General features: G+C 66.1%; 105 protein-coding genes and 3 pseudogenes (1 of these 108 cut by a window edge). 50 read left to right on the top strand and 58 right to left on the bottom strand.

All coding sequences use genetic code 11. The annotated features are described in order from the left end of the window. A protein-coding gene (locus tag AC3WVS_RS16585; protein ID WP_492319546.1) for an OpgD/OpgG family glucan biosynthesis protein crosses the window boundary here: on the top strand, window positions 1–882 show its 3' portion. Its footprint begins 732 nt before the window's first position; 882 of the gene's 1614 nt are visible here — the last part of the coding sequence; the start codon falls outside the window, past its left edge; it ends in the stop codon at window positions 880–882. A 120-nt stretch (window positions 883–1002) separates the two neighbouring features. Then, the gene (locus AC3WVS_RS16580) at window positions 1003–1695 is read left to right on the top strand and encodes a GntR family transcriptional regulator (RefSeq protein ID WP_492319545.1); all 693 of its coding nucleotides are present in this window, start codon (window positions 1003–1005) and stop codon (window positions 1693–1695) included. 24 nt (window positions 1696–1719) lie between these two features. Here the strand turns inward: AC3WVS_RS16580 and AC3WVS_RS16575 are convergent, their stop codons facing one another. Together AC3WVS_RS16575 and AC3WVS_RS16570 are read right to left on the bottom strand one after the other, a co-directional pair. Continuing rightward, a complete protein-coding gene (locus AC3WVS_RS16575; protein WP_492319544.1) occupies window positions 1720–2595 on the bottom strand; it encodes an EamA family transporter in 876 nt (291 codons plus the stop codon). Window positions 2596–2811: 216 nt separating this feature from the next. Continuing rightward, window positions 2812–2997, bottom strand: a complete 186-nt coding sequence (locus AC3WVS_RS16570; protein WP_010810228.1) for a hypothetical protein — start codon at window positions 2995–2997, stop codon at window positions 2812–2814. 286 nt (window positions 2998–3283) lie between these two features. Here AC3WVS_RS16570 and AC3WVS_RS16565 point away from each other — a divergent pair, with 286 nt between their 5' ends. Further along, window positions 3284–4087 (top strand): BPL-N domain-containing protein, encoded by an 804-nt coding sequence (locus tag AC3WVS_RS16565; protein ID WP_492319543.1) that lies wholly within the window; start codon window positions 3284–3286, stop codon window positions 4085–4087. Window positions 4088–4107: 20 nt separating this feature from the next. On the opposite strand, the gene AC3WVS_RS16560 is transcribed toward AC3WVS_RS16565, so the two are convergent. Genes AC3WVS_RS16560 through AC3WVS_RS16545 form a run of 4 tightly spaced genes read right to left on the bottom strand, consistent with a single transcriptional unit; the run spans window position 4108 to window position 9630 of the window. Then, window positions 4108–5838: an acetyl/propionyl/methylcrotonyl-CoA carboxylase subunit alpha gene (locus AC3WVS_RS16560; RefSeq protein WP_492319542.1), complete on the bottom strand. Its 1731-nt coding sequence runs from the start codon at window positions 5836–5838 to the stop codon at window positions 4108–4110. A 26-nt stretch (window positions 5839–5864) separates the two neighbouring features. Then, the gene (gene pxpB / locus AC3WVS_RS16555; RefSeq protein ID WP_492319541.1) at window positions 5865–7508 is read right to left on the bottom strand and encodes a 5-oxoprolinase subunit PxpB; all 1644 of its coding nucleotides are present in this window, start codon (window positions 7506–7508) and stop codon (window positions 5865–5867) included. Between the two features lie 27 nt (window positions 7509–7535). Then, the gene (locus AC3WVS_RS16550; protein WP_492319540.1) at window positions 7536–8348 is read right to left on the bottom strand and encodes a putative hydro-lyase; all 813 of its coding nucleotides are present in this window, start codon (window positions 8346–8348) and stop codon (window positions 7536–7538) included. Window positions 8349–8376: 28 nt separating this feature from the next. Then, window positions 8377–9630 (bottom strand): MFS transporter, encoded by a 1254-nt coding sequence (locus AC3WVS_RS16545; RefSeq protein WP_492319539.1) that lies wholly within the window; start codon window positions 9628–9630, stop codon window positions 8377–8379. A 334-nt stretch (window positions 9631–9964) separates the two neighbouring features. On the opposite strand from AC3WVS_RS16545, the gene AC3WVS_RS16540 reads away from it, so the two are divergent. Further along, window positions 9965–10633 (top strand): GntR family transcriptional regulator, encoded by a 669-nt coding sequence (locus tag AC3WVS_RS16540; protein WP_492319538.1) that lies wholly within the window; start codon window positions 9965–9967, stop codon window positions 10631–10633. Between the two features lie 108 nt (window positions 10634–10741). Here AC3WVS_RS16540 and AC3WVS_RS16535 read toward each other — a convergent pair whose 3' ends face one another. Further along, window positions 10742–11638, bottom strand: a complete 897-nt coding sequence (locus tag AC3WVS_RS16535) for a GntR family transcriptional regulator (RefSeq protein WP_492319537.1) — start codon at window positions 11636–11638, stop codon at window positions 10742–10744. 267 nt (window positions 11639–11905) lie between these two features. Here AC3WVS_RS16535 and AC3WVS_RS16530 point away from each other — a divergent pair, with 267 nt between their 5' ends. Further along, complete coding sequence (locus tag AC3WVS_RS16530; protein ID WP_492319536.1) at window positions 11906–13030, top strand: NAD(P)H-dependent flavin oxidoreductase; 1125 nt, start codon at window positions 11906–11908, stop codon at window positions 13028–13030. An 83-nt stretch (window positions 13031–13113) separates the two neighbouring features. After that, the gene (locus AC3WVS_RS16525; protein ID WP_492319535.1) at window positions 13114–13710 is read left to right on the top strand and encodes a DJ-1/PfpI family protein; all 597 of its coding nucleotides are present in this window, start codon (window positions 13114–13116) and stop codon (window positions 13708–13710) included. Between the two features lie 34 nt (window positions 13711–13744). Here the strand turns inward: AC3WVS_RS16525 and AC3WVS_RS16520 are convergent, their stop codons facing one another. Both AC3WVS_RS16520 and AC3WVS_RS16515 read right to left on the bottom strand, forming a co-directional pair. Then, a complete protein-coding gene (locus AC3WVS_RS16520; protein WP_492319534.1) occupies window positions 13745–14389 on the bottom strand; it encodes a response regulator transcription factor in 645 nt (214 codons plus the stop codon). Between the two features lie 43 nt (window positions 14390–14432). Then, the gene (locus AC3WVS_RS16515) at window positions 14433–15371 is read right to left on the bottom strand and encodes a S1C family serine protease (protein WP_492319533.1); all 939 of its coding nucleotides are present in this window, start codon (window positions 15369–15371) and stop codon (window positions 14433–14435) included. Window positions 15372–15862: 491 nt separating this feature from the next. On the opposite strand from AC3WVS_RS16515, the gene AC3WVS_RS16510 reads away from it, so the two are divergent. Next, entirely contained in the window at window positions 15863–16495 is a 633-nt protein-coding gene (locus tag AC3WVS_RS16510; protein WP_492319532.1) for a malonic semialdehyde reductase, read from the top strand. A gap of 12 nt (window positions 16496–16507) precedes the next feature. Here the strand turns inward: AC3WVS_RS16510 and AC3WVS_RS16505 are convergent, their stop codons facing one another. After that, on the bottom strand, window positions 16508–17887 hold the full coding sequence (locus tag AC3WVS_RS16505) for an FAD-containing oxidoreductase (protein ID WP_492319531.1): 1380 nt from the start codon (window positions 17885–17887) through the stop codon (window positions 16508–16510). A 68-nt stretch (window positions 17888–17955) separates the two neighbouring features. Then, window positions 17956–18873, bottom strand: a complete 918-nt coding sequence (locus tag AC3WVS_RS16500; RefSeq protein ID WP_492319530.1) for a LysR family transcriptional regulator — start codon at window positions 18871–18873, stop codon at window positions 17956–17958. A 113-nt stretch (window positions 18874–18986) separates the two neighbouring features. Here AC3WVS_RS16500 and AC3WVS_RS16495 point away from each other — a divergent pair, with 113 nt between their 5' ends. Both AC3WVS_RS16495 and AC3WVS_RS16490 read left to right on the top strand, forming a co-directional pair. After that, complete coding sequence (locus tag AC3WVS_RS16495) at window positions 18987–19736, top strand: SDR family oxidoreductase (protein WP_492319529.1); 750 nt, start codon at window positions 18987–18989, stop codon at window positions 19734–19736. A 73-nt stretch (window positions 19737–19809) separates the two neighbouring features. Further along, a complete protein-coding gene (locus AC3WVS_RS16490) occupies window positions 19810–20133 on the top strand; it encodes a putative quinol monooxygenase (RefSeq protein WP_492319528.1) in 324 nt (107 codons plus the stop codon). A 12-nt stretch (window positions 20134–20145) separates the two neighbouring features. On the opposite strand, the gene AC3WVS_RS16485 is transcribed toward AC3WVS_RS16490, so the two are convergent. Further along, window positions 20146–21591: an efflux transporter outer membrane subunit gene (locus AC3WVS_RS16485; RefSeq protein WP_492319527.1), complete on the bottom strand. Its 1446-nt coding sequence runs from the start codon at window positions 21589–21591 to the stop codon at window positions 20146–20148. Between the two features lie 95 nt (window positions 21592–21686). Here AC3WVS_RS16485 and AC3WVS_RS16480 point away from each other — a divergent pair, with 95 nt between their 5' ends. The 3 genes from AC3WVS_RS16480 to AC3WVS_RS16470 all read left to right on the top strand — a co-directional run bounded on the left by AC3WVS_RS16480 (window position 21687) and on the right by AC3WVS_RS16470 (window position 26639). Further along, complete coding sequence (locus AC3WVS_RS16480; RefSeq protein ID WP_492319526.1) at window positions 21687–22304, top strand: TetR/AcrR family transcriptional regulator; 618 nt, start codon at window positions 21687–21689, stop codon at window positions 22302–22304. 94 nt (window positions 22305–22398) lie between these two features. Further along, complete coding sequence (locus AC3WVS_RS16475; protein ID WP_492319525.1) at window positions 22399–23523, top strand: efflux RND transporter periplasmic adaptor subunit; 1125 nt, start codon at window positions 22399–22401, stop codon at window positions 23521–23523. Further along, entirely contained in the window at window positions 23520–26639 is a 3120-nt protein-coding gene (locus AC3WVS_RS16470; RefSeq protein ID WP_492319524.1) for an efflux RND transporter permease subunit, read from the top strand. Before AC3WVS_RS16475 ends, AC3WVS_RS16470 begins: the two co-directional genes overlap by 4 nt. Window positions 26640–26937: 298 nt before the next feature. Here AC3WVS_RS16470 and AC3WVS_RS16465 read toward each other — a convergent pair whose 3' ends face one another. From AC3WVS_RS16465 to AC3WVS_RS16455, 3 genes are all read right to left on the bottom strand, one after another. Next, window positions 26938–27411, bottom strand: coding sequence for a MaoC family dehydratase (locus AC3WVS_RS16465; RefSeq protein ID WP_492319523.1), 474 nt, complete (start codon window positions 27409–27411; stop codon window positions 26938–26940). Between the two features lie 65 nt (window positions 27412–27476). After that, window positions 27477–28616, bottom strand: a complete 1140-nt coding sequence (locus AC3WVS_RS16460; protein WP_492319522.1) for a thiolase family protein — start codon at window positions 28614–28616, stop codon at window positions 27477–27479. A gap of 25 nt (window positions 28617–28641) precedes the next feature. Further along, window positions 28642–29130, bottom strand: a complete 489-nt coding sequence (locus AC3WVS_RS16455) for a winged helix-turn-helix transcriptional regulator (protein WP_492319521.1) — start codon at window positions 29128–29130, stop codon at window positions 28642–28644. Window positions 29131–29421: 291 nt separating this feature from the next. Here AC3WVS_RS16455 and AC3WVS_RS16450 point away from each other — a divergent pair, with 291 nt between their 5' ends. After that, window positions 29422–30198, top strand: a complete 777-nt coding sequence (locus AC3WVS_RS16450; RefSeq protein ID WP_492319520.1) for an enoyl-CoA hydratase — start codon at window positions 29422–29424, stop codon at window positions 30196–30198. Window positions 30199–30230: 32 nt separating this feature from the next. On the opposite strand, the gene AC3WVS_RS16445 is transcribed toward AC3WVS_RS16450, so the two are convergent. The 6 genes from AC3WVS_RS16445 to AC3WVS_RS16420 form a co-directional block, all read right to left on the bottom strand. Beyond that, on the bottom strand, window positions 30231–30665 hold the full coding sequence (locus tag AC3WVS_RS16445; RefSeq protein ID WP_492319519.1) for a MarR family winged helix-turn-helix transcriptional regulator: 435 nt from the start codon (window positions 30663–30665) through the stop codon (window positions 30231–30233). Between the two features lie 232 nt (window positions 30666–30897). After that, window positions 30898–31950: an alpha/beta fold hydrolase gene (locus AC3WVS_RS16440; RefSeq protein ID WP_492319518.1), complete on the bottom strand. Its 1053-nt coding sequence runs from the start codon at window positions 31948–31950 to the stop codon at window positions 30898–30900. Window positions 31951–32108: 158 nt separating this feature from the next. Beyond that, on the bottom strand, window positions 32109–32300 hold the full coding sequence (locus AC3WVS_RS16435) for a hypothetical protein (protein WP_492319517.1): 192 nt from the start codon (window positions 32298–32300) through the stop codon (window positions 32109–32111). 13 nt (window positions 32301–32313) lie between these two features. Beyond that, on the bottom strand, window positions 32314–33915 hold the full coding sequence (locus AC3WVS_RS16430) for a DHA2 family efflux MFS transporter permease subunit (RefSeq protein ID WP_492319516.1): 1602 nt from the start codon (window positions 33913–33915) through the stop codon (window positions 32314–32316). After that, entirely contained in the window at window positions 33915–35021 is a 1107-nt protein-coding gene (locus AC3WVS_RS16425) for an HlyD family secretion protein (RefSeq protein WP_492319515.1), read from the bottom strand. The genes AC3WVS_RS16430 and AC3WVS_RS16425 overlap by 1 nt, the downstream gene beginning before the upstream one ends. A 74-nt stretch (window positions 35022–35095) precedes the next feature. Then, a complete protein-coding gene (locus AC3WVS_RS16420) occupies window positions 35096–35584 on the bottom strand; it encodes a winged helix-turn-helix transcriptional regulator (protein WP_492319514.1) in 489 nt (162 codons plus the stop codon). Between the two features lie 122 nt (window positions 35585–35706). Here AC3WVS_RS16420 and AC3WVS_RS16415 point away from each other — a divergent pair, with 122 nt between their 5' ends. Beyond that, on the top strand, window positions 35707–37185 hold the full coding sequence (locus tag AC3WVS_RS16415) for an efflux transporter outer membrane subunit (RefSeq protein WP_492319513.1): 1479 nt from the start codon (window positions 35707–35709) through the stop codon (window positions 37183–37185). Between the two features lie 16 nt (window positions 37186–37201). Here the strand turns inward: AC3WVS_RS16415 and AC3WVS_RS16410 are convergent, their stop codons facing one another. From AC3WVS_RS16410 to AC3WVS_RS16400, 3 genes are all read right to left on the bottom strand, one after another. After that, window positions 37202–38506: a sensor histidine kinase gene (locus tag AC3WVS_RS16410; RefSeq protein WP_492319512.1), complete on the bottom strand. Its 1305-nt coding sequence runs from the start codon at window positions 38504–38506 to the stop codon at window positions 37202–37204. Continuing rightward, window positions 38503–39246, bottom strand: a complete 744-nt coding sequence (locus AC3WVS_RS16405; protein WP_492319511.1) for a response regulator — start codon at window positions 39244–39246, stop codon at window positions 38503–38505. Before AC3WVS_RS16405 ends, AC3WVS_RS16410 begins: the two co-directional genes overlap by 4 nt. A gap of 147 nt (window positions 39247–39393) precedes the next feature. Beyond that, window positions 39394–40104 (bottom strand): SDR family NAD(P)-dependent oxidoreductase, encoded by a 711-nt coding sequence (locus AC3WVS_RS16400; protein WP_492319510.1) that lies wholly within the window; start codon window positions 40102–40104, stop codon window positions 39394–39396. 290 nt (window positions 40105–40394) lie between these two features. Here AC3WVS_RS16400 and AC3WVS_RS16395 point away from each other — a divergent pair, with 290 nt between their 5' ends. Continuing rightward, window positions 40395–41306 (top strand): LysR family transcriptional regulator, encoded by a 912-nt coding sequence (locus AC3WVS_RS16395; RefSeq protein WP_492319509.1) that lies wholly within the window; start codon window positions 40395–40397, stop codon window positions 41304–41306. 15 nt (window positions 41307–41321) lie between these two features. On the opposite strand, the gene AC3WVS_RS16390 is transcribed toward AC3WVS_RS16395, so the two are convergent. Continuing rightward, window positions 41322–41786 carry a RidA family protein gene (locus tag AC3WVS_RS16390; RefSeq protein WP_492319508.1) on the bottom strand — a complete coding sequence of 155 codons (465 nt, stop codon included), beginning with the start codon at window positions 41784–41786 and terminating at the stop codon, window positions 41322–41324. Window positions 41787–41935: 149 nt separating this feature from the next. After that, the gene (locus AC3WVS_RS16385; protein ID WP_492319507.1) at window positions 41936–42886 is read right to left on the bottom strand and encodes a GlxA family transcriptional regulator; all 951 of its coding nucleotides are present in this window, start codon (window positions 42884–42886) and stop codon (window positions 41936–41938) included. Between the two features lie 142 nt (window positions 42887–43028). Between AC3WVS_RS16385 and AC3WVS_RS16380 the strand changes: the two genes are divergently transcribed. Continuing rightward, on the top strand, window positions 43029–43832 hold the full coding sequence (locus tag AC3WVS_RS16380; protein WP_492319506.1) for an SDR family NAD(P)-dependent oxidoreductase: 804 nt from the start codon (window positions 43029–43031) through the stop codon (window positions 43830–43832). Between the two features lie 53 nt (window positions 43833–43885). On the opposite strand, the gene AC3WVS_RS16375 is transcribed toward AC3WVS_RS16380, so the two are convergent. The 8 genes from AC3WVS_RS16375 to AC3WVS_RS16340 form a co-directional block, all read right to left on the bottom strand. Next, the gene (locus AC3WVS_RS16375; RefSeq protein WP_492319505.1) at window positions 43886–44920 is read right to left on the bottom strand and encodes a LacI family DNA-binding transcriptional regulator; all 1035 of its coding nucleotides are present in this window, start codon (window positions 44918–44920) and stop codon (window positions 43886–43888) included. 92 nt (window positions 44921–45012) lie between these two features. Beyond that, entirely contained in the window at window positions 45013–45996 is a 984-nt protein-coding gene (locus tag AC3WVS_RS16370) for a tripartite tricarboxylate transporter substrate binding protein (RefSeq protein WP_492319504.1), read from the bottom strand. Between the two features lie 16 nt (window positions 45997–46012). After that, on the bottom strand, window positions 46013–47116 hold the full coding sequence (locus AC3WVS_RS16365) for a porin (RefSeq protein WP_492319503.1): 1104 nt from the start codon (window positions 47114–47116) through the stop codon (window positions 46013–46015). An 85-nt stretch (window positions 47117–47201) separates the two neighbouring features. After that, window positions 47202–47543, bottom strand: a complete 342-nt coding sequence (locus tag AC3WVS_RS16360) for a cupin domain-containing protein (RefSeq protein WP_492319502.1) — start codon at window positions 47541–47543, stop codon at window positions 47202–47204. After that, on the bottom strand, window positions 47540–48517 hold the full coding sequence (locus AC3WVS_RS16355) for a quinone oxidoreductase family protein (protein ID WP_492319501.1): 978 nt from the start codon (window positions 48515–48517) through the stop codon (window positions 47540–47542). Before AC3WVS_RS16355 ends, AC3WVS_RS16360 begins: the two co-directional genes overlap by 4 nt. A gap of 41 nt (window positions 48518–48558) precedes the next feature. Continuing rightward, window positions 48559–49443 (bottom strand): beta-keto acid cleavage family enzyme, encoded by an 885-nt coding sequence (locus AC3WVS_RS16350; protein WP_492319500.1) that lies wholly within the window; start codon window positions 49441–49443, stop codon window positions 48559–48561. A 51-nt stretch (window positions 49444–49494) separates the two neighbouring features. Continuing rightward, window positions 49495–50244: an SDR family NAD(P)-dependent oxidoreductase gene (locus AC3WVS_RS16345; protein ID WP_492319499.1), complete on the bottom strand. Its 750-nt coding sequence runs from the start codon at window positions 50242–50244 to the stop codon at window positions 49495–49497. 40 nt (window positions 50245–50284) lie between these two features. Further along, window positions 50285–51220: a dioxygenase family protein gene (locus AC3WVS_RS16340; RefSeq protein ID WP_492319498.1), complete on the bottom strand. Its 936-nt coding sequence runs from the start codon at window positions 51218–51220 to the stop codon at window positions 50285–50287. Between the two features lie 414 nt (window positions 51221–51634). Here AC3WVS_RS16340 and AC3WVS_RS16335 point away from each other — a divergent pair, with 414 nt between their 5' ends. The 5 genes and pseudogenes from AC3WVS_RS16335 to AC3WVS_RS16315 all read left to right on the top strand — a co-directional run bounded on the left by AC3WVS_RS16335 (window position 51635) and on the right by AC3WVS_RS16315 (window position 55432). Continuing rightward, window positions 51635–51946 (top strand): hydroxyquinol 1,2-dioxygenase, encoded by a 312-nt coding sequence (locus tag AC3WVS_RS16335; protein ID WP_492319497.1) that lies wholly within the window; start codon window positions 51635–51637, stop codon window positions 51944–51946. A 33-nt stretch (window positions 51947–51979) separates the two neighbouring features. Further along, a complete protein-coding gene (locus tag AC3WVS_RS16330; RefSeq protein WP_492319496.1) occupies window positions 51980–52399 on the top strand; it encodes an organic hydroperoxide resistance protein in 420 nt (139 codons plus the stop codon). Window positions 52400–52457: 58 nt separating this feature from the next. Next, complete coding sequence (locus AC3WVS_RS16325) at window positions 52458–52973, top strand: DUF1097 domain-containing protein (RefSeq protein ID WP_051591497.1); 516 nt, start codon at window positions 52458–52460, stop codon at window positions 52971–52973. A gap of 86 nt (window positions 52974–53059) precedes the next feature. Next, window positions 53060–53605 carry a thioredoxin family protein gene (locus tag AC3WVS_RS16320; protein WP_492319495.1) on the top strand — a complete coding sequence of 182 codons (546 nt, stop codon included), beginning with the start codon at window positions 53060–53062 and terminating at the stop codon, window positions 53603–53605. 38 nt (window positions 53606–53643) lie between these two features. Beyond that, window positions 53644–55432: pseudogene (locus tag AC3WVS_RS16315) on the top strand (cytochrome c biogenesis protein DipZ). A gap of 164 nt (window positions 55433–55596) precedes the next feature. Here the strand turns inward: AC3WVS_RS16315 and phoU are convergent. The 6 genes from phoU to AC3WVS_RS16285 form a co-directional block, all read right to left on the bottom strand. After that, window positions 55597–56289 carry a phosphate signaling complex protein PhoU gene (gene phoU, locus AC3WVS_RS16310; RefSeq protein ID WP_492319494.1) on the bottom strand — a complete coding sequence of 231 codons (693 nt, stop codon included), beginning with the start codon at window positions 56287–56289 and terminating at the stop codon, window positions 55597–55599. A gap of 13 nt (window positions 56290–56302) precedes the next feature. Continuing rightward, window positions 56303–57088 (bottom strand): phosphate ABC transporter ATP-binding protein PstB, encoded by a 786-nt coding sequence (pstB, locus tag AC3WVS_RS16305; RefSeq protein ID WP_492319612.1) that lies wholly within the window; start codon window positions 57086–57088, stop codon window positions 56303–56305. Window positions 57089–57156: 68 nt separating this feature from the next. Continuing rightward, window positions 57157–58080: a phosphate ABC transporter permease PstA gene (gene pstA / locus AC3WVS_RS16300; protein ID WP_492319493.1), complete on the bottom strand. Its 924-nt coding sequence runs from the start codon at window positions 58078–58080 to the stop codon at window positions 57157–57159. Window positions 58081–58091: 11 nt separating this feature from the next. Further along, entirely contained in the window at window positions 58092–59045 is a 954-nt protein-coding gene (gene pstC / locus AC3WVS_RS16295; RefSeq protein ID WP_492319492.1) for a phosphate ABC transporter permease subunit PstC, read from the bottom strand. A gap of 60 nt (window positions 59046–59105) precedes the next feature. Beyond that, window positions 59106–60098 (bottom strand): PstS family phosphate ABC transporter substrate-binding protein, encoded by a 993-nt coding sequence (locus AC3WVS_RS16290; RefSeq protein ID WP_492319491.1) that lies wholly within the window; start codon window positions 60096–60098, stop codon window positions 59106–59108. A 210-nt stretch (window positions 60099–60308) separates the two neighbouring features. Further along, window positions 60309–61205, bottom strand: coding sequence for an AraC family transcriptional regulator (locus AC3WVS_RS16285; protein ID WP_200872552.1), 897 nt, complete (start codon window positions 61203–61205; stop codon window positions 60309–60311). A gap of 98 nt (window positions 61206–61303) precedes the next feature. On the opposite strand from AC3WVS_RS16285, the gene AC3WVS_RS16280 reads away from it, so the two are divergent. The 9 genes from AC3WVS_RS16280 to AC3WVS_RS16240 all read left to right on the top strand — a co-directional run bounded on the left by AC3WVS_RS16280 (window position 61304) and on the right by AC3WVS_RS16240 (window position 69201). Next, window positions 61304–62047 (top strand): SDR family oxidoreductase, encoded by a 744-nt coding sequence (locus AC3WVS_RS16280; RefSeq protein WP_492319611.1) that lies wholly within the window; start codon window positions 61304–61306, stop codon window positions 62045–62047. A gap of 131 nt (window positions 62048–62178) precedes the next feature. After that, a complete protein-coding gene (locus AC3WVS_RS16275; protein WP_492319490.1) occupies window positions 62179–63234 on the top strand; it encodes a LacI family DNA-binding transcriptional regulator in 1056 nt (351 codons plus the stop codon). A gap of 246 nt (window positions 63235–63480) precedes the next feature. Continuing rightward, entirely contained in the window at window positions 63481–64284 is an 804-nt protein-coding gene (locus AC3WVS_RS16270; RefSeq protein WP_492319489.1) for a transporter substrate-binding domain-containing protein, read from the top strand. Between the two features lie 54 nt (window positions 64285–64338). Continuing rightward, complete coding sequence (locus AC3WVS_RS16265; RefSeq protein WP_492319488.1) at window positions 64339–65097, top strand: amino acid ABC transporter permease; 759 nt, start codon at window positions 64339–64341, stop codon at window positions 65095–65097. Then, complete coding sequence (locus AC3WVS_RS16260) at window positions 65094–65744, top strand: amino acid ABC transporter permease (RefSeq protein WP_492319487.1); 651 nt, start codon at window positions 65094–65096, stop codon at window positions 65742–65744. The genes AC3WVS_RS16265 and AC3WVS_RS16260 overlap by 4 nt, the downstream gene beginning before the upstream one ends. After that, entirely contained in the window at window positions 65731–66465 is a 735-nt protein-coding gene (locus tag AC3WVS_RS16255) for an amino acid ABC transporter ATP-binding protein (RefSeq protein ID WP_492319486.1), read from the top strand. Before AC3WVS_RS16260 ends, AC3WVS_RS16255 begins: the two co-directional genes overlap by 14 nt. Next, window positions 66462–67250 carry a sugar phosphate isomerase/epimerase family protein gene (locus tag AC3WVS_RS16250; RefSeq protein ID WP_492319485.1) on the top strand — a complete coding sequence of 263 codons (789 nt, stop codon included), beginning with the start codon at window positions 66462–66464 and terminating at the stop codon, window positions 67248–67250. The genes AC3WVS_RS16255 and AC3WVS_RS16250 overlap by 4 nt, the downstream gene beginning before the upstream one ends. Continuing rightward, a complete protein-coding gene (locus AC3WVS_RS16245; protein WP_492319484.1) occupies window positions 67247–68191 on the top strand; it encodes a sugar kinase in 945 nt (314 codons plus the stop codon). Before AC3WVS_RS16250 ends, AC3WVS_RS16245 begins: the two co-directional genes overlap by 4 nt. A gap of 20 nt (window positions 68192–68211) precedes the next feature. Beyond that, window positions 68212–69201, top strand: a complete 990-nt coding sequence (locus tag AC3WVS_RS16240) for a 2-hydroxyacid dehydrogenase (protein WP_492319483.1) — start codon at window positions 68212–68214, stop codon at window positions 69199–69201. Window positions 69202–69216: 15 nt separating this feature from the next. Here AC3WVS_RS16240 and AC3WVS_RS16235 read toward each other — a convergent pair whose 3' ends face one another. Continuing rightward, the gene (locus tag AC3WVS_RS16235; RefSeq protein ID WP_492319482.1) at window positions 69217–70179 is read right to left on the bottom strand and encodes a tripartite tricarboxylate transporter substrate binding protein; all 963 of its coding nucleotides are present in this window, start codon (window positions 70177–70179) and stop codon (window positions 69217–69219) included. A gap of 36 nt (window positions 70180–70215) precedes the next feature. On the opposite strand from AC3WVS_RS16235, the pseudogene AC3WVS_RS16230 reads away from it, so the two are divergent. Further along, window positions 70216–70445, top strand: a pseudogene (locus AC3WVS_RS16230) (biotin carboxylase N-terminal domain-containing protein); the annotation flags it as partial. 150 nt (window positions 70446–70595) lie between these two features. Here AC3WVS_RS16230 and AC3WVS_RS16225 read toward each other — a convergent pair. The 5 genes and pseudogenes from AC3WVS_RS16225 to AC3WVS_RS16205 form a co-directional block, all read right to left on the bottom strand. Next, a complete protein-coding gene (locus tag AC3WVS_RS16225; protein WP_492319610.1) occupies window positions 70596–71096 on the bottom strand; it encodes a DUF6496 domain-containing protein in 501 nt (166 codons plus the stop codon). Window positions 71097–71471: 375 nt separating this feature from the next. Continuing rightward, entirely contained in the window at window positions 71472–72632 is a 1161-nt protein-coding gene (locus tag AC3WVS_RS16220; RefSeq protein ID WP_492319481.1) for an acyl-CoA dehydrogenase family protein, read from the bottom strand. A 26-nt stretch (window positions 72633–72658) separates the two neighbouring features. Continuing rightward, window positions 72659–73507, bottom strand: a complete 849-nt coding sequence (locus AC3WVS_RS16215; protein ID WP_492319609.1) for an HTD2 family dehydratase — start codon at window positions 73505–73507, stop codon at window positions 72659–72661. Window positions 73508–73702: 195 nt separating this feature from the next. Next, window positions 73703–73939 (bottom strand): annotated as a pseudogene (locus AC3WVS_RS16210) (aldolase/citrate lyase family protein); the annotation flags it as partial. Between the two features lie 94 nt (window positions 73940–74033). Continuing rightward, window positions 74034–75212, bottom strand: coding sequence for a CaiB/BaiF CoA transferase family protein (locus AC3WVS_RS16205; RefSeq protein ID WP_492319480.1), 1179 nt, complete (start codon window positions 75210–75212; stop codon window positions 74034–74036). A 223-nt stretch (window positions 75213–75435) separates the two neighbouring features. On the opposite strand from AC3WVS_RS16205, the gene AC3WVS_RS16200 reads away from it, so the two are divergent. Beyond that, window positions 75436–76359, top strand: a complete 924-nt coding sequence (locus AC3WVS_RS16200) for a LysR family transcriptional regulator (protein ID WP_492319479.1) — start codon at window positions 75436–75438, stop codon at window positions 76357–76359. Window positions 76360–76415: 56 nt separating this feature from the next. Here AC3WVS_RS16200 and AC3WVS_RS16195 read toward each other — a convergent pair whose 3' ends face one another. Genes AC3WVS_RS16195 through AC3WVS_RS16185 form a run of 3 tightly spaced genes read right to left on the bottom strand, consistent with a single transcriptional unit; the run spans window position 76416 to window position 79052 of the window. Next, window positions 76416–77885 carry an aldehyde dehydrogenase gene (locus tag AC3WVS_RS16195; protein ID WP_492319478.1) on the bottom strand — a complete coding sequence of 490 codons (1470 nt, stop codon included), beginning with the start codon at window positions 77883–77885 and terminating at the stop codon, window positions 76416–76418. A gap of 32 nt (window positions 77886–77917) precedes the next feature. Further along, window positions 77918–78514 (bottom strand): thiamine pyrophosphate-dependent enzyme, encoded by a 597-nt coding sequence (locus AC3WVS_RS16190; RefSeq protein ID WP_492319477.1) that lies wholly within the window; start codon window positions 78512–78514, stop codon window positions 77918–77920. Between the two features lie 4 nt (window positions 78515–78518). Next, window positions 78519–79052 carry a phosphonopyruvate decarboxylase gene (locus tag AC3WVS_RS16185; RefSeq protein WP_492319608.1) on the bottom strand — a complete coding sequence of 178 codons (534 nt, stop codon included), beginning with the start codon at window positions 79050–79052 and terminating at the stop codon, window positions 78519–78521. A gap of 134 nt (window positions 79053–79186) precedes the next feature. Here AC3WVS_RS16185 and AC3WVS_RS16180 point away from each other — a divergent pair, with 134 nt between their 5' ends. Further along, window positions 79187–80116 (top strand): LysR family transcriptional regulator, encoded by a 930-nt coding sequence (locus AC3WVS_RS16180; RefSeq protein WP_492319476.1) that lies wholly within the window; start codon window positions 79187–79189, stop codon window positions 80114–80116. Between the two features lie 18 nt (window positions 80117–80134). Here the strand turns inward: AC3WVS_RS16180 and AC3WVS_RS16175 are convergent, their stop codons facing one another. Both AC3WVS_RS16175 and AC3WVS_RS16170 read right to left on the bottom strand, forming a co-directional pair. Continuing rightward, on the bottom strand, window positions 80135–81148 hold the full coding sequence (locus tag AC3WVS_RS16175) for a Bug family tripartite tricarboxylate transporter substrate binding protein (RefSeq protein WP_492319475.1): 1014 nt from the start codon (window positions 81146–81148) through the stop codon (window positions 80135–80137). A 226-nt stretch (window positions 81149–81374) separates the two neighbouring features. Next, complete coding sequence (locus tag AC3WVS_RS16170; protein WP_492319474.1) at window positions 81375–82355, bottom strand: tripartite tricarboxylate transporter substrate-binding protein; 981 nt, start codon at window positions 82353–82355, stop codon at window positions 81375–81377. A 517-nt stretch (window positions 82356–82872) separates the two neighbouring features. On the opposite strand from AC3WVS_RS16170, the gene AC3WVS_RS16165 reads away from it, so the two are divergent. From AC3WVS_RS16165 to AC3WVS_RS16155, 3 genes are read left to right on the top strand one after another with little or no spacing between them, the layout of a single operon-like run. Further along, a complete protein-coding gene (locus tag AC3WVS_RS16165) occupies window positions 82873–83868 on the top strand; it encodes a Bug family tripartite tricarboxylate transporter substrate binding protein (protein ID WP_492319473.1) in 996 nt (331 codons plus the stop codon). Window positions 83869–83906: 38 nt separating this feature from the next. Then, entirely contained in the window at window positions 83907–85262 is a 1356-nt protein-coding gene (locus tag AC3WVS_RS16160; RefSeq protein ID WP_492319472.1) for an acyclic terpene utilization AtuA family protein, read from the top strand. Between the two features lie 9 nt (window positions 85263–85271). Then, on the top strand, window positions 85272–85622 hold the full coding sequence (locus tag AC3WVS_RS16155; RefSeq protein WP_492319471.1) for an AtuA-related protein: 351 nt from the start codon (window positions 85272–85274) through the stop codon (window positions 85620–85622). Between the two features lie 17 nt (window positions 85623–85639). Here the strand turns inward: AC3WVS_RS16155 and AC3WVS_RS16150 are convergent, their stop codons facing one another. Both AC3WVS_RS16150 and AC3WVS_RS16145 read right to left on the bottom strand, forming a co-directional pair. Continuing rightward, window positions 85640–86458, bottom strand: a complete 819-nt coding sequence (locus AC3WVS_RS16150) for an IclR family transcriptional regulator (RefSeq protein WP_492319470.1) — start codon at window positions 86456–86458, stop codon at window positions 85640–85642. Between the two features lie 41 nt (window positions 86459–86499). Continuing rightward, window positions 86500–87693 carry an acyl-CoA dehydrogenase family protein gene (locus AC3WVS_RS16145; protein ID WP_492319469.1) on the bottom strand — a complete coding sequence of 398 codons (1194 nt, stop codon included), beginning with the start codon at window positions 87691–87693 and terminating at the stop codon, window positions 86500–86502. Window positions 87694–87920: 227 nt separating this feature from the next. On the opposite strand from AC3WVS_RS16145, the gene AC3WVS_RS16140 reads away from it, so the two are divergent. Genes AC3WVS_RS16140 through AC3WVS_RS16105 form a run of 8 tightly spaced genes read left to right on the top strand, consistent with a single transcriptional unit; the run spans window position 87921 to window position 96956 of the window. Further along, window positions 87921–89354 carry an FAD-binding oxidoreductase gene (locus AC3WVS_RS16140; RefSeq protein WP_492319468.1) on the top strand — a complete coding sequence of 478 codons (1434 nt, stop codon included), beginning with the start codon at window positions 87921–87923 and terminating at the stop codon, window positions 89352–89354. Between the two features lie 19 nt (window positions 89355–89373). Then, the gene (locus AC3WVS_RS16135; RefSeq protein WP_492319467.1) at window positions 89374–90459 is read left to right on the top strand and encodes an ABC transporter substrate-binding protein; all 1086 of its coding nucleotides are present in this window, start codon (window positions 89374–89376) and stop codon (window positions 90457–90459) included. A gap of 38 nt (window positions 90460–90497) precedes the next feature. Beyond that, window positions 90498–91589 (top strand): ABC transporter ATP-binding protein, encoded by a 1092-nt coding sequence (locus AC3WVS_RS16130; protein WP_058696498.1) that lies wholly within the window; start codon window positions 90498–90500, stop codon window positions 91587–91589. Next, on the top strand, window positions 91586–93355 hold the full coding sequence (locus AC3WVS_RS16125; RefSeq protein ID WP_492319466.1) for an ABC transporter permease subunit: 1770 nt from the start codon (window positions 91586–91588) through the stop codon (window positions 93353–93355). Before AC3WVS_RS16130 ends, AC3WVS_RS16125 begins: the two co-directional genes overlap by 4 nt. Before the next feature lie 11 nt (window positions 93356–93366). Beyond that, entirely contained in the window at window positions 93367–94281 is a 915-nt protein-coding gene (dapA, locus tag AC3WVS_RS16120; RefSeq protein WP_492319465.1) for a 4-hydroxy-tetrahydrodipicolinate synthase, read from the top strand. A 13-nt stretch (window positions 94282–94294) separates the two neighbouring features. Beyond that, window positions 94295–95452, top strand: coding sequence for an alpha-hydroxy acid oxidase (locus AC3WVS_RS16115; RefSeq protein WP_492319464.1), 1158 nt, complete (start codon window positions 94295–94297; stop codon window positions 95450–95452). A 37-nt stretch (window positions 95453–95489) separates the two neighbouring features. Next, a complete protein-coding gene (locus tag AC3WVS_RS16110) occupies window positions 95490–96314 on the top strand; it encodes an IclR family transcriptional regulator (protein WP_010810310.1) in 825 nt (274 codons plus the stop codon). 3 nt (window positions 96315–96317) lie between these two features. Next, a complete protein-coding gene (locus tag AC3WVS_RS16105) occupies window positions 96318–96956 on the top strand; it encodes a uracil-DNA glycosylase family protein (protein WP_492319463.1) in 639 nt (212 codons plus the stop codon). Between the two features lie 43 nt (window positions 96957–96999). Here AC3WVS_RS16105 and AC3WVS_RS16100 read toward each other — a convergent pair whose 3' ends face one another. From AC3WVS_RS16100 to AC3WVS_RS16090, 3 genes are read right to left on the bottom strand one after another with little or no spacing between them, the layout of a single operon-like run. Beyond that, window positions 97000–97992 carry a tripartite tricarboxylate transporter substrate-binding protein gene (locus AC3WVS_RS16100; RefSeq protein WP_492319462.1) on the bottom strand — a complete coding sequence of 331 codons (993 nt, stop codon included), beginning with the start codon at window positions 97990–97992 and terminating at the stop codon, window positions 97000–97002. Window positions 97993–98024: 32 nt separating this feature from the next. After that, window positions 98025–99524, bottom strand: coding sequence for a M81 family metallopeptidase (locus tag AC3WVS_RS16095; RefSeq protein ID WP_492319461.1), 1500 nt, complete (start codon window positions 99522–99524; stop codon window positions 98025–98027). A 26-nt stretch (window positions 99525–99550) separates the two neighbouring features. Continuing rightward, complete coding sequence (locus AC3WVS_RS16090; protein WP_492319460.1) at window positions 99551–100540, bottom strand: Bug family tripartite tricarboxylate transporter substrate binding protein; 990 nt, start codon at window positions 100538–100540, stop codon at window positions 99551–99553. A gap of 135 nt (window positions 100541–100675) precedes the next feature. On the opposite strand from AC3WVS_RS16090, the gene AC3WVS_RS16085 reads away from it, so the two are divergent. Then, window positions 100676–101719: a LysR family transcriptional regulator gene (locus AC3WVS_RS16085; RefSeq protein WP_492319459.1), complete on the top strand. Its 1044-nt coding sequence runs from the start codon at window positions 100676–100678 to the stop codon at window positions 101717–101719. A gap of 18 nt (window positions 101720–101737) precedes the next feature. Here AC3WVS_RS16085 and AC3WVS_RS16080 read toward each other — a convergent pair whose 3' ends face one another. After that, entirely contained in the window at window positions 101738–102562 is an 825-nt protein-coding gene (locus AC3WVS_RS16080; RefSeq protein WP_492319458.1) for an IclR family transcriptional regulator, read from the bottom strand. A 131-nt stretch (window positions 102563–102693) separates the two neighbouring features. Here AC3WVS_RS16080 and AC3WVS_RS16075 point away from each other — a divergent pair, with 131 nt between their 5' ends. The 3 genes from AC3WVS_RS16075 to AC3WVS_RS16065 all read left to right on the top strand — a co-directional run bounded on the left by AC3WVS_RS16075 (window position 102694) and on the right by AC3WVS_RS16065 (window position 106601). Beyond that, a complete protein-coding gene (locus AC3WVS_RS16075; protein WP_492319457.1) occupies window positions 102694–104349 on the top strand; it encodes a GMC family oxidoreductase in 1656 nt (551 codons plus the stop codon). A 129-nt stretch (window positions 104350–104478) separates the two neighbouring features. Beyond that, window positions 104479–105807: an MFS transporter gene (locus AC3WVS_RS16070; RefSeq protein ID WP_492319456.1), complete on the top strand. Its 1329-nt coding sequence runs from the start codon at window positions 104479–104481 to the stop codon at window positions 105805–105807. Between the two features lie 68 nt (window positions 105808–105875). Then, on the top strand, window positions 105876–106601 hold the full coding sequence (locus tag AC3WVS_RS16065; RefSeq protein WP_492319455.1) for a GntR family transcriptional regulator: 726 nt from the start codon (window positions 105876–105878) through the stop codon (window positions 106599–106601). A 20-nt stretch (window positions 106602–106621) separates the two neighbouring features. On the opposite strand, the gene AC3WVS_RS16060 is transcribed toward AC3WVS_RS16065, so the two are convergent. Beyond that, window positions 106622–107290, bottom strand: coding sequence for an alpha/beta hydrolase (locus AC3WVS_RS16060; RefSeq protein ID WP_492319454.1), 669 nt, complete (start codon window positions 107288–107290; stop codon window positions 106622–106624). Between the two features lie 445 nt (window positions 107291–107735). Here AC3WVS_RS16060 and AC3WVS_RS16055 point away from each other — a divergent pair, with 445 nt between their 5' ends. Further along, complete coding sequence (locus AC3WVS_RS16055) at window positions 107736–110201, top strand: DUF3772 domain-containing protein (RefSeq protein ID WP_492319453.1); 2466 nt, start codon at window positions 107736–107738, stop codon at window positions 110199–110201. A 121-nt stretch (window positions 110202–110322) separates the two neighbouring features. Continuing rightward, the gene (locus tag AC3WVS_RS16050) at window positions 110323–110688 is read left to right on the top strand and encodes a mechanosensitive ion channel protein MscS (RefSeq protein WP_492319452.1); all 366 of its coding nucleotides are present in this window, start codon (window positions 110323–110325) and stop codon (window positions 110686–110688) included. The last annotated feature ends 1033 nt before the right edge of the window (window positions 110689–111721 follow it).

Here is a 111721-nt window from a genome sequence, read left to right as displayed (position 1 = left end):
GCCTACCGCTTCGTCATGCAGCGTGGCAAGGCCGTGATCATGGATGTGGAGTGCGCGCTGTTCCTGCGCAAGGATGTGGGCCGGCTGGGGCTGGCGCCGCTGACCTCGATGTTCTGGTTCTCCGAAGGCATCAAGGGCACCGCCGTCGACTGGCGCCCGGAGGTGCATGATTCCGACGGCCTGGCGCTGTGGAACGGCGCCGGCGAGCATATCTGGCGCCCGTTGAACAACCCGCCGCAGACCACGGCCTCGGCGTTTTCCGACGATAACCCCAAGGGCTTCGGGTTGCTGCAGCGCGACCGCCTGTTCGACCACTACCAGGACGGCGTCAACTATGAGCGCCGCCCGAGCCTGTGGGTCGAGCCGCGCGACGGCTGGGGCGCCGGTTCGGTGCAACTGGTCGAGCTGCGCACCGATGACGAGATCCACGACAACATCGTCGCCATGTGGGTGCCCAAGGCCCCGGCCAAGGCCGGCAGCACCTACCGCCTGCGCTACCGGCTGCACTGGCAGGCCGACGAGCCCTTTCCGTCGCCGCTGGCGCGCTGCGTGGCCACGCGCCTGGGCAATGGCGGCCAGCCGGGCCAGCCGCGGCCCAAGGGCGTACGCAAGTTCATGGTCGAGTTCAAGGGCGCGCCGCTGGAGAAGCTGCCCTTCGGCGTCAAACCCGAGGCCGTGCTGACCGCCTCGCGCGGCACCTTCTCCTACGTCTTCACCGAGGCCGTTCCCAACGGTGTGCCGGGCCACTGGCGTGCCCAGTTCGACCTGACCGCCGACGGCAACCAGCCGGTCGATATCCGCCTGTTCCTGAGGATGAACGGCAAGCCGCTGTCCGAGACCTGGCTCTACCAATACCACCCGTTCCAGTCGCCGGCGGGCTAAGGCGCAAGGCACGGCCACGCGCCGGGCCCTTTACACCATATTGCGTCGCCGTGATGTCAGGCGCGCACGAGCGGGTATGATGGCTGGCTACGACAGTCCAACCGCATCAGCCAGCCTCACATGATTTCTCAAGAGTTCGCCGGCGCCGCCGAGAGTGGCCAGGCCGCATCGCTTCCGCGCTCAGAGCGCGCCTACCAGCAACTGCGCGCCGCCATCCAGGCCGGCCAGCTGTCCCCCGGCACGCGGCTGCGCGAGGTGGAACTGGCCGAATCCCTGGGCCTGTCGCGCACGCCGGTGCGTGAAGCGCTGTCGCGGCTGGAGTCCGAAGGGCTGGTCGTCAACGAGCCCAACCGCGGCATGATGGTCACCCAGCTCGACGCCAGCATGGTCAGCGAGCTGTACGTGATGCGCGAAGTGCTGGAAGGCACCGCCGCCGCGCTGGCCGCGCGCCACGCCACCGATGTGGAGATCTCGCTGCTGCGCGATATCGTCGAGCGCGACCTGGCGTTCGCCGACGACCCGGACCGGCTGGCGCAGAACAACCGCCTGTTCCACGAAACCCTGCACCGCTGCGCGCATAACCGCTACCTGCTGAAGAACCTGCGCTCGCTGCATGAGTCGATGGCGCTGCTGGGGCGCACTACGCTCTCAGTGCCGGGACGCGCGCGCAGCTCGTACGAGGAACATATCGCGCTGGTGGAGGCGCTCGAACAGCGCGACCCGGCGCTGGCGGAACAGATCGCACGCCGGCATATCCAGCAGGCCTACAAGGTGCGGCTGTCGCTCTGGATCCAGGAACAGTCGGGCAGTTGATCTGCCCGGCAGCAGCCGGCAGTATCAGGCCGCCTGGGCCCGCGCCGTGCGCAGCGTGCCCAGGCTGAGCACGGCCAGCGCCACCAGGATCAGCATCACCGCACCCAGCGTCTGCGGCGCGATCTGCTCGCCGCCCAGCCATGCACCCATCGCCAGCGCCACCGGCGGGTTCACATAGACATAGCTGGCCGACAGCGTCTGGCTGACCGTGGACACCAGGTACATATAGGCAGAAAACGCCACCAGCGACCCCGCCACCACCAGGTAGACCCAGGCCCAGCCGGCCTGCGCGCTGACCGATGCCGGCCACGGCTCCTGCCGCAGCGCCGACAGCACCATCAGCACCGCGCCGCCGATCAGCATCTCCGCGGCAAATGCCGCGGCACCCTGGGGCAGCTCCAGGCGGCGCGCCAGCTGCGAGCCGAACGACCAGCTCGCCACTGCCAGCATCAGCGCCACCACGCCCCCGGTACTGACGCGGAATTCCGCGCCCGCGGTCAGCACCAGGATGCCCAGGCTGCCGATCGCGATCGCCACGTACTCATACCATTTCGGCCGGTTGCCGAAGCAGGCACTCCAGACCAGCGCGAAGATCGGCATCGACCCGATCATCACCGTGGTGGCACCGGAAGAAATCGTCTGCTCGGCAATCGCGGTCAGGCCCATGCCGCCCACCAGCAGGAACAGCGCCGGCACCGCGCAGTTGCGCAACAGCCGCCACGACGGCATCGGCGTGCCCCGCCACGCCAGCCAGGCGGCCAGCAGCAGGCCCGCGCAAAGGAAGCGCGTGCCCATCATGAACAGCGGCGGAAAGCTCTCCAGCGTAAAGCGGATCGCCAGGTAGGTCGTGCCCCAGACCACATAGGTGATCAGCAGGCACAGCAGCACAAGCGGGGGCATGGTCGAAAAGGCGTATTGCGAAGGCATCCACGATAGCCCCCTGCCAGGCCCCGGCCAAACGAAAAGGTCTGGCAAGCCTTGCGAAAGTTATTCACAAAGCACGCAAAAACCGCGGGCAAAACAAAACCGGCCGCGTCTGCCCGGGCGGGCGCACGTATGGCCGGTTCTACAACGCAGCCCGCAACGGGCCGCAACTACTCTGCTGCAAACAACTCTTTAGCCGTTGGCGTAGACCACGTGGGCCTTGCGGGCCTGGGTCTGCAGGCGCTCGATCGCGCTCTGGACGAAGGCGATGGCGCGCTTCACGTCATGGGCGAAGCCCAGGCTTTGCGTACCGAGTTCACGGTCGATCAGTTCGCGTTCGAGTTGGTCAGTCAGCTTGATATCGGATTGGGTGTTCATGGCGTCCTTCCTTTCGGGATTACCCTCATGGGGTTTTCCCCGATTGTAGCAGAGGAATTGTCGCGCTGCAGCATTAGGTGAAAGTACGTATGTGGGAGAGCAACGGCTGGTGGCGTTGCCACTGAAATCTTGCCGGTCGGCCGCGTTATGCTTGAATCCATTCAGGGCAACGATGTGCTTTACCAATGCACAACAAGAGCACCTGGAATCACCCAACCTCCTATCCGAGACCGGTACCTGAGCCGTCCCGTGAGTTCCCGTTCGTTATTCAAAAACGGATGCCGGTATGCCAAGGCCCAAGATCCTGACCTATGTCGACGCCGGCGCTTCCGACTGGACCGCATGCCTGATGCGGACCATCGGGCACCAACTCCATGCCAGCACCTACGAGCTCCGCGCGGTGATGGCAGACGACATCCGGCACGACGCCACGCTGTTCGCTGGGGCGGTGCTGTTTGTCATGCCGGGCGGCGCCGACCTTCCCTACTGTGCACTGCTGAACGGGGCCCCGAACGCGCGCATCCGGCATTTCGTCGAGCAGGGCGGCGCCTACCTCGGGATTTGCGCGGGCGCTTACTACGCATGCCGGGAACTGGCGTTTCACGCCGGCACCAGGGGCGCAATCTGCGGCCCGCGCGAACTGTGCTTTGTCGACGCGGTGGCAGTGGGCTCGCTGCCGGAACTGACCGACGGCATGCTGTATGACGGCACGCCGCGTACCACGGCCGCGGTGAAACTGCGGACCACGGACAGGCTGACCGATGTCCCGATGTCGCTATACGCCCACTACCATGGCGGCTGCCGCTTTGACTTCGGCGACGCTCTCGGCCCCGACACGCAGGTCCTGGCCGTCTATGCGGATATCGATGGCACGCCGCCCGCCATCGTCAGTTCACGGGTTGGCAAGGGCCGCGCGGTGCTCGCCGGCGTCCACCTGGAGATCTCAGAGCGGGAGTGCAAGGATGCGCTGCGCGGACACAGCGATATGCCTGAACACCTCCATGTCTGTGACCGGCTGGCGCAGACCGGCGATACACGCCTGGCGGTGTTTCGCCGCTTGCTGGCGCACGCGGGGCTTGCGCTGAACTGAGCGGCGCACCCTAAGTGCATTCACACAATATTGACCAGCCGCGTCCCCGCCGTCAGGAAAGTGCCCGCGGCCGCCTGCCACGTTACGCGGCCGCCGCGATGGGCATGGACTTGCATCTCCATCTTCATGGCTTCCATCACGGCGATCAGATCGCCTTCCTCGACCTCGTCGCCAACTGCGACCTTCCAGGTCTGCACGGTGCCGGCGATCGGGGATGGCAGGTCGGCCGGGTCGGTAGCGGCGGCCTGGGCCGGCGCCGCGGCGCTGCCTTGCCCGGGCGCATCGGCGAGGCCGCGCAGCAGCTGCGCCGGCAGGCCCAGCACCACGCGGCGGCCGTCGATCTCGATGGCGGTGCGCAGCAGGCTGGCATCGTGCCGGGGCTCGGCACGGGTGGCCGCCGCCAGCGGCTCGGCGAAGTCGGACTCGATCCAGCGCGTGTGGACCCTGAAGCCATCCGCGCCGACGAAATCTGCATGGTCGATCACCGCACGGTGGAACGGCAGCACCGACGCCACCCCCTCGATACGGAACTCGCGCAGCGCGCGGCGTGCGCGCGCCAGCGCCTGTTCGCGCGTGGCACCGGTCACGATGAGCTTGGCCATCAGCGAGTCGAATGTGCCGGGGACCACCGAGCCGGACTGCACGCCCGAATCCACGCGCACGCCGGGGCCCGACGGCGCCTCGAAGGTCTGCACCGGCCCGGGCGTGGGCAGGAAGCCGCGGCCCACGTCCTCGGCGTTGATGCGGAACTCGATCGAATGGCCCAGCGGCGCCGGGGTTTCGGTAATGGAGAGCGGCAAGCCATCCGCCACGCGCAATTGCTCGACCACCAGGTCCACGCCGGTGGTCTGCTCGGTCACGGGGTGCTCCACCTGCAGGCGGGTGTTGACCTCCAGGAAGGAGATCGCGCCGCTGGCGCTGAGCAGGAATTCCACGGTGCCGGCACTGGTGTAGTTGGCCGCCGCGCAGATGTCGCGGGCGGCGGCATGGATACGCGCGCGCTGCGCGTCGGTCAGGAACGGCGCCGGGGCTTCTTCGACCAGCTTCTGGTTGCGGCGCTGCAGCGAGCAGTCGCGCGTGCCCAGCACCACGACATTGCCATGCTGGTCGGCCAGTACCTGCGCTTCGATATGGCGGGGCTTGTCGAGGAACTGCTCAACGAAGCACTCGCCTCGGCCAAAGGCAGTGACAGCCTCGCGCACAGCGGAGGCGTACAGCTCTTCCACCTCATCCATGCGCCATGCGATCTTCATGCCGCGGCCGCCGCCGCCGAAAGCCGCCTTGATGATGATCGGCAGGCCGTTCTGCTCGGCAAAGGCAAGTACCTCGCTGGCGTCCACGACCGGGTCTGCCGTGCCGGCGACCAGCGGCGCACCAACCTGCAGGGCGATCTTGCGCGCTTCCACCTTGTCGCCCAGCCGCGCAATCGTGGCGGGAGACGGGCCGATCCAGACCAGGCCGGCATCGATCACTGCCCTGGCAAACGCTTCACTTTCCGACAGGAAGCCGTAGCCTGGATGCACGGCATCTGCCCCGCTGCGTCGGGCGATATCGAGCAACTTGGGAATGTTCAGGTAGGTGTCGGCCGGACGGTCGCCATCCAGGCCGTAGGCCTCGTCGGCCAGCCGCGCGTGCAGCGCGTCGATATCGGCATTGGCATACACGGCCACCGACCCGACGCCGTAGTCGGCACAGGCGCGGATGATGCGGACGGCAATTTCGCCACGGTTGGCAATCAGGACTTTCTTCATCGCAATCTCTGTTAAGGCTTGTGCGCTCAGGCGGCAGACGGTCGCTGCGCCGACGGTTGCAGTTCTGACGGTTGAAGTTCTTCGAAGGCGCCGAGCGGGTTGAAGCGCAGCCAGGCGCCAACCGGAACCTGTCCGGCGCGGTCCAGGTGGTAAGGTGCCACGGCCCCGATCACGGGGTAGCCGCCGGTCAGCGGGTGGTCGGCCAGGAACAGCACGGGCTGGCCGCTTGGCGGCACCTGCAACGCACCCAGGGCGGTGCCCTCGCTGGGCAGCTCGCCGGTGATGGCGCGCTCCAGCGGCACCTCGCCGGCCAGGCGCAGGCCCACGCGGTTGGATTGTGGGGTGACCTGCCAGCGCTGCGCGGCAAGGCGCGCCACGGACTCGGCAGTGAACCAGTCGGTGCGGGGACCGAGCACCACGTCCAGCACGACGTCCTGCTCCACCGTGGGCAGGTCGGCCGCAGGCAACCCGGGGGTGCCCACGACGGCGCCGGCCGGTGCCGGCAGCAGCTCCAGCACATCGCCCACGGCCAGCGGCGCGGGGCCGACCTTTGCCAGCGTGTCAGTCGCACAACTGCCCAGCACCGGCGCGACGGCAAACCCGCCGCGTGCGGCCACATAGCTGCGGGCGCCGGCAAGAGGCTGGCCAATGCTCAGCGTGTCGCCATCGGCCAGCGCCACGGCCTGGTGGTTCGGGACGCTCCATTGGCGGCCATCGGCAGTGCGCACCGTCAGCGCCGCATCGGCGCCGGCGACAGCCAGCACGGTTTCGCCCACGCTCTGCAGTTGCAGGCCGCCGCCCACGGTCTCGAGCGCCGCGCCGTCGCTGCGGTTGCCGACCAGGCGGTTGGCCATCTTGAGGGCGGCCTGGTCCATCGCACCCGAGGCCGAGACGCCCTGCCCCGCCTGGCCGTGCCGGCCCAGGTCCTGGAACACGGTTTGCAGCCCGGTGGCCTTCACCTTCAGCGCCGCGGCAGCAGGCGCCTGGTCCGTCGGCAACGGCTGGCGCGCCGGGGCGCCGGCGGCGATGGCATTGTCCGCATCGAGTACGCCATCGAGCGTGGCGATGTCGATGAAGCGCACGCGATAGCCGGGCTGCAGCAGCGCAGGCTGTTCGCGATTCAGGTCCCACATGGCCACGGGGGTGACCCCGATGATCTGCCAGCCGCCCGGGCTGGCCTGCGGGTACACGCCGCTGAAAGTGCCCGCCAGGCCCACGGCGCCGGCGGGAATACGCGTGCGCGGCGTACTGCGGCGCGGCACGTCGAAGCTGGGATGGCCGCCGCTGAGATAGGCAAAGCCTGGCGCAAAGCCGGTAAAGGCAACGGTGTATTCGCTGCCGGTGTGGCGGCGCACCACTTCCGCGGGCGTGATGCCAAGCAGCTGGGCCACCTCGGCCAGGTCCTCGCCGTCATAGCGCACCGGAATCTCGACCAGGATGTTGCTGCGCTCCACGCGCTGCGACAGGTCGCGCGCGGCAATGGCCGATACCAGCGCGGCGGCGCTGGTGGCCACTGGGCGGAAGTGGACGAGGATGGTGCGCGCGGCGGGCACCAGCTCCGCTACGCCGTGCAGCGGATCGCGCTGCAGCGAGGCAAGCAGGGCCAGGGTCTGGTCCAGGTCGGCCAGTTCCACCAGCAGGGCATTCGAAGTGACGGGCAGAAAACGCAAAACTAGCTCCGCAATGACCCGACGGTCCTAGACGTGATACGTGCTGTCTGGCACGTCGGTAATGAACATGTGGCCTGGCGCATGCGTCACGGCGAACGGCACGCCTGACGCCATCACGGCCGCCTGGGGCGTGACGCCGCAAGCCCAGAACACCGGGATCTCGCCCGGCTCGATACGCACGGCGTCACCAAAGTCAGGCCTGGCGAGATCGGCAATGCCGAGCGCGGCCGGATCGCCGACATGGACGGGCGCGCCGTGCACCGACGGGAAGCGTGCGCTGATGGAAACCGCATCGGCAACTCGATGCGCGGGGATGGGCCGCATGGACACGACCATCTCGCCATGCAGGCGGCCAGCCGGGCGACACTGGCGGTTGGTGCGGTACATCGGCACGTTGGAACCGTCGGCGATATGCCGCACCTCGATGCCTGCCTCTTGCAGCGGCGTCTCGAAGGTGAAGCTGCAGCCGATCAGGAAGGTGACCAGATCCGGATGCTCAGTCCACAGGGGCGTGGCATCCGCCACCTCCTCCACCAGCTTGCCGTCGCGCCACACGCGATACAGCGGGATGTCGGTGCGGATATCGGCCCCTTGCGCCAGCACGGTCTGCTGTGCACCCGCTTCGATCACGTCGAGCACGGGACAGGCCTTGGGGTTGCGTTGTGCGTACAGCAGGAAGTCCCAGGCCCAGTCGCGCGGCAACGCGATCATGTTGGCTTGCGTCATCCCCGGTGCAATGCCGGCGGTAGGCTGTACGGTGCCGGCACGGTAGCTTGCGCGCGCTGCGCGCGCGGCGTTCACGGCGGCGATGCGGGTGCGTTCCAGTGCGGAATCTTGCATGAGGGTTGCTCCAGTGTCTTGGATCTGATCAATGCGCAGCCTCGGCCCCGGCTTCGGCGAGCAGTTCGCGCCCTTGCGTTTCCGGCAACAGCAGGCAGGCGATGACGACCAGCCCATAGGCGCCGGCGGCGAGATAGCCGATGGCAACACCCAGCGACATTGATGCGCTCATATGCCCGATCATGGCCGGGAATACGGAACCGACCGCACGGCCAAAGTTGTAGCAGAAACCCTGGCCGGAGCCGCGGATATGGCTCGGATACAGCTCCGTCAGGTACGCCCCCATCCCCGAGAAAATGCCGGACAGGAAGAAACCCAGGGGGAAACCCAGCACCAGCATCGCGGCGTCGGTGATCGGCAACTGCGTATAGCAGATCACGAGGAAGGCCGCGCTCACCGCAAACAGCATGAAGCAACGCCGGCGCCCCAGACGGTCGGACAGCCAGGCGCTGGTCAGGTAGCCGGCGAAGGACCCGGCGATCAGCACCATCAGGTAGCCGCTGGTGTTGAGCACGGAGAGATTGCGCTCCATCTTGAGGTAGGTGGGCAGCCAGGTCGTCACCGAATAGTAGGCACCTTGCATGCCGGTCGCCAGCAGGCTTGCCAGCACCGTCACGCGCAGCACGCCGGGCTTGAAGATCAGCATGAAGTTGTTGCTTTGGCCGGTGCGGGCCAGCTTGGCCCTGGTTTCCTGATACACCTCGGGCTCGGAGATATTGCGGCGGATATACAGGATAAAGATCGCCGGCAGCACGCCGGCCCAGAACAGCACGCGCCATGCGTATTGCTGCTCGAACACGGCATAGACCGCCCAGAATGCAATCGCCGACAGGCCCCAGCCGATGGCCCAGCTGCTTTGCACCAGTCCGACCGCCTTGCCGCGGTGGCGGGCCCGGATCATCTCGGCGATCAGCAAGGAACCGACCGACCACTCGCCGCCGAAGCCCAGGCCTTGCAGCATGCGGGTCAGGAACAGTTGCTCGGGGGACTGGGTGAAGCCGCTCAGGAACGTAAAGAAACTGAACCAGAGCACGGTCAGCTGCAGGATCCGCACGCGGCCATATTTGTCGGCCAGGATGCCGGCCAGCCAGCCGCCGATGGCCGAGCTGATGAGCGCGCCCGTCGCGATGTAGCCAGCCTCGGCCTTGGTCATGCCCCACACCAGGATGAAGGTGGGGATCATGAAGGTGTAGATCATGTAGTCGAAGGCATCGACCCCGTAGCCGACGAAGGCGGCAAAGAGCGTCTTGCGCTCAGCCTGGTTGGTTTCTTTAAGCCACATGGTTGCGCTCACTATGGATAAGGACAAAGCGTGGACAAGGCTCGTCGTGCTGTCTTCACGACGAAGTTCCGGTAGCGAGCAAGACTGCTAAACAGCGGCCCCGCACCCCAGCCGCTGTCTAGCAAAACACATACCATGTTCATTTATCTGCACGTATGACTCAACCACCGCGCCTTATTGTTGAACAATATTGGCTGCTATTCGATCCTCGTATACACCTAAGTCACGCCTGTAGGGCATCGTTCGCACCAATCTTGTGCCTATTGTTCAACAAAGTGAGATAACATCGCCGCACGGGGCATGCCGGAACCTGTCGCCCCCGACGCAAGCCAACATGACATCCAGTACTGACGTAAGAAACCTGGCCGAGCGGGTCACGGAGCAGATTCGCCAGCGCATCGTGCATGGCGAATTCGCGCCCGGGCAGCGCTTGTCGGAAGCCGCGCTTAGCGAGAGCCTGCAGATCTCGCGCAACACCTTGCGCGAGACCTTTCGCGTGCTGACCAAGGAAGGCCTGCTCAAGCACGAACCCAACCGCGGCGTATCCGTGGCAATTCCCAGCATCGCGGCCATCATCGACATCTACCGCGTGCGCCGCATGATCGAGTGCCAGGCCATCGCCCAGGCCTATCCCAGCCATCCGGCCAGGAAGCACCTGCGCGAAGCGGTGGAAATGGGACTGCGCTGCCGCGACAGCGGCGACTGGCAAGGCGCGGGCACCGCCAATATGGAGTTCCATATGGCCATCGTGGAACTGGCCGACAGCGAGCGGCTGAACGTGATGTTCTCCCACCTGCTGGCCGAGCTGCGCCTGGCTTTCGGCATGCTGCAGGATGCGGAATTCCTGCATGGCCCATATGTCGAGATGAACCAGCACATCCTGCAGTTGTTCGAGGCGGGCAAGCTCGCAGAGTGTGCCGCGGCCCTCAACGACTACCTGGTGCAGTCCGAGCGCATCGTGCTGTCGGTTTGCGCCCGGCACCCGATTTTCAAGGGGCGTTGAACGCCGGTGCGGCGCATCCATGCATAGCTGCTGCACGCCGAGCCGCGATGGCCACCGCCTGCTCAAGATGCGGCGCCATGCATTGTCGTCGGTAAGGCGCCAGTGCCCTCACTTCACGGCGAGCGTAAACGGCAGCAGCAGCGCATTCACAAGCAGCAAGCCATAGACGACCACCGCCGCCGCCGGGATGGCGAAACGCGTCCGATCCTGCGCGCTCGCAGCACGGCGCGTCCACAGTAAACCCGCACCCATCACGACCAGCCCTGAAAGCAGGCTCTCCACGGCAAGGGCTGCCGGAAGGGACTTGTCCGCGCGGCTGTTCTCGTTCTCGGCAACCGGAGGCGCTGTGGCGTGCCAGACCGGCAGCGCTGCGACAGCGGGAGCCGTCGGCCGTGCTGGTTCGACGGGTTCCGGTGCGGGCGACATGGCAGGCGGCTCCGCCGGCGGCGGCTCTTCTTGCACGCGCTGCGTCGGCGCAGGAATCTGCGTTGAGGTCTGTGGGGCCTGTGCGGAAGCCGCCTCGGGCGGCGGTGCCGCCTCCTGGCTGGCCGGGGTCGATCTGGCAGTTGCCGCCGGATTCGCGGCGTCGGAGCGGCCTGGCGCGATTCGCATCGAATCCCGCTCCCGCCAGAATCTGGCGAACAGGCTTTCCAGGCAGCGTACCGAGTCGCAGGCATCGCGCCGGCCGCGCCACGCCGCGATGTCCGAGTCCAGGATCCTGCCCTTGCGCAGCATCCTCTGCTGCTCGGCGTAGATGCGCTCGTAGCGCTCTGACAGCCTGGAGGAATCGCAGATCAGATGCCGCGGGCGCGCCTTCTGGCCGACCTCGCCCGTCGCAAGGTTGCATCTCACCCCGGAGCCATCCGGGTTGTTGCAGCGTACGGGGGGTTCGCGCGCAGTGGATTTGCAGACGATGTCAGAGGCCCACGCGCCGCTTGCGGCAAGGAGGCCCGCTGCTATGTCCACGGAAACAATCGTGACCAGGCGCCCTGTGATCGTCTTCATCAAATGCCCCATCGAAGCGGCCCCAAGGCTTCCAAGCTAGTCGATAGTTGCCGGGTATCCCAAGCCTGCAATGCGGGGCGCGTGCGGTAAGCCACCTTGCCCCGCACCGACAGGACCGGATGCGCCGCGCGATGAACAATCCATTGCGAAGCCGCAGCAACATCTCACGCCGCCGGATTTCATGGCATGCTCGATACCCTCCGGTACAGCCTCGCCTTCGATGAGCTCCCGAGCGGAATCCTGCACTTCAAAGAGAAAGAGACCTTCATGGACACTTCCACGCCCTCCAGCCACCGCCGCAACCTTCTTTCAATCCTGGGCATTTCCACGCCCATCATCCAGGCGCCCATGGCCGGTGTCAGCACAGCGGCCATGGCTGCCGCCGTGTCGGAGGCCGGCGGGCTGGGCTCGCTTGGTGTCGGGGCAATGGACGCGCAAGCCGCGCGCAAGACCATCCGCGAGACCCGAGCGCTGACCGGCAAGCCATTCAACGTCAACCTGTTCTGCCACGCCCCGGCCAAGGCCGATGAGGTGCGCGAGCAGGCCTGGCTCAGCTACCTTGCCGCCCAGTTTGCCGAACACGGCGGGACCACACCGGCGAGCCTGCGCGAGATCTACAAGAGTTTCGTGGCCGACGACGCCATGTTCCAGATGCTGCTGGAAGAAAAGCCAGCGGTCGTGAGCTTCCATTTCGGCCTTCCCGCCCAGCAGAAAATTGACGCGCTGCGCGCGGCTGGGATCGTGCTGCTGGCCAGTGCAACGTCGCTGCATGAAGCGCGCCAGATAGAGGCCGCCGGCGTGGACGCCATCGTCGCGCAAGGCATCGAAGCCGGCGGACACCGCGGCGCCTTCGACACCGATGGCTACGACGAAGGCCTCGGCACGCTGGCTCTGGTGCGTCTCCTGGTGCTGGGCACGAAACTTCCGGTGATTGCCTCGGGCGGCATCATGGACGGGGCAGGCATTGCCGCGGTGCTGGCTCTCGGGGCGGAAGCCGCCCAGCTTGGCACCGCATTCGTCGCCTGCCCGGAGTCATCTGCCGATGCCGCCTATCGCGCGGCGCTGACCGCGCCCCAGCCGCGCGCGACCACGCTCACCCGCGCCATATCGGGCCGCGCGGCCAGGGGCTTCACCAACCGGCTCACGGCACTCGGCATCGCCGCCGACGCACCGCCGGTGCCGGACTACCCGATCGCCTATGACGCGGGAAAGGCGCTTCACGCCGCAGCCAAGGCCGCGGGAAGCGCTGAGTATGCAGCGCAGTGGGCCGGGCAGGCAGCGCCCTTGGCCAGGTCCCTGCCGGCCGCGGAGCTGGTGGCGCAACTCAGGTCGGAGCTCAGGGAAGCGGTCCTGCGCATGGCGGCGTTTGCGGACCCGCAGGACGCAGCCTGAGCGTATCTATAACAATTATTTGAATGTACTGACTGCCGGCTCTACGATGGCGCAACCCAACGTCTCCACTCCCACGAGGCCCCATGCATATCGCCATCCTGACCTTCGAAGGTTTCAACGAAATCGACTCGCTGATCGCGCTCGCCATCCTCAACCGGGTCAAGCGGCCCGGCTGGCGGGTTTCGATCGCCAGCCCGGCGGCCAAGGTGCGTTCGCTGAACGGTGTGGTGATTGAGTCGCAAGCATCGCTGGAGGACGCATGCAACGCGGACGCTGTGCTGGTGGGTAGCGGGATACGAACCCGGGACGTCGTTGCCGATGCCGCGCTGATGTCGCAACTGCGCTTCGACCCGACGCGCCAGTTGTTGGGCGCGCAATGCTCGGGCACGCTCATCCTCGCCAAATTGGGCCTGGTGAACGACGTTCCGGCCTGTACGGACCTGATCTCCAAGCCATGGGTAGTGGAGGCCGGCGTGGCTGTGCTCGATCAGCCGTTTGTCGCCAAGGGAAACGTTGCAACCGCCGGCGGATGCCTGGCGTCGCAGTACCTGGCCGCCTGGTTCATCGCCCGCCTGGAAGGCGTCGAGGCTGCACGCAGCGCGATTGACTATGTGGCGCCAGTGGGCGAGAAGGAGGCCTACGTGTCGCGCGCGATGGCGAACATTGCGCCGTTCCTCTGATGCGCGCTGGTGATGTGACTCCGGGCTGAGCCTCCTACACCAGGATGAGACCGTGCCGCATACCCTGCAATACAGCCTCGGTGCGGCTGCTTGCGCCGAGCTTGCCGAAAATGGCGGACAGGTGGAACTTCACCGTGTTGTCCGATATGTCGAGTTGGCGCGCGATTTCCTTGTTGCCAAGCCCTTCGGCGAGCATGGCCAGCACTTCAAGCTCGCGTGGGGTGAGCGTTTCGGTCAGAGCCGCGGATGCCGTCTGGCGAGGTGCCCTGCGCTGCGCCAGCAGCCTGGCGAGGACCTCCGGGGACAGCACGCAAAGTCCCGCGGCCACAGCTTCGATCGCGGCGATGATTTCGCCGGGCGTCGCGCTACGCGGCAGCAGTGCCGTGGCGCTGGCTCCCAGCGCCTCATGGATCCAGTCGCTGTCCGTCTCGTCGGTGAGCAGGACCAGCGCCGGCGCTGCGGGATCGCGGCCCGCCTCCGGCGCCGGCAGGTCACCGGCGTGCGGCTCAAGTTCGACCACGACCACATCCGGCACGTCCCCGGCAAAGCGGTCGGCGATCCCTGCGGCGTCGGCCGCGCTGCCTGCGAAATCCAGCGCCGACACCCCCTCGACAAGCGCCTGCAGGCTTGCGCGCGCCTGCGGCGAGGCGGCGACCACGGCGACCCTGACCGGGCTCATCGGTGTCATCCTGGCATCCGGCATGCGACGGCTTGCATGAATCTCAGCCGCACGACTTCCGTGACTGGCGTTCGCCCACCGTGACCGAGCACTCCTTGCGCTCGCCACCCCGGATCAGCCCGATCTTCAGCAACTGCCCGATGCGGTCGCCGCCCAGCGCGGCATGGACGTCGTCCATGTCTTGGCATGGCTTGCCATCCAGTTCGACCAGCACATCTCCGATCAGCACCCCGGCTTGCTCCGCGGGCCCGCCCGCCGCAAGCGATACCACCAGCAACCCGCGCCCGGATGCCAGATTCAGCTTCGTCACCCAAGACTCCGACAGGTTCACCGGCTGCGTGCCCACGCCAAGGTAGCCGTGCGAGACACGTCCTTTGCTTAGCAGTTCGCCGCTCACGCGCGCCACGGTCGCAGCCGGAATCAGGATGCCGGCGCCAGGCGCGAGCGCCGATGTGCACAGGCCCATGACCCGCCCCTGCATATCCGCCAGGGCCGCTCCGGAGAAACCGGGGCGCAGGCCGCCGTCAAGCCGCACGAAGGCGTCGAACTGCCCGCCTCGCCAGGTACGCCATGGACCGCCGGCAGTGCCGACAACGCCGAAATCCGCGCTGGTGCCGAGCCGGTCCACTCGCGCCACCGCGAGCACCAGATGGCCCGCTTTGAGGGCGCGCGCATCACCGCTCTCGACCGGGTTCAACTCCACGCCATCGAGCCTCAGTACGGCCAGGTCGGTGCCAGGGTCCCGTCCCGCCAGGACGGCCGCCACGCTACGGCCATCGGCCAGGGTGACTTCAATGCCGTCTTCCTGCCTGAGCGTATGCGCGGCCGTGACCACCACGCCGGGTTGCCAGATGACTCCACTGGAGGGAAAGCGATGCCGCCCGTGCACCGCCACGACACTCTGGCCGACGCGCTCGGCGATGGCTGCCAGGTTGGCGGAAAGATCCTGCAAGGGATTTCCGCTGGGGGTTGAGGTTTCCATGGTGATGACTCCTGCCATTTGCTACATGAACCGATGCGTCGCGCGCCCGGCCAGCTTGAGGAAGCCAGGCAGGCAAGCGCAGACGAGTGGTTTCACAATGACAGGCGCGCGACGGCCGCGCACCACCCTGATGGGTAGCTGGTGCAGGGGGAACTCGCGCGCGGCGTATGTGTTTGCACAAGCTTTTGCCTTCTCGCCATTGCTCCCCCATTTTTCGTGGCACAGGTGCGCCAGGTGCTTGCCAGTATCACCGCGAGCACCAGGGCCGGCAATCGTCACTTCGACCGGATCACTGCGCGTTTCGCCCGGCGTGCCAAAGCGGCTTTGCGGATACCTGAGCCCCTGCCCGCGCTGGCACATGCCGATGGCGCAGACAATCTCTGCGGATCCATGCGAAAGCCGGCGGCGCGGCGGCGAGCGGCGCTGCCTATGCTAGACAGAAGCGGCGCCCTGGCCGGGCAGCCGCGTGGTCCCGTTTCCAGGAGATAACCATGAACAAGCGCTTGAGTGAAGAAGGCATGGATCTGCTCTTTCGCGATGCTCGCACGCACAGCGCATGGCTGAACCAGCCCGTGAGCGACGAAACCCTGCGGCAGCTCTATGACTTGATGAAATGGGCGCCGACCAGCGCCAACTGCTCTCCCGCGCGCATTCTGTTCCTGCGTACCCCTGAGGCCAAGCAGCGCCTGTTGCCCGCGCTGGCGCCGGGCAATGTAGAGAAAACCATGGCCGCGCCGGTCACAGCCATCATCGCCTATGACATCAAGTTCTACGAACTTCTGCCCAAGCTGTTTCCGCATGCGGACGCACGCTCGTGGTTCGCCGAAACCCCCGAGCTCGCGCTGACTACCGCGAGGCGAAACAGTTCCCTGCAGGGCGCGTACTTCATCATCGCCGCCCGCTCGCTGGGGCTCGACTGCGGGCCGATGTCCGGCTTCGACAATGCCAAGGTCGATCACGAATTCTTTCCCGCGGACCCTAAGGACAATGCCTTCCAGCTCGAATATTTCCCGGACAGCCACGTGAAATCGAACTTCCTGTGCAATCTTGGCTATGGCGACCCTGCCAAGCTGTTCCCACGCAGCCCCCGCCTGGAATTCGACGAGGCATGCAAACTGCTCTGAAGGAGGCGGCACCTAGGCCAGTGGCCGCAGCTCCTGCAGCAGCGTCGGCACCAGCTCCGACACCGTCGGATGGATGTGCATCGCGCGGCTGATGGTGGTATAGGGAGCCTTGGCATACATGATGTCGAGCAGTGAGTGAATCACCTCATCGCCGGTCAAGCCGAGGATCGCGGCGCCCAGGATCATGCGGGTATCGGCGTCGACCACGACCTTCATGAAGCCCTGGCTCTCGCCCTTCTCCACGGCTCGCCCGACGCGGCTCATGGGGCGAGAGCCGACCAGCAGCCTGCGTCCGGATTGCCGGGCTTCTGCTTCCGTCATGCCGGCGCGGCCGAGCGGAGGGTCGATGAACATGGCATAGGCCGCGATGCGGTCCGTCAGCCTGCGGGGATCGTTGTCGAGGAGGTTGGCAGCGACGATCTCATAGTCGTTGTATGACGTATGCGTGAAGGCACCGCGGCCATTGCAATCGCCAAGCGCCCAGATGCCAGGGACGTTGGTGCGCAGCTGTTCGTCTACCTGGATATAGCCGCGAGCGTCGGTCTCGACCCCGGCCTGGTCCAGCCCCAGGTCCTCGGTGTTGGGCACGCGCCCCACCGCCAGCAGCAGGTGCGAGCCGTGGACGTCGCGCGCCCCGTCCGAACAATCCAGCCCGACCGCAATGTGATCGCCTTCCCTGCGCGCGCTCAGGCAATTGGCATTGAGCCGGATTTCGATCCCCTCGCGTTCCAGGATCTCCCGCACTGCCTGCGACACATCCTCGTCTTCGCGCTGGATCAGGCGCGGGCCTTTTTCGACAACGGTCACCCTGGCCCCAAAACGGCGGTACATCTGGCCAAACTCGAGGCCAATGTAGCTGCCGCCGACGATGATCAGGTGCTCCGGCAGGAAATCCACCTCCATCATGCTCGAGTTGGTCAGGTACGGCACCTGGTCCAGCCCCGGCATGGGCGGAACCAGGGCCCGGCCGCCGACGTTCACGAAAATCCGGTCGGCTTCCAGCAGTTCGCCGTTGACCCGCACACTGCGCGCGCTTTCGAAGCGAGCGTGCCCCTGATAGACCGTGCCATTCTCCAGCCCGCGCATCCACTGTTCCACACCGTTGCTGGAACGGCCGGAGATCTCGTCCTTGCGTGCCTTCACCTGCTTCATGTCGACCGCGACCGGCCCGCCGATGGTCACGCCGTACTCGGCAGCCCGCCGCGCCAGTTGCGCTGCGTACGCGCTTGCGATGAGGGTCTTGGTGGGAATGCAGCCGGTGTTCACGCAGGTGCCGCCAAAACGCGCGCGCTCGATGACGGCCGTTTTCATACCCGCGCCGGCCAGCCGCGCAGCGAGTGCGGGGCCGGCTTGCCCGGTGCCGATGATGATCGCGTCGAATCCTTGGGCCATCACGATTCTCCTTGCCTGGTACCGCAAAGCCACAAGCTACTTTAGATGGTAGGACGCTGCCCTGCCAGCTACGCGTAGGCGTCGACGCCCCGCACCAGCATCCTGGCCAGCCGGGGCCGTCGCAACTGCTCCAGCCACCATTGCAGCGCGCGGCCTTCGTGATCGCCGCGCCAGCCCACGTAGAGCAGGTTGGGCTCGCGCGGGTCGGCGGTGCGCTTCTCTATCAGTTCGCCGCGCTGCAGCAGCGAGCCGACCCGGTGCCTGGGCAGCCAGCCGATCCCCAGGCCATCGCGCTGCGCCAGGGTCTTGGCTCGCATGCTCGGCACGGCCAGCAGGCGCTGTCCGCCCACCATGCCGTAAGCACGGCCGCCCGTGAGGCGTGATGAATCTGCCACCACCAGGGCACGATGGCGGGCGATCTCCTCACGCGTCAATGGTTGGCGGGCGGCCGCCAGCGGATGCCGGGGCGAAACCGCAAACACCCATTCGATCACGCCCAGCTCGAACCACCCCAGGTTAGGGATGGCGGGCGGCTCGTTGGCGGCACCGATGACCAGGTCGGCGCGGCCGTCCCGCAGCGCTTCCCAGGTGCCGGCCAGCACTTCGTGCGTGACGCGCAGCGCCACGCCGGATTCCTGCGCGTCGAACGCATGCATGACGGGCATCAGGGTCTCGAATTCCATCAGCTCGTCGGTCACGATCCACAACCGGTCTTCCCAGCCGTTGGCGACCTGCCGCACGCGTTGTGTGACGCGCGCGACATCCTGCGCGAGCCGGGCGGCTTCTTCTGTGAGCAATTCGCCGGCACGCGTCAGCTGCAGGCGGTAGCGGCGGCGGTCGAACAGGAGTGCGTCGAAGCGCTGCTCCAGCTGCCGCGCGGCGTGCGACACCGTGGACGGCGCCTTGCCCAGCCTGGCCGCCGCGCGCGACAGGCTGCCGGCCTCGCGGATGGCCTCCAGCAGGGCCAGTTCGTCTTCCGACAACATGTGCGACTCCTTCGAACGTGTTCGTCGGATCGATCGTATGGCAAACCGGAGGCCAGCGCCCATACTGCAGTCACGCGATTGTTCAAGTTCAACTTTCCCAACCGGAGGACATCATGAATCGCTTCGAAGGCAAGACCGTTCTGGTCACTGGCGGCAACAGCGGCATCGGCCTGGCGGCTGCCCAGGCATTCGCCCAGGAAGGGGCCCGCGTGGTCATCACCGGCCGCGACGCAGCGGCACTGGAAGTCGCCCGCGCCACGCTCGGCAACGAGGCCATCGCCATCCGCAACGAAACCGGCACCGTGCAGGCCGCGCGTGACCTGGCTCGCCAGCTGACCGACGCCGGCATCCGCCTGGACGCCGTCTTCATCAACGCCGGCATTGCCAGGTTTGCCGCCGTTGCCGATGTGGACGAGGCACTGTGGGACGCCACCTTCAACGCCAACGTGAAGGGCGCGTACTTCCAGATCCAGGCGCTGCTGCCGCTGCTGAACCCGGGCACGTCGATCGTGCTGAACGGCTCGATCAATGCGCGCATCGGCATGCCGATGTCTTCCGTGTATGCCGCCAGCAAGGCAGCACTGATCTCGCTGGCCAGGACCCTGTCGGGTGAGCTGGTCAGCTCGGGCATCCGGGTAAATGTGGTCAGCCCCGGGCCGGTGACGACGCCGCTGTATGGCAAGCTGGGCCTGGAAGCCGACACCCTGTCGGCCACCGCCGCGCAGATCCAGAGCCAGATCCCGCTGGGCCGCTTCGGCCAGCCGGCCGAGATTGCGTCGACGGTGCTGCATCTGTCGGCGCCGGAATCGGCCTTCATCGTTGGTACCGAAATCATCGCCGACGGTGGCATGAGCCAACTGTAAGTCAATGCCTTTGCGGGCCGCGGCGTGAGCGCGGTCCGCGCATGAGGTGGCCCATCCTGCCTGGAGCAGTACCATGAACCAATCCATTGCCTTTATCGTCCATCTGCCGGGCAAGCCCGAGCGGCGCGCCGAGCTCGAGTCAAAACTCCTTGATGTCCTCAACCAGATGTCGAAGGAGCCGGACTTTATCAACACGTATCTGCACCGCTCGCTCGAAGATCCTGACACGCTTGTTCTCTATGAGAACTGGGCCTGCAGCGCGCAGCATTTCAGGGACCACCACCTGAAAGCGTCCTACCGGCGCGAATATGAGGCGGTGCTGGCCGATCTGCTGAAAGCACCACGTACGCTGGAGTTTCTGACGCCAGTGCGCGACTACCAGAAAGCCGGCAACTAGAGCGGTATTGCCCTATAAGGCAGCTGCCGGTTCCCACCCCCCGCCGAGCGCCTTGAACGCCGCCACGGCGGCCCGCGCTGATTCTGTCTGTGCCTGCGCTCTGGCGTCGGACGTCCGCAGAAGACTCTCGTCAGCATGCAAGACCTCAATCAAGCGGACCACGCCTTTCTGGTAGGCGGCAAATGAGGCATTGCGCGCCTGGGTCAGCGAGGTCTCGCCTTGTGCCAGCGTGCCTGCCTGATCTTCACGCTTGATCAGCGCGGAGAAGGCATTTTCGACATCCTCGGTCGCGCGCAGCACAGCCTGACGGTATGCCGCCAGCGCTTCTGCCTCCTGCCCTCGGGCCAGTTCGATCTGTGCATTGATGCGGCCGAAATCAAACAGACGCCAGCGCAGGCCCAGCACGCCTGCTGCCTGGCTTGCGCCCGCGGAAAAGAGGTTCCCGCTGGCTACGGTTGTGGCGCTGCCCAACAGGGCACTGAGCGAGAATTTTGGGTAGTACTCCGCAATGGCTACACCGATTCGTGCGTTCGCCGCCGCCAGCCGGCGCTCCGCGACGATGAGATCGGGCCTGCGTCGCAGCAGATCCGCCGGCGAGCCCGTTCCGGCGAGCTGCGGTGCGGCGGGAATCGCTTCAGGGCCGGCCAGTTCGGCACGATACGTGCCGGGCGGAACACCAAGCATTACGTCCAGCGCATTCAATGCTGCATCGAGGCCTGTCTCCAGCACCGGGACGGTCGCGCGGACCTGAGCGAGCGCGCCTTCGGCCTGTCGTACCTCCAGTTCGGCGGCAAGCCCTTTGCTGTAAAGCAGGCTCACCGTCGAAAGCAGCTTCTGCTGGGTCTCCACTTGCTGCCTGGCGATGGCAATGCGGGACTGCAGTCCGCGCACGGTGATATAGAGATCCGCAGTTTGGGCGGCCACAGCGAGACGCGTCGCGGTCGCGCCCGCAGTCGATGCCTGGTACTCCGCCAGGGCGGCTTCCCGCCCACGGCGCAGTCCACCGAATACATCCAGTTCCCAGGCTGCGCCGAGATTGGCCTCGTAGCTGTTGCCATATCTGTCAAAGCCGGGCGTTGCATCGAGCAGCTTCCCGAGGGGCGTCTCGATCGACTGATAGTTTCTGGCCGCCTGCGCACTGGCGCTGCCCGAAGGAAGCAAGGCCGCATTGGCCACGCCGAGCCCCGCGCGTGCCTGGGTGACGCGCGCCGACGCTTGCGCCAGGTCCAGGTTCTGATCCAATGCCAATGACACCAGCCGGGTCAGCAGCGGATCGCCAAACCCTTCCCACCACGTGACGAGCTCGGCAGCGGATGACGCTTGCCTTTGTTCAACGCCGGACTGGCCCAGGTAGCGGTCGGGGAGCGGGGCGCCCGGTTGTCTGTAGTCGGGGCCGACGGCGCAACCCGTCAATACGCCGACACTCAACAGCAGGGCAAGAAAGCGATGGGTAAGCATGGGGTTCACGGAAGCCAGGGCGAACAGGAATGTGTGACTATATTATAAAATGGTCACTGGTTGTCAACAGCCATCTGGAGCGCTAAGCTCGCTGCATGACCGAAACCACACCCACCGCCCTGCCGTCCCGAGGCCCTGTCGACCACAATGTCCGCTCCCAGATCGTGGCGGCGGCGACCGAGCACTTCAGCCTGTATGGCTATGAGAAGACGACAGTTTCCGACCTGGCCAAGGCGATCGGCTTTTCCAAGGCTTACATCTACAAGTTCTTCGATTCCAAGCAGGCGATCGGAGAAGTGATCTGCGCGAACTGCCTGTGCGCCATCACGGCCGAGGTTGATGCGGCGATTGCAGACGTCCCGACCGCGTCGGAACGATTGCGGCGCCTGTTCAAGGCCCTGATGGAGGCCAGCGCCCGTCTTTTCTTCCAGGACCGCAAACTCTACGCCATTGCTTCGGCGGCAGCCCAGGAGCGGTGGCAGCCTGTTCTCACCTATGAGGACCACATCAAGCAAGTGGTAATGCGGATTGTTCTGGAAGGACGCAAGTCCGGGGAGTTTGAGCGCAAGACGCCACTGGATGAGACCGCCAAGGGCATCTATCTCGTCATGCGCCCTTACATCGATCCGCTGCTGCTACAGCACAACCTCGATCTCGCTGCGGAGGCCCACGTCCAGCTTTCCAGCCTGATACTGCGCAGCCTTGCTCCTTAAGGTGGTGCACATCGCTAGCGGATTTGATTGTGACCATTGACTAAATTGGTCACAAGAACAATAATCCAGGTCCAGTCTCGCTTGAGAGGACCTTATGCTTCAGCGCCGCTTTGCCTCATCCGCCGCCGCGTGCGTGTTGCCGCTTGTATTAGCCGCTTGCGGCGATACGGCGCCTCCCGATCCGCGCAGCCAGCCGCCGCTGGTCAAAATCGGGACCGTTCAGGACCCGGCCGCCACGACACGTTCATTCACGGGGACCGTTGCCGCCCGGGTCCAGGGCGATCTGGGCTTTCGTGTCTCTGGCAAAGTGCTGGAGCGGCTGGTCGATACCGGCCAGACCGTCAAGCGCGGCCAGCCGCTCATGCGCATCGACCCGAACGACCTCAAGCTGGCGGCGCACGCCCAGCAGGAGGCCGTCGTCGCCGCGCGGGCGCGGGCCAGGCAAACCGCGGAGGATGAGGCCCGGTATCGCGACCTGGTCGGGTCCGGCGCCGTATCGGCCTCGTCCTATGACCAGATCAAGGCCGCGGCGGAGTCGGCCAGGGCACAGCTCAACGCAGCGGAAGCCCAGGCCGATGTGGCGCGCAATGCAACTGGCTACGCGGTTTTGCTCGCCGACGCCGACGGCGTAGTCGTCGAGACGCTGGCCGATGCCGGCCAAGTCGTCAACGCCGGCCAGGTCGTGGTACGCGTGGCGCATGCCGGCCGCCGCGAAGCCATCGTTCACCTGCCGGAAACGCTCCGCCCCCCCGTGGGCTCCGTAAGCCAGGCGACGCTATACGGCAATGACACATTGACCGTGCCGGCGAAACTCCGGCAGCTTTCCGACTCGGCGGACCGGCTGACCCGCACCTATGAAGCAAGGTACGTGCTCGAAGGCACGCTGGCCGAGGCCCCGCTCGGCGCGACCGTTACCCTCCGGATTCCGGAAATCCGCCCGTCGAAGCAAGTCGACCTGCAGGTGCCGATCGGTGCCCTCTTCGACCCGGGCAAAGGCCCTGGCGTGTGGGTGCTGGACGAGAGATCCAATCGCGTCACCTGGCGCCCGGTGAAGGTCCGCGGTTTGGATGACGACGCCGCGCGTGTCGCAGGTGAACTCAGGGTCGGGGACCGGATCGTTGCCCTCGGCGCCCATCTTCTGCGCGACGGCGAGCAGGTTCGCATCGCGGCAAGCGGAACCGGAGCCAGTCCGATTCCTGCTCGTGGAGTGCAGCAATGAGTGGGTTCAACCTTTCGGCACTCGCTGTCCGTGAACGATCTGTCACGCTGTTCCTGATCGTCCTGGTGTCGCTGGCCGGCGTTATCGCCTTCTTCCAGCTGGGCCGGGCGGAAGATCCCGCCTTCACGGTGAAAACCATGACGGTCATCACGGCCTGGCCGGGAGCGACGGCGCAGGAGATGCAGGACCAGGTGGCGGAAAGACTGGAAAAGCGCATGCAGGAACTGCGCTGGTATGACCGCACCGAAACCTACACGCGGCCTGGCCTGGCGTTCACCACAGTGACCCTGCTCGACAGCACACCGCCGTCGGAGGTCCAGGAGGAGTTCTATCAGGCGCGCAAGAAGATTCTGGACGAGTCGGGCAGCTTGCCTGCCGGCGTCATCGGCCCGATCGTCAATGACGAGTATTCGGACGTAACCTTCGCCCTGTTTGCGTTGAAGGCAAAAGGCGAGCCACATCGGGTGCTGGTACGCGACGCCGAAACACTGCGGCAGAGACTTCTGCACGTAGCGGGCGTGAAGAAAGTGAACATCATCGGGGAACAGTCCGAACGCATTTTCGTTTCCTTTTCCCATGATCGCCTGGCCACGTTGGGTATCTCGCCGCAGGACATCTTCACCGCGCTGAACAGCCAGAACGCCCTCACGCCGGCCGGCTCGATCGACACCTCGGGTCCCCGGGTTTTCATTCGCCTCGACGGCGCCTTCGACAAACTGCAGAAGATCCGGGACACGCCAGTGGTGGCGCAGGGCCGGACCCTCAAGCTTTCGGATGTCGCCACGGTTGAACGCGGCTATGAGGATCCGGCGACCTTCCTGATCCGCAACAACGGCGAACCCGCACTGCTGCTGGGCATCGTGATGCGCGACGGCTGGAACGGCCTGGACCTGGGCAAGGCGCTGGATGCGGAAGTGTCAGCAATCAATGAAGCGTTGCCGCTGGGCATGAGCCTGACCAAAGTGACCGACCAGTCCGTCAACATCAGCGCATCGGTCGATGAGTTCATGGTCAAGTTCTTTGTCGCCCTGCTCGTGGTGCTGGCGGTGTGTTTCCTGAGCATGGGCTGGCGCGTCGGTATCGTCGTTGCAGCGGCTGTGCCGCTGACGCTGGCCGCAGTGTTCGTCGTCATGGCGGCCACTGGCAAGAACTTTGACCGCATTACCCTGGGCGCGCTGATCCTTGCGCTGGGCCTGCTGGTGGACGACGCCATCATCGCGATCGAGATGATGGTGGTCAAGATGGAGGAAGGCTACGGCCGCGTTGCCGCCTCCGCCTATGCCTGGAGTCACACTGCCGCGCCGATGCTGTCCGGCACCCTGGTGACGGCGGTGGGCTTCATGCCCAACGGTTTTGCGCGTTCCACCGCCGGCGAATACACCAGCAACATGTTCTGGATCGTGGGCATTGCACTGGTCGTGTCCTGGATCGTCGCCGTCGCCTTCACGCCTTACCTGGGCGTCAAGCTGCTGCCTGAGATCGGCAAGGCCGAAGGCGGCCACGATGCCATCTATGGCACCTTGAACTACAACCGCTTCCGACGTCTGCTAGGGCGCGTCATCCAGCGCAAATGGATCGTGGCCGCCGTCGTGGTGGGCAGCTTTGTGGTGTCCGTGCTGGGCATGGGCTTGGTGAAAAAGCAATTCTTCCCGACTTCCGACCGGCCCGAGGTGCTGGTCGAAGTCCAGATGCCTTATGGCACGTCCATCGCCCAGACCAGCGCGGCAACGTCCAAGGTGGAAGCGTGGCTCGCCAGGCAGGCAGAGGCGAAGATCGTGACGGCCTACATCGGTCAGGGTGCGCCCCGGTTTTATCTCGCCATGTCCCCCGAGCTGCCGGATCCCTCCTTCGCAAAGATCGTGGTGCGGACTGAGAACCAGGACGAACGCGAGGCGCTGAAGCTCAGGCTGCGCCAGGCGGTCGCCGCCGGACTCGCGCCAGAGGCCAGGGTGCGCGTCAACCAACTGGTATTCGGCCCATACTCGCCCTTCCCCGTGGCATTCCGCGTCGCCGGGCCGGACCCGGACAAGCTGCGTGCCATTGCGGCGGACGTGCGCCGGGTGATGGACACCAGCCCACTGATGAGAACCGTCAATACCGACTGGGGACCGCGCGCGCCCGCCTTGCACTTTACGCTGCAGCAGGATCGGCTGCAGGCCGTCGGCCTGACTTCCAGCGGCGTCGCCCAGCAATTGCAGCTTCTCCTCAACGGCCTGCCGGTCACCGAAGTCCGCGAGGACATTCGCTCGGTGCAGGTCCTGGCACGCGCCGCGGGAGACATACGCCTGGACCCGGAGAAGATCTCCGGCTTCACGTTGACCGGTGCGGCAGGACAGCGCATTCCGCTCTCGCAGGTAGGCACCGTCGATGTGCGCATGGAAGACCCGATCCTGCGCCGGCGCGACCGAACGCCTGCCATTACGGTGCGCGGCGACATCGCCGAGGGGCTGCAGCCACCCGACGTGTCCGCGGCCGTCCTGCAGCAACTGCAACCGGTCATCGCCAGGCTGCCGGCCGGCTACCGGATCGAGCAGGCCGGCGCCACCGAGGAATCCGACAAGGCCACCAAGGCCTTGCTGCCACTGTTCCCGATCATGCTTGCGTTGACCTTGCTGATCATCATCCTGCAAGTGCGATCGATCTCGGCCATGGTCATGGTGCTCGCCACCAGCCCGCTGGGACTGATCGGCGTAGTCCCGACCTTGCTGCTGTTCCGGCAGCCATTCGGCATCAACGCCCTGGTCGGTTTGATCGCACTGTCCGGCATCCTGATGCGCAACACGCTGATTCTGATCGGGCAGATCCACCAGAACAAGCGCGCGGGACTGGCGCCGTTCGACGCTGTCGTCGAAGCCACGGTACAACGTGCCCGGCCAGTGATCCTGACCGCGCTGGCGGCTATCCTGGCCTTTATACCGTTGACGCATTCAGTGTTCTGGGGGACGCTGGCTTACACGCTGATCGGCGGCACCTTTGCCGGCACGGTGCTGACGCTGGTGTTCCTGCCAGCGATGTATGCCATCTGGTACCGGATCAGGATGCCTGCCGATGCGAACGAGATGACGCCCGCGGATTTGAACGACAGCGGCGTGAACACGCCCACGGCCGCCACTTGATCCGACAGACACCGGATGCCATGACGGCACGGGTGGTGGAGGCCATGAATGCGTGGGCGGGTCAGCCCGGAAAGCCGTATCCGGCGCGCCGTCAATCTCCAGCGCGCGATCGAGCCGATGACAATGGCCCAGGCGCAAGCCTTCCTGAGCAACGAACACGCCAAGCTGACCCGCATTGCCAAGAGCCTCAAGCTGGCCGGGCAATGCGGTCACCCGCCTGCGCCGCGGCTATGCCCGATCGCCGCGGCGCAAACTGGCATCCCGCCCATGCCCCCCTCCGCACCGAGTACAAGAATCTTCATGACGCATCTGCCTGCGCGGCGGCTGCGGGGCGCCGCCGGACGATCAGGTTGCCGGTGAAAACCTGCACTGGCTCGCCGGCCTGGTTGAAGGTTGTGGTACGCACCTTCACGATGCCCTGGTCGGGGCGCGATTTCGAAATCCGCACTTCCAGTATCTCGCTCTCGATATGCAGTTCATCGCCGGGGCGTACCGGTTTTGGCCAGCGCAGTTCCTCGAAGCCCGCGCCGACAATGCCGCCTGCGGGCCGGAATTCGCCGTCGACCAGCAGGCGCATCGTCAGCGCGGCGGTATGCCAACCGCTCGCCGCCAGTCCACGAAATAGGGTGTCGCGTGCAGCGGCTTCATCGAGGTGGAAAGGCTGCGGGTCGAACTCGGCAGCAAAGGCCTTGATCCGTTCTGGCTCGACGGTCAGCCGCCCCGAACCGTATTTCTGGCCCGGCGCGAGGTCCTCAATGTATTGAATGCTCATTTCTTCTCCAGATAGTTTGCGCTGATCTTTCCGATCCATGCACGCCCGTCACGAGAACAGACGGATCAGGCCAGCGCCTCGAGCGCCAGCGCAATCCCTTGTCCGCCGCCGATGCACAGCGTGACGATGCCGCGCCGTATGCCGTCGGCCCGCATGGCATGCAGCAGCCGCGTCGTCAGCACGGCGCCGGTCGCACCGATCGGATGGCCGTGGGCAATGGCGCCACCGTCGACGTTTATGATGTCGTGCGGCAATCCGAGCTCGGCCGCGACGGCCAGCGGCACCGCGGCAAATGCTTCATTGATCTCGATGCGTTCAATGTCGCCCAGCTCCCAGCCGGCGCGTTGCAGCGCCTGCCGCACCGCCGGGACCGGACCCAGCCCGAACATGCCGGGCTCCACGGCCCCGACACCATAAGCGGCCAATCGTCCCATCGGCTCCAGCCCCCTGGCTTCAGCCACCGAACGTTCGGCCACGATCATGGCCGCTGCGCCGCTGTTGAGCCCGGGCGCATTGCCGGCGGTAATCGTGCCGTCCGGTCGAAAAGCCGGCTTGAGCCGGCCGAGCGTATCGAGGCTGGTATCAGGGCGGTTGGCTTCATCCACGTCGAACATGGCCGTACCGCCCTTCCCTTTGGTCGCCACCCCGGCAATCTGGCCGGTGAATCGCCCGTTCGCCTGCGCCAGCGCGAAATTCCGCTGCGAACGCTCGGCCCAGCGATCCTGGGCCTCGCGGGTCAGGGCGTAGCGGGCGACAAGGTCCTCGGTATGCCATCCGGAGTGCTCACCGGAGAAGGCGTCGAACAGGCCGTCGTGCAGCATGCTGTCGTACAGGACGGAATCGCCCATGCGCTGCCCCCAGCGGCCGGACGGCATCAGATATGGCGCACGGTCCATGTTCTCCATGCCGCCGGCGACAGCGATGTCGACATAACCGAGCCGCACCTCGTCGGCGGCCGTGGCGATCGCCTGCGCTCCCGAGCCGCAGACACGGTTGACGGTCATCGCCGGAACCGAAACCGGCAGCCCTGCCCCGATGGCAGCCTGCCGGGCCGGGTTCATGCGGTTGCCGGCCTGGATCACGTTTCCGAACACCACGCTGCCGACCTCGCCTGGATCGATTCCCGCCCGCGCCACGGTTGCCCGTATCGCCGCGGCGCCGAGATCAGCCGCCGCCCGGTGGCCGGGCCTTGAAAGTTGCAACAAGAATTGGCCATGCGGGAAATCCGTCTCAGGCTTCGGCCGAGCGGGTCAGCCGCTGGCGCACGCGGTCGCTGGCAGCCGGGCCGGGCGCAAGGTGATAGTCGGCATCGGTGACCGGGCGCCCGTTGGCGGCGTCGACCAGCACAGGCTCCACGCGCACGCCGGTGCGCCGGTTGGCCAACTGCACGCTTTCGCCTTCAGGCGCGAGATGCTTGTTGCCCCAGGCCAGCATCGCCAGCAGCACCTGGCGGAAATCGCGCCCGCGCTCGGTCAGGATGTACTCGGAGCGGGGCGGGCGGTCACAGTACTGGCGACGCTCCAGCATGCCTTCTTCGACAAGCGAGTTCAGGCGACGGGTGAGCATATTGGGTGCGATATCCAGGTTTTGCTGGAACTCGTCGAACCGGGTCACGCCGTAAAAGGCTTCGCGCAGGATCAATACGCTCCAGCTGTCGGCAACGCGGGCCGCGGTGCGTGCGATCGGACACGGCGTTTCACCAAGTGGCTTCCTCTGCATGATTGGCTCCCTCGAAAAACCTACTTGCTATCGATTTGAAAGTCAGTCTAGAGCAGTCACTATCATCATGCAAGTTCGCTTTCCGCTTGTGCTGTATTCCGCGCCTATCAGCACCGCAAGCACGCGTCTGCCCGCACCGTCTGTGTGGAGGACGCTGGCCCAGGTGCTGATTCCGCACGCTGCCCGGCCTCCATCGTTTACTTCGCACGCGAACCATCTATATACTTCGTATGCGAACTTAATCGCGAAGCCTGCACGGCAGGCGTGCAACTCTCACCTGGAGACCGACCAATGACCCCGGAAATCCGCGTTGACCTCACCGGCGGCGTGCTGACCCTTACGCTTGCCCGGACGGACAAGAAGAACGCCTTGACGAACGAGATGTACGGCGCGCTTGCCGACACTATCGAGCAGGCACAGCAGGACCGGCTTATCCGGGTATTGCTGTTGCAGGGGGACGGAGACAGCTTTACCGCCGGCAATGATCTCGGCGAATTCGCGGCGATCGCCTCGGGAAATGGCCCCAGCGAACGTCACGTGCATCGCTTCCTGCGCGCCCTTGCCAATTCGACCGTACCGATTGTCGCCGCGGTCAATGGCAAGGCCGTCGGCGTCGGGACCACCATGCTGCTGCATTGTGATTACGTCGTACTCGGCCAGGATGCGCAACTGATCACGCCTTTCGTCAATCTCGCCCTGGTTCCCGAAGCGGCGTCGAGTTACCTGCTCCCGCTGCGGATCGGACACGCCAGGGCCTTCGAGATGTTCGCGCTGGGCGAGCCGCTTGATGCGCAAACCGCCGTGGCATGGGGCATTGCGAACAAGATTTGCGCCAATGACCAGCTGCGCACGGATGCGCGCCGGATGGCCGAGAAGATTGCCGCCAGGCCGGCGGGCTCCCTGAGCGCAATGAAACAGCTCATGCGCGATGCGGAAAAACTGGTTTCGCAGATGAACAGCGAAAGCGCCAGGTTCGAGGAGCGGCTGGCCAGTGCGGAAGCCCGGGAAGCATTCTCCGCCTTCGCCGAAAAACGCAAACCTGACTTCACCAGGGTTGCCGGGCAGTAAGTCGACTGCCTCGCTTTCCGGCCGCTGCCAGGCTACACCTCGCCCTCGTCCGCGGCCGGAAACTTTGTCTGCAGGCTGGTCAGCCAGCGCGCCACCACGTCGATCTCGGCGGCGGTGAAACCTTCGGTCAGCCTGGCATTCAATGCCTTCATGCTCGCCTTGGAACGCTGGCGCGCCAGGCGCCCTGCCTCCGTCAGCCACAGGCGCGAGGCACGGCCATCGTTCTCGTCCGGCCGGCGCTCGATCAGGCCGGCCCTTTCGGTCCGGTCGGCCAGGCCGCTCATCCCAGGCGCGCCCAGGCCCAGCGCCGCGGCAGCCTCGCTCGTCAGCGCGCCATCGTTGCTGCCCAGGAAGAAAAGCAGTCCGGCCTGGGCTGGTGTCACGCCACCCGCGGCAGTGCGCGTTTGTGACCAGCGCTGCAGGCGCCGCTGGCCCACGTTCAACAGGTAGACGAGGCGATGTTCCATGTCTGGTGCGCCATAAAGGGGGGGATTTTCGTTCGCATGCGAATATTATCATGCGCCGGTGTAGCCCTCAGCGCCCGAGCCGCCCCTGTTTCGTGCCCGCTTCTCCGGGCGCATGGTCCGGGGCATGCCCGACCATGCGCACCGATGGCCTGCGCCGCCCAGCTCCGATGCCAGCGCCGACAGCGTCATGGCAGCCAGTATCAGCAATCTGCGCATTGCGCCCCCGCTTTCGTCAGCGCCTGTCAACGTCGAGCACCGCCTGCGCAAACGCTGTGGGCGCTTCCTGCGGCGGGTTGTGGCCGATCCCCCCGGTCAGGTCCCGGTGCTCGTAGCGGCCCGTGAACTTGCTGGCATAGGCGCTGGGCTCGGGGTGCGGCGCGCCGTTGGCATCGCCTTCCATGGTGATGGTGGGCACGCCGATGGCTGGCGCCGTAGCGAGCCGCTTCTCGAAGTCGTCGAACCTGGCCTCGCCGCTGGCCAACCCCTGCCGCCAGCGATAGTTGTGGATGGTGATTTCCACGTGGTCGGGATTGTCGAAGGCGGCGGCGCTGCGGTTGAACGTCGCATCATCGAACTGCCATTGCGGCGATGCCAGTTTCCAGATCAGCCTGGCGAACTGGTGCGTGTACTTCTGGTAGCCGGCGCGGCCCCGATCGGTGGAGAAATAGAACTGGTACCACCACTGGAGCTCGGCCTCAGGCGGTAGCGGCTGCTTGCCGGCTGCCTGGCTGCCGATCAGGTAGCCGCTGACCGAGACCAGCCCCCTGCAGCGGTCCGGCCAGATCGCCGCCATGATGTCGGCGGTGCGCGCGCCCCAGTCAAAACCGGCCACGACGGCGTTGCGGATATTCAGCGCGTCCATCAGCGCGATCATGTCGGCGGCGATTGCCACGGGCTGGCCGTTGCGCATGGTGTCGGCAGACAGGAAGGACGTCGAGCCAAAGCCACGCAGGTGGGGAATGACCACCCGATAGCCGCGGGCCGCCAGCAGCGGTGCCACGTCGACAAAGCTGTGGATATCGTAGGGCCAGCCGTGCAGCAGCAGCGCGACCGGCCCTGTGGCAGGGCCGGCCTCGGCGTAGCCGATATTGAGCACGCCGGCATTGACGTGCTTGATCGGCGCGAAGCTGGCATGGGTGCCCGGCGTGGTCAAGGGCAGCGCCGGCGCCTTCGACACACCGTTTTGCGCGCGGGCGGCCTGCGGCAGCCCGAACGGCGCGGTGGCCAGCGTCGCTGCCGCTGCACCCAGAAAGCCTCGACGGGGTAAATCGACTGTCTTCGACATCTTCTTCTCCTGTTTGCGTGATCAATGTGAGCACGAGTCTAGGAGGCCATGGCAAGCGGCATGTGTCGGATTTCAGGGGGATTTGTATTGCTGTGTATGGATCCGTGATGGCGACATACGTAGATACAAAGCAGCCCGGTTGAGGACTGGCACACCAGTCAATCGGACTCTCCCTGCGGCACGCCTTGCGGCATTGGCCTATAGCCCTTATCTGGAAGATTGCAATAAGCATTCGCTGCACGAGCGCACGCCACACCGTTGTCGCGCGGGCGCTCCCCCGCATACGCCACCGTGACGCTCCCCGCGATCAGCGCGACAGACAGGAACCGCTTGCACAGACTGATATTCATGGTCGTTCCTTCATCAATGCGCGTCTGCCGACGGACCCTTCGGCGCTCCAACCTTGCGCATCAGCGGCACCATGGCGGTGGCGATCGCGAAGCAGACCAGGATCAGCAGGAAGATGTCGCCAAAGGTCTGGGTCTGCGCCTCGCGCCAGGCCAGCCCCCACAATTGCCTGAGGGCCGCGGTCTGCGCATCGAGGGCATCGTGCCCGGCCGCGACGAACTGGTCGCTGATCCCTTGCAACAGGTTGCCCATGGCTTCATTGCGGATGTTCAGGTGCTCTGCCTCGCGCAGGAAGTGCATGTTGCCGCGGTTGTTGAGCGCGGTCGCGCAGGCGGCGATGCCGATGGCTCCGCCCAGGTTGCGCATCAGGTTGAACAGCCCGGACGCAAGCTTGAGCCGCTCCGGCGGCAGGCTGCCCAGGGTCAGCGTCACCGTGGGCGCCACCGCGAACTGCTGGGCCATGCCGCGCAGCGCCTGCGGCAGCAGCAGTTGCGCCGCGCCCCAGTCGTGCGTGATGGGGGCGAAGTACCACATCGACACCGCGAACAGCCCCAGGCCGATCATCATCAGCCAGCGCAGGTCGACCCGGTTGGCCAGGAAGGCATAGAGCGGGATCGACGCCATCTGGAACACGCCCGTGGAAAACACCGCCAGCCCGATATCCAGCGCGCTGAAGCCGCGCACGCGCCCCAGGAACAGCGGCGTCAGGTAGATGGTGGCAAAGATGCCGATGCCGGTGACAAAGGAGAAGAAGCAGCCAAGCGCGAAGTTGCGGTCCTTGAGCGCGCGCAGGTCCACCAGCGGGTTGGCATAGGTCAGCGTGCGCCAGATGAACGCCACGCCCGACAAGCCGGAGATCCAGGCGGTGGCCAGGATCACGTCGTCGCCGAACCAGTCCCAGCGCGGCCCTTCCTCCAGCGTGTATTCGAGGCAACCCAGGAACAGCGCCATCAGCACCATGCCCAGGTAATCGGCACCGCGCACCAGCGACCAGTTGGGCCGGTCGACCTTGACCAGCAGCGGCACGGCGATGGTGACGAAGATGCCCGGCACCAGGTTGATGAAGAACAGCCAGTGCCAGGAATAGTGATCGGTGATCCAGCCGCCGATGGTGGGCCCCAGCGTCGGCGCCAGCGAGGCCAGCCCGCCCACCGTGGCGGCGGCGATGACGCGCTGGGGGCCGACGAAGAAGGCAAAGGCCGTGGTGAACACCATCGGGATCATCGAGCCGCCCAGGAAACCCTGCAGCGCCCGGAACACGATCATGCTGTTGATGTCCCACGCCACCCCGCACAGCAGGCTGGCCACCGTGAAGCCCGCCGCGGAGGCGGCGAATAGCCAGCGCGTCGACATCACGCGCGACAGCCAGCCGGACAAGGGAATGACGATGATCTCGGCGATCAGGTAGCTGGTCTGCACCCAGACGGTTTCATCGGCGCCGGCCGAGAGCGCGCCGCCGATATCGCGCAACGAGGCGGATACGATCTGGATATCCAGTAAGGCGATGAACATGCCCACGCACATCGTGCTGAAGGCGAACACCTTGGCGGCGGTGGACATCTCGTCCGGCATCGCCGCCACGGCGGACGCAGCGGTGGTCTGGGTGGCCGTGGTCATCACTGCACCTGCTTGCCTGGCTGCGTGTTGACCTGGGCGATCACCGACAGGCCCGGGCGCAGGACGCCAAGCCGGGCGTCCTGCTCGTCCAGGCGGATCCGCACCGGCACGCGCTGGACGATCTTGGTGAAGTTGCCGGTGGCATTCTCCGGCGGCAGCACGCTGAACTGCGCACCGGTGGCGGGCGCCAGGCTGGCAACGTGGCCATGGAAGACCCGCCCCGGCAGCACATCGGCTTCAATTTCGACCGGCATGCCGGGGCGCATGTGCGCCAGTTGCCCTTCCTTGAAGTTCGCGTCCACCCACAGCCCGCTGGCCGGCACGATGGACAGCAACTGACTGCCGGCACCGGCAAAGGCGCCGACGCGGGCGCGCCGGTTGCCCACGGTGCCGTCCACGGGCGCGCGCAGTTCCGTATAGCCAAGGTTCAGCTTGGCGATGTCGCGCTCGGCAATCGCCTGCGCCAATGACGCCTGCGCCTGCTGCTTCTGCGTGCCGATCACGTCCAGCTGGCGCTGCGCGGCCAGCAGCGAGGCACGCGCCTTCTCGCCATTGGCCTGGGCCTGCTTGTAGTCCGAGTCAGCCTTCTGCGAGCTCTGGATGGAGACAGCCGCCTTCGCCACCAGGCTGGCGTAGCGCACCTGGTCGTCGCGCGCCCGTACGGTGTCTGCAATAGTAGCCGAGATGCCAGCCCTGGCCTGGGCGATGACCGCCTCCTGCAGGCGCGCGGTGGCATCCAGGTTTGCCAGCAGTGCCTGTTGCGCGGCCACGGCGCCTTCCGCCTTGGCCAGTGCGGCGCGGTAGTCGCGGTCGTCGATACGCACCAGCACGTCGCCCGCGTGGACCGTCTGGTTGTCCGTCACCGTGACTTCCGCGATGTAGCCACCGACCTTGGCGCCGATCACCGTGACATCGCCGCCGACATAGGCGTCATCGGTACTCTGCAGGTGGCGAGCCGTTGTCCACCAGTGGTAGCCGTAGCCGATCGCGGCCAGTCCGGCGACAACCAGCGCGCCGGTCGCCAGCAGCCGCCTGGGGCTGGCCTTGGATTTCGAAGCGGGAACGGGTTCGGTACCCGCCCGATCAGTCAGCGTATTACTGCTCATGGCACTTCCTTTCTGCTTTCAAGGCTTACCCCGCCTGCGAGGCGGAATAGGTGGAGGGTTCGGGAGAGTTCGGGTCAGGCCTCGGCCGAGCGGTTCAGCCGTCGCCGCAGGCCGTCGGTAGCCGCCGGGCCGGGAGCGATGTGGAAATCGGGGTCGGTGACAGGGCGGCCGCTGGCGGCATCGACCAGTACCGGCTCGACACGCTCGCCGGTAAGCCGGTTGGCCAGCTGCACGCTTTCGCCTTCGGGCGCGAGATGCTTGTTGCCCCAGGCCAGCATGGCCAGCAAGACCGGGCGGAAGTCGTTGCCGCGCTCGGTCAGGACGTACTCCGAGCGCGGCGGGCGGTCGCAGTACGGGCGCCGCACCAGCATGCCCTCCTCCACCAGCGAGTTCAGGCGGCGGGTCAGCATGTTGGGCGCGATGCCCAGGTTGTGCTGGAACTCGTCAAAGCGCGTCACACCGTAGAACGCTTCGCGCAGGATCAGGACGCTCCAGCTGTCGGCGACGCGGGCCAGCGTGCGAGCGACGGGGCACGGGGTTTTAGCAAGCGGCTTTCTCTGCATGACGGGCTTCCTCCGAAAATGGGGTTGCTATCAATTTGAAAGTTAGTCTAGAGTAGTAACTATCATCATGCAAGTTAGTTTTTGGCTTGTGCTTTATCCGTCGCTGTTGAAAGGTGTCCGTCATGCCCCAAAGTCGATTCCATCCCCCGCTCCGACGCACCCGCGCCGGTATCGCACGCCTCCTGCCCACCCTGCTTGCGGCCAGCGCCGCGGCCACCCTGGTGGCCTGCGCGGTCGGCCCCGAGTACCAAACGCCGGCCTCGGACATGCCCGCGGCCTATCCGCACGCAGCGGCGCTGGACGCCCGCGAGGCCACGCAGCCGGCGCCGTCACTGGACAGCTGGTGGCTGGCCTTTGACGATCCCGCGCTGACGCGCGTCATCCAGCGCGCGCTGGAGCAGAACCTCGACCTGGCGGCGGCCATTGCGCGGGTCGACCAGGCGCGCGCCGCGGCCAGCCACGCCGGCGCCGAACTGCTGCCGCAGGCATCGTTGTCCGGCAGCGTGGCCAGGCGGCGCCAGTCGCTGGAAGGACCCTTGGGCAGCCTCGGCAAGAACGCGCCGGGCTTTGACCGCAACAAGACGGTGTACAGCGCAGGCGTGGGGGCAAGCTGGGAGATCGACGTGGCCGGCGGCCTGCGGCGCGGTGCCGAGGCCGCCAGCGCGGAGGCCCAGGCCGCGGAAGCCGAGCACATGGGCGTGCGCGTGCTGGTGGCCGCCGAAGCGGCAGATGCCTATTTCCGCGTGCGCGGCGCGCAGCAGCGCATCGCCATCGCGCAACAGCAGGTGCGGACCAATGCCAAGCTGCTCGAGCTGGTTCAGCTGCGCCTGGCTGATGGCATCGGCGCGGAGCGGGAACGGTCCCAGGCGGAAGCACAGCTGGCACAGACCCGCGTGACCATCCCGCCGCTGCAGATCGAGCTGGAGACACAACTGAACCGCCTCGATGTACTGATGGGCGCGCATCCAGGCACCTATGCCGCCGAACTCCTGACGCCGACCGAACGCACCGCCGTGCCGCAGATCACCGTGGCGCAAGGTCCGGCCAACCTGCTGCAACGCCGCCCGGACGTGATTGCCGCGGAGCGCCGGCTGGCGGCATCCAGTGCCCGCATCGGCGTGGCCACTGCCGAGTACTACCCGAAGCTGTCGCTGTCAGCGCTGCTCGGCTTCGAGAGCCTCTCCGCCGGCAAGCTGTTCACCGGGTCCGCCTTCCAGCCCGCCGCGATCGCGGGACTGCGCTGGCGGCTGTTCGACTTCGGCCGGGTGGACGCCGAAGTGGCGCAGGCCAAGGGCGCCAACGCCGAAGCCCTGGCCACCTATCGCAAGGCCATGCTGCGCGCCACCGAGGACGTGGAGAACGCGATCATTACGCTGACCCAGCTGGAGTTGCAGGGCAAGGAGCTGACCGTGGAAGTGGCTGCCCACGCGCGCTCGCGCGGCGCCGCCGAGGACGCCTACAAGGGCGGCGCGGTCAGCCTGTTCGAAGTGCTGGAGGAAGACCGCCTGCTGCTGGCCGCGCGCGACCAGCAGGCACGTGTGGGCGCCGACAATGCGCGCGCGGCAGTGGCAACGTTCCGTGCGCTGGGGGGCGGCTGGTAATGTGGCGGGCGGCGGCTCAACCCACCCTGAGCCGCGCCTCCAGGCCACCGCCCTCGCGATTGCGCAGCGTCAGCGAGCCGCCGATCGCCAGCGCAAGCTGGTGGGCAATCGCCAGGCCCAGGCCGGTGCCGCCGGTCTCCCGGTTGCGCGATGCCTCGAGCCGGACAAACGGCTGCAGCACAGACTCGAGCTGCTCTGCCGGGATGCCGGGCCCGCGGTCGAGCACGCTGATGATCACCGCGCCGCCTTCCTCACGCTGCACGCTCAGCTCCGCCGCGCCGCCGAACTTGAGCGCGTTGTCGGTCAGGTTGGTCAGGATGCGGCGCAAGGCGTGCGGGCGGGTCTCGAGGGTGCCGCCGGCACGCTGCAGGATGGTGACGGCCTTGCCGGTGTCCTGGTAGTCGTAGACCAGGCTCTCGACGAACGACCCGATGTCGATCCGCGACGGCGTCTCGCCATCGCCATGCGTGGCGCGCGCGTAGGCCAGCCCCTCCTTCACCAGCGTCTCGATCTCGTTGAGGTCGTCCACCAGCTTGCGCTTGTCTTCAGAGTCTTCGGTCATTTCGGCGCGCAGCTTCATCCGCGTGATCGGCGTCTGCAGGTCGTGCGAGATCGCGGCCAGGATCTGCACGCGCTCCTCGACAAAGCGGCCAATGCGCTCGCGCATGGCATTGAATGCGCGCGCGGCGCGTACCAGTTCGGTGGGCCCGGTCTCGCCCAGCGGCTGGGTCCTGGCATTCGGGTCGAGCGCGTCGGCGGCATTGGCCAGCGCCACCAGCGGGCGGATCGCCAGGCGCACGGCAAGCCAGCAGCACAGCACCAGCAGCAGCAACTGGATCAGCAGCACATAAGGCAGCCATTGCGCGACCGGGGTCGGCTTCGGATACACGTCGATGGTCAGCGGGCTGCCATCGCTGAGGGTCAGGTGGGCCTGCATGCGCTTGCCCTGGCCGGGGATGGACTCGACCCTGACCGGGAAGCGGCCGCCGCTCGCTTCCATGATCCGGTCGGCAACTTCCGTGGCCTGCGCCGACATCTCCGGCACGCCTGGCAGGCCCGGCCCCAGGATGTACTGGTAATTGCCGCGGTTCACGTGTCGCAGCCACTGCGGGCGCTCCGCCGCGGGCAGGCGGTCCAGGATCGCGATCGAGGTGGAGACGTCGGTCTCCAGGGTGCCGAGCATGACCTGGCGCGCGGTGATGTAGCGCTCGGCAAACAGTACGCCGAACGACAGGCCATGGGCGACGATAAGGCCGGCCAGCAGGATCAGGAACAGCCGCGAGCCCATCGTACGGGGCCAGGGCAAGGCACGGAGATTCACTGCCGTGCCTCCCGGATCTCAACGGGCGTCGAGAAGACATAGCCCTCGCTGCGCACGGTCTTGATGTAGCGGGGCTCGCGCGCATCGTCCCTGAGGTGCTGGCGCAAGCGGCTGACCAGCAGGTCGATCGAGCGTTCGAACATTTCCGCTTCGCGGCCCTGCGTCAGGCTGAGCAGCTGGTCGCGGTTAAGCACGCGCTGCGGATGGTCGACAAAGACGCGCAGCAGCCGGTATTCCGCGCCGCTCAGCGCAACGATGACGCCATCCTGGTCGATCAGGTGGCGCGCCGTGGTGTCCAGCTGCCAGTCGCCAAATGCAAGCAGCTGCCCGGCCTCGGTGATCTGCAGGTTGGGCGGCAGCATCCGGGTGCGCCGCAGCACCGCCTTGATGCGGGCAAGCAGCTCGCGTGCGGCGAAAGGCTTGGCAAGATAGTCGTCTGCGCCCATTTCCAGGCCGACGATGCGGTCGGTCTCGTCGCTGCGCGCGGTCAGCATCAGTACCGGGGTGGCCTTGTGCTTGCCCACCCGCAGTTCTCGGCACAGCACCAGGCCATCGTCGCCCGGCATCATCACATCGAGCACGATCAGGTCGACGCTGTTGACGTCCAGGAACGAGCGCATATGCCGCCCGTCTGGCACCACGGTAACGCGCAAGCCGTTCTTGGTGAGGTAGGTTGAGACCAGTTCGCGAATTTCGCGGTCGTCATCGACGATCAGGATGTGGTCGGTGTGTGCGTCCATCGGCGTCACCTTGGCAGATTGATTGAAAACCGCCAGGCGCGGCGCCGGGCACCGAAAGATTAACGCAATACGGCGCGACGGGTATTCCCCCATCGCGCCGTCGGGAACCACCCGCGGTGCGCCGGCGCGCGCCGCGGGGGTGTCCGCTCAATGCCCTGCGCTCTGGCCGCCGTCTACATGCAGGATCTCGCCGGTGACGAACGGCGCGTTGTCGAGATACAGGACAGCATCGACGATATCGCGCATCTCGCCCATATGACCCACCGGGTGCAGGGCGCCCAGCCCCGCATGGGTTTCGGGCGGATGCATCGGCGACTTGATGATGCCGGGCGAGACAGCATTCGCGCGGATGCCGGTCCTGGCGTACTCGATGGCCAGCGACTTGGTCGCGGCGTTCAGGCCCCCCTTGGTCAGCGAGGCCAGCACCGACGGCACCCCGCTGATCGCATGGTCGACCAGGCTGGTGGTGATGCTGACCACGTGGCCGCTGCGGTGCTTCTCCATTTCGGCGATGGCCAGCTGCGTGATATGGAAGAAGCCCGTCAGGTTGATGCCGGTGGCGGCCGCGTAGTCCTCGTCGGTATAGCTGGTGAACGGCTTGGCGATGAAGATGCCGGCGTTGTTGACCAGGGTGTCGATGCGCCCGAACCTTGCCACGGCTTCGGCGATGACGCGGCGCGCCGTGGACGGATCGGCGATATCGCCGGCGACTGCCAGGATGTCCTGGTCGTCCGACGGCTTGATGGTGCGCGCCGTGGCGACAACGCGATGGCCACGTTCCCGGAACGCCTTGACCAGTTCAGCGCCAATGCCTTGCGATGCGCCCGTGATGACAACGACTTTCTGTGCTGCGCTCATTTTCTTGAACCTCGATGTAGATGGAATCGGCTTGCTTGCCGATCGGGCCGGCGGCTCCGATGGGTTCCAATCTAGGCAATCCGCTTGCGCATTCGAAGACCCTGGCGGCACAAACAGTCTTGCGCCACAAGCATAAATAGAGCGGGACGAATCCTCTGGCGGGAATGGCGTGCGCAGCCTCGCGGTCACTTCGGCGCCAGCCACGGCCCGGACATCGACTTCTGCCGGTGGCGCACATATGATGGATACATCGCTTGATCCGGTGCGGCCTGTGGTCGCAAGCCAAAGACATGAAACGGCAATTCGATGACCTTCAGCTTGGCAGCATCGAGCTGTTCTGCCTGGCCGCGGAACTGGGCAGCTTCACCGCGGCGGCAGTGGCCGCGGGCGTGACGCCGCCCGCAGTCAGCCGCACTGTGCAAAGGCTGGAAGAGCGCCTGGGGGTGCGGCTGTTCGTGCGGACCACGCGGCAGATCCGCCTGACCGACGAAGGCCGGGTGTATTTCGAGCAGAGCCGCGGCGCACTGGCGCAGCTGGTGGACGCGGAGCGGCAGATCAGCGGCCAGCAGGCTGCCCCCGCGGGGCGCTTGCGGATCAGCCTGCCGACCCCTTACGCGCACTATCGCGTGCTGCCGGTGCTGCCGGCATTCCGCGAGCGCTACCCGGAAGTCGAGATCGACGTGCACATCAGCAACCGCAACGTGGACTTCGCCGATGACACCTATGACCTGTCGGTGCGCGGGCGTGCGCCGGACGACTCGAACCTGATCGCGCGCAAGCTGGAAGACGCTGAGCTGGTGGTGGTGGCAACGCCTGGCTATCTGCGGCGTGCCGGCACGCCGCAGTCATTGGAGGACCTGCTCAGGCATGAGTGCATCCAGTTCGAGCGCCCGAGCAGCGGCCGGCGGATCCCATGGACGTTCCAGGTCAACGGCGAGGACACGGATGTCGTGACCACCGGCTCGTATGCGGCGTCAGAAGACATCCTGGGCGGGGCCACGCTGGTGCGCGCCGGCGCGGGCCTGTTCCAGACTTACCGCTTCGTGGTGGAACAGGACCTGCGCGACGGCACGCTGGTGGAGGTGCTGAAGGACTATGGCGGCAGTACGCGCCCCTTTGTGCTGCTATACCCGTCCGCGCGCCACGTCTCGCGCCGGGTACGGGCCTTCGTCGACTTCCTGGTCGAGAAATTCTCGGCGTAACGGCTCACGCTGCGCTTATGCAGACCGGATCTGGGCGATGACCACAAGGATCACGGCCGCATTCGCCGGCTGCTGGAAGTGCGAGGAAATGGTTCGCGCGTGGCCGGCCTTCTCTGCCAGCACCTCGCCAAACAGGTCGGAGGCCCCATCGAGGACCGCCGGCTGCCCGTACCAGCCGGGCGCGCTGGAAATGTGCCCGTCGACGCGGACGATGTGGTCCAGGCGCTCGAAGCCACCCAGATAGGCATCGATCTGCGCCAGCACGTTGAGCGCCGCCAGCTCGGCGGCACGCTTGCCCTGCCCGACATCCAGGTCCTTGCCGACCTGGCCTTGCCAGACCACCTTGCCATCCTGCAAGGGCAACTGCCCGGAGATGAACAGCAGGTCGCCGGCCTGGCTGACCGCGGTATAGCTGCCGAGGGGCTGCGGGGGCTGCGGCAGCACCAGGCCGCGCGCTGCGAGTCGTTCTTGCACAGACATGCTGGCTCCAATCAGGTGGGGGTCATGCGACCAACTCTATGTGCGCGCCGGCCTGGGATAAAGGTATGGCGCGGAACAGGAATTGGTACCTGGGGTAACAAGTCGGATGTCCGGCCAGCTTGCATGCCTCTGTACCGCCACGGCCGCCCCTACGCAGTCTGCAATTCGTCGCCGCGCGCCATGCGCCGGATCGCCTGCGGCGGTTGGCCGAAGGCCCGCAGGAAGGCACGCCGCATGCGCTCGCGATCGCCGAAGCCGGTATCCCGCGCCACCACATCGATGGCATGGCGGCCGCTTTCCATCATCAGCCTGGCCGCCTCCACGCGCAGGTGCTCCACTGCCTTGGCGGGGGTCTGCCCGGTCTCGTCACGGAATGCGCGCGCGAACTGCCGCGGGCTCAGGTGCGCCGCATCCGCCAGTTGTTCTACCGAGAGTTCCTGTTGCAGGTTCTGCCGCGCGAAATCCAGCGCGGCACGAATGCGGTCCGAGCGCGGTTCCAGGTCCAGCAGTGCCGAGAACTGTGACTGCCCGCCGGCGCGCCGGTGATACACGACCAGCAACTTCGCCACATCGCGCGCAACCGCAGCGCCCGCGTCCTTCTCCACTAGCGCCAGCGCCAGGTCGATGCAGGCCGACATCCCGGCCGAGGTCCAGACCGGGCCATCGATGATGAAGATGCGGTCCTCTTCCACGCCGACGTTCGGGAAGCGCCGCCGCAACTGCTCCGCGTAATACCAGTGCGTGGTGGCGCGGCGGCCATCCAGCACCCCGGCCTCCGCCAGGTTGAAGGCACCGGTGCAGGTGGCACCGATGCGCCGCGACGTCCGCGCCGCTCGTTGCAGGAACTTCACCAGCGCGGGCGGCGTGGGCAGCACGTCGTTGTCTCCCACCACCAGCACGGTATCGAAGCGGCGCTTGCCAAACGGCTCGGTATTGACGGAAAAGCCACCGGAGCTCAACACGGGTCCGCCATGCTCGGACAACAGGTGGACCTTGTACAGCGGCTCTCCAAGCGAGCGGTTGGCGAACTCCAGCACCGTCGAGACAGCGAGGTTCAGTGCCTGGAAGCCGGGATAGAGGGCAAGGGCCACGTGATGCATCTCGGACTCCTCATGGCAGAAAAGGTGGCATCTATGACATTGGCGTCATGGCCATTGTGCTCCTAATCTTGGTTTCACGCAGCCGGCCGGTCCAGGCCGACCGCTACGGACATCCTCTTCCCACTGAATCTGGAGCTTTGACATGACCACGCACAACCATTCCGGCACCGCCCTCATCACCGGTGCTTCGTCCGGCATCGGCGCCATCTATGCGGAGCGCCTGGCGCGCAGGGGCCACGACCTGATCCTGGTGGCGCGCAACCGCGCGCGGCTGGAAGCACTGGCCCGCCGGATTACCGACGATACCGGCCGCTCGGTCGAGATCGTGACCGCTGACCTTGGCCAGGCCGCCGAAGTGCGACGCATCGAAGAGATCCTGCGCACCGATGCGAGCATCACCACGCTGGTCAACAACGCCGGCTTCGGCGGCGCTGCACCGCTGCTGGATTCGGATGTCGACACCATGCAGGCAATGATCGAGCTCAACGTCACGGCCCTGACCCGGCTCACCTACGCCGCCGCCCCGGCCTTCGTCGCGCGCGGCGAGGGCACGATCATCAATATTGCCTCGATCGTGGCGGTCGCGCCCGAGGTCCTGAACGGTGTCTACGGCGGCTCCAAGGCGTATGTGCTGGCCTTTACCCAGTCGCTGCAGCATGAGCTTGCCGGCAAGGGCGTGCGCATCCAGGCCGTGCTGCCGGGGGCCACCCGCACCGAGTTCTGGGACACCGCCGGCCAGCCGGTCGAGAACCTGCCGCAATCGATGGTCATGAGCGGCGACGACCTGGTCGACGCGGCCCTGGCAGGGCTGGACCAGGGCGAGGTGATTACCGTGCCGTCGTTGCCCGAGGTGGCCCACTGGCACACGTTCGAGGCAGCACGCGCCGCGCTCGGCCCCAATCTTTCGCGTGACCAGCCCGCTGCCCGGTACGGCGTTGCCCGGTAACTGCGTGCGCCGACGGCGCCCGCGCCTGACACCCCACATCGCCGCGATTCACTCTATTCCATTGCGCGCGGCGCAGCCGTGGAACCCCGCACGATCAGCTGCGGCGTCAGTTGCACGGTGACGGCATCGGAAGCTGGCATGTCGATCTTCCTGAGCAGGAGCCGCGCTGCTTCCTCGCCCATTTCATGGACGGCAATGCGCACGGTGGTCAGCGGCGGCGTCAGGGCGTCGGCGAAAGGCATGTCGTTGTGGCCCACCACCGAGACGTCATCGGGGCAACGCATGCCGTGCTCGCGCAGGTAGTCGTAGCAGCCCATCGCCACCAGGTCATTGCCGGCGGCAATGGCGGTCACCTGCGGGAAGGCCGCGAAGAGCTGCTCGCATGCGAGCCGGCCGGCCTCGCGCGAATAGCTGGCGGCTTCCATGACTTGCCATTCCCCGCGGCGCAGGCGGTGGCGCTTGACCGCCTGAAGGAAGCCCTCGCGACGCAGGAAGCCGGTCGACAGCGTGGCGGGTCCGGCAATATGCCCGATGCGGCGGTGGCCCAGGCCGACCAGGTGGTCGACCGTCTGCCGCATGGCCAGCAGGTTGTCGCTCACCACGCAGGACACCCGGCCCGTGTCGTCGCCCCGGTTGACCGTGACCACGGGGATATGCTGCTTGAGGCAGTAGGCGAGTATCGGATCGTCCCGTTCCGCGGTGGCAAGCACCAGTCCTTCGACTTGCCGGCCGATCATCTGGTCGATGACAAAGCGCTGCCGGCTTTTGTCGGTACCGGCATTGACCACGATCGGCACGTAGCCCTGCTGCGCCAGCACCGATTCGATTCCGGCCAGGATAGGCGGAAACACCGGGTTGGAAATATCGGGCAGTACCACGCCCACCAGTCCCGAACGCTGGGTGCGCAGCCCCGCCGCGATGCGGTTGGGGCGGAAGCCGCGCGCCTCGGCAACCTCCAGGATGCGGGCCGCCACGTCCTCAGCCACCAGGTGCCGCGTGGCCGGGTTCATCACTCGCGAGATGGTCGAGTAATGCACGTCGATCTCGGCAGCCAGGTCTTTCAGGGTGAGGCGCTTGCGCTCGGGCATGACGGCAGTTGGCGGGGCGGCAGCCCGGGGAGGGTTGGAAAACACCATTCTAAGCCAGCCCCGCGCCGCCGCCGCACACCTGCCGGGTGCCGCTACTGCCCCGCTTGCACGCCGGATTGCCTGACCACCGGCGCCAGCTTGCCGATCTCCGCCTGGATATAGGCAGCAAACTCCTGCGGCGACGAGCGCTTTGGCTCCGCCCCCTGGGCGGCCAGGCGCTCGCGCACATCCGGCGCGGCCAAGGCCTTGCCGATCTCGGCATTGAGCGCATCGACGATTTCCTTGGGGGTGCCGGCGGGCGCCAGCACGCCGAACCAGGAGTCGAACGCGTAGCCGGGGAAGCCGGACTCCGCCACCGTGGGAATCTCCGGCAGCGCGCTGACGCGCCTGGCCGTGGTGACCGCCAGCGCCCGCAGCTTGCCTTGCCTGACGAACGGCATGGCCGATACGCTGGGCGCGAACATCATGTCGCCCCGGCCAGCCATGACGTCGGTCAGCGCTTCGCCCGTGCCCTTGTACGGGATATGGACGATGTCGATGCCGGCCTGCATCTTGAACATCTCGCCGCTCAGGTGGGTTGAGCTGCCGGAACCCGCCGAGTCGAAGTTCAGCGCGCCTGGCGTCGCCTTGGCGGCGTTGACGACGTCCCGCACCGACTTGTACTTGCTGGCGGCATTGACCACCAGCACATTGGGGACCGTGGCCACCAGCGAGACCGGCGCGAAGTCCTTCACCGTGTCATACGAGAGCTTGGGATACAGCGTGGCGTTGATGGCGTGCCCGACCGAAACCAGGATCAGCGTGTAGCCGTCCGGCGCCGCCTTGGCCACGCCGGTGGCGCCCAGGGTGCCGCCGGCGCCGGGGCGGTTGTCGACAATCACCTGGTAGCTGCCGCCCTCGCCCATCTTGCTGCCGATGATGCGCGCCAGGATGTCGGTGGCGCTGCCCGCCGAGAACGGCACCACCAGCCGGATCGGCTTGCCGGGATATTGCGGCTGCGCGTGGGCGGCGGGTGCGGCCGCCAGCATGAGCGATGACGCCAGCGCCAGCACCGTGCCTTGGATGGATCGGATCATTCTGTGTCTCCTCACATCAGAAGAAGTGCCGCATGCCAAGCGCGACCGTCTGCGGGTCAGCACCCGCGCTCACGCCCAGTTCATTGATGGCAAAGTCGTAGATCGCATTGCGCTTGTTGTTGATGCGGCTGTAGTACGCATACAGCGCAGTGCGCTTGGACAGCGGATAGTCGTAGCCGACCGTGACCTGCGTGGCGCCCGTTTCCGCGCCGCTGCGGAAGAAGCCCACGGTCTCGGTCGCGTTGCCCGCGCCATTGCTGGCAAGGCCAAAGCCGACGCGCACGCTGCCCGGCCCGAGCTTCTGCACCAGCGAGGCGTAGTACCCGTTGCGGGTCAGGTCGCCGGTCGCGGTGCGGTAGTGGAGCCGTTCATAGAGCAGCGCCACCGTGGTGGTGGGGAACTTGTACGAAACGCCCGCCTTCATCGCATCGTCGTTGCGGCCGGCGGTCTGGTAGTGCTGGTGGACTTCATAGGCCAGCACCACATTGAGCGGTCCGTTGTCGTAGGCGGCCGAGAACGAATACAAGCCGGGATTGCGCGGTACGGTGGTCTTCTCCTCGTTCACGCCCCACGCCGCGGCCCCGCTGAAGCCGGCGAACGACGGCGACTTGTAAACAATGATGTTCTTCTGCCGGCGGTCGAACGAGCTGGTGTCCTGCACATTGTCGGAACTGGAGGTGGAGCCGTTGCCGATCAGCGCCATATAGCCGGCGGTGGTCGGATAGTACGGATCGTAGGCGGTGGTCGATTCGGTGTACGGGGTCTGCCAATGCCCCAGGAACAGCGTGCCGGCATCGCCCTGCAACCCCACCCGCGTATTGCGCCCGGCCACCTGGCCCTGGCCGGTATCGAGCGAAAAATTGCTTTCGATCTGCCAGATGGCTTTCAGGCTGCCGCCCAGGCCTTCTTCGCCGCGCATGCCGAAGACCGAGCGGTTGTTGGTCAGGCGCCCCACGCCGCCAAGGCGGGTGCCGTCGGTCGCGGTGTTGGCATAGGAATACTCCAGTGCCGTATTGATGCGCCCGTACAGCGTCACGGCTGACTGCGCGCAGGCCTCGCCGCCACAGGCTGCGGCCATGGCCAGCATGAGCAGATGGCTGCGCTTTCCGATGGATTTCATTTGTCTCCCCTGGTTTGTCGTGGTTGTTGTGGCCGGGCCGTCTGCCCGATTTTTTTGCAATCGTTTGCAGTCCGGCCCGAGAAAATCAGCGCTTGGGATACGGCATCGCCAGCAGCAGCATCGCCGGCCGATTGCCCGGGTTCGACACCTGCCGCGCTTCGCCCGGCGCCAGGCGCACGGAATCGAACTGGCCCAGCGTCACGCGCTCGTCGGGCGTGGCGATGCAGACTTCGCCTTCCAGCACGACGTAGTGCTTTTCCACGGGCGAGGCATCCATCGACGTATGGCCGCCCGGCAGCAGCACCGAGACCCCCATCCACAAGGCTTCGGACGGTCCCGCTTCATGCCCTTGCAGGCGCAGGCAATGCATGCCTTCGTGGTTGGCCGGGAAATAGGCCGGCGCCTGTGCGAACCGGGTCGTGTTCATGGCTTCAGCACCACGCGTTCGGTCGCGCCCTGCAGGACCGCCCGGTAGGCCTCCTTGGCATCGGAGAGCGCATAGGTGTAGTCGGAAAGGACCGGGAACGGCCGCAGCGCACCCGAGGCAAACATCGGTGCGAGCTGGTCAAGGATGCCCGCGCACGCGTTGCTGTCCAGCGCAAGGGTGTCGACGCCCACATAGGTGTGCTGGCCACGATAGAAGGCGAAGATGTCGAACGGCACCGGCTTCTCGATGGTCGAGATGAAGATCTGCGCCGCGCCAATCGCCATGGCCTGGTTGGCCTGTTCGAAGTAGGGGCTTCCCACTGTGTTGTAGACGATGTCCGCACCGTGCCCGTCGGTCTCTTCGCGCACCACCGCGGCAATGGATTCGCTGCTGGCATCGATCATGCGCACGTCGCCGCTGGCATGGCCACGATACGCCTCCGCGGTGCGCTCCACGGCAAAGACGCGCGCGCCGAGCGCAGTGGCGATCTGGATCGTTGCCTGCCCCACCTTGCCATTGCCGCCACACACCAGCACGGTGCTGCCAGCCTGCGGCATGCCCGCGCGGCGCAGCCCTTCATAGGCGGTAATGAACGGCACACCCACGGCGCCGGCTTCCAGCAGCGACACCGACGCCGGCTTGGCGCGCACGGCGCTGGCCTGGATGCGCAGGTACTTGCCATGCGTGCCGTCGCGGCGGATGCCGAGTTCGCCGCCGCTGCCCCAGACCTGCTGGCCCAGCAGTTCGGAGGGACCGTCGACCACCAGGCCTGCATAGTCGCGGCCTGGCGTGCGCGGCCAGACCGCATGCGGCATCAGGCCGAGCGTTGCCTTCACGTCGCTCGGGTTCACGCCGGCGCTGGCCACTTCGATGATGACCTGACCCGCCGCCGCTTCCGGGCGCGGCACGCCGAGCAGCTCGAGCTGCAGGGCATCGATATTGGCGGCTTTCTCGCTGACTCGAATGGTGTTCATGGTGCTTCCTTCCTCAAATATTTCGTTCGGTATGGCCGGGATCAGGCCTCGCGCAGGCCAAGCGTGCGCCGGGCCTCGGCCGCCGAGGCAACCTCGCCGCCAAGCGACCTGACGATGTCGCGCGCCTTGGCGACCAGCGCGGCGTTGCTCGGCGCCAGCACGCCCTTCTCCAGATAGATGTTGTCTTCCATGCCGACGCGCACGTGTCCGCCTGCGAGCCATGCCTGGGCCACGATCGGGAACTCCGCGCGGCCGATGCCGAAGGCCGACCAGTGGGCGCCGGCGGGCAGCATGTTGCGCGCGTAGAAGATGGTTTCCGGCGTGGGCGCAAAGCCGTACTTCACGCCAAGCACCAGGGTCCACAGGCCGGGGCCGTCCAGCACACCCTCACGGATGAAGTCGAGCGCCATGTTGAGGTCGCCGGAATCGAAGATCTCCAGCTCGGGCATGACGCCGGCCGCGCGGATCACGCCGGCCATCTTGCGTACGTTGGTGGGCGTGTTGATGACCACGTCGCCACCGGAGTTCATGGTGTTCAGGTCGAGCGAGCAGACGTCCGGGCGCAGCGCCGCGATGTGTTCGACGCGCTTCGCGGGATGCAGCAGCGTGGTGCCCGGCGCCGCCACGCGCGGCTCGTCCTCGCTCGGCACGAAGCGGCCGCCGGGTCCGGTGGTGAGGTTGATGATCAGCGAGCGGTTGCGCTTGCGGATGCGGTCGATGACATCGGCGTAGTAGTCGAGCGACATCGACGGCCGTCCGGTTTCGGGGTCGCGCACGTGGATGTGGGCGGCAGCTGCGCCGGCCTCGGCGGCTTCCAGCGCGGCGTCGGCAATCTGGGCCGGCGTCACCGGCAAGCCGGGGTGCTGCTCCGGGGTGACGATATTGCCGGTCACCGCGCAGGTGATGATGGTCTTGCGTGCGTGCATGAGCGAAGGTCAGTGGTGGAAATGTGGTTGGGTGGACATGCGGGGCCTGGCCTATCCGAGCTGGCGGCCGCCGTCCACGACGATGGTGGTGCCGGTGGCAAAGCGCAGTGAGGTCGCGCAGGCCGCGATGGCATCGGCCACGTCCTGTGCCTGGCCAACACGTTTTAGCGGCGTCGACCTGGCGGCGCGCTCGTTGAAACCGCTGTCGCGTCCCGGCACGAAAGCGGTATCGACCACGCCTGGTGAAACGTTCAGCACGCGGATTTGCGGCGCCAGCGCGCGCCCGAGCGACATCGCCATGACATCGAGCCCGGCCTTGGCAGCGCAGTACGCAACGTTGCTGCCCTGCCCCGTACGGCCGGCGATGGACCCGACATTGACCACCAGCCCGTCGCCATTGGCGCGCAGGTGCGGCGCGAACGCACGGATCGCGGCAAACTGCCCGCGCCAGTTGACGGCAAACAGTTCATCGATCAGCGCATCGTCCAGCGCGTCCAGGTCGGCGTGCGGGATCGCCCGCGTAAAGCCTGCGGTGTTCACCAGGATATCGACGCGGCCGTAGTGATGGATGACCTCGTCGGCCAGCGCGCGCAGCGAGGCGCTGTCGGCAACCTCGGCCACGGCGGCAAGATGGTTGCCGGCCGGCAAGGCCGCCGCGGCACTGGCCGCCTTGTCGGCGTCGCGCCCGGTCAGCACCACGCTCGCGCCAAGGCGCGCCAGCGTTTCACCGGCGGCAAAGCCGATCGCACCGGTGCCGCCGAGGATCACGGCCACCTTGCCGGAAAGAGAATTAGCACTCATGGTTCTTTTGGGAATGGGTCAGGGTAAGTCGATCGGGTCGTCAGTCGATCGGCGGCTTCGGGAAGGTCTGCTCGCCGGGCTCCAGCGTGAAATCGAACGCCAGCGTGTAGAACGGTGCCGGCAAATCGCCCCACGGGCTGCGGCCATGGTGGTGTAGCCGGAGATCGCCAACCAGTTGCCGTTGCACGCCGAACGTGACATCGGATTCCAGCTTTTCCGGCGTGTCGGCAAACACCTGGGTCACGAGCGTGCGGTAGCCCGGCGCCGCAACGATGAAATGGATATGCGCCGGCCGGTACGGATGGCGCTGCTGTGCGGCCAGCAACGTGCCTACCGGGCCGTGGGTCGGCACCGGATACCCTGCAGGCCGTACCGTGCGGAAGTGATAGCCGCCGCTTTCATCGGTATGGAAGCAGCCGCGCAGGTTGCGGTCGGGTTGCGTCGGATCCTGGTTGTCATACAGTCCCACCGGCGACGCCTGCCAGATCTCGACCAGCGCGCCTGGCAGCGGCGTGCCATCGGTCGCCCGCACGGTGCCGCTGACCAGCAGCGGCAAGCCAGGCGCATCGTCCTGCACCACGCAGTCACCGCAGTCATAGCGCGGCGCGTTGGCGCGATAGAACGGGCCGAGCAGCGCGCCGGGCGTGCGCCCGTCCCTGGTGCTGTTGTTCATGGCTGTCACCAGCGTCGACAGCCCCAGCACGTCGGCAGCCAGGACAACCTCGTTGTGCTTGGCATTGGTCGCATGGCCGAGACTGGCGATATACCCCAGGGCAAGCTCGAATTCCTCGTCGGACAGCCGCACCTCGGACAGGAAGCCGTGGAGGTGCCGCACCAGGGAATCCATGATGAAGCGCAAGCGGGGATTCGTCGTATTGGCCATGGCCGCCTGGACCACGCCTGTCACCGAGTGTTCATCCTCGATCAGCGCCAGGCGCTCGCCTTGTGGCGCCTGCCGCTCGCTGGAAGTTTTCATGTCTGATCTCCTTTGCAAACGTTTGCATTATCGACGGTTCGGACGGATGGTCAAGGCGGAAATTCGTCACCATCGCGACCTGCAACGGCTGCCGTGCTACCAGAATCACAATCAAAACAAGGGAGTACGGGCGATTCTCGGGAGAAACCCTAGGTGCAGGCAGAGGCGTCGAATGTGGCGCATAGGCCTGTCCCAGTTCTTTGCCGATGCGGCTCCCCAACCCGTTCGCGCATGGATTTGTACCCGTCTGTATCACGCTGCCACAACGATACGTGTTCCGACAGACACACCCCTCACGCGCTACGGGGCAGATACATCGATCGCCTTAAATGCATTCCGTGGCCCGGCGGCGAACATCAACCAAGCCAGTCCCTGCCGCGCAATACCGAACCCAAACCTTTAAGGAAGACGATCATGACTACCCACAACATCGCCAAGCGTTTTGTCTTCGCCATCGCCCTGGTTGCCGCCGCTGCCGGCGCGCAGGCCGCCGCACCGTCCCAAGCGGGCGCGCGGGACCCGTTCACCGACGGTGCCCGCTCCGTGCAGGAGGCACGCAGCCCATACAGCGATGGCGCGCGCGCAGTCGACCCGTTCACGGACGGTGCGCGCAACGTGGATCCGTACTACGACGGCGCGCGCACCCTGTCCGGCCTGGACCGCACCGGCGTTTCGGCGGACCCGGCGCGCAGTGTCGATCCCTATCTTGACGGCGCCTACGCCTGAGCCCCGACTTTCTGAATAAACAAGGAACGCATCATGACCCGTATCGAAAAAGTGCTGTACACCGGCAAAGTCCACATCACTGCAGGCGGACGCGACGGCGAAGCCCACAGCGACGACGGCCGGCTGAAGCTTCAACTGTCCTCGCCGGGCACCAAAGGCCCGGGCACGAACCCGGAGCAATTGCTCGCCGCGGGATGGTCGGCGTGCTTTATCGGCGCGATCGGCCTGGCCGCCGGCAAGATGAAAGTGAAGCTGCCGGCCGAGCTCTCGGTCGACGCCGAGGTTGACCTGGGCACGGCTGGCGAGGCCTATCTGCTGCAGGCCCGGCTCAATGTCCACATCCCCGGCATTGACCGTGAAGTGGCCCAGGCGCTGGTGGATACCGCGCACCGGACCTGCCCGTACTCGAAGGCCCTGCACGGCAACATCCACGTCGAAACCAACCTGGTCTGACGCACACCGTGACCTGCCTGAGGCAACCGGGCAGGTCATCTTCCAGAAGGAGGCTCCCATGCCGAAGATTGGCATTTCGGTGCAGGCTGCGGCACTGAATATCCCGCCAGGCACGTTCCATGGCATTACCCTGATCGGGGCCGTGGTGGCTGCCGTTACGACTTTCCTGACGCTCACCGCAGCGCTACCCGCCTGGGCCATGTTCCTGGGCTGGGTCGCATTCAACACAGGCTCGCAGACGGCGCGCGAAGGCGCAGCGAACCTTGCGGCATTCCTGCTCGGCATTGTCTTCGGTGCTGCGACCGGACTGCTGATTGGATGGCTGACGCCGCGCTTCGGTGACCTGGCTACACCGCTCGCGGTGTTCGGCGACGTGGTACTCGTGCTCAGCCTGCGCGCGCTGCCCCGGATCAACAATCCGCTTGCCTATTTCCTTGGCCTGATCAGTTTCTTTGCTGCGAGCCAGCCACCGTCGCTGATGTTGCTAGGGGCGCTGGCCGCTGCCGGTGTGCTCGGCGCGATCGGCGCCGGTATCAGCAACGTGCTGCAAGCGCGACTTGCGCGCGCAGCTTGAGCCAGGTTGTCTGCGCCTGCGACGGCCGTCGCAGGCGCCTCCTTCCCGGTTCCTGACATCCCTTCCAATTTCCACGAGCACGAATCATGCGCACGCTTTTTCGCACCGCAATGGTTGCGGCCGGCATCGCCGCGATCTATTTCATCGGCACGGGCGCCAACGCCCTCCGCCCCAGTGTCGGGGACCAGGGCGGCGCGCCCGAGTTCGCGGGCATCAACCAATGGCTGAACTCGCCGCCGTTGTCGATGGACGCATTGCGCGGCAAGGTCGTGCTGGTCGACTTCTGGACCTATTCGTGCATCAACTGCATCAACACCTTGCCGTACGTAAAGCAGTGGCACGAGAAGTACAAGGGCCAGGGGCTGGTCGTCGTGGGTGTGCACACGCCAGAGTACCCATTCGAAAAATCGACCGACAACGTGCAGGCAGCGCTCAAGCGCTTCGATATCCGTTATCCGGTTGCACAGGACAATGCGTATGCCACGTGGTCGGCATTCCGCAACCAGTACTGGCCGGCCAAGTACCTGATTGATGCCAATGGCCGGATCGTCTACCAGCACTTCGGAGAGGGAGGCTACGCCGAAACCGAAGCAGCCATCCGCAAGCTGCTGGCGGACCGCATCGGTGCCTGATCGAAGGCAGGCCAAGTCTTTAGGAAAGGACACTGATCATGACCCTGCTGATACTCGCCTACCTTGGGGGTGTACTGACCATCCTGAGCCCGTGCATCCTGCCCGTCCTGCCCTTTGTCCTCAGCCGCACCGGCCAGCCGTTCCTGCGCGGCAAGCTGCCGATGCTGGCCGGCATGGCACTGACCTTTTCCACCATAGCCACGCTGGCGTCGGTGGGCGGCGCATGGGCCGTGCGCTTCAACGAGTACGGGCGCCTCGCCGCCCTGGTCCTGCTGGCAGTCTTCGGGCTGTCCCTGCTCCTGCCGAAGCTGGCGAGTACCCTCGCGCGGCCTGTGGTGGCGCTCGGCAACCGGCTGGCTGCCAGCAACTCGACCACGGCGCCTTCGTCCTCGCAGGCTTCTCCATGGAGCTCGCTGCTGCTTGGCGTCGCCACCGGCATGCTGTGGGCCCCATGCGCCGGCCCGATCCTCGGTCTTGTGCTGACAGGTGCGGCCCTGAATGGCGCGAGCGTATCGACTTCGCTGACGCTGGCTGCCTATGCCGCCGGGGCAGCCACCTCTCTAGCCGCCGCGCTCGGCATCGGCGGCCACGTGCTCACTGCAATGAAGCGGTCAATGGGCGCTGGCGAATGGCTGCGTCGAGGTCTGGGTGCGGGTGTGCTGGGCGGGGTACTTGTCATCGGACTCGGTGCCGACACCGGCCTGCTGGCACGCTTGTCCGCAGCCGGACCGGCACGGATCGAGCAGGCGCTGGTCGATGCGCTGCGCAAGGAGCGGCTTGCGCCGCAAGCCAGGAATGACGCCAACCGCGGTGGCGTGCTGCTTGCCACAAATGAAACACCCGTGCTCGTCCCGAGCCACTTGCCCGTGGAGGGTCGCCTGCCTTCGCTCGATGGTGCAACGCAATGGATCAACTCCCCGCCGCTGTCGCGCGACCAGCTGCAGGGCAAGGTCACACTGGTCTATTTCTGGACCTACTCTTGCATCAATTGCATTCGCACCCTCCCCTACCTCCGGGCCTGGGGCGGAGAAGTACAAGGATCGGGGCCTGACGGTAGTCGGCGTGCATACGCCCGAGTTCGCCTTCGAGAAGACACCGGCGAACGTCCGCCGCGCGATCGCAGATTTCCGCATTGGCTTCCCCGTGGCAGTCGATAACGACTACCGCATCTGGCGCGCATTCAGGAACAGCTACTGGCCGGCCGCCTACTTTGTCGACGCCCGCGGCAATATCCGCCACCACCAGTTCGGCGAGGGCAACTACGCCAATTCCGAGCGCGTCATCCAGTCGCTGCTGGCGGAGGCCGGCAATCGGTCGGTGGCACGCGATGTGGTCGCCCCCGACGCGCGTGGCGCACAGGCGGCACCGGACCTTGACAACGTTCGCTCCGTCGAAACCTACGTCGGTTACATGCAAGCGGAGAATTTCGCCTCTCCTGGGGGCACCCGGCAGGACGCACCGCGCGCGTACACAGTCAGCAAGCTTCGCCTCAACGAGTGGGGCCTGTCAGGCAGCTGGACCGTCGGTGCCGAGCAGGCAACGCTCAACCGCGCCGGCGGCGGAATCGCCTATCGCTTTCACGCGCGCGACCTGCACCTTGTGCTGGGGCCTGCAGCCGATGGCCGGGCAGTGCGTTTTGTAGTAACGGTCGACGGCAAGCCCCCAGGCGACAGCCACGGCTCGGACACCGATGCAGCCGGCAATGGCGCGGTCACACAGACACGGCTCTATCAGCTGGTACGCCAGGAGGGCGACGTAGGCGAGCGCACTTTCACGATCCGGTTCCTGGACCCCGGTGCCCAGGCTTATGCCTTCACCTTCGGCTAGTGTCCTGTCCCGCTAATAGCTTGTGCTCGTCAGGCTAGGCGCAAGGAGGCGCCATAGCCGTAGCTATGGCAACGACGAGCAACGACGCATGGCGGGCAACTGGGCGATTTCATATCGAGTTTATTTGCGGGACAGGACACTACGAAACAAGCGCAGAGCGCTGCTCAATCTTTGCTTGCTTCCTGCCCGATGTGCCGGACATCGGTGCCCTTGATGATGTAGATCGTGAATTCAGCGATGTTCGTGGCGTGGTCGCCGATGCGTTCGATCGCCTTGGCGATGAAGAGATAGTCGAGCGACACGGAGATCAGCTTCGGGTTCTCCATCATGTAGCTCATGAGCTTGCGCACGAAGCCGCGGAATTCTTCATCGAGGGCGCGATCTTCCTGCACGATTTCTGCCGCGGCAGCGGCGTCGAGCCTGGCAAAGGCATCCAGGGCCTTACGGAGCATTTCGACAGCGAGTGCAGTGGAGACGCGGAGCTCGGAAAAGTCGATGGTCGGGCGCGACACTTCGCAGATGATGTGCTTCGAGCGCGTCGCGATGTGGTAGGCCTCGTCTCCTGCACGCTCCAGGTTGGTGATGGTCTTCGAGATTGCCATCAGCAGTCTCAGGTCGCGAGCCGTGGGCTGCCGCCGGGCGATGATGTCGCTGCAATGCGCGTCAATTTCGACTTCCTGCCGGTTGACACGCGCCTCCGTCGCGATGACGTTCTCCGCAAGGCTCACATCGAATGTCTCCAATGCACGGATTGCCGACTGAACCTGCGCCTCTATCAGCCCGCCCATCTGCAAGACTTCCGTGGAGATATCGGCAAGGTCGGCATCGAACTGGCTGGACAAGTGTTTCTCGGTCATGGGGCGTCCCCGTTCAGCCGAAACGTCCGGTGATGTAGTCTTCCGTGGCCTGCTGAGTTGGCTTGAGGAAGATCTGGTTGGTCTGGCCATGTTCGATCAGCTCGCCGATGTACATATAGGCGGTGTAGTCGGACACCCGAGCCGCTTGCTGCATGTTATGGGTCACGATCAGGATGGTGACGCGTGCCCGCAGCTGGCTGATGAGTTCTTCGATACTGGCCGTGGCAATCGGGTCCAGTGCCGAGGTTGGCTCGTCGAACAGCAGGATCTCAGGGTCGGTGGCCAGGCATCGTGCGATGCAAAGACGCTGCTGCTGTCCGCCGGACAAGGTCATAGCCTGGGCCTGAAGACGGTCCTTGACCTCGTCCCACAGAGCAGCATCCCGCAGGGCCACCTCGACGCGTTCATCGAGCATGGACCGACTCTTCGCCCCCCGCAGGCGCAGCCCATAGGCAACGTTTTCGTAGATCGACTTGGGGAAGGGATTTGGCTTCTGGAAGACCATGCCGATGCGCATGCGCACTTCTATGGGATCGACTCTGGGATCGAGGATATTGGTGTTGTCGGGATAGAGGCGGATGTCGCCCTCGTACCGGTTGCCCGGGTAGAGGTCATGCATGCGATTGAAAGATCGCAACAAGGTCGACTTGCCGCAGCCAGAGGGGCCGATCAGGGCAGTGACACGCTTCTCCTGGATGGGCAGGTTGACGTCCTTGAGCGCCTGGAAGGTTCCATAGTAGAAGCTGAAGTTGATCGCAGCCGCCTTCACGGGAGTCGGATCCAGGGCATGCGCCTTCAGCTCTTGCGCGATGGCATTGCGTGCCGGAGCGGCGTAACCGGCCTGGTCTGACACGGGAATGGCGTTGCTTACCACTTGATGTCCCTCCTCAGGCGATAGCGAATCCAGATCGCAAGTCCGTTCATCGAAAGTGTCATCAGGACCAGGATAAACCCGGCTGCAGCGGCGTTCTGCTGAAAGGCTTCCTCGGGGCGGGAGGTCCAGTTGAACATCTGGATCGGCATCACGGTGAAGCCTGACCAGAGCCAATCAAGATTGATCCAGGGGAATCCTGGCTCGAACGGCGACGGTGGCAGGAATGCGATAAAGGTGAGTGCGCCGATGGTTATGATGGGGGCGGTCTCGCCAATGGCGCGCGACATGCCAATGATGACGCCGGTCATGATGCCGGGCATGGAGTATGGGACGATGTGGTCACGGGTTACCTGCCACCGGGTGGCACCCAGCCCGTACGCGCCTTCACGAATATGCTGCGGGATGGCGCGAATCGCCTCGCGTGTGGCCACGATAACGACCGGAAGAATGAGCAGTGCGAGCGTCAGGCCAGCGGAGAGGATGCTCTGGCCGAAGCCAAAGGCATAGACGAAGATCCCAAGTGCGAGCAGGCCATAGATGATGGAGGGCACGCCAGCCAGGTTGGTGACGTTGATCTCGATCACGTCGGTGACCAGGTTCTTGGGTGCGTATTCTTCCAGGTAGGTGCCGGCGGCAATCCCCAACGGAACGGCTGCCATGGCCGTCACCAGCATCACCAGCAAGGAGCCGACCCAGGCGGAAAGTATGCCGGCCTGCGCAGCCCGCCTCGACGGAAAGTTGGCGAAGAACTCCGGTGTGAGACGTTCCCAGCCCGTATAGGCCATCTGGACGAAGAGCACAACGAAAGTCAGGATGCCGACAAGCAGGGCGATAAAGCCTGCAATGGCGAAGAACAGGTCCCAACGCTTATTGGACTTGATGATGACGCGCATCGCGTCGAGTGGCGGCTGGTGCATGGACGTACCCTTCAATAGGCCTCGCGATAGCGGCGGCGAATGATGTGCCCCAGAATGTTGAAGAACAGCGTCATCAGCATCAGCGTCAACCCCGCGGCGAAGATGGATTGGTAGCCGATGGAGCCATGCGGGAGGTCGCCCAGCGCCACCTGCACGATGTAAGCGGAGATGGTCTGGGCAGGCTCCATGGGATTGATAGTGAAATTTGGCTGCATGCCGGCGGCCACCGCAACGATCATGGTTTCGCCCACGGCACGGGAGATCCCCAGGATGTAGGCGGACATGATTCCGGACAACGCGGCAGGCACGACGACTCGCACCGAGGTCTGGAAGCGTGTGCCGCCCATGGCATAGGAGCCTTCGCGGATGCTCATTGGCACCGCCCGCATCGCGTCTTCGGCCAGCGAACTGACGTAGGGGATGATGGCGATGCCCATCACGAGCCCGGCCGAAAGCATATTGAAGCCCGGCAGCGAAGGGATCAGCGCTTGCAGCAGCGGCGTGATGACCGTAAGGGCGAAGTAGCCGTAGACGATGGTGGGAATGCCGCCAAGCAATTCAAGGAACGGCTTGATGACTTCCCGGAGCGAGGGATTGGCGAACTCCGAGAGATAGATGGCAATCACGGTGCCAAGCGGAATGGCGACGGCCAGCGCGACCAGTGATGTGCTCAAGGTGCCCAGCAGCAGCGGCAGGATGCCGTAGCGGGGTTCTGCGAAGAGCGGCGTCCACAGCGTATCGGTGAAAAATTGCCAGACGGGAATGCTGCCGAAGAAGTGCGCCGACTCGCTGACCAGGACCCCCACGATGCCCACGGTCGCAATAGCGGAAACCGAGGCGGCAAGAAAGAGGACGCCCTCGATCACGCGTTCCTTTGTGTTCCGGAAGGCTTTTCTGGCAAGCCGCTCGCTGACCACATGTGGGGTGATGTCCGTGGGAGCGGTTGCGGTAGAGGGTTCTGGCATGGCAGCCTTCAGGCGAGCATCCTGGCCCTGGCGCGGGTGCCGGCCCGCGCCAGGCATCGGTTACAGCTTTGCTTCGCGAGCCAGCAGGGAATCGATGGTGACCGCCACGTCGGGTTCACCGCCAAACACCGTGCCAAGCTTCTTCTTCGCCAGGTGCTCCGCTGCAATCGTATAGGCCCTGGCGGGGAGGGGAACATATTTCACCTCGGAAGCCAGGCGCGCCCCGTGCTGAAGGTAGTAGGCAACGAAGTCCTTGACCTCGGGCTTCTCGAGCGACTTCTCATTGACGTAGATGAAGATCGGCCGCGAAAGCGGATTGTATGAACCATCCAGGACGGCACTGGCGCCCGGAGCCACGGCCTTGCCGCTCTTGTTGACGATAGGGACGGCCCTCAGTTTGCCCTTGTTCTCTTCATAATAGGCGTAGCCAAAATACCCGAGGCCGTTCACATCGCGCGAGACGCCCTGCACCAGGACATTGTCGTCTTCGGAGGCGGTGTAGTCGCCGCGGGAAGACTTGGCCTTGCCGACAATGGCTTCCGTGAAATAGTCAAAAGTACCCGAATCCGAGCCTGCGCCGAACAGCTTCAGGGGTGCGTCCGGGAACGAAGGATCGACTTGCTTCCAGGTCGTGACCTTGCCTTGTGCCGCCGGCTCCCACATCTTCTTGAGCTGCTCCACAGTCAGTTGCCTGACGAAAGTGTTCTTCGGGTTGACGACGACAGTCAGCGCGTCGAAGGCAATAGGAAGCTCGTAGTATTTGACGCCCGTCTGCGCGCACGCTTCCATTTCCTGCTTCAGGATAGGGCGCGAGGCGTTCGAGATATCGGTTTCGCCGCGGCAGAACTTCTTGAAGCCGCCGCCGGTGCCGGAGATGCCCACAGTGACCTTGGCCGCCCCTTTCCTGGCCTTCTGGAAATCTTCAGCTACGGCTTCGGTGACCGGATAGACGGTACTGGAGCCGTCGATCTTGACAATGGCCTGGCCGTGCGCGGCCTGGGTGCTGATCGCAAACGCAGCAACCACCAGTGCAGCGTGAGGATTGAAGCGCATCTTGAACCCCCTTTGTCTCGATGGGTGGACAGAGCCAGAATGGAAACTGCGATTCTGCAAATCTAGTTCTATGAATGCATTGTGACTAAACGATGACAGTGAAGTGACTGTCCGTGACAAGTGCATAAAACGTCCCCGCACAGTCTTGGGATGACGTGCCTCAACAGCTCGCTGCCCGGTCACCTTCAGAAGCGCTTTCCATGTGACGTCCTAACCTTTGCGCGCGTAGAGACTCGGTGGCTGGCCGACGTGCCGGCTGAACGCGGTGCTGAAGGTACTCGCCGAGCCGTAGCCGACGCGTTCAGCAACTTCGGCGATCCCGAAGTCATGGCGACGGAGCAGGTCCTTCGCCACGGCCATGCGCCAGGCGACCAGGTATTCCATCGGTGGCATTCCCACGGCGCGCGTGAAGCGCTCAAAAAAGGTCGAGCGCGACAGCGCGGCCTTCCTTGCGAGCTGGGCCACCGTCCACGAGCGCGCGGGATCGGCGTGCATCTGCCGCATCGCCGACGCGAGTCGCGCATCGGCCAGGCCGCGCAGCAACCCCGGGGGCGCGTCCTCCCCCGACGTTGAGCGCAGCGCTTCGATCAGCAGCACCTCCACCAGGCGCGTGAGCACGAGCTCGCGGCCCGACCTCCGTTCACCCGATTCCTCGCCGACGAGCCGGACGATGGCCGAAAGCCGCTCGGCGCCGCGCACATGCACCAGCGCCGGCAACAGCGACACCAGTAACGCGGCATTGGACGAGTCGAAGACGAAGTAGCCGCCGAGCAGTCGCACATCGGGGCGTCCACCGCGCCTGCCGTGACGAACTTCGCCCATCGGCGCGGACGTCACTTTCGGGTCGATGCACTCGGGCGCCACCGGCTCAAAGCCCGACAAGGTGAAGCCCGGCGTTGCCGGCAGGAGCACGAAGTCGCCCGCCTCAAGCGTGAGGGCATGCTGGCCGTCGACGGCGAGACGACAACTGCCCTCGAGCACGGCGCAGAAGCTTGGCTGGCCGTAGTCAGCGTAGCGAACACCCCAGCGGCCGGCGCCGCTGATGCGCTTCGAGAACACGGCACGCGGCTGGAGCAGCGAGATGACTTCTGACAGGGGATCGCTCATCCGCGGACGATTGCAAATGAAATCTGGACTTTTCATTGTAGGAAGTCCGTCGCATGCCCGCTATCGTTACCGACATCAAAACCAACACCGAAACCTCCATGAAAACCGTGCTGATTACCGGCTGCTCCTCTGGCTATGGCCTTGAAACCGCGCGCCACTTCCACTCGCAGGGCTGGAACGTCATCGCCACCATGCGAACGCCGAACCAAGACCTCTTGCCTCGATCCCACCGGATCCGCGTGCTGGCGCTCGACGTGACAAAGCCCGAAAGCATCGCCGCCGCGCTTGCAGCGAGCGGGCCCGTCGACGTGCTCGTCAACAACGCGGGCATTGGCCTGTTTGGCGCCTTCGAGGCCACGCCGATGGCCACGACGCGCGAGGTGTTCGAGACCAACACGTTCGGGGTAATGGCGATGACCCAGGCGGTGCTGCCCCAGTTCCGTGCGCGCAGGTCGGGCGTGGTGGTGAACGTGACCTCCAGCACGACGCTGGCGCCGATGCCGATGGTGGCCGTCTACACCGCGAGCAAGATGGCCATCGAAGGCTTCACCGCGTCGATCGCGTTCGAGCTCGAAGCGTTCAACGTGAGCGTGAAGCTGGTCGAGCCAGGCTACGGACCGACCACGCGCTTTACCAGCAACGGGGGACCGCGCATGGAGGGCCTGATCCCCGAGGCGTACGCGCCTTTCGCGCAGCGCATCTTTGCTTCACTCTCGCAACCGGCAGCGGTGACGACCGAGGCCGATGTGGCCGAAGCGGTGTGGCGTGCCACCAGCGACAGGTCCGGGCTGCTTCGGTTTCCGGCAGGTGCCGATGCGGTAGCGCTGGCTCATTCGGGATGAGCGTCGAAGGGCATCTGGCCCTTCGACGGTTCGCCGCACCAGGTATCGGAGCCCAATCGCCCCGGATGCTGGCACATCCCGACACGCCCGAGGCATAATCGTGAAACTGGTTTCACCGAGACCCGAATCCTATGCCGCGCCCAGTTACCCGACCTGTGTCCGACCAGAAACCTGCAGAGAAGCTCACCATCCAGGACGTTGCCGACTATGCGGGCGTCTCCAAGGCAACCGTATCGCGCTACCTGAACCGGGGCGGCGAGCAGTTGTCCGCGGACGTGGAGGCGCGCGTCGCCGCGGCCATCCGCGCGCTCGGCTACAGCCCCAGCCCGATGGCGCAGGGGCTCAAGCGCGGCAAGTCGCGCCTGATCGGGCTGGTGGTCGCGGATGTCTCCAATTCGTTCTCGGTGGCCGTGCTGCGCGGCGTCGAGAAGGCCTGCCGCGACGCCGGCTATATGGTGATGCTGTTCAACCTCGGCAATGACGAGCAACTTGAGCGCGAAGCCATCCGCTCGCTGTCCGCCTACCGGGTCGAAGGCTTTATCCTGCACACGCTGGGCCACGATGCCGGCGCCCTGGCCGATGCGGCGCAGTTGGGCAAGCCAGTGGTACTGGTCGACCGCAAGGTCGGCGATGCCGAAGTCGACCTGGTGGCCCTGGACAACCAGACCGCCGTCCAGGAAGCCGCCGGCCACCTGGTCGAAGCCGGCTATCGGCGCCTGCTGTTCATCAGCGAGCCGATCAAGGCCATCAGCTCGCGCAACGAGCGCGCGCGCGCGTTCCAGGCCTTTGTCGCCGAACACGCGGACACGGTTGGCGGGACCGTTTTTGAAGCCCAGCGGGGTGACGACGAGGCCCTCGATGAAGCGCTGCGCGCCCTGCGCCGTGGCGCCGGACAGGCACCCGTTGCGGTGCTGGCGGCCAACGCAGTGATCTCGCTGCGCGTGGCCGCATCGGCCGCCAGACTGGGTTGGCAGCTTGGCACCGACCTGGGCCTGATCGGCTTCGATGATCCGGAATGGGCGGCATTGGTCGGCCCCGGCCTCAGCGCCATTTCCCAGCCCACCGACGATATCGGGCGCGTCGCCACCAACTGCCTGATCGAGCGCCTGCAAGGCGCGCAACTGCCGCCGCGCCGGGTGCTGTTGCCCGGCACCTTGGTCACGCGCGGATCCACGCGCCGCGCCTGACTGCAGAGCCGCTCCCCACCGGCTTCCACCGCGCCCGCTAGATCCACGCCTGCACCCGCTTCGCACGTACCGCGGGTGCCTGACGTGGCTGTTTCCGCATCCGTCGAACGCAGTTTTTGCCCGTAAGGGTTTCCACTGTTGGATCCCTGAAACCGGTTTCCTATAATCCTGAAACCGGTTTCAAGACGGTGCTTGCCGAAACGCTGCGACGCCAGCGACACACCCATATACGTGCAGGAGACATAAATGAACGTTCAACGCTTGTTGCGCCGCGTAGCCGCGCCCGTGCTGACTCTGCTGGTCCTGACCAGCGCCGCTTTCACCGCCCAGGCGCAGACCGTCGCCGAGATCGTCAAGAAGGGCAAGGTCACCATCGGCGTGGTGACCGGCGCCCCGCCCTTCGGCACCACGGACGCCACCGGCAAACCCGCCGGCTATGACGTCGACGTGGCCAACCTGCTCGGCAAGTACCTGGGCGTTCCGGTCGATATCGTCCCGCTCACCTCACCCAGCCGGATTCCGGCGCTGGAGGCCGGCAAGGTCGATTTCCTGGTGGCGACGCTGGCGCCGACGCCCGAGCGGGCGCGGGCCATCATGTTCAGTGCGCCCTACAGCGCGTTCGAGCTGACCATCTTTGCGCCCGTCGCCGCCAAGTACGCCAAGCTGACTGAGCTCGGGAAGAAGAAGGTCGGCGTGACGCGCGGCACCACACAGGACACCGCGCTGACCCGGCTGGCCGTGCCCGGCATGAACATCGTCCGCTTCGAGGACGATGCCACCTGCGCGCAGGCGCTGATCAGCAACCAGGTCGAAGCCATTGCCCTGCCCAATACCACCGGCAACGAAATCATGAAGGCGCGCGGCGCCGGCAAGTTCGACGCCAAGTTCGCGTTCTCGGTGCAACCCAATTCGATGGCCGTGCGCCGCGACGCCTTCGAGCTGCGCCAGTGGCTCAACACCACCATCTCCTACGTCAAGCTGAACGGCGAACTCGACGCCATTGCGCAGAAGTGGACCGGCAAGGCGCTGCCCACGCTGCAAGCGTTCTGAACCAGGCCGTCTGAGGTTGCGCGCCGGCGCCAGCCGGCGTGCCAGGAGACCCGCATGAACTACCAATTCGAATGGACCCCGGTGCTGTCGCAGCTGGACCGCTTCGCGGAAGGCGCGGCGATGACGCTGGCGCTCAGCTTCGGCTCGATCCTGCTTGGCACCGTGGTCGGCACCGCCGGCGCGATTGCCGCCGCTTTTGGCGGTCCGTGGCTGCAGCGTGCCACCAGGGCATATGTCGAAGCCATCCGCAACACGCCCTTCCTGATCCAGCTCTTCATCATCTTCTTCGGCTTGCCAACCGTGGGCCTGCAGATCGATGCCGTCACCGCCGCGGTGATCGCGATGACTGTCAACCTCGGCGCCTACTCGACGGAGATCATCCGGGCCGGCCTGCAGGCGGTTCACCGCTCGCAACTTGAGGCCGCCGCCGCGCTGGGCATGACACGCTGGCAGCTGATCCGCCACGTCGCCCTGGTGCCGGCCTTCGAGAAGGTCTATCCGGCCCTGACCAGCCAGTTCACGCTGATGATGCTGACCTCGAGCGTGGTGTCGACGATCTCGGTGGAAGAGCTGACCGCGGTCGCCAGCCAGGTCGATTCGCAGACTTTCCGCACCTTCGAGAGCTACATCCTGGTCATGTTCATCTACATCGGGCTGGCACTGCTGCTGCGCGCCATGTTCGGCCTGATCGGCAACCTGGTGTTCAAGCGGCGCCGCGTGGTGGCGCGCGCACGAAAGCTGGCCCGCACGGCCCGGATCGTGCCGCTGGCGCAAACGGAACTGACGGCAGCGGTTGCTGGGAGCGCGAAATGATCACCGAGTTCTCCTGGAATCATCTTGAAATGCTGCTGCTGGCGGCACGCTGGACGCTGTGGGTGACCTTGCTCGCCTTCGTCGGCGGCACGCTGGCCGGTTTTCTGATGGCACTGGCGCGTACCTCCGGAAGCCCGCTGCTGCGCCTGGCCAGCACGGCCTATATCCAGGTCGTGCAAGGCACGCCGGTGCTGATCGTGCTGTTCCTGAGCTACTACGGACTCTCCGTGCTCGGGCTCAAGCTGTCGCCGATGGTCGCGGCCATGCTGGCGATGTCGATCTACGCCAGCGCCTACCTTGGCGAGATCTGGCGCGGCTGCATCGAGGCCGTGCCGCAAGGACAGTGGGAGGCCAGCGAAGCGCTTGCCCTCACCCGCTGGCAGCAGCTGCGCTACGTGGTGCTGCCGCAGGCCGTGCGGCTGGCCTTGCCGCCCACGGTCGGGTTCTCGGTCCAGCTGGTCAAGAACACCTCGATCACTTCCATCATCGGCGTCATCGAACTGACCCGCGCCGGCCAGCTGATCAACAACGCGACCTTCCAGCCCTTCGCGGTCTTCGTCGTCGTCGCACTTATCTACTTCGCGCTCTGCTTCCCGCTGTCGGCGGCAGCCCGGCGCATGGAAAGGAGGCTCCATGTCAATCGTTGAAGCACAAGGCGTGCACAAGTCGTATGGCGCCGTCGAAGTCCTGAAGGGCGTTTCGTTTGCGATCGAGCCGGGCCAGGTGGTCGCCATCATCGGCCGCAGCGGCTCCGGCAAGAGCACCATGCTGCGTTGCCTGAACGGCCTGGAGACGATCAACGCCGGCAATATCACCGTCGCCGGACACAAGCTGGATCACGACCGCAAGCGCCTGCTCGACCTGCGCCGCGACGTGGGCATGGTGTTCCAGAGCTACAACTTGTTTCCGCACCTGACCGTGGGCGAGAACATCGCGCTGGCGCCGTCCATCGTGAAGAAGATGGCAGCCGGCAAGATCGACGGCATCGTCGACCAGGTGCTGACCCAGGTCGGCCTGCTCGACAAGAAGGACTGCTACCCCGAGCAGCTCTCGGGCGGCCAGCAGCAGCGCGTGGCCATCGCCCGTTCGCTGGCGATGGAGCCCAAGGTAATGCTGTTCGACGAGGTCACCTCCGCGCTCGACCCCGAGCTGACGGCGGAAGTGCTTCGGGTCATGGAGAACCTGGCCGCCTCCGGCATGACCATGGTGCTGGTCACGCATGAAATGGAGTTCGCGCGCCGCATGGCGCATACCACCATCTTCATGCACCAGGGCAAGGTCCACGAGGCGGGGCCATCGAAGGCGCTGTTCGTGCAGCCGCGGACACCGGAACTGCTGCAATTCCTCGGCGCGGGAGCACTGAAATGAGCCAGTGGCAAGCAGATGGTGCTTCGCGCCCGCCGGTGCTGATCTCGTTGACAGCCTATGGCGCCGACCTCGCCCTGCGCGACGGACAGGCCGCGCTGGCGCGGATTGCCGCGGCAGCCGGCGCGGACGGCGTGGAATTCCGCGGCGAACTCCAGCGCGGGCACAAGGATGAAGTCATTGAACAGCGCGAGGTCGCGCGGCAGCATGGGCTGAGCGTGGTCTGGTCCAGCCCGGAAGGCCTCTGGAGCGAAGCCGGCAGCCTCGATGCCGCCGCGCTCGACCGTGCCTTCACGACCGCGCTGGCGCTCGGTGCGACCCGGGTCAAGATGTCGCTTGGCGGCTATCGGCAAGGCACGGCACTGGAAGCACTGCTTCCCTGGCTGCGGCACGATGGCATCGAACTCGTCGTGGAAAACGACCAGACCGCCCAGGCCGGCACCGTGCCGCCGCTGCGCGATTTCTTCGCGCGTATCATGGCGCTCGGCGAGAACGTGCCGATGACCTTCGACATGGGCAACTGGCACTGGACCGGCGAAGACCCGCTCGACGCCGCGCAGGTCTTCGGCGCCGGCGTCGGCTACGTGCACTGCAAAGGCGTGCAGCGCACGCCCGCCAAATGGATCGCGGTGCCGCTGGACCAGTCGGCGGCACCCTGGCGCAGCGTCTTGCGCCGCCTGCCCACGCACGTTGCGCGTGCGATCGAATTCCCCCTGCAAGGCGAAGACCTGGTGCAGGTCACGCGCCATCATGTCGAACTGCTGCGCTCGGTGGAGGTCCCCGCATGAGCACCGATCTTGACGTGGTCACGCTGGGCGAGGCGATGCTGATGCTGGTCGCCGGCGAAGCCGGGCCGCTCGAAGGCGCACAGACCTTCCACAAGCGCACCGCCGGTGCCGAGACCAACGTGGCCATCGGCCTGTCGCGCCTGGGCCTGAAGGTCGGATGGGCCAGCCGCCTGGGCGACGACTCGATGGCCCGCTACCTGCTCGGTGAAATGCAGCGCGAAGGCGTGGATTGCAGCCAGGTGGTGTGCGAGCCCGGTGAGCGCACCGGTTTCCAGTTCAAGGGCCGGGTCGACGACGGCAGCGATCCGCCCGTCGAATACCACCGCCGCGGCTCGGCGGCCAGCCGCATGAACCCGGAGCACCTGGACGGCAGGTGGCTGCGGCGCTCGCGGCACCTGCACGTCACCGGCGTGTTCCCCGCGCTGGCCGCAGGCACGCAGGCTGCCACGCGCCAGGCCATCGCCACCATGCAGGCCGCCGGCCGCACGATCTCTTTCGATCCCAACCTGCGGCCGACGCTGTGGGCCTCGCCCGAGTTGATGCGGGAGACGCTGAACGACCTGGCGCAGCGGTGCGACTGGGTGCTGCCCGGCATCGAAGAGGGCCGCTTCCTCACCGGCCACGCCGAGCCGGAACGCATTGCCGCCTTCTACCGCGCGCGCGGCGCCAGGCTGGTGGTGGTGAAGCTGGGCGCCGACGGCGCCTACTTCGATGGCGAGGCCGGCACCGGCCATGTCGAGGCATTCAGCGTCGAGCGTGTCGTCGACACCGTTGGCGCCGGCGATGGCTTTGCCGTGGGCGTGATCAGCGCGCTGCTGGAGGGCCGCCCGGTGGCCGATGCCGTCCGGCGCGGCGCCTGGATCGGCGCCCGCGCGGTGCAGGTGCGCGGCGATACCGAAGGCCTGCCGACCCATGCCCAGCTGGCGGCCGCCATGTTGTGATGCCACTGCAAGGATTACCCATGCGCAAGAATGTCCTGGTGTTCCGCCCGATTCCTGACGACCTGCTCGCCAGGATCGAGTCGGAACACGATGTGATCGTGGCCGACCCGCGCCAGCCCGCACAACGGCCGGCCTTCCGCGCCGCGCTGGCCAACGCCCACGGCCTGATCGGCTCCAGCGTGAAGCTGAGCGCGGCGGAACTGGCCGAAGCGGGCCAGTTGGAGGTGATCTCGAGTATTTCGGTGGGGGTCGACAACTACGACCTCCCCTGCCTGCACCGGCGCGGCATCACCCTGTGCCACACGCCCGGCGTACTCACCGAGACCACCGCCGACACCGTCTTCGCGCTCATCATGGCCACGAGCCGTCGGCTGGTCGAACTGGCGGCCCACGTGAGCGAAGGCCGCTGGACTGCCAATATCGGTGAAAACCTGTTCGGCTGGGACGTGCACGGCAAGATCCTGGCGATCCTGGGCTTCGGGCGCATCGGCCAGGCCGTGGCACGCCGCGCGGCGCTCGGCTTCGGCATGGAGGTGCTCTATGTCAACGAGACCGCAGCGGAACCGTCCGACCTGGCGGGACGCGCAGCCCGCACGGAACTCGACAATGCCTTGCGGCGCGCCGATATCGTCGCCGTCACGCTGCCCCTGACCGACAGCACGCGCGGCCTGATGGGCCGCCGCGAGTTCGCGCTGATGAAGCCGGGCGCCATCTTCGTCAACGGCGCGCGCGGCCAGATCGTGCAGGAAGACGCGCTGCTTGCGGCGCTCGACAGCGGCCACCTGCGCGCCGCCGGGCTGGACGTCTTCGCCACCGAGCCCCTGCCGCAGGATTCACCGCTGCGCAGCCATCCCAGGGTGACGGCCCTGCCCCATATCGGCTCGGCCACGCATGAGACCCGGCGCGCCATGGCTGAACTCGCCACGCGCAACCTGCTGGACGCGCTCGCCGGGCGGCAGCCCGCCGCGCGCTTCGACCTCGCGGCCTTCGCCGCCCGGGCAGCCGCCTGATGCGGACGCGCTGCCTCACTTGCGCAGGTTGGTCCTGGCAACCAGTGCCTTCATCACCGCGTTGTCTGCCGCGATCATCGCCTTGAAGGTCACGGCGTCGGCATAGGCAATCCCAAGGTTCTGCCGGCCCAGCGCCGCCACGAAGACAGGATCCGCCACCGCCTTGCGGCTGGCGGCCGCAAGGGTTTCGAGCACTTCAGATGGCGTGCCTTTGGGCGCGGCCAGTCCGCGCCATGTGCCGATCGAGAGATCGATACCGCGCTCACGCAGCGTCGGAACGTTCTCGAAGCCCCTGACCCGCTGTCCGGCCATCACCGCGAGCGTCTTCACCTTGCCTGCGGCCACATAGGCCGATACTTCGGCGGGACTGACGGCCACCGCGTCGATATGCCCGCCCATCAACGCCACCAGGGCCGGCGCCGCACCGGAGAACGGCACATGATTGAACCTGACGTGCGCCTTGTCCTCCAGCGCCGTCGCCGCCAGGTGCCAGATCGAGCCCGGGCCGGAGTTCCCGACCTGCACCTCCCCCGGGTGCGCCTTGGCAAATTCCAGGAACGCCTCGATGGTGCTCCAGCGCGAGTCGGCCTTGACCGTGATCGCGGACGGATCGGCATTCAGGCGCGCGATCGGCACCAGCGCGGCGGCGTCGAGGGTGGTCGGCCCGAGATGCGGGACGATCACGGCTTCGGCGATGATGATGCCAAGCTTGTAGCCATCGGGCTTGGCGCGGGCCACTTCCGTCATGCCGATTGCGCCGCTGGCACCCGGCTTGTTCACCACGGTCAGCGGCTGCGGCAGATACTTTCGCATGGCTTCGCTGAAGGCCCGCGCAACCGTGTCGGTACCACCGCCAGCCGTGCTTGGCACCACGAGTTCGACAGGATGATCCGGGTAGGGCGCCGCGGACGCCTGGCCGACGGCAGCAAGTGAGGCCAGCAGGGCGGCCATGGGAAACAGCTTGCGGGGCAATTGCATCTGTGGCTCTCAATTCAGGGGGGCGAAGAAGCTTATTCCGCGGGGGAAGCCTCGGACACACGACGTGAAAGACCATCGCATCCCGGGTATGGGTTCTTGTCCGAGAGCGCCCCGATTTTGCCGAAGCCGTTGGAAGGGACGGGTTGGTATGCATCGGGCCTACGGCGGCTTCGATCCGGCGCGTAGGCGACAAGGTCAGCGCCAAACGCGCCATGATCGAAGCCGGTGTCCCCGGCGTTCCGCGCTGCGAGGGCGCACTGGCAGATTCTACGCCAGCCCCTGGCCGAAGAGACCTACTCGCTGCTCGACCGCACAGTGAGAGTGGGTGGCTTACCTCCGTGTCGGTTCAGTGCGGTGAACGCCGGAGAGCGCCGCGTGCCAGGCGCGCAGCTTGCCGACAGCGGTACGCTGGTTGGCTAACGCGCTGACTCCTTCTTTGCCGCACGCGTGCGAGCGGCCTTGCGGGCCGCTTCGGAGCGACCGGCAGCACCCTTGGTGCTCGCCGCCTTCTTCGCCGCAGCCGAGCGATCGGTCGCGGTGCGCTTGCTTGCCGCGCTCTTGGCCTGGGCGGACAGCGCCTTGGGAGAAGCGCCGGCGGTGCTCTCGCGCTTGAGTGCCTTGAGCGCTGCCTCGGAGCGCTTGGCCGTGCTTTCTGAACTCGCGCGGCGCGGCGCAGCCTTGGCGGCGGCGGACTTGGTTTCCGCCTTGGTCGCGCCCTTCTTCGGCGGCACATCGACGCCGGCGCGGCGCGCCTCCGATAAGCCGATCGCTATGGCCTGCTTGGCCGAGCGCACGCCGTGCTTACCCTTGCGCACGGCTTCAATCTCGTCACGAACGAAATGGCCGGCCTGGGTGGTCGGCGACTTGCCTGCTCTCTTGTCTGCCCTGGCTTGGGCTATGCTCGATGCCCTTGGCATGGTCGTCTCCATGACAGCCGCGGTCATCCGGCACGGGCCATGGCAGATGCAATGTCCGCGGCGGCTGTTCAGGGCCCGCCATCTGCCGGCGGGTAAAAAAATCCCACGCAAATGTCGTTCCAGGCGTGCAACTGGCGCGCCGCCGCCACTCATAGAGGCAACGGTTGTACAGCTGCCTGCGCAATCCGCGCACCTTGCGCCAAATCTACCCTGCGAGACGCGGTCTACACCAGGCAACGCGGCCCCTGGAACTCGACTTCGTGCCATCCCTGGCCCTCACCCACCGCTCTCCCGCAAGCGGGAAAGGGAGCACACAATCGGTAATGCGGACTCCGTGAGGGGTCATGAGAGGCCAGAGGCCACTGAAGCAAACCCTCAGAACGACCGCGGCATCCCCAGGATATGCTCGCCGACGTAGGAAAGAATCAGGTTGGTCGAAATCGGCGCCACCTGGTAGAGCCGGGTCTCGCGGAACTTGCGCTCGACGTCGTACTCCGCCGCGAAGCCAAAGCCGCCGTGATATTGCAGGCAGGCGTTGGCCGCTTCCCACGACGCGTCCGCGGCCAGCAGCTTCGCCATATTGGCTTCGGCGCCGCAGGGCTGGTGCGCGTCGAACAGCTTCGCGGCCTTGAACCGCATCAGGTTGGCCGCTTCCACGTTGACGAAGGCCCTGGCGATAGGGAACTGCACGCCCTGGTTCTGGCCGATCGGCCGGCCGAAGACGATGCGCTCGTTGACGTACTTGGTCACCTTGTCGATAAACCAGTAGCCGTCGCCGATGCACTCGGCGGCGATCAGGGTGCGTTCGGCGTTGAGGCCATCCAGGATGTATTTGAAGCCCTTGCCTTCCTCGCCGATCAGGTTCTCCGCCGGAATCTCCAGGTTGTCGAAGAACAGCTCATTGGTCTCGTGGTTGACCATGTTGATGATGGGCTGCACCGTCAGCCCCTTGCCGATGGCCTCGCGCAGGTCCACCAGGAAGATCGACATGCCTTCGGACTTCTTCTTGCACTCGGCCAGCGGCGTGGTGCGGGCCAGCAGGATCATCAGGTCCGAATGCTGGACGCGCGAGATCCACACCTTCTGGCCGTTCACGACATACTTGTCGCCCTTGCGCACGGCAGTGGTCTTGATTTTGGTAGTGTCAGTGCCGGTGGTCGGCTCGGTCACCGCCATCGATTGCAGGCGCAGTTCGCCGCTGGCGATCTTGGGCAGGTACAGCTTCTTCTGTTCGGTGGAACCGTGGCGCAGCAGCGTGCCCATGTTGTACATCTGGCCGTGGCAGGCGCCAGAGTTGCCGCCGGCACGATTGATTTCTTCCATGATGACGGACGCCTGGGTCAGGCCCAGGCCCGAGCCGCCATACTCCTCCGGGATCAGCGCGGCCAACCAGCCGGCCTGGGTCAGCGCGTTAACGAATTCCTCGGGATAGCCCCGCACTTCGTCAACCTTTCGGAAGTACTCCGACGAGAACTGGCCGCACAGGTCGCGCACGGCTTCACGGATTTCCTGGTATTCATCGATTCTGTTCTGCACAGCCTTGTCTCCAACAACTTTTGGGGTTAGTTCAGTTCAGCCGTCGCGCTCATCGCGAGGGCGCCGTCTTCATGGCGGATCCACAGCTCGACGGTCTTGCCGTCCTCGCTGCGCTTGCCACAGACAAAAATGCGCTGGGGCACGAAGGTCGGCCGCACGCCTCGGAACGAGAAGCTCTTGACCACTGCATCCGGCAGGTTCTTGCGCACCAGTTCGAGCAGCAGCATCGCCTGCAGCGGACCGTGGACGATCAGGTCCGGGTAGTGCTCGACCGCGGTCACGTACTGCTTGTCGTAATGGATGCGATGGCCGTTGAAGGTCAGCGCGGAAAAGCGGAACAGCAGCACCGGGTCGGTCGCCACCTCGTGCACCCATTCTTCGCCCGTCGGCGCCGGCACCGGTTCCGGTGTGGGCGCGTTCGGCGATGCGTTCTCGCGGTAGACGATGTCGTGTTCTTCGGTAACCGCGAGTCCGTTGCCGCCGTAGTACTGGTGCTCGACCGTCACAAAGGCGAGCGAGCCGCTGCGTCCGGATTTGGCACTGACATCGAGGATGCGCGACACCTTGGAGGCGGCATCGCCGATACGCAGCGGCTGGTGGAACCACAGACGGCCGCCAGCCCACATGCGGCGCGGCAGCGGCACTGGCGGCAGGAAGCCGCCGCGGCTGGCGTGGCCATCGGAACCGATCTCGGATTGCCGGTGCAGCGGCAGGAAATAGAGCCAGTGCCAGAGCGGTGCAATGGCATCGCCGCGTACGGGCGCCGGGGCATCGTAGTCGAGAGTCGCCGCGAGTGCCTTGACGGGAAACGCTGTCACCTCGTCCTGGCTTTCGGTCGTCTTCCCAACCCATTCCTTCAACTTCACAACGTCCATCACGTCTCTCTGTGGTCTGATTGCCTGACGTCCACTATGCACGGTGCCGCCGCTGCTTCCAATTCGAAAGTTCGGAACGAGCCATTCGCTTCGACAGAAAGCATTGGGGGCCTGCCGCATTTCCGAATGCAGTGTTCGGTGCCTCAACCGGCCTGCTTCAGCAGGTCCGCAGCACGCGCGATCACGGAGGCAGGCGCGCATGTCATCCTCGAACCAGCGCGTCTGCGTGGCGTTGATGCGGACCAGGCCGGTGCCGCCGGCGTCCAGGTAGTCCGCCAGCAGTTGCCTGGCGCGGTCCTTGTCACTCTCGGACACGGCATCCTCCAGGTCCAGGATGACGCGATCGGCGCCCGCTGCGTGGGCCTTGGCAAAGCGCTCCGGCCGGTTGGCGGGAACGAAGAGGCAGGAACGGGCGATGGCGGTGGTGGTCATGGGAGCACTGTCTGGCAGATGGGCGAGCGCCTCCTCCGGCCCTCAGGTGACCGCGAAGAGGCGGAACAGGAACGGCCGCGGTCCGGCCGGGGGATCAGATGGCGCCTTCGGTACGCAGGCGCGACACGTCGTCGGCGGTGTAGCCGAGTTCGCGCAGGAGGCCTTCGCTGTGTTCGCCCAGGGCCGGGATCGCGTCCATGCGCGGCTCGAAGGCATTCGGCAGGCCGGGCGGCAACAGTGCGGGAATCACGCCCACGGGTGAGCTGACCGACGTCCACCGCTCGCGTGCCTTGAGCTGCGGGTGGTTCCAGACATCGCGCATATCGTTCATGCGGGCGTTGGCGATCTGGGCGCGCTCCAGGCTAGCGACCACCTGGTCGATGGTCAGTGCGGAGAAGACGTCGGTGATGATCTGCGTCAGCGCCTCGCGGCTCCTGGCGCGCAGGGAGTTGGTGACGAAGCGCGCGTCGGTGGCGAGCTCCGGCCGTTCCAGCACGACCCGGCAGAAGGCCTCCCACTCGCGCTCGTTCTGCAGGCCGAGGATGATGGTCTTGCCGTCGCCGGCCGTGAACGGGCCATAGGGGAAGATGGTCGCGTGCGAGGCGCCGGCGCGCGGCGGCGGCGTGGCGCCGTCGAAGGCGTAGTAAAGGGGGTAGCTCATCCACTCGACCATGCTTTCCAGCATCGATACGTCGATATGGGCGCCCTTGCCCGTCTTGCCGCGCTGCAGCAGCGCCGCCAGGATATTGGTGTACGCATACATGCCGGCGGCAATATCCGCGATCGAGCAGCCTGCCTTGGACGGGCTCTCCGGCGTGCCGGTGATGGAGACGAAGCCGGACTCCGCCTGGATCAGCAGGTCATAGGCCTTCTTGTCCCGGTAGGGGCCGTCGTTGCCATAGCCGGAGATATCGCAGACGACGATGCCCGGGTAGCGCTGCGACAGCGCTTCGTAGGACAGGCCCAGCCGGTCGGCGGCGCCCGGTGCCAGGTTCTGCACCAGCACGTCCGCCTTGTCGAGGATCTTCTGCAGGATGGCCGGCGCTTGCTGGTGTTTCAGGTCCAGCGCCAGGCTTTCCTTGGAGCGGTTGGTCCAGGCGAAGTGCGATGACATGCCATCCACCCGCTCGTCATAGCCGCGGGCAAAGTCGCCGACCCTGGGCCGCTCGACCTTGATCACGCGCGCGCCCAGGTCGGCGAGCTGGCGGGTACAGAACGGCGCAGCGATTGCATGCTCCAGGGAAACCACGGTAATGCCATCGAGGGGACGCATAGCAGCCTTTTCGGGGAAGATTGCGGTCGAACTGCCATGGCGGCAACGAACGACGGGAATTCTGTCGGCGATGCAATTCGCCTCTGAGCAAGTCTCGCAGCGACGCAGGCTTGGGTAAATCTCGTTTTCTCGAAGCAGCCGTTCGTCTGCGCCGAAAACACTGAAGACTTGCTGGTTTGCGACATATCTGACGCCTTGGTAAAGTTCAGCGGAAGGAGCACTTATGCATTTTGACTTTGCCGACCTGAGGCTGTTTGCACGCATCGCCGAGGAGGAAAACCTGTCGCGTGGGGCGCGCAAGGCATTTCTCTCGCCCGCCGCAGCGAGCGCGCGGCTCAAGGCGCTGGAGGACCAGCTAGGCACCCGTCTCTTCTATCGGGAAAGCAAGGGCCTTGCCCTGACCCCTGCCGGCGAGCGCCTGCTGCGGCATACCCGGGTGATCGAGCGCCAGTTCGAGCATGTCAAGAGCGAGTTCGAGGAATACGCCAAGGACTCGGTCGGTCATATCCGCATCTTCGCGAATACCACTGCGGTGACGGAGTTCATGCCGGAGGTGCTGGCGCGCTTTATGTCAGAGCGCCCCGCCGTCACCGTCGACCTGCAGGAACGCCTGACGCGGGATATCATCCGCGGCGTGCTGGACGGCAGCGCGGACCTTGGCATCATCTCCGGACCGGTGACCTCGGAAGGTCTGGAGGTCATCCATTTCAGTACCGACAAGCTGGTCCTGGCCACACCGGTCGGCCATCCGCTGACGCAGAAGGCGAACCTCGCTTTTGAAGACACGCTCGACTACGAGCATGTCAGCCTGCATGAAGGCAGCACCCTGCATGCCTTTCTTACCGAGCTGGTCCGCGACCAGCGGCGCAAGCTGCAGATCCGCATCCAGATCCGCAGCTTTGAAGCGATGTGCCGGATGATCGAGGCAGGCGTCGGCATTGGCGTGGTGCCGTTATCGGCCGCGTTGCGCCACCGGCAGACGATGAAAATCGAGATCATCGAGCTGCACGAACCGTGGGCGATCCGGGAGCGGGCGGTGATCGTGCGGGAACTGGAAGGGCTGCCGGGGTGCGCGAAGGCGTTGATCGATGAACTGATCGAGGTGGCGCAGGCAGCGGGCGGGAGCCCTGACAACGCGCTGTCATAATGCGTTTCAAACCGCTACCGGTTTGCTCCCCCGCCACAGCCTTCGGCAAGACACAATCAGCGGATCGTGAACGGATTGCCCGTGGCAGCCCCGGTGTTGATCCACACACTCTTGGTCTGCAGGTACGACTCGATCGCGGCAATACCGTTTTCCCGGCCGAGGCCCGAGTCCTTGTAGCCGCCGAACGGCGACATGAAGCTGACGGCGCGATAGGTGTTGACCCATACCGTGCCGGCCTGGATCTTCTCCGACATGCGGAAGGCGCGGCCGATATCCGAGGTCCAGACCCCGGCGCCAAGCCCATAGCAACTGTCATTGGCAATCGCGATGGCTTCGGCTTCGTCCCTGAACTTCAGGATGGACAGCACCGGTCCGAACACCTCCTCCTGCGCGATGCGCATCTTGGGCGAGACCCCGGCAAAGATGGTCGGCTCGACAAACCATCCGTCTCCGCAGGACGCCGGCTTGCCGCCGAGCAGCAGCTGCGCCCCTTCCTCCTGCGCGATCTGGATATACGACAGCACCTTTTCATACTGCGCGGGCGTCGTGACGGGCCCCACCTGCGTGGAGGCATTCATCGGGTTGCCGAGCTTTGCCGTGCCGGCCAGTGCCAGCAGCTTTTCGACAAAGACATCGTGGATGTCTTCCTGCAGCAGCAGCCGTGAACCGGCGATACAGGTCTGGCCGCTCGCGGCGAAGATGCCGGAGACGGCGCCGTTGACGGCGTCATCCAGGTTGGCATCGTTGAAAACGATGTTCGGCGACTTGCCGCCGAGCTCCAGGCTCACGTGCTTGAACTGCGCCGCACACTGCTGGTTGATCACGCGCCCGGTGGCGTCCGAACCGGTGAAGGTCACCTTCTTGACCAGCGGATGCGTCACCAGCGGCGAGCCCACCTCGGCGCCAAACCCGGTCACGACGTTGAATACGCCCGCGGGAAAGCCGGCTTCCTCGAACAGCAGCGCAAGCTCGAGCGCCGACACCGAGGTGAACTCCGACGGTTTCACCACCACGGTACATCCCGCCGCGAGAGCCGGCGCGATCTTCCACGCCAGCAGCATCAGCGGCGAGTTCCACGGCGTGATGGCGGCCACCACGCCCAGCGGTTCGCGCCGGGTGTAGTTGAAGTAGCCCTTCTTGTCGAGCGGAATGACCGTGCCTTCGATCTTGTCGGCCAGCCCGCCGAAGTAATAGAACCACTGCGGCAGGTACTTGAGCTGCGCGCCCATCTCCGCCAGCAGCTTGCCGTTGTCCTGCACCTCGAACTCGGCCAGCCGCTCGGCGTCCCTTGCGATCAGGTCACCGAGCTTGCGCAGCAAGGAGCCTCGTTGCGTCGCAGTCATCTCCGACCAGGGGCCCGAGCGGAACGCCTGGTCGGCCGCCTGCACGGCGCGGTCGATATCCGCTGCGGTGCCGCGGGCCACTTCGGCCCAGGTCTTGCCGGTAAAGGGATTCCGGGTTTCAAACCAGCGACCGTCGCTTGCATTGACGAAGGTGCCGTCGATGAACATTTGATACTGCTTCATGGCGCGATGCTGTCCGTGTTGGTGTTGGCAGATCAGAACGGTGCGAAGCCGAGATGCTCGCGGAAGCGGTTCTTGACGAAGGTGCCGTCGCGCGGCGGCAGGGCCCGCTGCGGCTCGTCGGTCGAGATGTAGACCTGCGCCACGGTCATGCCGTCTGCCTGCCTGATGGCTTGCGCGAGCTTGCCCAGCTCATCGATATCGGAGATCTCGAGCGTCGTCGGCACGCCGACCGCCTTCGCCACCTGGGCCAGGTTGGTCCCCAGGCTGGTGTGGCTCTGCTGCATGCCGGTCTCGCCGAAGTGGCCGTTATCGAGAATCACGATGTTCAGGTTCTTCTGCTGTTGCGCCGCCGCGGTGGCCAGGCTGCCGATGCCCATCAGCTGCTCGCCGTCGCCGGTGATGGCGATCACGGTCTTCTCAGGTTGTGCGATGGCAAGGCCGAGCGCCAGCGAGGTGGAACCGCCCATCGCGCCCCACAGATAGAAATTGCCGGGACGGTCGCCAGCGGCAAACACGTCGTACGAAGGCGAACCGAGGCCCGATACCAGGAGCGCGTCGGGAAATTGCTTCAGCAGTTCGGCAACGAACTTGCGGCGGTCGATGCCGGGCTTGGAGGTAGAGGTAGTCATAGGATCAGCGCATCCACTTTTTACGGCCGATAAGGCTCTGGGACAGGAGAACGGCAACGCGGTTGCCAGCATCGAAGGCGGAAACCAGACCGGCGTCGACCAGCTCGGCGGCTTCTTCCGGCGAGTTCACGCGATAGACCGTGATGCCCATCAACTCCAGCGCGCGCTGGGTGGCCAGGCCCATCGGGTTCTGCCAGGGATTGAACTCGGCGTACTCGCCGCGCATGGTCACCAGGGTGAAGAACGGGAACTTGCAGCTCTCCAGCAGCGAGAACATGTTCACGCAGTTGCCGACGCCGCTGCTCTGCATCAGCAGCACAGCGCGTTCGCCGCCCAGCCAGGCGCCGCTGACGACGCCCACGCCTTCTTCTTCGGTGGTGAGCACCACGTCGCGGATTTCGGGGTCGGCCTTGGCGCGTCGGATGACATGCGAGTGGCCGGCGTCGGGCACGTAGGCCACCTGGCGGATGCCGTTCTGTTTAAGGACCTGAAAGATGTCCTCTTGCCAGGCAAGAGACTCTGAGTTGTTTGTCGTCATGGTGCGCAAGTTATGAAAGGGGGAAAGCGGGGGACAACGTTTGCTATCATAGAGTTGACTAGCTGTAACCATGAAATACAATTAATTGATGCCTGCAATCACGAAGTTGAATGCCGGCCGGGGCCTCTACAGATATGGACATCAAGCAGCTTCGCGCCCTGTTAGCCATCGCCGAGACCGGCAGCGCCACCAAGGCGGCCGAACTCCTGCGCATCGTGCAGCCGGCGGTTTCCCGGCACGTGCGCCTGCTCGAGGAGGAACTCGGCGTCGAACTTTTCGAACGCGAGCGCCATGGCATGGTCCTGACCGACGCCGGCCGCACGCTGGTCGAATACGGCCGCAGGGCGCTGCAGGAACTCGATCGGGCCAAGGCGGAGATCAAGCCCGCGTCTGGCGCGATTTCAGGCACTGCGGTCATCGGGCTACTCCCAAGCACTTGCGAACTGCTGGCAGCGGAGCTGGTTGCCACGGTGAAGGCCAGGCATCCGCAACTGGTGGTACGTCTCAACGTCGGCTACGCGGGGAACCTGCTGCAGTGGCTCGAGGCTGGCGACGTGGAGGTCGCCCTGCTCTACGACACCAAGAGTTCTCCCGGCCTGCACGCCGAAGCACTGCTCGATGAACAGCTCTACCTGGTGGGACCCGCTGGCACGCTTGCGCCAGGCGAGGAACAAACCGTCGAGAGCTTCCGCGACCTGCCGCTGATCCTGCCTAACGCCCCGCACGGGCTGCGCAGCGTGGTCGAGCATGCCTGCGCGGTCGCCGGCTTCAGCCCCACGATCGCCGTCGAGACCAACTCCCTGGCCGTTCAGAAAAACCTGGTTGCCAAGGGCTTCGGCCACACCGTGCTCCCCAGCTCCGCCGTGTCTGAGGAGATGGAGGAAGGCATCCTTGCCGGCGCACCCATCGTGTCGCCCAACCTGTCGCGCCGCATCGTGCTGGCGCACGCGGCCACCCGCAGGCTGACACCCGCAGCCAGCTTCGTCTCCGCCGAGCTGGTGGCATTGATGAAGCGGCTGGTGCTCGACGGCGCATGGCCCGGTGCATCCTGGATCAGCGCCTGATACGGTGCCAGCGGCAGTTCAGTCCAGTTCGATGTTGGCGGCCTTGATGACCTCGGCCCACCGGCGCGTCTCAGCCTGGACAAACTTGCCCGCCTTGTCCGGGGTGGAATCGACGATGGGCTGCACGCCGATCTTTTCCATGCGCTGACGCACCTCCGGGTCCTTGACAGCCGTCTGCAAGGCAGCGCTCAGCTTTTCAATGACCGGGGCCGGCGTGCCCTTTGGCACCATCACCATATTCCACAGCGACGTTTCATAATTGGCGTAGCCCGCTTCCTTCATCGTCGGCACGTCCGGCAGCACGCTGGAACGCGTGGCAGTCGTGACCGCGAGCGCCTTCAGGCGGCCGGACTGGATCATGGGCGCAGCCGTCGACACGGCATCGGTGATGAGCTGGACGTCGCCGGAAATCACCGACTGGATCGCCTGGCTGGCGCCACGGAACGGAACGTGGGTGAGCTTCAGGTGCTCCTGGAATTGCAGCAACTCGACCGCCATATGGACGGCGCTACCCTTCCCTGCCGAACCGTAGCTGTACTTGCCAGGATTCTTCTTGATGTCCTCGACCAGTTCCTTCGCCGTGTTCGCCTTTACCGAAGGATTGACCGCCAGCACCATCGGCACCCCCGCGACCACAGATACCGGCACCAGCGCATTGACGGGGTCATACGGCAGCTTCTTGTAAAGCGTGGCGTTGATGGCGTGGGAACTGGTGCCGAACAACAGCGTGTAGCCATCCGCCGGACTCTTGGCCACCACATCGGTCGCAATGGTGCCGCCGGCACCCGCCTTGTTTTCCACCACGAGCGGCTGCCCGAGCAAGGCGCCGAGCTTGTTCGCCACGATGCGCGCCACCACGTCGGTGCTGCCGCCGGCGGCGAAGCCTACGACCAGGCGGACAGGATGGTCAGGGTAAGCAGCCTGGGCGTGCGCGCTGAACGAAATGAGCGCACCGATCCCCACTTGGGCAAGCAAGCGTTTCATGTCTCTTCCAGTTAGATAGTTTTGGTTGGGTGGCGCATTGCGCGTCAACACCCTTTGAGACGATGGTAGCGAGCAACCGTGGCGACGGTGAAATAGAAAATTCCGCTGCTGCTATCAAGGGCCGGCATGCCTGGGGCTTCTACTGCGGTGTTAACCCGAAGCTTGCTCAGCGGGCGCCGCGTAAACGCAAGTACGCCGCGCAGCCATCGCCACGCGGCGTACATTCAGGGTCCAACGGAACGCAAGCGCTGCCGCGCTTGCCGCCTGCAGGATGTCAGTCGGCCTCCACCTTCATCGTCTTCAGCAACGGCTGCCACTTGTCGCTTTCCGCCTGGAGCCAGGTGCGCAGCCCTTCCGGCGTCTGCTTGTCTACCGGAACAACCTCCGCACCCAGGTCGTCAAGCCGCTTGGCCACGGCAGGATCCTTCAGTGCCTGCTGCAGCGCCTTGGTCAGCCTGGCAGTGACCTCGGGCGGCGTGCCCTTGGGCGCATAGATCCCGTGCCAGACCTTCATCGAGAAGCCCTTCAGGCCGCCTTCCTGCAACGTCGGCGCATTGGGCAGCGCCTTGATGCGGCTCGGTGTCGTCACGCCATACAGCTTGACCCGGTTGGCGTTGATATGCGGCAGCGTCGAGGTGGTCTGGTCGCACAGCAGGTCCACCTGCCCGCCCAGCAATGCCGTCAGCGCGGGGCCGGTGCCCTGGTAGGGAATGGAGGTCATCTTGACTTTGACTGCCTCCTCGAACAGCAGGCCGCAAAGCTGCGAAACCGCGCCAAGGCCGGCATTGGCCAGCGAGACCTTCTCCTTGTTCTGCTGCACGTACTTGATCAGCTCGGCCGCGTTGGCCGGCGGCAGGTCCTTGCGGCCCAGCAGCGTCATCGGCACATCCGCCACCTGCCCGATGTACTCGAAGTCCTTCAAAGGGCTGAAGGAGAGCTTCTTGTACAGCGCCGGCGCCGTCGCCATGCCGTTGTGGTGGATCAGGATGGTGTAGCCGTCGCGCTGCGCCCGCGCCACAAATGCGGCAGCCACGGTGCCGCCGGCGCCGAGCTTGTTTTCCACGACAACGCTCTGCCCCAGATCCTTCGACATGGCCTGCCCAAGCGCCCGGGACACCACATCGGTCGGGCCTCCGGCCGAGAACGGCACCACCAGCGTAATCGGCTTGGACGGATAGGCATCCGCTGCCAACGCCCCCGCGGAAAGCGCCAGGCCGAGCGCCCCGCCCGTGACCCACTTCATACCGGCCAGCATGGCCCTGCTTGCTTGAACGCACATAGCACCGTCTCCATGTCGCCGGCGCGCTTATCGTGTCGCGCCGGTCGGTTTATCAAACAGGGCTAGAGTGGGGGATAGCGGCACCGGAGGGCAATCCGGATTTATCGAACGGGCCATACGGCCAGGCCGAACGCAGGCCGGCCGATCACCTGGTCTGGAACATCTGCCCGAAGTCGCAGGTCTCCCGGGCCAGCATGGCGATGGACGACACAAGCTTGCTGCGCTGGTCACTCTTGCAGATGACGGCATCCGCCTGCCACCATGGCGCATCTTCCGGCAGCAGGTCGAAGCTTCATGTTCAGCGCTCCATAGCCACGCGCCCACGGAGCTGGTCCGCCTGAAACCGCCTGAAACCGCCTGAAATTTTCATCCAGTGAAAATATGCGGCATTCGTTTGACGCTGTTTCGTACCGCTCCCTAAGATCTCCCACACAGAGTTTCCCTCGACGAAACCAGATGCGCGCGCACCGCCTCGCGCCCAGGAGACAACCCGATGCAGCGTCATTCCCGCCAGCGGCGCGCCGTAGTTGCGGCGCTCGCCACCCTGCCTGCCTTGTGCGCCTGGTCCGCACCGGCCTGCGCGGCAGAGGCCTTTCCTTCGCGTCCGATCCGGCTGGTGGTGCCCTTCACGCCCGGCGGCACCACTGACATCCTGGCGCGCCTGGTTGCGCAGAAGGCCGGCGAGGCGCTGGGCCAGCAGATCGTGGTCGACAACCGCCCGGGCGCGGGCGGCAACATCGGCGCCGAGGCCGTGGCGCGCAGTGCGGCTGACGGCTATACGCTACTGATGGGCACGTTGGGCACGCAGGTGACCAACCAGTTCATCTACCCGCGCATGCCGTATGACAGCACCCGGGACTTCGTGCCCGTGACGCTGGTCGCCAATTCCCCCAACGTGCTGCTTGTCAACAGCACGCTGAACGCCAGGTCGGTGGGCGAACTGGTGACGCTGGCCAGGCGCGAGCCGGGCAAGATCAACTATGCCTCGACCAGCACCGGCGGGTCGCCCCACCTGTCAGGCGAGTTGCTGAACATGATGGCGGGCGTCAGCATGCAGCACGTGCCGTACAAAGGGGCCGCCCCCGCCATGACGGACCTGCTCGCGGGCCAGGTCAACCTGATGTTCGACAACCTGCCGTCCGCGCTCGCCCAGATCCAGGCTGGCAAGGTGACGGCGCTGGCGGTCACCAGTGCCAGGCGGGCATCGGTGCTGCCTTCCGTGCCGACCGTGCGCGAGTCGGGGCTGCCGGGCTATGAAGTCAATTCCTGGTTCGGGCTGCTCGCGCCGGCCGGCACGCCGCCCGAGCGCGTGCGCCAGCTCCAGCAGGCCGTGGACAAGGTGCTGGCCACGCCTGACGTGCGCAAGCGCATCGAACAGCTTGGTGCCGAGCCGGGCGGCGAAGGCTCCGCCGCGTTCGCGGCGCAGATCAGGAGCGATACGGAAAAATGGTCGCGCGTGATCCAGACCGCCGGCATCAAGCCGCAATGACACCGCCCGGCAGCGCCAACCCCTGACACAGGACAACCATGACCAAGACCAACACCCTTCGCATCGGCTCGGGATCGGGCTGGTGGGGCGACCGCGTCGAGCCGGCCGAGCGTTCGGCGCGCCTGGGCAAGCTCGACTACCTGTGCTTCGAGACCATGGCCGAGGCCACGGTATCTGCCGCGCAGGTGCGCAAGCGGCGCGACCCGGCCTTCGCCGGCTACGACACCTATCTCGACGAACGCATGCGCGCAGTGCTGCCCCCGTGCATCGCCAATGGCACGCGCATCATCAGCAACCAGGGCTGGATTCATCCGCTCGGCGCTGCCCGGCGCGTGGCCGAGCTCTGCGAGGAACTGGGCCTGCCCGGTGTCAGGATCGCCGCGGTCACCACCACGGACCTGACCGGGAGCATCTGCGAGCTGGATCTCACCCTGCTGGAAAGCGGCGCACCGGTTTCCTCGCTGCGTGAAACCCTGATCAGCGCCGAACCATACGAAGGCGCCGAGCCGATCGTCGCCGCGTTGCGCGCGGGCGCGCAGATCGTGATCACCGGGCGCGTGGCCGACCCGTCGCTGTTCCTCGCGCCGATGATCCATCATTTCGGCTGGTCGCCGGACGATGTGACACGGCTTGCGCGCGGCAGCGCCATCGGCCATCTGCTCGAGTGCGGCGCGCAGGTGACGGGGGGATATTTCGGCGACCCCGGCTACAAGGATGTGCCGGAACCATGGAACCTGGCTTTCCCGATCGCCGAGGTGGAGGCCGACGGCAGCGCCGTGATCGGCAAGGTGGATGGCAGCGGCGGGCGCATCGACCTGCAGACGGTCAAGGAGCAGATGTTCTATGAAGTCCACGACCCGCGCCGCTACATCACGCCGGACGTGGTGGTCGACTTCTCGACCGCGGTGCTCGAACAGGTGGGGCCGGACCGCGTGCGCATCAGCGGCGTGAGCGGGCAGCCGCGCACCGATACGCTCAAGGTGTCGCTGGGCTGCACCGAAGGGCATATCGGCGAAGACATGTTCTTCTACGCGGGACCGGGTTGCCTGGAAAAGGCCAGGCTGGCCAAACGCATCCTCCAAGCGCGCTTTGCCATGGCAAGGTTGCAGGCGGATGAGGTGCGCATCGACTTCCTCGGCGTCAACGCCGTGCACGGCGCGGCCTCGCCCGAGCCTGCCTGCGAGCCCAACGAAATCGCGGTCCGCGTCGCCGCGCGCACCCGCACGCGCGAAGAAGCCGCCAAGGTCGGCCGCGAGATCGACAGCATGGCGGTCTGCGGCCTGGCCTCCACCGGCAAGCGCGTGCCGCACCAGGAGCGCACGCGCGAGATCATCGGCGTCTGGTCGGCGCTGGTGCCGCGCGCATTGATCACCTCCCAGGTCCACTATCTCTGAGGATTCGCCATGCGTGTACCACTGCGACGTCTCGCACACAGCCGCTCCGGCGACAAGGGCAATACTTCGAACACGGCGGTCATCGCCTACGCGCCGGAGTTCTACCCGCATATCAAGGCCCAGCTGACGGCACCCGCGTTCAAGGCGCTGTACGGCACGCTGCTCACGGGCGCGGTCACGCGCCATGAAGTGGATGGGCTGCAGGTGCTCAACTTCGTCGCGGAGGGCGCGCTCGGCGGCGGTGTGTCGCGCAGCCTCGCGATCGACAACTACGGCAAGGCGCTGGCCAGTGCCGTGCTGCGTTTCGAAGTCGAGATACCTGACGCGCTGGCCGGCCTGCTGCGCGGGCCGGCGTCATAGGCTCGCCAGGGTAGGCGTCAGCCGCCGCCGGACTGGCGCCCCCTGGCACGCCGGCCGTCCGTGCATGCGTCGGCCCGCGGCGGTATCACGGTGCGCGTCCAGGCGCTGGTGATGCGCCGCGCCTCTTGCTTGAGCTTGCGCGCCAGCGCGGCCTCGCGCGAGCGGATGCGCGCACTCGTCGCCGCCACGCTCAAGGCACCGATCGGCCGGCCCTCATAGTCGAGAATCGGCACCGCGATGCCGCCCATGCCGTCGACCACCCAATCGAGAAACAGCACATGCCCGCGCGCGCGGGCGGCCTCGATTTCCGCGGCGATGCACGCCGCATCGAGCCGCGGGTGCTTGCCAAGCTTGCGCGTGGTCTGCTGCAGCCGGCGCGCGCGCTCGGGCGCGGGCAGCCATGCCAGCACCGCCAGGCTGCCGGCGCCCACGCCGAGCGGCCGGCGCGTGCCGACCGTCACGTAGTTCGCCCGTATCGCATATGTGCCGGGTTCCAGGTCGGTGCACACGGCCTCGCCACGGCTGGCCTCGGTCAGCACGGCGGTATCCTCGAACGCCTCCACCAGCCGTTCCAGTGCCGGACGCGCCAGCTTGCGCAAGTCCACGCGCCGCTGCGCCACGTCTGCCAGCTGGAAGATCTCGGGCCCGATGCCGTAGCGGCGCGCCTGGTCGCGCGTGGCGAACCCCTCCTGCACCAGCAGCTCGAGCATGCGCGAAGCCGTGGCCGGATCGAGCCCGGTGGCGCGCGCCACGTCGCTCATGCGGCGCACTTCCGGATCGGACAGCGCGCGCAGCACGGCCAGGGCGCGCTGGATCGGGGATGGGCGCGATGGCACCTGGCGGGCCCGCTCAGGCAGGCCCGGCGCCAGGGCGGCGCTCAGCCATGATGCGATGCTGCCAGGGTATCGCGCTTGATCTTCTTTGCCAGCGACCACTTGTGGACCTCGGTCGGGCCGTCGTAGATGCGAAACGCACGCACTTCACGGAAGACCTGTTCGACAATGGTGTCGCGCGAAACCCCGATGCCGCCGAGGATCTGCACGCAGCGGTCGGCCACGCGGAACAAGGCATCGGACACGGCCACCTTGGCCATCGAACTCTCCGCGGTACCCAGGGAGCCGCCGTCGAGCACCCCGGCGCACCAGTCGATCATCAGCGCGGCCTGCTGCAGGTCGATCAGGTTCTCGGCCAGCATGAAGCCCACGCCCTCGTGGTCGATCAGCAGCTTGCCGAAAGCCTTGCGCGTGGTGGCGTAGGCTCGCGCGATCTCGTCGGCACGCGCCACACCCCCGAACCAGCGCATGCAATGCGACAGCCGCGCCGGCGACAAGCGAACCTGCGCATAACGGAAGCCCTCGTCCACCTCGCCCAGCACCTGGTCCTGCGGCACGCGCAGGCCGTCGATCAGGACCTGTGCATGCCCGCCCGGCATGGAACTGTCGATGGTGTCGAGCAGGCGCTCGATGCGGATCGCCGGATGCGGCAGGTCGACCAGGAACATGGTGGCCTGCGCGCGCTCACCATCGCCGGTGCGCGCCATCAGGATGCCGACGCTGGCCCCTTCCGCTCCGGTGATGAACTTCTTGCGGCCGCGGATCACCCATTCGCCGCCGTCCCTGACCGCGGTGGTCTGGAGCATCGACGGGTCGGAACCGGCCCCGCCTTCTTCCGCCGGTTCGGTCATGAAGAATGCGGAGCGGGCCTCGCCGCTGACCAGCGGTGCAAGGAAGCGCTGCTGCTGTGCCTCCGTGGCGACCTTGCCCAGCAGGAACATATTCCCCTCGTCCGGGGCCATGGTGTTGACCGCGACCGGCCCGAGGGGCGACAAGCCCGAGCGTTTGAGCACGGCCGCGGTTTCGAGCTGGGTCAGGTGAGAGCCGTCGGCCAGGATATGTGGCGTCATGACGCCGGCCGCGCGCGCCAGGTCGCGAAGCTCGGCGACCAACCCGGCCGTCGGGCCATGGGCTTCGCAGCGCACGTCGCGCTCATAGGGCATCACGACGTCGCGGACAAAGCGCTCGACGCGATCGGCAATGACACGGCTTCTTTCTGTGGGACAGGCGGTGAACATGGTGAGCCTCGTTGTCAGGACAGGATCAGATTGTAGGACGGCACGCCGCCGGGCCGCTGTCACGGAAGGCCGTTCGCACAAGGAACCCCCGACATCTGGTCTGCAGCCCCTTGCCCGTCGATCGACGGAATAATCGCATTGCGATTACTGATATGTGGATTTCACCTATACCTATGCTCATGACAATCGACTAGTATGGCTTCAATCGAGCACGAGGGCACAAGGCGATGTCACTTGTATTGAAGCTGAAAGACCTGTTGGGACCCGATGCGGTTCTCACCGAACCCGCGGACGTAGCCGCCTACGTCGAGGACTGGCGCGGCCGCTATAAGGGCCCGGCGCTGTGCGTGGTGCTGCCGGCCTCCACCGCGCAAGTCGCCGCGGTGGTGCAGGCCGCGGTCCAGGCCAACGTGCCCGTGCTGCCGCAAGGCGGCAATACCAGCCTGTGCGGCGGCGCGGTGCCGGCCCCGGACGGCACGCCGCCCATCGTCATCAGCCTGGCACGCATGCGGCGCATCCGCGCCATCGATGCGGCCAACAACTCGATGGAAGTCGAGGCAGGCTGCGTGCTGGCCGCGATCCAGCAGGCGGCGGCGGAACAGGGGCGTCTCTACCCCGTGAGCCTGGGCGCCGAAGGCTCCTGCCAGATCGGCGGCAACATCGCCACCAATGCGGGCGGCACCGGCGTGCTGCGCTATGGCAACACCCGCGACAACGTGCTCGGCCTTGAAGTGGTCCTGCCTGACGGCCAGGTCTGGAACGGCCTGTACCGCTTGCGCAAGAACAACACCGGCCTCGATCTCAAGCACCTGTTCATCGGCTCCGAAGGCACGCTCGGCGTGATCACCGCCGCCACGCTCAAGCTGCATCCGCTGCCCACCGCGCACGCCATGGCGTGGCTGGCGGTGCGCACGCCGCAGGCGGCGCTGGAGATGCTGGGACGCTTCCAGCAGCGCTGTGGCGCCACCCTGTCCGCGTTTGAAATGCTCAATCACGTGCAGTTGCAGATCGTGCTCGATCACGTGCCCGGCCGCCGTGCGCCGTTGCCTGCCAGCCATCCCTGGCACGTGCTGGTGGAACTTGCCGACACCGGCCGGCGCGAGCTGCTCGACGAGGTGCTGCAGGAAGTGCTGGAGCAAGGTGTGGCCGAAGGCCTGGTCGACGATGCCGTGGTGGCCGCCAGCGGCGCGCAGCGCGAAACCATGTGGCAGGTGCGGCATAGCGTCTCCGAAGGCAACAAGAAAGCGGGCCTGGGCCTGAACACCGATTGCGCCGTGCCGGTCTCGGCGGTGCCGCAGTTCATTGAGCGCGCCACCGCGGCGGCGCATGCGGTCCTGCCGGATTTGCCGATCATCGTCGTTGCCCACCTGGGCGATGGCAACGTCCACTTCATCCCGCTGGTGCCTTTCCCGCAGTGGCAAGCGCTGCCAGCGCGCGATGCCGTGGCCGCCCGCATCAAGCACGCCATCGACCAGGTGGCCTACGAACTGGGCGGCACCTTCAGCGCGGAACATGGCATCGGCCAGGTCCTGACCGAGGAAATGGCGCAGTTCAAGCCGGCGGTCGAGATCGCCATGATGCACGGCATCAAGCGCATGCTCGACCCGCGCGACCTGTTCAACCCCGGCCGGCTGCTGCCGTCCCCACCTTCCCAGCAATAACGGCAATCAAGGAGCTCGCATGAACGACCACAGCCCCATCAACTCTTCTCGCCGGCGTGCGCTCAAGGTCGCCGCTGCCGGCCTTGGCACGCTTGCCGCGCCCGCCGTGCTCCAGTACGCGCGCGCGCAGTCCAAGCGCATCGTGGTGCGCGACGACGGCGGCATCTACACCAAGGCCTACAGCGCGGTGTACTACAAGCCGTTCACCGAGAAGACCGGCATCGAGGTCGTGGGCGTGCAGGCCAACGCCGAACCGGTGGCGCAGATCCGCAGCATGGTCGAGACCAGGAACTACACCTGGGACATGGCCAAGATCAGCCAGCCGGCCATCCTGCTGCTGACGCAGGGCGGCAAGGTCTACCTGGAGAAGCACGGCCTGGAGGGCGACGCCACCGTCAAGACCATTCCGGCGCATTTCATGTCGCCCTATGGCGTGGGCACCAACGTCTACAGCACGGTTCTCGCCTATCGCACCGACGCCTTCAAGGGCCGCAAGGCACCGTCGTCGTGGGCCGACTTCTGGAACGTCAAGGATTTCCCCGGCCGCCGCGCCCTGCGCAAGCACCCGTTCGACACGCTGGAAGAGTCGCTGATGGCCGCCGGCACCGCGACCTCCGCGCTCTACCCGCTCAATGTCGACCAGGCCCTCGCCAACCTGGAGAAGATCAAGGCCAGCGTTGACGTGTGGTGGAACTCCGGCGCCCAGGTAGAGCAGATGCTCAAGTCCGGCGAGGTCGACATGGTGGCCACCTGGGTGTCGCGCGCACAGAGCGCGGCCGCCTCCGGCGCCCAGGTCGGCATCGTCTGGAACCAGAACCTGTGGGGCGTGGACAACTGGTCCATCCTGGCCGGCACGCCGAATGCGCAAGCCTGCCGCGAATTCATCAAGTTCGCGTCCGACCCCAAGCGCATGGCCTCGCTGGTGGAGTACTTCCCGGCAGGCGTGACCCAGCCGGATGCCTTCAAGTACATCAAGCCCGAGGTCGCGAAGAACTGCCCGACCCACCCCGACAACATCAAGTCGGGCGTGCAGATCAACGCCAAGTACTGGCTCGACAACCAGGCCGCGGTGATGGAGAAGTTCAACGGCTGGATCCTCAAGTGATCTGAACCTCTTCTCCAGACACCACCAGCAACGACACGATGCCGAATTTCAAACTCAAGATTTCCGGGCTGACCAAGCGTTATGGCGACTTCGTCGCGCTGGCCCCGACCGACCTTGAAGTGGCCGAGGGGGAATTCCTTACCCTCCTGGGCCCTTCGGGCTCGGGCAAGACCACGCTGCTCAGCCTGATCGCCGGGCTGGCCGTGCCGGACGGCGGCCAGCTGTTGATCAATGGCAAGGACGTGACCTATGGCGCCCCCTACGAGCGCGATATCGGCATGGTGTTCCAGAACTACGCGCTGTTCCCGCACATGACGATCGCGGAGAACATCGCCTTCCCGCTGAAGATGCGCCGGGTCGACGCGGCCACGGCGAGGCGCCAGGCACTGGAAGCACTGGAAATGGTCCGCCTGCCCCACGTCGCGGCGCGCTTCCCGAAGGAACTCTCGGGCGGCCAGCAGCAGCGCATCGCGCTGGCCCGCTGCCTGGTCTACAAGCCGTCGATCATCCTGATGGATGAACCGCTGGGCGCCCTGGACAAGAAGCTGCGCGACCACATGCAGCTGGAGATCAAGCGCATCCACCGCGAGCTGGGCACGACCATCGTCTATGTCACCCACGACCAGGAAGAGGCGATGACGATGTCTGACCGCATCTGCCTGATGAACGGCGGCAAGATCGAGCAGCTAGGCACGCCGTCGGACCTGTACTTCCGCCCGCGCACGCTGTTCGTGGCCGACTTCCTGGGCGAATCGAACCTGTTCGAGGGCACGGTCACGGAAGTGCGCGGCGACCACGTGGAGGTGGCGCTGGCACAGGGGGGCGCCGTCGCCCACGCGGTCACCAATGCGCCGGTGGCCGCCGGGGGCAAGGTGCGGGTCATGGTGCGGCCGCAGAACATCGCCATGGCCAACGGCGTCACCGCCGCCAATGCGGTCAGCGGCAAAGTGCTTGACAGCATGATCACCGGCAGCCTGACCAAGCTGTACGTGGAATCCGATGCCGCCGGCCAGGCCCCGGTGGTGCTGTCTTACCCCACCTCGATGGGCGCTTCCCGGCACGCGGTCGGGCAGCAAGTCACGCTCACCTGGCAGCGCAGCGACGCTGTCGCCGTCCCGGATTCCCTATGACCGCCGTCGCCCTGCAACGCCGACCCCTACCCTGGCTGCGGCCCGCCTTGCTGGCCGCGCCGCTGGTGCTCCTGTTCGTGGTGCTGCTGGTCTACCCGGTCGGCCAGCTGCTGCTGCTGAGCGTCTACAGCGACGGTGCCTTCACGCTGGCCAAGTACCGCCAGCTGTTTGCGTCGTCGGTCTACGTCGACGTGATGCTGATCACGCTGAAGATCTCGCTCTGGACCACGCTGCTCTCCGTGGTCGCCGGCTATCCGGTGGCCTACCTGATCTCCTCGCTGTCGAAGGACAGGAAGGCAAAGTGGCTGTTCTGGGTGCTGCTGTCGTTCTGGACCAGCTTCCTGGTGCGCGCCTTTGCCTGGATCGTGATGCTGGGCCGCAACGGCGTGGTCAACCAGTTGCTGAGCGCCGCGGGCATCCAGGACGCGCCGTCCAACCTGCTGTACAGCCTCGGCGCCGTGCTGGTGGCGATGGTGCACGCGCTGATGCCGCTGGCGGTGCTGACCATGCTGTCGGTGATGGAGAACATCGACCGCAACCTCCCGCGCGCGGCGCTTACGCTTGGGGCACGGCCTGGCACGGCGTTCTGGCGCGTCTACTTCCCGCTCTCGATGCCGGGCGTGGCGGCTGGCGCCATCATGGTGTTCGTCACCGCCGTCGGCTTCTTTATCGTGCCAGCGCTGCTGGGCGGACGCAAAGAGATCATGGTCGCCCAGCTGATCATCGACCAGGTGCAGCAGACCATGAACTGGGGCTTCGCCGGCTCGATCTCGGTGTTGCTGCTGCTGGTCGTGCTGGCGGTGTTCGCCCTGTATGACAAGGTGCTCGGGCTCTCGTCGATGGCAGGCGGAGCGGAGCAACGCACCCGCTCCGCCGCCGCGCACGATGGCGTGCTGCATCGGCTCGGCGACAGCGTGCTGGGCGCACTGGGAGCGGTCAGCGACAAGCTGCTGGCACTGGTGCCGCGCGGCCGGCGCGAGCCGCAGCCGGGCGACTCGCTGCCGCTGCGCACGATCGTGCTGATGGTGCTGCTGTTCCTGAGCGTGCCGGCGCTGCTGATGATCCCGCTGTCGTTCGCCGACAAGTCGGGCCTGAACTGGCCGCCGCGCGGCTTCACGCTGCAGCACTACCAGGACATGCTCGCGTCGCCGCTGTGGATGCAGGCCGGGCTGCGCTCGCTGCTGGTCGGCCTTGGCGCCGCGGTGCTGGCGCTGCTGGTCGGCACGCCGGTGGCGTTCCTGCTGGCGCGCTCGCAGATGCGGGGCAAGTCGCTGCTGCTGGCGTTCGTGCTGTCGCCGATCATCATCCCGCGCATGATCATCGCGGTGGGGATGTTCTACTTCTTCGCCAGGGTCGGGCTGGTCGGCACCTCGCTCGGCCTGATGATCGGCCACACCGTGATTGCCGTGCCCTATGTCGTCATGACGATGATGGCGGTGCTGCGCAACTACGACACGCGGCTCGACCTGGCGGCGCAAAGCCTGGGCGCCAGGCCCTGGCAGACGCTGCGCTACGTGACGCTGCCGATCCTCGCCGCCGGCCTGTTCTCGTCCTTCCTGTTCGCCTTCGCCACCTCGTTCGACGAGCTGACGATCGCCCTGTTTGCCTCTGGCGGACTGAGCGCCACCCTGCCCAAGCAGTTCTGGGACGAGGTGACGCTGCAGCTTTCACCGGTGATTGCCGCGGTGTCTACCTGCCTGTTCGTCTTCGTTACCATCCTGATCACCTGCGCCGAGCGCTTGCGCCGCAAGAGCGCCGGGCGCTGAGAACCCTATCCATGAACAACAAGCTTACCGCCGCCGACCTGCGCGGCATCTTCCCCGCCATCCCGACGCCCGTGACGGCCGACGACAGGATCGACCAGGACGCCACGCGCAAGCTGATGGCCTACCTGCTGGCCAACGGCGTTGCCGGCGTGGTGCCGCTGGGCGGCACCGGCGAATACGGTGCCCTCTCGCGCGAGGAGCGCGTCCGCATGGCGGCCCTTTGCGTCGAAGCAGCGGCTGGCCAGGTTCCCGTCATTCCCGGCGTGCTCGACCCAGGGTTCCACGATGCGCTGGATGCGGGCAAGGCCTTTGCCGGCGTTGGCGCCTCTGCCCTGATGGTGCTGACGCCCTATTACACCTCGCCGACCCAGCAAGGCATCCGCGACTACTTCCTGCGCTATGCCGACGCCTCGCCGGTGCCGGTCATGATCTACGAGATCCCCTACCGCACGCGGATCGCGATCGCGCCCGAGGTGCTGCACGAGCTGTCGCGCCACGAAAACATCATCGGCATGAAAGCCTGCAACACCGACATGTACCACTTCCTCAAGGTGGTGGCGGGTGTCGACGACAGCTTCAGCGTGTTCAGCGGCGAGGACAGCCTGTTCCCGCTGCACATGGCGGCGGGTGCCAGGGGTGGCGTGGTCGTGACCGCCTCCGTGCTGCCGCGCACCTGGCGTGCCATCTATGAGCTCGGCGTGGCCGGCAATACCGCTGAAGCGGTACGCCTGCACCGCGAGCTGATTCCGTTGCTGGACCTGGCCTTCTCCGAAACCAATCCGGGGCCGCTGAAATCCGTGCTCGACCTGGTGGGCGTGACCGCGCCGAAGGTGCTGGCACCGCTGGTAGCGCCGGCGCCCGGGCTGCAGGCACAGCTGCGTGCCGAACTGACGCAGCGGCTGCAAGCCGAGGCCGCCCTCGCCTGAGGCGCCGACGATCATGCTGCCGGCCATCAAGGACTATCGGGACCTGGCGCGGCGCCGGCTGTCGCGCTTCGCCTTCGACTATCTGGAGGGAGGCGCGGAGGACGGGCGCACGCTGGCACGCAACCTGGCCGCATACCAGGCACTGCTGTTCCGGCCGCGCGTGCTGCGCGACGTCACGGAGATCGATCCCGGCATGGAGATCTTCGGCCGCAAGTACCGCCTGCCGTTGCTGGTGGGCCCCACGGGGCTGAACGGACTGTACTGGCCGAAGGCCGAAGAGGCGCTGGCACGGGCCGCACACGCCGAGGGCCTGCCCTTCGTGATGTCGACGGCATCGACCTCGCTGATCGAAGACGTGCGCGCCGCCACTGACGGCGACCTGTGGCTGCAGCTCTACGTGCAGCGCGACCGCGCCATCGCCGAAAACATGATGGCGCGCGCACGCGCCGCCGGCTTCAGCACGCTGATGCTGACCGTCGACACCATGGTGCACGGCAAGCGCGACCATGACATCCGCAACGGCTTTCGCATGCCGGTGCCGTGGACGCCGCGGCTGCTGGCCGACCTGGCGGCCCATCCGCGCTGGTGCCTGCGCATGCTGCGCCAGGGCGGCTCGCCGCAGCTGGTCAACCTGGCCCGCAGCAGCGGGATGGCCAACGACCTGAAGGCGCAGGCGGCGGGATTGAGCCGGCAGATGGACATGTCGCTGTGCTGGGACGACATCGCCTGGCTGCGCCGGCACTGGCACGGGCCCGTCATCATCAAGGGTATCCTTACGCCGGCCGACGCGGAAATCGCCGCCCGCCAGGGCCTGGATGGCATCGTGGTCAGCAACCACGGCGGCCGCCAGCTGGAAGGCGCGCCCAGCGCAGTCGAGATGCTGCCCGCCATCGTCGCGGCGGCGGGCAGGATGCACGTATTCGTCGATGGCGGCGTGCGCCGCGGCGCCGACATCGCCAAGGCGCTGGCAATGGGCGCCCGCGGCGTGCTGGTGGGGCGCGCACCGCTTTACGGGCTGGCGGCGCGCGGTCCCCGCGGCGTGGCGGAAGTGCTGGCCATCCTGCGTGGAGAATTCGAGACCACGCTGCGGCTGCTCGGCGTTCCGCAGGCCGCCAGGCTGGACACTGCCGCGCTCTCGGACGACCATGCCGCGCGGCTGGCCGCACTGTAAGCCATGAAAACAATGACAAGGACGAGCAGGAGGTTGTGTGGATTCAGGTAATGAAGGCAACGGGCTGCGCACAAGGCGCGAGCGTTCGTCCCTGTTCGTCGGTTCGGTGGAAAAGGCCTTCCAGGTGCTGGAAGCCTTCCACGGCCCGGACCGCCGCCTGATGTCGATGGCGGAGATCGCACGGGCGGCCGATCTCGACCGCAGCGCCACCCAGCGGCTGGTGCACACCCTGGAACAGCTGGGCTACATCCGGCGCCTGCCCGATTCGGCGATGTATGGGCTTGCGCCGAAGGCACTGGGCCTGTCGTACAACTACCTGCGCTCCAACGACCTGGTCGAGCGCGCATCGCCCTACCTGCTCGATATCAGCCGCACGCTGGGGGAAACCGCCAACCTGCAGGAACTCGACGGGCACGAGATCGTGTTCCTGGCCCGCTTCCCCGGGCAGCACCTGATCAACGTCGATTTCGGGGTCGGGTACCGGCTCCCGGCCGTGTACACCGCGTCCGGGATTGCGATCCTGTCGAAGCTGCCCGAAGCGCAGCGCCTGGAGGTGGTGCGGGCGACCGCACTGAACCCCATCACGCCGTTCACTGAAACCGACCCCGACAAGCTGATGACGGCGATCCGCGAGGCCGGTGAACGCGGCTATGCCGTGGCCATGAACCAGACCGTGGTCGGCGACATCTCCGTCGCAGCAGCAATCACCGACCACCGCGGCCTGCCGGTGGGCGCCATCAATATCTCCGTCCCGTCCACGCGCTGGACGCTGGAGACCGCCCAGGCCAAGCTGGCCCCGCATGTGCAAGTGGCGGCCATGTCGATCTCGCAGGCAAAGCGGATGAGTTTCCAGACGGCATGAGCTATGCGGAAATCCAAGCCAACGCCTGAGGGAAGCCAACGCTCCTCGCTCGATACCCTGCTGACCGAAGTACGGGCTTGCCGCGCCTGTGCGCCACACCTGCCGCTCGGCCCGCGCCCGATCGTGCGCGTCGGGGCCGAGGCGCGCATCCTGATCGTCGGCCAGGCGCCGGGGATACGCGTGCATGAAACCGGCATCCCCTGGAACGATGCAAGCGGCGAGCGCCTGCGGCAGTGGCTTGGGGTCGATACCGCCACCTTCCTCGACGAATCGCAGTTCGCGATCATCCCGATGGGGTTCTGCTATCCCGGACGCGGCAAGAGCGGCGACAACCCGCCGCGCCGCGAATGCGCGCCACTGTGGCTCGACCGGCTGCTGGCGGAACTGCCGTCGATCGAGCTGACCTTGCTGGTCGGCCAGTACGCGCAGCGCCATTTCCTCGGGGCGCGCCGCAAGCCGACGCTGACCGAGACCGTCAGGGCATGGAAGGACTACGCGCCCGGCTTCGTGCCGTTGCCGCATCCGTCACCGCGCAACCAGCCGTGGTTCAAGCAGCATCCCTGGTTTGAGGGCGAAGTGCTGCCGATGCTGCGCGAGCGGGTCGGGCAGCTGTTGCGGCACAGCCCTGTGCAGACAGGGTAGGCAGCAAGCGATACCCGCGCCACCCCCGCCTGGACGGCCGGCCTCATTCGCTGGCCGTAAAGCCCGAGGCCGCGACCACCGGGCCCCACTGCGTGCGCTGCGCCTGGATGAGCTTGCGCAGGGCATCCCCCGGCTTGCCGTTCATCTCCATGCCCAGCGCCGACATCTTGTCGCGCACCACGGGATCCTTGATGGCGTCGAGCAGCGCCTTCTCGATCCTCGCTACCGCAGCCGGCGGCGTCCCCGCCGGCACAAAGGCCGAGTACCAGCCGGACGCCGCCTCGAAACCCGGCGCGGCCGCCTCCGCCAGCGTTGGCACATCAGGCAGCAGTGCCGACCGGCGGGTCCCGGTGACGCCGAGGAAACGGATCTTGCCCGCCCGGTACAGCTCCATCTGGCCCCCCACCGCATCGATACCCAGCGGCAGCGTGCCGCCGATCTCATCGGTCAGCATCATGACGGCGCCGCGATAGGCAGTGGGCAGCAACGGCACGCCAATCGACTTGCTGAGCGACAGCACGCCGAAATGAATGCTGCCGCCGAGCGTGACCAGCCCGACGCCGCCCTTGTCCGGGTTGCGCTTCACCCATGCCAGGTATTCCGGCATGGTCCGATAGGGCTGGTTGACGCTGGCGGACGCCACCAGCGGCACATCGGCCAGGTAGGCGACCGGAACCAGGTCCTTGTCGGGGTCATAGGCCAGGCGCTTGTAGGTCAGCGGAAAGATGGTGAACGGCGGCGCGGGCGAGATCAGCACCGTCTTGCCGTCCGGCGGCGCGCGTTTGACGTTCTCCAGTGCCAGCCGCGCCGATGCGCCGGGGCGGTTCTCGACCAGGACGGGCGTGTCGAGCGAAACACGCAGCTTTTCAGCAAGCGTGCGCGCGAAGATGTCCAGCGCGCCACCGGCCGCGAAGCCGACGACGATGCGCACGGGCGCGTCGCCGCTGGCGGGGGCAGCCTTGGCAGGAACGGCATTGGCACCCAGGGCCAATGCCAGCGCGGCGGCCAGCCGTCGCAAGGGGGTCGAATAGGTCATACGGTCACTCCGGTTGACGGCGGCGGATGCGCTCAGGCAGCCTCGAGCACGGTATGTGCTTCCAGCGGATAGATCGGCCGGCGCAGGTTGCGGAACGGGAACTGGCTGTAGTCAGAGCTGCAGACTCCGGGGCCGGCCACCAGCACGATCTCGCTGGCGATCGGCTCGAACCCGGCGCGGAAGTGCTGGCGCGACTTGATCAGGATGTATCTGCGGCGCGACAAGTCGATGCCTGCGTGCGTGAACACGCCGGTATCGAACGGCTCCTGCGGCTTCTCGCAGATCACGACCAGCGTGCCGGCGACATCCAGCACCACGGTGCGGCCCAGGCTCAGCTTCATGCCTGTGAACATCGGGCCGGTGACCTGGTAGTTGCCGTCGGTAATGCACTGCACCCGGCCGCTCAGCCGCAGCGGACGGCCCTTCAGGTCCAGCGCGGGCATGTCGGTCTTGCCGCCCACATCCAGCGTGACGGACTGCCCGACGCCGGCGGCAATCAGTTCCGCCACGGCGCCCGGGTCCCAGAACGGCCCGGCGACCACGCCTTCGAGCTCCTGGCGCAGGACTTCGCCCAGCACCGTCATTTCATCCGTCGGCCCGCCTGCGCCGCAGTTATCGCCATGGTCGACCAGCACGACCGGGCCCTGCGTGAGCGTCTTGGCGCGCGCGATGGATTCCTCCATCGGCTCGATCGGAAAAACAAAATCAGCCCGGCGTTCCCACGCCATGCCGCAGAGCTCGTCGAGCAGGCGCCGCCCTGCGTCGACCCTGGCGGCATCCGCCACGATCACCACGGCCAGTCCGGTATGCGGGATATCGGCAAGCGGAAAGCCACCGAACACCGAGGCGTTGAGCACCTCGCCATCGCGCTCGGCCGCCATCGCACGCTCCATGATGTCCTTCATGGGTTGCGCGCGCGGGGTCTGGCGCAGCATGTGGGTGAGCATCGGCAGCGTGCGCCACAACAGGACCGGGCGGGCCTCGCCTCGCAGCGCCGCCATCAGGGTACGGGCGGCGCGTGCGCCGGTCTCGTACACGTCCACGTGGGGATAGGTGCAGTAGCCGGCGATCACGGTCGCATTGTCAACCAGCGCAACGCTGAAGTTGGCGTGGAAATCCAGCGATACCGCGATCGGCACCTCGGGCGCGGCGGCACGGATGCGTGCCAGCAGTTCGCCTTCGGCATCCGGATAGCCCTCGGCCACCATGGCGCCGTGCAGGTCCAGCATCACGGCATCGCAGCCCGCGCGCACCGCCTCGACAATGCTGGCCGCCATCGACTCGAATGCCTGTGCGGTCACCATGCCACTGGGCACCGCGCTCGCCATCAGGGGCATCACGAACTCGTCGCCCTGGCGGCGTACCAGGTCGATGAACGCGGCCGCGGCACTGTTGGTGCCCTGGCACGCACGCACCGCGTCGTCGCCGTAGAGCGGGCCAGCGGTGCTGCCGCGGTTGAACGCGCTCAATGGCGTGGTAATCGGCGAAAAGGTATTGGTTTCATGCCGCATCAGGGCAATGACAAAACGCATGGACTGGCTCCGACAGCGTGAAGGGTTCAGTTGGATTCGAGATCGACCGCGCGCGCAATGGCGCCGTAGCGGATCGTTTCCGCCTGCAGGAAGCGGCGGGCCTGCTCGGGGGTGGAAAGGACCGGCTCATAGGCAAGCGTCTGCAGGCGCGCGGCAAAGTCCGCTTCCTGAACGCTGGCCTTCACTTCCTTGTAGAGCCGGTCGATGACCGGAGCCGGCGTGCCCGCCTTGACCACCAGCGCCAGGTTGCCGCGTACCTGCAGCGCATCCGTGCCGCCCGCCTTCTGCGTTTCGAGGCCGGGAAACTGCGTGACGGGCTCCGCCTGCAGCGTGGCCAGGGGCCTGGCCTTGCCATCCTGGACGTAATTGACCGAAGAGCCGATCACATCGACATGCGCATAGGTCTGGCCGCCGATCAGGTCCGCCATGGCCGGCGGCGAGCCGCGGTATGGAACGATGGTGAAATCCAGGCCATTGCGGCGCTTCCAGTCGGCCAGGCCGAGGTGCGCAGCCCCCGCGACGACGTTGATGCTGATCGACACCCTGCCGGGGTTGCGCTGGATATGCGTCTTCAGCTCGCCCAGCGTCATCTCCTTGCGGTCGGCGCGCGTGATGATCCAGTGCGGCACGGTGCTGACGATGGTCACCGGCGTCAGGTCGGTCTCGGGGCGATAGCGCAGGCCCTTGATCGTGAACGGATTGATACTGAGCGTGCCGTCGCTGGCCAGCAGCAGCGTATTGCCGTCGGCCTTCTCCTTGAGCACCGACGACACGCCCGGCACGGTCGCGCCGCCGGCGATGTTCTCCACCACCACCGGCTGCCCCAGCCGCTGTTCCAGCTTGCGCGCGAGCGTGCGGCCGATGATGTCGTAGGAACCGCCGGCCGGGAACGGCACCACCAGGCGCAGCGGCCGGTCGGGCCACGCAGGTGCGGCAGTTGCGCAAGTGGCTGCGAGCAAGGCTGCGCCGGCAAGCATGCCGCGCATGATCGAGCGCAAATGGCTCATGGCTTCCATGGGTCTCCTCCTGAGGTCTGATTGCCTCGTGATGGCTTGGAATGAATCAGGTGATGCGCCGACTATATGGGATCGGTTCCGATACCAAAAGCGAATAAAAATCGCTGTTTGTTGAGCAAATGGTTAACTTATAGAATGAGCCACCCGGCCCTGCCGATCGTCGCCTGCCCCATGCCCGCCGAAGCCTTCGCCCATACCCTGCTTGGCCGCCTCAAGCTGCGCCACCTGCGCATCATGCTGGCGCTGAGCGAGATGCCAACCGCCGCAGCCGTCGCCGCGCGCTTTCATGTCAGCCCCGCCGCGGTGTCCAAGACCCTGGCCGAGATCGAAGACATCGTGGGCATGCCGCTGTTCGAGCGCGGCCGCCGCGGCCTGCACCTGGCCGAGCCCGGACGGGAGATGGCAGCCCATGCGGCGGTCTTGCTGGCGCAGCTCGAACGGCTCGCCGAATCGCTGCAGGCAGTGCGCGCCGGCAGCCAGGGGGCGTTGCGCATCGCGTTCCGGACGATGTCGGTGCAGCCCTTCCTGGCGCGGGCGATGAGCGACTTCTACCGTGACCATCCGCGCGTGGAGATCAGCGTGATCGAAGGCGGCATCGGCGAACTGGCGGATCAACTGGTGGATGGCTCGCTGGACCTGCTGTTCGCCTATGACGATCCGCGCCTGTCGCTACCCGCGCTGCGCACGGCACCGGTAGTCCCGGCACAGAAGGTGGTGATCGTCGCCAGCCTGGACCATCCGCTGCTCACGCGCCGCAAGCTGGCGGCGCAGGAACTGTCCGGGCAGCAATGGTGCATGCCGGTGGCCGGCTCGCGCATGCTTCACCTGCTGCACACGGCGTTTCATACCCTTGGGGCGCCGGCGCCCTCGCTGGGCATCCGCACCAGCGATGTGGCCGCCACGGCCAGCTTGTTGCAGGCGGGTCATTTCCTCGCGGTGTTCCCCGAGCGCATTGCCGCGCAGCTCGCCCTGGCCAAGGTGGCGAGAGTGCTTCGCTTCGAACTCGGCAGCCGCGTGGAGCCGGTGGTCGCGGTCTGGAACGACGAACTCACGCCACGCACGCCGGCGCGCCTGTTTCGCGAGCTCGTCATGCGCCGGGCCGGCGAGACCGTCACGGCCGAGCCGGTGCCGTTGCTGGCCGCGCGCGCGGTGGCGGCGGCTGGCGTTCGCAAGCGCTGAGCGGGAAGCCGGCCCGGCTCAGTGCCCGCACAGCACCGCAGCCATCTCCCTGGCCGCGCCCTGCAGCGTCGGCACCGCCTGCAGCAGCGCCTCAAGCGATGCCCGCGCCGTCGGCGCATGACAGGCAATCGCGGCCACCACCCGGCCTGAACCCTCGCCATCCGGCTCGCGCACCGGCACTGCCACCGCGCACATGCCGCGCACGAATTCCTCATGGTCCACGCCGATGCCGCGCGCGCCCAGCCGGTCCAGCTCGGTATTGAGTCCCGGCACATCGGACAGCGTGCGCGGCGTGTGCGGGGCCAGGTCCAGGCGCCTGAGCATCTGCTGGCGTTCCAGCCGGTTCATGGCTGACAGGAACAGCTTGCCGCTGGCGGTGCAGTGCAGCGGCACGTGGATGCCGGGCGACAACTGCAGGCGCAGTGGCTCGTGCGTCTCGACGCGCTCCACATAGAGGACCCGGTCGCCGTCGAGCGCGGTGAGATTGCAGGTCTCGCCCAGGCTCGCCACCAGCCTGGCCAGGATGGCGCGGCACTCGCGCAGCATCGGCGGGCTCCTGAGGGTCTGCAGTGCCAGCGACGCGGCGCCCGGGCCGGGCACATAGCCGCGCTCGGCCGGCATGCGGACCACGAAGCCGGTGCGCTCCATGGCGGCCAGCAGGCGCATCAGTGTCGCCTTGGGCACATGCAACCGCTGCGAAAGCTGGGACAGCGTTTGCGGGTGCTGTGCCCTGGCCAGGCTGGACAGCACCATCAGCACGCGCAGGCTGCGTGCATCGTCCTCCACCGTCCCGTCCTCTGCTGCAGTGCGATTCTGAAACGGGAATTGCACGTTCTGTTTCACAACCGGCGTCTCCTCGCGATTGAGCTTTCCATTCCGGTTTTGAAAAATAAAATCCGGAACAGAACGTTTCAGATTATAGATCGAAGCCGGGTGGCTACGTGCCTGCCGGCCAGAAAAAGGAGACAGCGACGATGTCGCAAACCGTTGACTACATCGTGGTAGGCGCCGGCTCGGCCGGGTGCGTGCTGGCCAACCGGCTCAGCGAAGACGGCCGCTATTCGGTCTGCCTGCTGGAGGCCGGCCCGCCCGACCGCTACCCGTGGATCCATATCCCGATCGGCTATGGCAAGACCATGTTCCACAAGGAAGTGAATTGGGGCTTCTATACGGATCCCGATCCCAACATGCTCAATCGCCGCATCTACTGGCCGCGCGGCCGCACGCTGGGCGGCAGCAGCGCCATCAATGGCCTGATCTACGTGCGCGGCCAGCGCGAGGACTATGACCACTGGGAGACGCTGGGCAATCCTGGCTGGGGCTGGGACAACTGTCTGCCCTACTTCCGCAGGCTCGAGAACAACGACCTTGGCGCCGGCCCCACGCGCGGCACCGACGGCCCGCTGAACGCGACCTCGATCGACCGGCAGCATCCGCTGGTCGATGCCTTCATCGGCGCCGGCCAGGCGCTGGGCCTGCCGCGCAAGACCGACTTCAACGGTGGCGACCAGGAGGGCGTGGGCTATTACCAGCTCACCACCCGCAACGGCTGGCGCTGCTCCACCGCGGTGGCCTACCTGCGTCCGGCGCGCGGGCGCACGAACCTGCGCGTCGAGACCGATGCCCACACCACCGGGATCCTGTTCGAAGGCAAGCGTGCCGTGGGCGTGCGCTACACCCAGCATGGCCAGCCCTATATCCTGCGGGCGCGGCGCGAGGTGATCCTGTGCGCGGGCGCGCTGCAGTCGCCGCAGTTGCTGCAGCTGTCGGGCATCGGCCCGGCGCCGTTGCTGCAGGATCTGGGCGTACCGGTAGTGCATGCCCTGCCGGGCGTGGGCGAGAACCTGCAGGACCATCTGCAGGTGCGGCTGATCTACGAGGTGGCCAAGCCGATCACCACCAACGACCAGCTGCGCTCGCTGACGGGCAAGGCGCGCATGGGCCTGGAATGGCTGCTGATGCGCAAGGGGCCGCTGGCGATCGGCATCAACCAGGGCGCGATGTTCTGCCGCGCCTTGCCGCAGGAAAGCGCCACGCCGGATACGCAGTTCCATTTCTCGACCCTGTCCGCCGACATGGCCGGCGGCATGGTGCATCCCTTCTCCGGCTGCACCTATTCGGTATGCCAGCTGCGGCCCGAGTCGCGCGGCACGGTGCGGATCCGCTCGACCGATCCGTATGAGCCGCCGTCGATGCAGCCCAACTACCTGTCGGCCGAGCTGGACCGGCGCTGCACCGTGGCAGCGGTACGCTACGCCCGGCGCGTGGCGCAGACCGAACCGATGCGCGGCCTGATGAAACGCGAGTTCCGGCCGGGCGACGAGGTGCGCAGCGACGACGAGATCCTGCATTTCTGCCGCGAGTACGGTGCCACCATCTTCCATCCGTCGGGCACCGCGAAAATGGGGCCCGCCGCCGAGCCACTGGCGGTGGTCGATGCGCGCCTGCGCGTGCATGGCGTGGGCGGGCTGCGCGTGGTGGACTGCTCGGTGATGCCCACGCTGGTCTCGGGCAACACCAACGTGCCGGTGGTGATGATGGCCGAGCGCGCGGCCGACTTCATCCGCGAAGACGCACGGCGGGAAATGCATCCCGTCGATGTGGCGACCCCGATGGCAGCAGCCGCCTGAGCGGCTTGCGCCAGTCCTGATTGCGAACAACCAAGGCCAGGCATCCATAACAAGGCCAAACCCTGCAGTGCATCCGGCGTCCATAACCATCCTTCCAGAGGACGCCGCCCATCACCTGAGGAGACAAGCATGACAAGCCCCAACGAACAGGCGATCCGCAAGGTCGCGCTGGCGTCCGTAATCGGCGCCACCATCGAGTGGTATGACTTCTTCCTGTACGGCGTGGTCGCCGGCCTGGTCTTCAACAAGCTGTACTTCCCCGGCAATGACCCGCTGGTGGCCACCATGCTGGCCTACACCACCTTTGCGGTGGGCTTTGTCACGCGGCCGCTGGGCGGCGTGATCTTCGGGCACTTCGGCGACAAGGTCGGCCGCAAGAGCATGCTGGTGATCACGCTGATGATCATGGGCGTGTCCACCTTCCTGATCGGGCTGGTGCCGACCTACGACAGCATCGGCATCCTCGCGCCGATCCTGTTGCTGCTGCTGCGCGTGCTGCAGGGCATCGGCCTGGGTGGCGAATGGGGCGGCGCGGTGCTGATGGCCTATGAGTACGCACCGCCGGGCAAACGGGGCTTCTATGCGTCGCTGCCGCAGATCGGGCTGGCGATCGGACTGTGCCTGGCATCCGGCGTGGTGGCGCTGCTGTCGCTGACCCTGACCGATGCGCAATTCCTGGCGTGGGGCTGGCGCGTGGCCTTCCTGATCTCGGCGGGAATGGTGTTCGTGGGCATGTATATCCGCCTCAACGTCAAGGAGACGCCTGAATTCGCCGTGATCAAGCAGCGCAATGCCGAGACCCGGATTCCCTTTGTCGACATGATGCGGCGCTACCCGGGCAATATCCTCAAGGGCATGGGCGCGCGCTATATCGACGGGGTCTTCTTCAACATCTTCGGCGTGTTCTCGATCACCTACCTGACCCAGACCATCAATATCAGCCGGACTGAAGCACTGGTCGGCGTGATGGCAGCGGCCATTGCGATGTGCTTCTTCATTCCGTTCTTCGGCCACCTGTCCGACCGCATCGGCCGCACCCGCGTGTATTTCTGGGGCTCGCTGATCACGGCCCTGTCCGCCTTCCCGGCGTTCTGGCTGATGCTGAACAGCGGCGGCAGCACCATGCTGCTGTGGCTCTCCATCGTGGTGCCGTTCGGCATCCTCTACGCCGCGGTCTACGGCCCGGAAGCGGCGCTGTTCTGCGAGCTGTTCGATGCCAGGGTGCGATACACCGGGATCTCGTTCGTCTACCAGTTCTCGGGGATCTTCGCCTCCGGCATCACGCCCATCATCGCCACGGCACTGCTCAAGTCGGGCGGCGGCAAGCCCTGGCAGATCTGCGCCTACGTGGCCTTTGCTGGGGTTGTGTCGGCGTTGTCGGTGGCGCTGATCGGGCGGGGCGAAGGCTCACAGGCGCCGCGCGAAAACGGCATGCCGCTGCGCGGTCCGGCGCGCTAGGCTCGGAGGGGGCCGCCGCCCGCCGGCAATGTCTTAGAATGGCGCAACGCCAATGACAGGGACATTGCATGCAAACTCCGGACGGCACCGGTGCGGCCGCCGCCCCGCTCCTGCCCAGGGTCGTGCGCCAGCGGCTGCACGACACCGTGGTCGACCACCTGCGCAACTTTATCGTCGAGGGGGTGCTGCCGCCGGGCATGAAGCTCAATGAGCGCGAGCTGTGTGAAACGCTGGGCATCTCGCGCACGCCGCTGCGCGAGGCGCTGAAGGTGCTGGCCGCCGAGGGGCTGATCGAGATCTCGCCCAACCGCGGCGCGAGCGTGTCACGGATGAGCGAGGCCGAGGCCTGGGAAGCCTTCGAGCTGATGAGCGGCCTGGAGGCCTTTGCCGGGGAACTGGCCTGCGAGCGCATCACGCCGCCGGAGCTGGCCGAGATCAAGGCGCTGCACTACGCCATGCTGGCCTGCCGCGCGCAGAACGACCTGCCCGGCTACTACGCCCGCAACCAGGAGATCCACGACCGCATCGCCGGGGCCGCGCGCAACCAGACGCTGCTGCAGACCTACCTGACGCTCAACCGGCGGCTCAAGGCGATGCGTTTCCGCTCCAACCACCAGACCGACAAATGGGACCGCGCCGTGCACGATCACGAAGAGATGATCCGCGCGCTGGAAGCCCGCGACGGCAAGCGGCTGGCGGCCATCCTGCGCCAGCACTTGCTGGAGAAGCGCGCCGCGCTGATGCAGATCCATCCCGACCCGATCGGCGGCGCACCGGCGATGCCGAACGCCTGAGGCCTGGCGCCCTTAAGCCGTCAGGCGGCCGCCCCCGCATCGGGACGATCCAGGTAGCCGCCGACGATACGGACCAGCAGCGGCAGCTTGCCGGTAAAGAAGTGGTCCGCCCCCGGCACCACTACCACGGGCAGCCCCTGCGGGCGCGCCCAGTCGAACAGCGCGCCGAGTTCCGCGCGCTCGTCACGCTCGCCGTGGACCACCAGGCAATCGGCGGGAACGGCCGGCGTGTCATAGCTGCGGTGCGCCTTGACGGTGCCGTAAGGCGTGCCGGCAAGCACCAGGTGGCGGATCGGCACGGACTGCGCCGCCAGCGTGGCGGCGACATGGGCCATGACGAACGCACCAAAGGAAAAGCCGGCCAGTGCCAGCGGCAGGCCGGGATGGGCCTCGCGCAGATGGGCGACCACGGCGAGCATGTCCTGCGCCTCGCCGCTGCCCTGGTCATGCTGCCCCGCGGACCCCTCGACCCCGCGGAAATTCGGCCGCACGGTCAGGAAGCCGCGTGCCACCAGCGCCTTGGCCAACTGGTGCGGCACCTTGTGCGTGGCCGAGCCGCCCAGCAGCGGATGCGGATGCGCGACCACGGCGATGCCTCGCAGCGCGCCGGCGGGACGATCGACCAACATTTCAATCTGCCCGGCCCCGCCGCCGAGCTGCGCCTTTTCCGTGCCTGACGGAACAGCCATGCCATCTCCTGGTAATGAAATGGGCCGCCTGCGGCCCGAAGACCGTGATGGTAATGCGATTCCCGCAGACCACGCGCCACCGCGCGCGTATCCGTATCAAAATGTCACCCAGTGCGCTATCCGACACAAGGAACGGCTGGGTGGCGTATCCGCTTTCGTATAATCTCGCGAACCGCGGCAAGGCCGTTTTTCGTGTCCTCTGGTCCCGCCGCCATCGGTCAGCACGTCCCGTGTCCCGCACACCGGCCCGCCAGGCAGCCCGCCGCGCTTCGTGCCCTGACCAGACTTCGCCGAAGGGAGCGCCAGCGAGCGGCCCCCTTCCCGTGTTCATTGCCGGTGCTCCGGCCGTTCCCGCATCCCATCGCCGCCGCATCCGACGCGTGCCAGCGCGATGCCGTTGCCGATGCCGGAGCCGCCGCAAGTCACCATCCGACGAGATTCCGCCATGAGCAAAGTTTCACGGCTCGCACTGGGCCTTGCGCTCGCTGCGCTATGCCACCTGATGCCGGCCACGCTGCCCGCCGCACTGGCCGCCCCGGCATCAGAAGCAGCTTCCGAGGCCGGCGCCCAGCAGGCGCCCGCCATCAGCCACGGCGAGGCCGCCGCCGAACTCAAGCGCCTGCAGACCGAGCAGGACCGCATCAAGCAGCAGGCCTCCGACCCGGATGGCAACACCAGGCTGCATGAACTCGAAGAAACGCTGCAGAAGCTCGATGCCGACGTCGACAAGCTGTCTTCGGCGCTGACCCCGCAGCGGGCGCAGCTGCAGGCGCAGCTGGACGTGCTGGGTCCGCCACCGGCGGCCGGCACCACCAAGGAAGCGCCGGCGGTGGTCAGGCAGCGCGCCGAACTGAATGCGCGCCGTGCCCAGCTTGACGCACAACTCAAGCAGGCAGGCGAGAGCAAGGCGAACATCGCCAACCTGAGCGACCAGCTGGCGCGGCTGCAGCGCGGCCAGATGAAGGACCAGCTCGCGCTGCGCTCCGAGAGCATCCTGAACCCGCAGTTCTGGAAGCCGCTGGTCAGCCCGACACAGGAAGACCAGGCGCGCCTGGCCTCCTTCACCGACCAGGTGGTGCCGATGGCACAACTGGCCTGGCAGCCGTCACAGCGCGCCGCCACCATCGCCTTGCTGTTGCTGGCCCTGGCGGTATGGACCCTGGGCCGACGCCTGGCGGAACGGGCACTGGCGTGGTTCTGCCTGCACAAGCTGCCGGAGACGCGCCTGCGCCGCAGCGCCCTGGCACTGGCCACCACGCTGGCCACCGTGTGCACCACCGGGCTGGCGGTGCAATTGGTCTACAACGCCTTCACGCGCAGCTATGAACTGCCGCCGGACCTGGTCGAGCTGTACGGCCAGTTGCTCAAGCTGACGCTGACCAGCGCGCTGATCGCGGGCCTGGGGCGCGCGCTGCTGTGCACGCGCCATCCCTCCTGGCGCCTGCCGGCGCTGGCCGATCCGGTGGCGCTGGCGATGAAGCCGTTCCCCGCCGTGCTGGCCGGCCTGTTGCTGCTGGCCGGTACGCTCGAGCAGCTGAACCGCATTGCCGATACCAGCGTGCAGGTCACGCTGCTGGGGCGCGGGCTGGTCTCGCTGGTGGTGGTGCTGACCATCGGCGCCGCGCTGCTGCGCGCCAACCGCGTGCGCAACCTGCTGGCGGCCGCCGGCGAGCGGCCCGAGGCGCGCGCCACGCTGGCGGGCATGATCCACGCCGGCGTGTCGGTCATCGTGCTGGTGTCGGTGGTGGCGCTGTTGGCCGGCTACATCAGCTTTGCGCGCTTCCTGACCTACGAGCTGGTCTGGTTCGACATCGTGCTGTGCAGCCTGTACCTGCTGACCCAGGTCACGCGCGACGTCTGCGAAAGCCTGCTCTCGACCAACTACGCCAGCGGCCGTGTCATCAAGCAGCTGTTCGGCGTGGACGATTCGCACCTGGAGCAGGCCTCCACCATCCTGTCAGGCATCGGCGCCAGCGTGCTGCTGCTGGTGGCGGTGCTGGCGCTGCTGACCGGCGGCTTCGGCACCACACCCGCGGACCTGCTCAACAGCCTGGTAATGGTGCTGGGCGGCGAGAAGCTGCACAGTCTCAACATCATGCCCGACCGCATCCTGAATGCGCTGATCGCTCTCGGAGTCGGCATCTGGCTGCTGCGCTCGGTGCGGCGCTGGCTCGATGGGGAACTGCTGCCCAAGGTCTGCAAGGAGCCGGGCCTGCGCGCCTCGCTGATCACGCTGTACAGCAATGTCGGCTACGTGTTGCTGGTGCTGCTGGTGCTGTCGCTGCTGGGCGTGCGCTGGGACAACCTGGCGTGGATCGTCAGCGCACTGTCGGTGGGTATCGGCTTCGGCCTGCAGGAGATCGTGAAGAACTTCGTCTCCGGCCTGATCCTGCTGACCGAGCGGCCGGTCAAGGTGGGCGACATGGTCAGCATTGCCGGCGTGGAGGGCGATATCCGCCGCATCAACGTGCGCGCCACCGAGATCCAGCTGGGCGACCGCTCCACCGTGATCGTGCCCAACTCGCAGCTGATCTCGCAGAACCTGCGCAACGTGACCATGAGCAACAGCACCCAGGGGGTGGCGTCGCTGCAACTTACCTTCCCGCTGAATACCGACCCCGAACAGCTGCGCGACCTGCTGCTGGACGTCTACCGCGAGAACGAGAGCATCCTGGACGTGCCGGCACCCTCGGTCATGTTCAGCCAGCTGGCGCCCAACGGCATCACGCTGTCGGTGACGGGCTATGTCGGCAGCCCGCGCATCGCCGCCAACACGCGCAGCGACCTGTTGTTCGAAATCCTCAAGCGCCTGCGCGCCGCGGACATCTCGCTGTCGGTGCCGCAATCGCTGCGGCTGGAGAACATGCCGCCATTCGGGCAGGAGCCAGAGCGCGCGCTGGCCGCCGGCTGACCGGCACCGGCATTAAAGCAGCCGTTACAACCCTAACAAGTCGCCAGCCGCGCCGAAACACCTTGAGGGGCGCTTTGCGTGCATCATGAATGCACACAAGCTGCATCAGAAGGAGTCCGATATGCGCCCCTCCACCCGAACCGTTTCAGCGGTTGCCCTGAGCGTGGCGCTGGTGGCAGCCGGCCCGGCGTCGGCGCGCGGCCGCCACCACCACGGCGGCGGCTCGAATGCCGGAGCAGTGCTGGCGGTCGGCGCGCTGGTCGGCCTGGCCTTTGGCGCGGCCCTGGCCTCGGCGCCGGTCATGGCGGCCCCGGCCCCTGTCACCTACGCCCCGGCTCCGGTGCCATACGCGCCGGCTCCCGTCTCATACGCACCGCCGGCAGCGCCGCCAGGCTATTGCTACCGCGACTACGACCGTGCCTACGTGCCTTGCGGTCCGCAGCCGTCGGGATATTACGAACAGCAGCAGCCGTATTACGGTTATTGAACAAGGCGGTCGTGCAAAAAAGAAGGGTTCTTCGCCGAATAGCGGGGTGTGATTTTTGGGCTTTGGCACCGCGGTTGGGTGTCGTGCTTGACTAGCGTGGGCTGTTTCGCCGGCGTAGCCGGCGACTTACTCTTTTGTCCAAGCGACAAAAGAGTAAGCAGAAAAACGCGTCGCCTGAGCGGCTAGCTATAAAGTGCTCGGCGTTGGTGGTTCGGGCGGCGGTGATTTCCGCCGATTTGTGTGGTGGTTCGAGCCAGCTACGCTCCCTGTCTGGTGCCTGCGTCGACGGACTATTGGACGAACCCGACTTTAGGGGATTGGCAGCCTGCTAACCCGGTTATCGGTGGGACGCCTTCGGCTGCGCTGCGCGCACGCATCATCTCAGGTCGGAGGCACTGGCACGGAGTGCATCGCTGCGCTCGCACCGCGTTGTAGCCGGTGATGCCGAACCCAACGCTGTTAGGACGTGGCCGGTCGTTCTGCTTAGGGTCTGCGCGCAGCGCAGCCGAAGGCGTCCGACCGACGCCGTGATTAGCAGGCTGCCAACAACCTAAAGTCGGGTTCGTCCAATAGTCCGTGGACGCAGGCACCAGACAGGGGGCGTAGCCGGGTCGAACGGCCACCCACGCTTAAAGGAAACCAGCGCCGCTCATATGACCAGAAGCGGCAAATTTATAGCCAGCCGCTTAGGCGACGCGCTTTTTGGTTACTTTTTGGCGCTCGGCCAAAAAGTGACTCGCCGGCTACGCCGGCGAAACAGCCACGCTAGTCAAGCACGACACCCAACCGCAGTGCCGAAGCCCGAAAACCACACCCCAATCCCACAAAACGCTAGCCCCCGCCAATCGGCGATGAACCAAAAGAAACGCCCCATGCCAAGCATGGGGCGATTGTCTTGAAGATACCAGTAAGCACGCGGCGCTCAGACTACCGATTGGGTACTCCCTCTCCCGCAAGTGAACTGACCCCGTAAAGTTGGAGAGTCAAAGCTAGGTGGAACCGAACTGAGCCCTGTACTGTACGGGGCTCAGTC

This window comes from Cupriavidus sp. CPT47-8839-RL05A, assembly GCF_058792255.1.
Note: the sequence above shows the minus strand (reverse complement) of the source record. Positions and strands in the feature narration are given on the sequence as shown.

Bases quoted from the DNA above. Each gene is read 5' to 3' on its own strand.
- AC3WVS_RS16580 (WP_492319545.1), top strand. From the start codon at position 1,003: ATGATTTCTCAAGAGTTCGCCGGCGCCGCCGAGAGTGGCCAGGCCGCA.
- AC3WVS_RS16575 (WP_492319544.1), bottom strand. From the start codon at position 2,595: ATGCCCCCGCTTGTGCTGCTGTGCCTGCTGATCACCTATGTGGTCTGG.
- AC3WVS_RS16570 (WP_010810228.1), bottom strand. From the start codon at position 2,997: ATGAACACCCAATCCGATATCAAGCTGACTGACCAACTCGAACGCGAA.
- AC3WVS_RS16565 (WP_492319543.1), top strand. From the start codon at position 3,284: ATGCCAAGGCCCAAGATCCTGACCTATGTCGACGCCGGCGCTTCCGAC.
- AC3WVS_RS16560 (WP_492319542.1), bottom strand. From the start codon at position 5,838: ATGAAGAAAGTCCTGATTGCCAACCGTGGCGAAATTGCCGTCCGCATC.
- AC3WVS_RS16550 (WP_492319540.1), bottom strand. From the start codon at position 8,348: ATGCAAGATTCCGCACTGGAACGCACCCGCATCGCCGCCGTGAACGCC.
- AC3WVS_RS16545 (WP_492319539.1), bottom strand. From the start codon at position 9,630: ATGTGGCTTAAAGAAACCAACCAGGCTGAGCGCAAGACGCTCTTTGCC.
- AC3WVS_RS16540 (WP_492319538.1), top strand. From the start codon at position 9,965: ATGACATCCAGTACTGACGTAAGAAACCTGGCCGAGCGGGTCACGGAG.
- AC3WVS_RS16535 (WP_492319537.1), bottom strand. From the start codon at position 11,638: ATGAAGACGATCACAGGGCGCCTGGTCACGATTGTTTCCGTGGACATA.
- AC3WVS_RS16530 (WP_492319536.1), top strand. From the start codon at position 11,906: ATGGACACTTCCACGCCCTCCAGCCACCGCCGCAACCTTCTTTCAATC.
- AC3WVS_RS16525 (WP_492319535.1), top strand. From the start codon at position 13,114: ATGCATATCGCCATCCTGACCTTCGAAGGTTTCAACGAAATCGACTCG.
- AC3WVS_RS16520 (WP_492319534.1), bottom strand. From the start codon at position 14,389: ATGAGCCCGGTCAGGGTCGCCGTGGTCGCCGCCTCGCCGCAGGCGCGC.
- AC3WVS_RS16515 (WP_492319533.1), bottom strand. From the start codon at position 15,371: ATGGAAACCTCAACCCCCAGCGGAAATCCCTTGCAGGATCTTTCCGCC.
- AC3WVS_RS16510 (WP_492319532.1), top strand. From the start codon at position 15,863: ATGAACAAGCGCTTGAGTGAAGAAGGCATGGATCTGCTCTTTCGCGAT.
- AC3WVS_RS16505 (WP_492319531.1), bottom strand. From the start codon at position 17,887: ATGGCCCAAGGATTCGACGCGATCATCATCGGCACCGGGCAAGCCGGC.
- AC3WVS_RS16500 (WP_492319530.1), bottom strand. From the start codon at position 18,873: ATGTTGTCGGAAGACGAACTGGCCCTGCTGGAGGCCATCCGCGAGGCC.
- AC3WVS_RS16495 (WP_492319529.1), top strand. From the start codon at position 18,987: ATGAATCGCTTCGAAGGCAAGACCGTTCTGGTCACTGGCGGCAACAGC.
- AC3WVS_RS16490 (WP_492319528.1), top strand. From the start codon at position 19,810: ATGAACCAATCCATTGCCTTTATCGTCCATCTGCCGGGCAAGCCCGAG.
- AC3WVS_RS16485 (WP_492319527.1), bottom strand. From the start codon at position 21,591: ATGCTTACCCATCGCTTTCTTGCCCTGCTGTTGAGTGTCGGCGTATTG.
- AC3WVS_RS16480 (WP_492319526.1), top strand. From the start codon at position 21,687: ATGACCGAAACCACACCCACCGCCCTGCCGTCCCGAGGCCCTGTCGAC.
- AC3WVS_RS16475 (WP_492319525.1), top strand. From the start codon at position 22,399: ATGCTTCAGCGCCGCTTTGCCTCATCCGCCGCCGCGTGCGTGTTGCCG.
- AC3WVS_RS16470 (WP_492319524.1), top strand. From the start codon at position 23,520: ATGAGTGGGTTCAACCTTTCGGCACTCGCTGTCCGTGAACGATCTGTC.
- AC3WVS_RS16465 (WP_492319523.1), bottom strand. From the start codon at position 27,411: ATGAGCATTCAATACATTGAGGACCTCGCGCCGGGCCAGAAATACGGT.
- AC3WVS_RS16455 (WP_492319521.1), bottom strand. From the start codon at position 29,130: ATGCAGAGGAAGCCACTTGGTGAAACGCCGTGTCCGATCGCACGCACC.
- AC3WVS_RS16450 (WP_492319520.1), top strand. From the start codon at position 29,422: ATGACCCCGGAAATCCGCGTTGACCTCACCGGCGGCGTGCTGACCCTT.
- AC3WVS_RS16445 (WP_492319519.1), bottom strand. From the start codon at position 30,665: ATGGAACATCGCCTCGTCTACCTGTTGAACGTGGGCCAGCGGCGCCTG.
- AC3WVS_RS16440 (WP_492319518.1), bottom strand. From the start codon at position 31,950: ATGTCGAAGACAGTCGATTTACCCCGTCGAGGCTTTCTGGGTGCAGCG.
- AC3WVS_RS16435 (WP_492319517.1), bottom strand. From the start codon at position 32,300: ATGAATATCAGTCTGTGCAAGCGGTTCCTGTCTGTCGCGCTGATCGCG.
- AC3WVS_RS16430 (WP_492319516.1), bottom strand. From the start codon at position 33,915: ATGACCACGGCCACCCAGACCACCGCTGCGTCCGCCGTGGCGGCGATG.
- AC3WVS_RS16425 (WP_492319515.1), bottom strand. From the start codon at position 35,021: ATGAGCAGTAATACGCTGACTGATCGGGCGGGTACCGAACCCGTTCCC.
- AC3WVS_RS16420 (WP_492319514.1), bottom strand. From the start codon at position 35,584: ATGCAGAGAAAGCCGCTTGCTAAAACCCCGTGCCCCGTCGCTCGCACG.
- AC3WVS_RS16415 (WP_492319513.1), top strand. From the start codon at position 35,707: ATGCCCCAAAGTCGATTCCATCCCCCGCTCCGACGCACCCGCGCCGGT.
- AC3WVS_RS16405 (WP_492319511.1), bottom strand. From the start codon at position 39,246: ATGGACGCACACACCGACCACATCCTGATCGTCGATGACGACCGCGAA.
- AC3WVS_RS16400 (WP_492319510.1), bottom strand. From the start codon at position 40,104: ATGAGCGCAGCACAGAAAGTCGTTGTCATCACGGGCGCATCGCAAGGC.
- AC3WVS_RS16395 (WP_492319509.1), top strand. From the start codon at position 40,395: ATGAAACGGCAATTCGATGACCTTCAGCTTGGCAGCATCGAGCTGTTC.
- AC3WVS_RS16390 (WP_492319508.1), bottom strand. From the start codon at position 41,786: ATGTCTGTGCAAGAACGACTCGCAGCGCGCGGCCTGGTGCTGCCGCAG.
- AC3WVS_RS16385 (WP_492319507.1), bottom strand. From the start codon at position 42,886: ATGCATCACGTGGCCCTTGCCCTCTATCCCGGCTTCCAGGCACTGAAC.
- AC3WVS_RS16380 (WP_492319506.1), top strand. From the start codon at position 43,029: ATGACCACGCACAACCATTCCGGCACCGCCCTCATCACCGGTGCTTCG.
- AC3WVS_RS16375 (WP_492319505.1), bottom strand. From the start codon at position 44,920: ATGCCCGAGCGCAAGCGCCTCACCCTGAAAGACCTGGCTGCCGAGATC.
- AC3WVS_RS16370 (WP_492319504.1), bottom strand. From the start codon at position 45,996: ATGATCCGATCCATCCAAGGCACGGTGCTGGCGCTGGCGTCATCGCTC.
- AC3WVS_RS16365 (WP_492319503.1), bottom strand. From the start codon at position 47,116: ATGAAATCCATCGGAAAGCGCAGCCATCTGCTCATGCTGGCCATGGCC.
- AC3WVS_RS16360 (WP_492319502.1), bottom strand. From the start codon at position 47,543: ATGAACACGACCCGGTTCGCACAGGCGCCGGCCTATTTCCCGGCCAAC.
- AC3WVS_RS16355 (WP_492319501.1), bottom strand. From the start codon at position 48,517: ATGAACACCATTCGAGTCAGCGAGAAAGCCGCCAATATCGATGCCCTG.
- AC3WVS_RS16350 (WP_492319500.1), bottom strand. From the start codon at position 49,443: ATGCACGCACGCAAGACCATCATCACCTGCGCGGTGACCGGCAATATC.
- AC3WVS_RS16345 (WP_492319499.1), bottom strand. From the start codon at position 50,244: ATGAGTGCTAATTCTCTTTCCGGCAAGGTGGCCGTGATCCTCGGCGGC.
- AC3WVS_RS16340 (WP_492319498.1), bottom strand. From the start codon at position 51,220: ATGAAAACTTCCAGCGAGCGGCAGGCGCCACAAGGCGAGCGCCTGGCG.
- AC3WVS_RS16335 (WP_492319497.1), top strand. From the start codon at position 51,635: ATGACTACCCACAACATCGCCAAGCGTTTTGTCTTCGCCATCGCCCTG.
- AC3WVS_RS16330 (WP_492319496.1), top strand. From the start codon at position 51,980: ATGACCCGTATCGAAAAAGTGCTGTACACCGGCAAAGTCCACATCACT.
- AC3WVS_RS16325 (WP_051591497.1), top strand. From the start codon at position 52,458: ATGCCGAAGATTGGCATTTCGGTGCAGGCTGCGGCACTGAATATCCCG.
- AC3WVS_RS16320 (WP_492319495.1), top strand. From the start codon at position 53,060: ATGCGCACGCTTTTTCGCACCGCAATGGTTGCGGCCGGCATCGCCGCG.
- phoU (WP_492319494.1), bottom strand. From the start codon at position 56,289: ATGACCGAGAAACACTTGTCCAGCCAGTTCGATGCCGACCTTGCCGAT.
- pstA (WP_492319493.1), bottom strand. From the start codon at position 58,080: ATGCACCAGCCGCCACTCGACGCGATGCGCGTCATCATCAAGTCCAAT.
- pstC (WP_492319492.1), bottom strand. From the start codon at position 59,045: ATGCCAGAACCCTCTACCGCAACCGCTCCCACGGACATCACCCCACAT.
- AC3WVS_RS16290 (WP_492319491.1), bottom strand. From the start codon at position 60,098: ATGCGCTTCAATCCTCACGCTGCACTGGTGGTTGCTGCGTTTGCGATC.
- AC3WVS_RS16285 (WP_200872552.1), bottom strand. From the start codon at position 61,205: ATGAGCGATCCCCTGTCAGAAGTCATCTCGCTGCTCCAGCCGCGTGCC.
- AC3WVS_RS16280 (WP_492319611.1), top strand. From the start codon at position 61,304: ATGAAAACCGTGCTGATTACCGGCTGCTCCTCTGGCTATGGCCTTGAA.
- AC3WVS_RS16275 (WP_492319490.1), top strand. From the start codon at position 62,179: ATGCCGCGCCCAGTTACCCGACCTGTGTCCGACCAGAAACCTGCAGAG.
- AC3WVS_RS16270 (WP_492319489.1), top strand. From the start codon at position 63,481: ATGAACGTTCAACGCTTGTTGCGCCGCGTAGCCGCGCCCGTGCTGACT.
- AC3WVS_RS16265 (WP_492319488.1), top strand. From the start codon at position 64,339: ATGAACTACCAATTCGAATGGACCCCGGTGCTGTCGCAGCTGGACCGC.
- AC3WVS_RS16260 (WP_492319487.1), top strand. From the start codon at position 65,094: ATGATCACCGAGTTCTCCTGGAATCATCTTGAAATGCTGCTGCTGGCG.
- AC3WVS_RS16255 (WP_492319486.1), top strand. From the start codon at position 65,731: ATGTCAATCGTTGAAGCACAAGGCGTGCACAAGTCGTATGGCGCCGTC.
- AC3WVS_RS16250 (WP_492319485.1), top strand. From the start codon at position 66,462: ATGAGCCAGTGGCAAGCAGATGGTGCTTCGCGCCCGCCGGTGCTGATC.
- AC3WVS_RS16245 (WP_492319484.1), top strand. From the start codon at position 67,247: ATGAGCACCGATCTTGACGTGGTCACGCTGGGCGAGGCGATGCTGATG.
- AC3WVS_RS16240 (WP_492319483.1), top strand. From the start codon at position 68,212: ATGCGCAAGAATGTCCTGGTGTTCCGCCCGATTCCTGACGACCTGCTC.
- AC3WVS_RS16235 (WP_492319482.1), bottom strand. From the start codon at position 70,179: ATGCAATTGCCCCGCAAGCTGTTTCCCATGGCCGCCCTGCTGGCCTCA.
- AC3WVS_RS16225 (WP_492319610.1), bottom strand. From the start codon at position 71,096: ATGCCAAGGGCATCGAGCATAGCCCAAGCCAGGGCAGACAAGAGAGCA.
- AC3WVS_RS16215 (WP_492319609.1), bottom strand. From the start codon at position 73,507: ATGGACGTTGTGAAGTTGAAGGAATGGGTTGGGAAGACGACCGAAAGC.
- AC3WVS_RS16205 (WP_492319480.1), bottom strand. From the start codon at position 75,212: ATGCGTCCCCTCGATGGCATTACCGTGGTTTCCCTGGAGCATGCAATC.
- AC3WVS_RS16200 (WP_492319479.1), top strand. From the start codon at position 75,436: ATGCATTTTGACTTTGCCGACCTGAGGCTGTTTGCACGCATCGCCGAG.
- AC3WVS_RS16195 (WP_492319478.1), bottom strand. From the start codon at position 77,885: ATGAAGCAGTATCAAATGTTCATCGACGGCACCTTCGTCAATGCAAGC.
- AC3WVS_RS16190 (WP_492319477.1), bottom strand. From the start codon at position 78,514: ATGACTACCTCTACCTCCAAGCCCGGCATCGACCGCCGCAAGTTCGTT.
- AC3WVS_RS16185 (WP_492319608.1), bottom strand. From the start codon at position 79,052: ATGACGACAAACAACTCAGAGTCTCTTGCCTGGCAAGAGGACATCTTT.
- AC3WVS_RS16180 (WP_492319476.1), top strand. From the start codon at position 79,187: ATGGACATCAAGCAGCTTCGCGCCCTGTTAGCCATCGCCGAGACCGGC.
- AC3WVS_RS16170 (WP_492319474.1), bottom strand. From the start codon at position 82,355: ATGCTGGCCGGTATGAAGTGGGTCACGGGCGGGGCGCTCGGCCTGGCG.
- AC3WVS_RS16165 (WP_492319473.1), top strand. From the start codon at position 82,873: ATGCAGCGTCATTCCCGCCAGCGGCGCGCCGTAGTTGCGGCGCTCGCC.
- AC3WVS_RS16160 (WP_492319472.1), top strand. From the start codon at position 83,907: ATGACCAAGACCAACACCCTTCGCATCGGCTCGGGATCGGGCTGGTGG.
- AC3WVS_RS16155 (WP_492319471.1), top strand. From the start codon at position 85,272: ATGCGTGTACCACTGCGACGTCTCGCACACAGCCGCTCCGGCGACAAG.
- AC3WVS_RS16145 (WP_492319469.1), bottom strand. From the start codon at position 87,693: ATGTTCACCGCCTGTCCCACAGAAAGAAGCCGTGTCATTGCCGATCGC.
- AC3WVS_RS16140 (WP_492319468.1), top strand. From the start codon at position 87,921: ATGTCACTTGTATTGAAGCTGAAAGACCTGTTGGGACCCGATGCGGTT.
- AC3WVS_RS16135 (WP_492319467.1), top strand. From the start codon at position 89,374: ATGAACGACCACAGCCCCATCAACTCTTCTCGCCGGCGTGCGCTCAAG.
- AC3WVS_RS16130 (WP_058696498.1), top strand. From the start codon at position 90,498: ATGCCGAATTTCAAACTCAAGATTTCCGGGCTGACCAAGCGTTATGGC.
- AC3WVS_RS16125 (WP_492319466.1), top strand. From the start codon at position 91,586: ATGACCGCCGTCGCCCTGCAACGCCGACCCCTACCCTGGCTGCGGCCC.
- dapA (WP_492319465.1), top strand. From the start codon at position 93,367: ATGAACAACAAGCTTACCGCCGCCGACCTGCGCGGCATCTTCCCCGCC.
- AC3WVS_RS16115 (WP_492319464.1), top strand. From the start codon at position 94,295: ATGCTGCCGGCCATCAAGGACTATCGGGACCTGGCGCGGCGCCGGCTG.
- AC3WVS_RS16105 (WP_492319463.1), top strand. From the start codon at position 96,318: ATGCGGAAATCCAAGCCAACGCCTGAGGGAAGCCAACGCTCCTCGCTC.
- AC3WVS_RS16100 (WP_492319462.1), bottom strand. From the start codon at position 97,992: ATGACCTATTCGACCCCCTTGCGACGGCTGGCCGCCGCGCTGGCATTG.
- AC3WVS_RS16095 (WP_492319461.1), bottom strand. From the start codon at position 99,524: ATGCGTTTTGTCATTGCCCTGATGCGGCATGAAACCAATACCTTTTCG.
- AC3WVS_RS16090 (WP_492319460.1), bottom strand. From the start codon at position 100,540: ATGGAAGCCATGAGCCATTTGCGCTCGATCATGCGCGGCATGCTTGCC.
- AC3WVS_RS16085 (WP_492319459.1), top strand. From the start codon at position 100,676: ATGAGCCACCCGGCCCTGCCGATCGTCGCCTGCCCCATGCCCGCCGAA.
- AC3WVS_RS16075 (WP_492319457.1), top strand. From the start codon at position 102,694: ATGTCGCAAACCGTTGACTACATCGTGGTAGGCGCCGGCTCGGCCGGG.
- AC3WVS_RS16070 (WP_492319456.1), top strand. From the start codon at position 104,479: ATGACAAGCCCCAACGAACAGGCGATCCGCAAGGTCGCGCTGGCGTCC.
- AC3WVS_RS16065 (WP_492319455.1), top strand. From the start codon at position 105,876: ATGCAAACTCCGGACGGCACCGGTGCGGCCGCCGCCCCGCTCCTGCCC.
- AC3WVS_RS16060 (WP_492319454.1), bottom strand. From the start codon at position 107,290: ATGGCTGTTCCGTCAGGCACGGAAAAGGCGCAGCTCGGCGGCGGGGCC.
- AC3WVS_RS16055 (WP_492319453.1), top strand. From the start codon at position 107,736: ATGAGCAAAGTTTCACGGCTCGCACTGGGCCTTGCGCTCGCTGCGCTA.
- AC3WVS_RS16050 (WP_492319452.1), top strand. From the start codon at position 110,323: ATGCGCCCCTCCACCCGAACCGTTTCAGCGGTTGCCCTGAGCGTGGCG.